Raw genomic sequence first — 115343 nt, 5'->3', positions numbered from 1 at the left:
ACTATAGAGATAGAAGAAATCAAGAGGTTGAGGAGATAGCGGCAAAAATTCCAACAAAAATGATATTTCCATTGCTTTTGTTTATTTGGCCATGCTTTTTCATAGTTGCAATTGGGCCGGCTCTTCTTTCTCTTTCCGCCACACTTGGCAATTAAGGATGATAAGTATATGAATAAAAAAATAATAGCACTATTGACGATACTTGTTTTGGTATCAGGATGTGCAGCTACTGAGGAAGCGCCAGCCTTAGATACGTCATTATATGATGGTAAGCCAGTGGACTCTCTGTCCAACGATACCCCACCTCAAAATGAAGTAGAAGCCATCAAACGGGGTGACGCGGCTTTAAGTTCGGGAAATTATGATTTGGCATTATATGAGTATATTCGCTCTCTAGCATTTGAAGATGCGGTAATGAAGGATAAGTCTCTTTACAATATAGGGAGAATACATCATGCGAGGGGAAATACACCGTTAGCTGAAAAAGCGTACTTAATGGCAGTGGAAGAAAACCCGAATAACGAACAAGTTCTAGAACAGTTAGGAGTCTTGTATACGAAATCTGGTGATGTAGCGCAAGGGGAGGCCTATTTTTATCGAGCAATTAATGCTGATCAGGTTCGACTTGGTAAGAATATATCCTTGAAACCGCAAGATGAAAATATCGATGTGCAGATACGCGGTTTAACAGTGGATTATAAATCGCCAATAATGGCCTATACAGGTTTGGGGGTCATTTATGATGTTGATAAAAAACATGAATTGGCTCAAGCTTTCTATCAAAAGGCTCTTCAAGTTAACCCTGCGTCCTTAAAAACGCTGATCAATACGGGCTACTCCTTTTATATGTCGGGTGACTATGCAACGGCAAGACGCTACACAATGTCTGCGTTAGAAAAAGACCCTAACAATGAAAAGGCCTTAAACAATCTTGCTTTAGTATATTTAGGCCGAGGAGAGGTTAAGCGAGCATTGAATGTTTTTCAGCAACAGATGGACGCTCCTGAAGCATTAAATAATGTGGGCTACTTTTTGATGCTACAGGGCAAGCCGGAGGAGGCTATTCCTTACTTGGAGCAAGCGATTGATAAAAAACCAACCTATTACTCTGTTGCAAATGAAAATCTACAAAGGGCCCTCGAAATGGTGAGAGAGTCGAAGATAGTTGTTGCACAAACCGGTGAATAAGGTTGTACTCCGAGCAAGGTTGCTCGGAGTACGAATTCAGATTGTTCAAACTGTGCTTATGGCCAATCCAAATGAAATGAAAAGAGCGACCATTGCGACTATTGGGGTTTTACGTAACTTAATAAGGTAGACGCCAATGATGACCGCGGCAAAATCAGTACTAGTCAACACGGCACTTGAAAATACAGGTTGGTACAATGCTGACAGTAGAAGCCCCACTACAGCGGCGTTAACGCCTTGTATAGCGCCTGCTACTTCTGGCATACCAGCGAGTGCAGACCAATGTTTAAGTACGCCTACCAAGAGTAAAAAGCCGGGTAAAAAGATAGCAAGCGTAGCTATCAACGCCCCAAGCAAAGGAGATTGTGGCAATAGTTCATAGCCAAGGTAGGTGGCGAATGTGAACATGGGGCCAGGTACTGCTTGTGCAGCCGCGTAACCAGTCAAGAATGTATCAGGGCTAAGCTGGTTACCTACAAGGTTCTGTAATAATGGTAGGACAACATGACCACCACCAAACACTAGACTACCTGCCTGGAAAAAATTATTGAAGATCTCAAGTTCTTGGCTCATGGGAGCTAATATCGGCACAAGAGCAAAGAGAGCAAAAAATATACCTAGTGAACTCCAGTTTGCCCGAAACTTACTTTGCGTGTCACGACTGCTTGCTGGCAAAAATCTCATACCGACGAAAGCTGCTACCAAAAGTAAGATGATTTGGGTAGTAATACTTGGAAAGAGTAAAAGAGTGACGGATGTAAAAACAAACAGGTTTAACCCAACCCTTTCTTTACAAAAATTGTTGAACATTCCCCAAGTGGCATCCACAACCACGACAACAGCAAGCAGCTTTAGGCCGTGAATAACAGAGCTAAACCAAGTTAGATTAGTCAACTCTGAACTAAGTGTCGCTAGGGTAAGCATGATCAGTATCGAAGGCATGGTAAAGCCAATGAATGCCAGTATGCCGCCGGCTAACCCGTTTTTTTTGTAGCCTATTGCGAAGCCAACTTGGCTAGAGCCTGGTCCAGGAATGAACTGACTTAATGCTACAAGTTGAGCGTACTCATCATCATTTAACCATTTGAGCTTTTCTACAAATGTTTTTCGAAAATAGCCTATATGAGCTGCTGGACCACCAAAACTAACCCAACCTAGAAAAAAAAAGGTTTTAAACAGGGAAAACATCTCTTAAATCTCTCCATAAAATTCTGCGCTTAGGTTAATGAATGAGGTAAAATTAATCAAATTGATATAAATAATATTAACTATGAATTCAACGGGATTTGGTTGTGAGTCAATTTAGTTGGAAAGGTGTAGACCTAAACTTGCTGGTATCGTTTCAAGCTATCTACAGGCATAAAAGTGTTAGCTTGGCCGCTGAGAACTGCTATGTAAGTCAGTCTGCAATGAGTCACTCGTTACAAAGAATGCGTAATTTATTTGATGATCCTCTGTTCGATAGGGTTGGAAGTAAGATGGAGCCAACCACAAGGGCTGTGGAGTTGGCACCAGTTGTAGAAAAGTTACTTACAATGGTACAAAGCGAGTTATTACCCCAAAGAGATTTCGAGTCGGGTTTATTTACTGGGGTTTGTCGCATCGGTTTGACAGATTATGCAGAGCAGTTGTTCGCACCATTACTTTTTGATGCCATAAAAGAGCAAGCTCCGAATTGCCAAATTAGCTTTTTTAATGTGAATCGAAGTAACTACATTGAAATGATAGAAACCAGCGATTTAGATATTGTAATCGGGAGTATCAATGTCAAAAGCAGTCGATATCTCTCGGAGCTCTTGTATACAGAAGAGCATTTATGCCTATTCGATCCTACATCCGTTAACTTAAATACCCCTATTTCTCTAGAAGCTTTTGCCAGTTATGAACATGCTCTTGTTAGTCCTGATGGTCAGTTACAGACACAAGTTGATAAAATATTGGAGCAAAATGGCCTTAGGCGAAGAGTAGGGGTGAGTTCTCGTCACTTTTTAACCATTCGACGTTTGTTATTGGGGCGCTCTTTGTTGTGTATTGTACCCAAAAGGTTTGCTGAGATGGAAATGGACAATCATGACTTCAAGGCACTTAATCCGCCTGTTCTAGTGCCTAAATTCGATATCTGTTTGCTTTATCCAAAATCACGAGAGAAGGATGATAAAGGAAAATGGCTTCGTGATATTGTTCATAAAGTAGTAAAGTAACTTAGGTTTTATCTGGATGGGCAATGCAGTTAAATCCTATCCAGAACTGGGTTTTTACCATTTCTTGATACTCAGGATAGTGGCTGAATCTATCATAAACTCGATAACCACTGGCAAAAATAAATACCATGGTAACAAGGCTAAAAATGACCACGAATCCCTTAGGAATCGATTTTTTAATATCTAGTTTGGTAGCAGTAGACCCCCAGTAAATAGCGCAGCTTAGAACAGCCAATAGCTGACTTAAAGGAGACGACAAAGTGCCGGAGACAAGGCTATAGGCAAGACCTGATAGCAGAGTAACGCCCGCAACCTTTGTGCGGGTGTGCTTTGATTTTAAAGTGTCAATAAAACACTTGGCACACAATATACAGAAGCCAATGGCAGGAATTACTCCCCAGTGAACCATTATGTTGAGGACTGAGTTATGAGGTCGGCCGAATTTTACGCTGTCACAAACGAAGGCCTCCCCGCCTAATCCCCAGAATTGGATCATTCCAATTGTTTCTAGCCAGAGGTCTATACGTCCAGCACTTCCAGTGTCTATCGGCTCTAGATCCCCTTTTAAGTCAAGTAGGATGCTAGGTAAGGGATGAAGAAATACCAAGCTTATGATGATGCCAAAGAAAACACTTTGCCAGAAAAGACGTAACCATAATTTTCTATGCGGCATATCAAACAAGATGAGAATGAGAAAAGCGCCTGTTATAGAGATGGTAATCCCACGAGCGTTCGTCGCCATAATTACAGCAAAGCTCATCGCCATAACCAGCCTCAGCAATTCTGCTCTTTGGTTGTGTTTTAGTTGAAGTACGCATAAGTAGGCGATTGGAATGATTAGCCACACATGAACTTGATTGAGAAATCTTGGATTGGCGAAACTGAGTATTGTAAATTGAGACGCATTTAGGCCATGACTAACTCTAATCCAAAAGCCGAACGCGACACTAAAAAAAAGTAGTACGCTTATCCAACAATAGTATTGCCAAATTCTTTTTCGTTCCAAAAATGCAATTGGCTTAAGGATGAACGTCATCATTATTAGGCCAAGAATATAGGCCCATTGTGTAGCCGCTCCTAGGGGGTATTTCGCTATCAAAGTCGAAATTATACTAGAAGCGATTATGGTGATTAAAACGTATTTTGATTCTCTTTCTAAAGTGAACCAAGAATTGTAAGTTGTTGATTTTAATTGGTTATTCGCTAGATTGCATGTTAGTGCAAAACCGATAACCACTATTACAAATAGTCGCTTAATGTCATAAAGAAGTAACGGTTCATCTCTTGATATAAAGGGATTGAATGAAAAGACGACAAGCCCGAACATTATTATCAAGATTAATACAGTTTGGATGTTATGAGCTTGTCTCATGAAGGTCCCTAAGCACGGTGCGTTATACACCTAAGCTTAGGAAAAGTATGAACTATTAGCTGAAAAATTAGTTATTATTTTTTATTGAAGAAACTCGCAGTCCTTGCTCATCAAATAGGTGTACATCTTCGGCAACGAAGCTGATATCGACTTTGCTAAATTTCTGTACCTCTTTATCACCAGAGAGGTGCACCTTAAACCCATCAACTCCAGCTGCTTGGCCAAACAAGTAGGTGCTATTGCCCAGGCGTTCGACCACTTCACTTTGGAACGGTAATGTTAAGGCTTGTGAGCCATCGAGCTGAATATGCTCTGGGCGAATACCGAGCTTCAATGTTTGTCCCTGTGCAAGGTGTGAGTAGTTGCCGGGTAGTGTGATCACGTGACCATTATCAGAAGTGAGTGATAGAGATTCCGTGGTGGCTGAATCAACTCTGGTAGGAATAAAGTTCATTTTAGGGGAGCCGATAAAGCCTGCAACAAACTCGTTTTGTGGTCTGTGATAGAGATCGAGCGGTGAGCCTACTTGCTCTACTTGACCCTCTTTCAGTACCACAATTTTATCCGCCAAAGTCATCGCTTCTACTTGGTCATGGGTAACGTAGATCATGGTATTTTGCAGGTCTTGGTGCAATTTGGCGATTTGTAGGCGCATATCGACGCGAAGTTCCGCATCAAGGTTAGACAGAGGCTCATCAAATAAAAATACTTTGGGGTTGCGTACGATCGCCCGACCAATCGCAACACGCTGACGTTGTCCACCAGAGAGCTCTTTCGGTTTGCGTTTCAGTAAAGGTTCCAACTGCAGAGTTTTTGCTGCGTTATCCACTTGTTTTTTAATGTAGTCTTTTGGATGGCCATTCATCTTCAGGCCAAACCCCATATTCTCCTCTACCGTCATATGAGGGTAGAGAGCATAGGTTTGAAACACCATGGCTACGCCGCGCTCTGCAGGGTCGGTATCATTGACGCACTCTGTGTCAATATGTATCTCACCCTCAGTGATCTCCTCCAAGCCCGCAACTAATCGAAGCAGCGTCGATTTTCCGCAACCGGATGGACCAACGAAAACCACAAACTCACCATTATCGATATCGAGATCGACCCCATGGATGGTTTGCACATCGCCAAAACGTTTGATGACATTCCTTAATCTAATATCTGCCATTGCCTACTCCTGTTGCATCTGCTGTGCGATGCGGCTTTGTCCAACTATTTGTCTGCAAGTGAGCATGATTTGAAGGTTCACTAAGCTCACTAAGATTGAGAGATATGATCAAAAGATACCCGTTTATGAAAGCAATGAGATCATCGGTTTCGTAATTATTGATCTTTGTCATGCAAAATTGGGTTTTTGAGCTAAAATTTGTGGAAACGTTTACAGTTTTGTTGCTGAGTTGTGAAAGTGGCGGCGGCTGACGTTAGTATTAGAATAAATAATAAGCAATCAATCCTATGGTCAGTAGGATATATAAAATATCGCTGTTTCTCTTAATCGCTGCTGTTTTTTGCTATGAACTTCAATAGTGATAAAGAGTTATGAACGCATGGAGTGAAGTTCATGTCAGACGCTCTAAAGACATACCCCAAAAACGCGTTGCCATCGGCACGCAAAAAATCACGCATCAGCACCAAGCTATCCCCTTGGCTTTTTATGATGCCTGCGCTAATTGTATTTACGGTATACGTCATCCTGCCCATATTCGAGAGTATTAGCCTTAGCTTCTACGACTGGGATGGGTTGGGTGAAAAAACGTGGATTGGACTCGAAAACTATCGTGAGCTGTTTGACTCTGAGGCGTTCTATACGTCTTTGAAGAATAACTTTTTGTGGTTGGTTTTCTTTATGTTGGCACCACCCATCGGGTTAGCAATTGCACTTTTCCTCAATCAGCAGGTGCGTGGAATACGAGTTGTTAAGTCGCTGTTCTTCTTCCCCTTTGTTATCTCACAAGTGGTGGTAGGCCTGGTATTCGCGTGGTTCTATGACCCTTCTTTTGGTTTGTTTAACATCATGCTCACCTCGTTTGGTTTTGAGCCTGTTTCCATTCTCGCCAATGAGACCTACGTGACCTACGGTATTATCGCTGCAGGCTTATGGCCGCAAATATCCTACTGCATGATTCTCTATCTAACAGGCTTGAATAACCTCGATCCAGAGCAATTGGAAGCGGCGCGCCTTGATGGGGCGAAGAAGCTGAGAATGTTGTGGTATATCGTTCTGCCACAGCTTAGACCTGCCACGTTTATTGCCATTGTGGTTACCGTGATCGGTGCTCTGCGTTCATTCGACTTGGTGGCGACAATGACGGCTGGTGGTCCTTGGGGGAGCTCAACGGTGTTGGCTTATCAGATGTATGAAGAGTCTATCTTTAACTACCGAATGGGTTATGGCGCAGCGGTCTCTGTGATGCTGTTCTTAATCATGGATGTGTATATCGCCTACTTCTTGTGGCGCATGCTAAGGAGTGAGAAATAATGTACCCACAACCGATTCAACGTGCTGGCGCTTTCACTAACATCAGTTATCGAATAGCGCTACCTATCTCTATTGTACTTTGGCTACTGCCTTTAATTGCTGTAATGATGACCTCTATTCGTTCAATTGAGGACATCAACGTGGGTAACTACTGGGGCTGGCCGAGTGAGATTCAGTTTCTAGAAAATTACACTCAAGTCTTTACGGCAACCGCAATGGGCCAGTACCTCATCAATAGTTTGCTGATCACCCTACCCGCAGTGGCAGGGGCGGTGGCACTGTCGACCTTGGCCGGGTTTGCTCTGGCAAAATACCGCTTTAGAGCCAATATCTGGATCTTTGCTATGTTCATTGCGGGTAACTTTGTTCCGTTCCAGATTCTCATGATTCCAGTGCGTGATTTGACCATTTCGCTCGGGCTTTACGATACGCACTGGGCGCTGATTTTCTTCCATGTCGCGTTCCAAGCCGGTTTTTGTACCCTGTTTATGCGCAACTTTATCGTTGGTATCCCTGACGCTTTGATTGAGGCGGCACGAGTCGAAGGTGTATCTGAATGGAAGATATTCTGGCATGTGGTGTTACCGCTTGTACGCCCAGCTTTAGCTGCCTTATCCGTGCTGGTATTTACCTTCATTTGGAATGACTTTTTCTGGGCATTAGTCTTGGTGCAAAGTGACGAAGTTCGCCCTGTCACTGCGGGTTTAAGCTCACTGCAAGGGCAGTGGCTGGCCTCTTGGCAACTGATGTCTGCAGGGGCGATTGTCGCTGCGATACCTCCGGTAGTGCTGTTCTTTACGATGCAGCGCCACTTTATTGCTGGCCTCACGCTAGGTGCCACCAAAGGATAAGAATTTCATTGACGAGGGAGGTCACAGTTTCCTCTCTTCAATGAGATAAAGTAGCCAGATGGTCTACTTTGAAAATAATAACAACAAGAACAGGAATAGAGCTTAATGCTCTCGATAAGGACCCTACTATGAAAAACGTGAAAACCTTTGCTGCCTCCCTCGCGCTTGGTGCAACACTATCAACCGGCGCATGGGCGAGTGAGCTAGTGATTAACTCAGATGCCTCTGACCCCGCACCCAAGCAGGCGTGGGAAGAGATCGTTAAACGCTTTGAAGCGGAATACCCAGACATCAATGTGAAATACAACTTGTACGATCATGAGGCGTACAAAACCACGATTCGCAACTGGTTGGTGACTTCCCCACCGGACGTGGTGTTCTGGTATGCAGGCAACCGTATGAAGACGTTTGTTGATCGTGGTCTGTTTGAAGATGTGAGTGACATCTGGAAAGACCAAGGTATGGATGAAACATTTAAATCCGCTCAGCCAGCCATGACGGTGAATGGTAAGCAATACGGTGTACCTTACACCTATTACCAGTGGGGCATCTACTACCGCAAAGACATCTTTGATAAGTTTGGTATTGCGGAGCCAAAAACATGGGATGAGCTGTTAAAAGCCTCTGAAACACTGAAAGCCAACGACGTTACGCCATTTACCATTGGTACCAAGTATCTTTGGACGGCCGCTGGTTGGTTTGACTACCTCAACATGCGTACTAATGGTCTAGATTTCCACATCGAGTTGATGGATGGCAAGGTACCTTACACTGATGAGCGTGTGAAGAAAACCTTTGCCAATTGGGCACAGCTGGTTGAAAAAGACTACTTCCTAGACAGCCACGCTTCATACTCTTGGCAAGAAGCACAGCCGTTCCTATACAACGGTCAAGCGGCTATGTATCTGATGGGTAACTTTATAACGCCGAACTTCCCAGAAGACATAAAAGATAATATGGGCTTCTTCCAGTTCCCGGTGATTGACCCGGCAGTACCATTGGCTGAAGACGCACCAATGGATACGTTGCATATTCCTAGCAAAGCAGAAAACAAAGAGGATGCACGTAAGTTCCTTGAGTTTGTTGCCCGAGCTGAGAACCAAGCATTGATTAATGAGATGATGCTGCAAATCCCGACCAACAATGAGGCCAGTGTGAAAGACGACCCGTTCTTGAACAAAGGTGTGGCAATGCTAAACAGCGCGGCAGGTACAGCGCAGTTCTATGACCGAGACACTGATCCGGCAATGGCGAAAGAGGGGATGAAGGGTTTCCAACAGTTTATGGTGCACCCTGACCGTATTGATAAAATTCTGGAAAAACTAGAAAAGACCAGACAGCGCACGTTTAAGTAAGTGTTGCTATAGATTGATAAGTAAAAGGCTCCGTAAGGAGCCTTTTTTATGTGTGATGTTTACGCTTGATGCTAATTGTTAATCACGTAACTGAGCAACAGAATCTCGACGCACTAGTGTTGGTGTATAGCGAATAGAATCTTCATGTTCACTGTCAGCTTGAGAAAGCGCTAAGGCAAGCTGCGCGGCTTTTTCTGCCATCATGCTGATCGGGTAGCGAATAGTAGTGAGGCGAGGGTAGACGTAACGCGCAATCAAACCATCATCGAAGCCGATAATGGAGAGCTGATCGGGAACTGAAATGCTGTTTTCCTGAGTGATAGACAGCGCTCCTGCAGCAATGTAATCGTTGTAAGCAACCACTGCCGTCATATCAAGAGACTTACTTAATAACGTGGTCATCGCTTGCTCACCGCCATCACTGTTGGGTTCGCAATACTCGATATAAGAGGCAGGCAATTCTATATTATTGTCTTTCAAAGCATCACGATAGCCTCTGATACGTTCGTCAGCATCCTCAATTTTATGGTTTGAGGCTATGCAAGCAATCTTGCGATGCCCTTGCTTGATGAGATACTCAGTGGCTAAATATGCGCCGCGGTAGTTATCTAGTGAGATACAACGCTCGGCAATTTCTGGAATTGTGCGATTGATCAACACTAGGCCTTTTACCTCTTTTGCGTAGGCGATGAGTTCTTCATCGCTTAGGCCTTTCGAGTGAAGAACTAGCGCGTCGCAGCGGCTATTGATTAGCAGCTCGATCACTCGTCGCTCTTCGTCTGGGTCATGGTAACCATTACCAACAAGAATATGTTTGCCGTCTTGATGGGCAACATCGTCGACGGATTTAACCATTGCACCGAAGAAAGGATCTGAAACGTCGCTGACGAGAACGCCAAGGGTATTTGAGCTTTTACTGACAAGCGCTCTTGCAGTGGCATTGGGGCGGTAGCCGAGCAACTTCATGGCAGCATGAACGGCTTCCATTGAACTTTTGCTTGCTTTAGGTGAGTTATTGAGGACGCGAGAAACTGTTGCGACTGATACGCCAGCTTCTTTAGCAACATCCTTGATAGTAGCCATTTGATTCTCCCTGCACCTCAATAAGCTAGGTCATTGAGCCCGGATTGTGAGGTGGTTTTACATATTGGCGCTTTGCATCATGGTGCATTTGCCCACATATTACACCTGATGTGTAACAGCAGAGCAACCTTAGAAATAAACTAATTTTGGGAAATTTTTATCTTTATGATTTTTATGAATTTAATCTGTTGGTAACGTTTGCCCATAAAACATGCATGCATTGTGCATGTTTAAAAATGAGCGTAGACTTGTTTTATCATTAAAAATACGAGAACCCACCATGCTGAATATTACCGATCGTCGAGTCGAAGAGGCGATCACTCCTGTGTTACGACTGGGTTTTAGACCCTTCTTCTTGTTGGGAAGCATTTATGCGGTTGTTGCGATTGCTTTGTGGGTATGGATGTTTCAAAAAGGCGCGCCAACCCTGCTGAATGTTCCACCTCTGTGGTGGCATGTGCACGAAATGATGTTTGGTTTTGGTATGGCGATTGTGATGGGGTTTGTACTCACCGCAGTACAAAACTGGACGGGGATGCCCGGCACTAAATCTTATCGGCTTGGCATTATCGTCGCTCTTTGGCTTTTGGTACGAGTGCTGTTTTGGACGCCAGCGCCGCTATGGCTAGTCTCCAGTATTGAGGCGTTATTCATGGCGTTGTGTGCCTATGAAGTTGGGGTACGTGTGGTTAAATCAAAAGGTTGGCGTAACCTGTTTTTTGTGCCGCTTTTTGTTTTGGCAATAGTCGCGAACTTTGCCAGCTATGCGACGATAAAAGGGTTGCCACCGTTTAGCTCAAGTGCCGTATGGCAAGCTATGTTGTGGTGGTTTGCTCTACTGCTTTCAGTGATGGGTGCGAGAGTGATTCCCTTTTTTACGGCGCGTCGCTTTAATTTCGATAAACCACAGCCACTATTATGGCTTGAATGGGCGAGTAATTTGCCTATCGTGATCCTTTTCGTTTTGAGCTTTTTCCCGCTGACGTTTTCCGAGCTCGCGGCACCGATTATGCTGTTTGCTGGTGTGGCTCAACTTGTTCGAGTGATGCGCTGGAAACCTTGGTTAACGCTTAGTGAGCCTTTGGTTTGGTCACTGCATCTAAGTTACCTATGTTTACCTGTAAGCCTAATTCTACGCGGGACATGGGATAACCCAATGGCTCAGCATGCGTTGATTCACCTATTCGCGATTGGTACCTTCGGTGGGGTGATTCTTGCGATGATCGCACGAGTGACAATGGGGCACACTGGGCGTGCTATCTATGAGGGGCCAAGTATGTGGTTAGCCTTTGCTTTGCTTGTTGTTGCTGCGGTTGTGCGAAGTATTGGCACTGCCCTTTATCCTGAGTGGATGATACAGTGGATTGAAGTCGCTGCAGCTATGTGGATTGTTGCGTTTGGTTTGTATGTGGTGAAGTTTGCCAAGATGCTCATCACTGCTCGTGTCGATGGGCACCCTGGCTAGCCGTCGGTTCTATTTAAAAAATGATAAAGAGCTACACTAGGTAGCTAAGCTTTTGGTGTTGCTGCGAAACATAGTCATCAATGGCTCGTATCTGCTCTTGGGATAGCTCTAGGCCAACTTTAGTACGGCGCCAGATGATATCATCGGTGTGGTGCGCCCACTCAGTGTTCATTAAGAAATCGATCTCATGCTGGAACAGTGAAGCCCCAAAGTGAGTGCCCAGCTGTTCTAGTGATTTAATACCCTCAAGCAACTGATGAACTTGCGAGCCATATTGGCGTGCATAGCGATGCAATTGATCTTTATCGATGAATGGGTACATGACTTCGAGTTGCAGCATGAAGTCGTGTAGGTTGGCCTCCATATCGCCACCAAACAGCGGTAAAGTGCTCTCTTTGGCTGCTTGAATGTTAGGCAGGTAGGGGGTGAGCTTTTCGATCGCGGCTTGAGAAAGCTTACGGTAGGTGGTGAGCTTACCACCAAAGATAGAGAGCAGTGGTGCCTCATCCAGCTCTTGCTCAAGCTCCAGTGTGTAATCACGAGTGATCGCCTGAGGTGAGTCAGATTCATCATCACACAGTGGTCTTACTCCACTGAATGTCCACACAACATCGCTTTTTTGTACATCATGAACGAAATGCTGATTGACCACATCAATCAGGTAATCAACTTCACCATCAGTGATTGTTACTTCGCGAGGCTCGCCGTGATACTCCTGGTCAGTTGTGCCAATCATAGAGTATTTGCCTAAGTAAGGAATAACAAACACGATGCGTCCATCTTTGTTCTGAAGAATGTAGGCTTCATCATTGTCGTGGATCTTGGGAACGACGATATGGCTGCCTTGAATCAGGCGAATATTACGAGGAGATGGGCTTTCGAGGCCGTGATCATAAAACTGCTTAACCCAAGGACCTGCCGCATTTACGAGGGATTTACAGTAGTAGGTCTCTTTGCGATTAGAGCGTTGGTTGTGCACGGTGACCTTCCATAGCCCTTGCTCTCGCACTGCTCTTTCAACCCGCGAGTAATTGTTGACGATCGCCTGATGAGATCTCGCGGTTTGTAAATTAGCCAACACGAGGCGCGCATCATCCACCCAGCAGTCAGAATATTCAAAACCAATTTTTATCTCTGGCTTGAATAGTCCCGTATCACTCAAATTGACTCGTTGGCTTGCCGCCAGCGCGGACTCTTCACGTCCGGTAATCGGTCGTTTACCGAGTGTGTCGTACAGAAACAACCCCGCGCGAATCATCCAAGCAGGGCGAAGAAACGGTCGATGTGGCAAGCGAAAACGCATTGGGAATGCTAAGTGTGGCGCTTTTTGTAGTAACACTTCACGTTCAGCCAGCGCTTCTGACACCAAGCGAAACTCGTAGTGTTCAAGGTAACGCAGCCCGCCATGGATCAATTTTGAGCTGGCAGAAGAGGTGGCGGAAGCAAAATCGGCGGCATCGAAAATGGCCACTTTTGAGCCGCGTGTTGCCGCTTCCGCAGCAATGCCAGCGCCATTGATGCCACCACCGATCACCACGATATCTAGTGGTTGTTTTGCGGTTGAATGAGGGTTGGTTCGTCCATTCATATCACTATTCCTAAGTCTATTGTCCCTACCAAGTCGCCGTTATCGTCTGACGATTTTTATACGGCGATCAAGGACACTAGTTTTACCAATACATTACTGTAATCGTTTACAGATGGAGGGTAGTCGTTAGTTTGTGCTGTTTTCTTCATCCTCGAAGGAGGCCCAAAGGCGTGCGCATTCAATCGCACGTTTCCAGCCTCTATAACGGCGCTGGCGTTTCTCTTCATCAGGGTGAGGCATGAAGCGGGTATCGATCTCTGCTTTGTCTTTGAGCTCATCAATGTTTTGCCAAAAGCCAACGGCGAGTCCGGCAAGGTAGGCAGCACCGAGGGCGGTGACCTCAGTCACTTTGGGTCTGATCACCTCGCTATCTAGGATATCTGCTTGATATTGCATTAAGAAGTCATTGGCGACCGCGCCGCCGTCAACGCGCAGTGATTTGATGTTAATGCACGCATCTGCTTGCATCGCATTAAGTACATCGTAGGTTTGATAAGCGATACTCTCTAGAGTTGCACGGATAATATGATTGCTACTGGTGCCGCGAGTCAGACCAACAATAGTCCCTCGTGCATACGCGTCCCAATGAGGCGCGCCTAACCCTGTGAACGCAGGAACGACGTAAACGCCATTTGAAGAGTCGACCTTGGTGGCAAAATACTCAGAGTCTTTCGCATCGGAAATCAGTTTTAGCTCATCACGTAACCACTGAATCGCTGCGCCCCCCATGAAAACAGAACCCTCAAGTGCATAGCTTGGTTGCCCTTTGGCATCACAGGCAATGGTGGTGAGCAAGCCATTACTCGAAGCGACCTTCTCTTTACCTGTGTTCATCAGGAGAAAACAGCCCGTACCATAGGTGTTCTTGGCTTGACCTGCGGAGACGCACATTTGCCCAAAGAGTGCGGCTTGTTGATCGCCAGCGATACCCGAAATTGGAATTCGTGTTCCCCCCTTACCACCGATATTGGTTTGGCCGTAGATATGAGACGAGGCGTTTACTTCTGGCATCATGGAGCGAGGAATATCGAGCATATCGAGTAGTGTTTGGTCCCACTCCAATGTATTGATGTTGAAAAGCATGGTACGAGAGGCGTTGGTGTAGTCGGTAGCATGCACTCGACCCGAAGTCATTTTCCAAACAAGCCAAGTGTCGATAGTGCCAAAAAGCAGTTCCCCCACCTCGGCTTGTGCTCTAGCCCCTTCAACATTATCGAGAATCCATTTAATCTTGGTGGCAGAAAAGTACGGGTCAAGAACCAGCCCTGTCCGTTCTCGAACATCGTCTTCGACACCTTGCTGCTTAAGTTTTTGACACAAATCAGAAGTGCGTCGACACTGCCAGACAATGGCATTGTAGACAGGTTTGCCGGTGTTTTTGTTCCATACCACGGTTGTTTCACGCTGGTTGGTGATACCGATAGCCGCAACTTCATCACTGCGAATACCTGATTTTGCCAGCGCTTCAATCATGGTGGAGCTTTGGGTTGCCCAGATCTCTAGGGGGTCATGCTCAACCCAGCCTGCTTTGGGGTAGATTTGGGTAAACTCTCGTTGGGATACAGTAACGATATTCGCGTGTCCGTCCAAGATCACCGCACGAGAGCTGGTGGTTCCTTGGTCAAGGGCGACAATATAGCGAGGGTCGGTTGGGGTAGCGTTATTGGAATTTAAGTCTGGCATAATCGATATCCATTCTTTTTATAAGTATGGGTTAAATTATGCACACAAGCGTGAATTAGGTGAGAAAAAAGGGGTGAAAGTGTTTCCTAAGTCATAAAAAACGGCCTCGAAGTGAGACCGTTTACACACCTTTTGAAATAAGGCTTTAGCTGTCTAATACCAAAGTGGCATTAGTTGTTTTTGTGTAGCTCGCTGTTCAGCTCAACCGCTGATTTGTTTGCTAGACATTCAATTTGACCCGTCACTGAGTTACGACGGAACAGTAGGTCAGAAACACCAGCGAGATCGCGTGCTTTAACCACTTCTACTTCGTTGCCTGAAGAGTCAAGCATGCGAACTTTAGAGCCCGCAGTCACGTACAAACCAGACTCGATAGTACAACGGTCGCCCATTGGGAAGCCAAGACCCGCGTTTGCGCCAAGCAGTGAGTTTTCACCAATTGAAACAACCACTTTACCGCCACCAGACAGTGTACCCATGATAGAAGCGCCACCGCCGATGTCAGAGCCGTTGCCAACAACAACACCAGCAGAGATACGACCTTCAACCATGCTCACGCCAGTTGTACCCGCATTGAAGTTGATAAAGCCTTCGTGCATAACCGTGGTGCCTTCGCCAACGTGTGCACCAAGACGTACGCGAGAAGTATCAGCGATACGAACGCCCGTTGGTACCACGTAGTCCACCATTTTAGGGAACTTATCTACACAGTCGACGCTTAGTGCACGACCTGCTAGGCGAGCTTCGATTTGACGCTCTGCAAGCTCAGGCAGATCGATCGGGCCTTCGTTTGTCCATGCGATGTTGTGCAGCAGGCCAAAGATACCGTCAAGTACTGTGCCGTGCGGTTGAACTAGGCGGTTAGAAATCAGTTGTAGTTTCAAGAAACCTTCAGCAACAGATTGCGGCTGCTCGTCAGTTGCAAGGATAACAAGCACAAGCGGCTGCTCAGATTGAGCGGCTTTCTCTGCAAATGCTGCGTTTGCTACGTCACCGTTTGCTGCGAATGCAATTGCAAGCTCAGCGCTTAGAGCTGGAGTGATTTCAATTGCTTGGTTGCCTTGTTCATAGCCAGAGATTGGCGCTAGTGCTTTAACTAACTCTTCAGAAGGGTTTAGAACTGGGCTTGGAAAAAACGCTTCGATGATTTTACCGTCACGGTTTTTAGTTGCTGTACCAAAGGCTAGAGAGAAGTAAGCCATTATTGAATCTCCATCTATCAATTCATTAAAAGAGCACTGCATGTGCTCATCAGATATTACTCATCTTAAATAGACGCTGTGCGAGTTTAAAGGGGCTTTTAGTGTAAAGTCCGTAAACAAATATCTATTGTCTTTTTAGCGACACTTCTGTCTATTCAGATGTATAAGAAAACAAAAAGCCCGAAGTCTCCTTCGGGCTTTGATTATTTGACTTTACTAAAACTGATTGGGCGTAGTGTGCTTTTCGCACTTGTTTTATATTGTCCAACCATTCACCAGGTTTGAGCGCTGGTGTTTTAGCTAATTACTTAGCTAGGTCGTCTGCGTGCTCAGATAGGAACGCTGCAACACCTTTAGGAGAAGCGTCCATACCAGACTTGCCTTCTTCCCATTGTGCTGGACAAACTTCACCGTGCTTCTGGTGGAAGTTTAGAGCGTCTACCATGCGTAGCATTTCGTCGATGTTACGGCCTAGTGGTAGGTCGTTAACAACTTGGTGACGTACAAGGCCATCTTCGTCGATTAGGAAAGAACCACGGAAAGCAACGCCTGCTTCTGGGTGCTCAACGTCGTATGCTTTACAAATTTCGTGCTTAACGTCAGCAACGAGTGGGTACTTAACTTGACCGATACCGCCATCTTCGATAGCAGTGTTACGCCATGCATTGTGAGAGAACTGAGAATCGATTGAAACGCCGATTACTTCAACGCCTTTAGCTTGGAAATCAGCTAGGCGGTTATCGAATGCGATTAGCTCAGATGGGCAAACGAAAGTGAAATCTAGTGGGTAGAAGAAAACAACTGCTTTCTTGCCTTTAGTGAATTCTGCGAAGTTGAAGTTTTCAACAATTTCACCGTTACCTAGAACAGCTGCAGCAGTGAAGTCTGGGGCTTGACGACCAACTAGTACCATTTTTATTGCTCCTAAATATTTTTAAAGTCTGACCCGCGTAGCATTCTGCAATAGATTAGCTGCGGTTCAGTCCGTGTTTGTACGGGACAAATACTAGTACAAAGCGTAGTATAGAAAAAAGCGAATTAATTAGATTGAGTTAATCGAAAAAAGCGATTGTCGAAAGATGTGAGCTCGATTAAGAACCGATGGGAACGTCCTGATAGTTTTATGAATAAATGGCCAAGTCTAAAGCAGCTGCACTACCTTATCACGCTGCATGAAACCCGTCACTTCAGTGAAGCCGCAGAGAAGTGCTTCGTCAGTCAGTCCACTCTTAGTAAAGGAATCCAGAATCTGGAGGAGTTGATTGGTTGCCCTCTATATGAAAAGAAAGACAAGAAAAGTCCTCTTGTGTTTACCCAAGCAGGAGAGCTGGTTGTCGAGCACGGACGTGAACTGTTAGCGAAAGGACAAGACCTGGTTGAGCTTGGCTATCTATGCCAAGGGGAAACAATGCAAGGGCAATTGCGAGTGGGGTGTATCCCGACGATTGCCCCATTTTTACTCTGCGATCTGGTGCAAGAGGTCAATGCCCGTTACCCACAGCTAGATCTTCTTTTAAGAGAAGATACCACCACCAACTTATTGGCTGCTCTTCGTCAAGGCTCACTCGATGTGCTGATTCTAGCGCTGCCGGTGGATATTGACGGTATGCACAGTTGTATCGTCGGCCAAGATCCGTTCAAGATGATCATCAGTCGTAATCAGGCTGACCAGATCACCGCCCCGATTCGTTATGATGATCTGCCTAATGAGTCTGTCTTCTTGCTTGAACGAGAGCACTGCCTAACTGAGCACGCCGTATCGGCTTGCTCATTAACCGAGAAAGAGAAGATCAATCCATTCAGTGCAACCAGTCTGCATACCCTCGTACAGATGGTTGCGAACGGTTTAGGGACCACCTTTATCCCGCAAATGGCAATTGAACACGGTTTGTTAGACAACCAGAACCTGGTCATTGTCGATCCGCCCGGTCAAGAAGCGTATCGTAAAATTGGTTTGGTTTGGCGACCAAGTACGTCCCGCGCGCAGACGTTTGAACAATTAGCAGAAGTCGTATCAGAGCTACTGTAGACAAGCAAAAATTGAAAAAGAGTGCAATTTTGCGCTCTTTTTTTTCGTTTTGTTCCTCTGACTTTCCTCCTCTCTTCTGAGTCTGGTGACGTATTAGTCCAAATTGGCAGTGGTTTGTTCTGCTTATCCGGCTAATTTTTAGATTAATGCTCTTTTAGTGTGTTTTTCTCTGTGAAATTTTACAGCTCTAGAATGTAGGACCTTTCATAAAATTGTGAAATTTCACAATGTTAATTTTACACCCCACTTTTGGCTGCTTGTTCGATTCTTATCCAGTTTTGTTTTTTAACTCTCTCATTTAAGTGGCTTTCACTCGATCTCATGTTTTCATACGGTCGTTTAAAACGCATATTTATGGTGAAAATGTCTGTAATTAAATTACGTAACTAGTAACAAATTGAATGGTGAGTTAAACGCTTGTTTGGAACAAGATAAAACTTTGAATTTAACCTTTCGTTAACTTTTAGTGTTTTCCTCAAGGGCTTGTTGATGTAAGGTTTTATTACGCTTTGACTGCAGAGCCTTGAAGATTGAATTCAAACGCACCATCGATTTTTACTCCCCAAGTCGGCAGGTTTGAATGGTTATATTGAGCTCAAAATGATAATTAAATGTAGTTTTAAAGTTACAAGTGAAATCTGACTAAGGAAGACGGATTATGTTAACGAACATCGCAGAGAAAAATAGCCCACAACACCTAGCCCAAGAAAACCTAGGCATGCTTGATGTGAAAGAGACCTTATCTCTAGAGCATCAAGCGATTTTCCCAACCGAAGCCCAAACCTTTTTGTCTCTGCTGTGTGCTCGCTATGGCGCGCAAGTAGACGAGCTTTTGAAAGCTCGCGATGCACGTCAAAGTCAGATCGATGCTGGACAGCTCCCTGACTTTAACAAGGATATGCAAGATATCCGCGAGGGTAGCTGGAAGATCCTTGGTATCCCGGAAGATCTGCAAGATCGCCGTGTGGAAATAACCGGACCGACGGATCGCAAAATGGTGATCAATGCTCTGAACGCAAATGTAAAAGTGTTTATGGCTGATTTTGAGGACTCTATGTCTCCGGCCTGGACAAAAGTACTCGATGGCCAAGTGAACTTGCGTGATGCGGTGCGCGGCACGATTGATTACCAGAATCCAAACAATGGTAAGCAGTATGAGCTTAGTGATGATCCTGCGGTGCTCATCTGTCGTGTTCGTGGTTTACATCTTAAAGAGAAGCATGTGCATTTTAATGATGCCGCTATTCCCGGGGCACTGTTTGATTTCGCGCTCTATTTCTATAACAACCATAAAGAGTTATTAGAGAAAGGCAGCGGCCCCTACTTTTATATCCCTAAACTGCAATCGCATCATGAAGCACAGTGGTGGAGTCAGGTTTTCCACTTTACCGAAGAGTACTTTGGTTTAGACACTGGAACGATAAAAGCGACGGTATTGATTGAAACCCTACCTGCTGTGTTTGAGATGGACGAGATTCTGTTCGCACTCAAAGAGCACATTGTGGGGTTAAACTGCGGTCGATGGGATTACATCTTCAGCTATATAAAAACACTTAAAAACTACCCTAATCGTATTCTTCCCGACAGACAAGTCGTTACGATGGAGAAGCCTTTCCTCAATGCCTATTCACGCTTATTAGTGCGTACCTGTCATCGTCGTGGCGCGTTTGCTATGGGTGGAATGGCGGCCTTTATCCCGGCGAAAGACCCTGAGCAAAATCAGCAGGTATTAGACAAGATCCATAATGATAAATCGCTCGAAGTAAATAACGGCCATGACGGTACTTGGGTTGCCCATCCAGGGCTTGCTGATACTGCACGTGAAGTGTTCGACCGGGTACTGGGAGATCGCACTAACCAACTTGATGTTAGCCGAGAAACCGATGAGCCAATTACTGCGCAGATGCTGCTTGAACCCTGCTCAGGTGAGCGAACAGAGCAGGGGATGCGCCATAACATTCGCGTCGCATTGCAGTATATCGAGGCGTGGATTTCCGGTAATGGCTGTGTGCCTATCTACGGTTTGATGGAGGATGCAGCAACCGCAGAGATCTCACGAGCCTCAATTTGGCAGTGGATTAAGCATGGCAAAGATCTTGATAACGGAGAGGTGGTGACCAAAGCGCTGTTTGAGCGATACCTCAAAGAAGAGATCGAGGTGGTGAAGCAAGAGATCGGCGACGAGAGATTCAACCAAGGTCGCTTTACCGAAGCCGCTGATTTGATGGCACGACTCACCACCAGTGATGAGCTAACCAATTTCCTTACTGTGCCGGGCTATGAATACTTAGATTAATCAGCACAGAGAAAAGACCAACAACACAATAACGTGAAGACTTGTTCGCCCGTGGCAACCCCTACACCGCCAGATGTCGAGCGAAACCAAGGATACCCATGTGGAACAACATGAACTGAGAGAGGGACTGACTATGACATTAACACGCCGCCAACAGATTGAAGCGCTTGAGAAAGACTGGGCAACGAATCCACGCTGGAAGAATGTAAAACGCACCTATACCGCAGAAGAAGTCGTAGAGCTTCGTGGCTCAATGGTACCAGCCAACACGATCGCACAACGTGGCGCTGACAAGTTGTGGTCACTGGTCAACGGAGAGTCGAAAAAAGGTTATGTAAACTGTCTAGGCGCACTCACTGGCGGCCAAGCAGTGCAGCAAGCCAAAGCGGGTATTGAGGCGATTTATCTATCAGGTTGGCAGGTGGCTGCGGACAACAATACCGCCTCTACCATGTACCCAGACCAATCTCTGTATCCAGTGGACTCTGTTCCCTCTGTCGTAAAACGCATTAACAATTCCTTCCGCCGAGCGGATCAAATTCAGTGGGCGGGAGGTAAGTCACCAGAGGATGAAGGTGGTATCGACTACTTCCTACCGATTGTGGCTGATGCAGAAGCTGGCTTTGGTGGTGTTCTAAATGCCTATGAGCTGATGAAGTCGATGATTGATGCTGGTGCCGCGGGCGTTCACTTTGAGGACCAATTAGCGTCTGTTAAAAAGTGTGGTCATATGGGGGGGAAGGTATTAGTACCGACTCAAGAGGCCGTGCAAAAACTCGTCGCTGCTCGCTTAGCTGCGGATGTGGCAGGCACCACGACCTTAGTTATCGCACGTACTGACGCTAACGCCGCCGATCTACTGACGTCGGATTGCGATCCTTATGATAAAGACTTTATTCAAGGCGAACGCACGGCGGAAGGCTTCTATCGAGTACGCGCTGGCATTGACCAAGCCATTGCTCGCGGCCTTGCTTATGCCCCTTACGCTGATTTGATTTGGTGTGAAACAGCGACACCATGTTTGGAAGAAGCGCGTAAGTTCGCAGAGGCGATTCATGCTGAATACCCAGACCAACTGTTGGCTTATAACTGTTCGCCATCATTTAACTGGGAGAAAAACTTGGATGCAGAGACCATCGCTAAGTTCCAGCAAGAGCTTGCTGACATGGGCTACAAGTACCAGTTCATTACACTCGCGGGCATTCATAACATGTGGTTTAACATGTTTGAGCTGGCACATGCTTATGCACAAGGTGAAGGCATGCGCCACTATGTTGAGAAAGTACAACGTCCAGAGTTTGAAGCAGCAGAGAAGGGATATACCTTCGTGGCACACCAACAAGAGGTGGGCACAGGCTACTTCGACCGCATGACCAATACGATTCAAGGTGGTAATTCCTCTGTCACCGCACTCACGGGTTCCACAGAAGAAGATCAGTTCTAACTGACGGTGAGCTAAACTCTCAAGCTCACATTGAAATTACGCACTGTCTTAGCGTAGCGAACGCCCCCGTGTTTGCTACGCTTTTTTCATTGCTTACTCTGCAATATATGCACTTGAATGCACTAAAGTGATGGCTGGCAAGAATCTTGTGCTTCAAATTAAGCACCATGATCAATCAAAGCAGCACAAAATGTCATCATTTTGGTTCAAGTTGATTCGAGTTGCACCATCCTGATTCACTGCAACTTATTTCTTTTGCACCAAACTTGGCAATATTTGTTTAAGTTGTTGTTTTTATTGGTATTTTAAATTGGTACTACTTTGGTGTTAATTTGGCACTCTTTTTGTAACTCCTCTAATTGAATAATAATTCACTTAGATGGAGTTCTAACTATGAACAAGAAGTTCAACTTAACGCTTGCTGCACTATGCACCTCTTTAACACTTTCTACTAGCGCGGCTTTCGCGGCAGAAGACACGATTAAGGTCGGCGTTCTGCACTCACTTTCAGGCACGATGGCTATCAGTGAAACCACACTGAAAGATACCGTATTAATGCTGGTGGATGAGCAGAATAAAAAAGGCGGCTTGTTGGGTAAAAAACTAGAGGCGGTTGTTGTAGACCCTGCTTCTAACTGGCCGCTATTTGCAGAGAAAGCCCGTGAATTGATCGAAAAAGAGAAGGTTGATGTCGTCTTTGGCGGTTGGACTTCAGTATCACGTAAATCGATGCTTCCTGTCTTTGAAGAGCTAAATAGTATCCTTTTCTACCCAGTTCAGTATGAGGGTGAAGAGTCATCGAAAAACGTATTTTACACTGGTGCTGCGCCAAACCAACAGGCGATTCCTGCTGTTGATTACTTAATGGAAGACCTTGAGGTTGAGCGTTGGGTTCTCGCGGGTACGGATTATGTTTATCCACGTACAACGAATAAAATCCTAGAGTCTTACCTTAAATCGAAAGGTGTCGCTGAATCAGACATCATGATCAGCTATACGCCATTTGGTCACTCAGATTGGCAGTCAATTGTGTCTGACATCAAGAAGTTTGGTTCAGAGGGCAAGCAAACGGCCGTAGTATCAACCATCAACGGTGATGCCAATGTTCCTTTTTATAAGGAGCTTGGTGCACAAGGTATCTCATCTGAAGACATTCCTGTTATTGCGTTCTCTGTTGGTGAAGAAGAGCTCTCTGGTATGGATACTGAGCCACTCGTCGGCCACCTAGCGGCATGGAACTACTTCATGAGTGTTGATACCGAAGCCAACGGTGAGTTTGTAGAGGCATGGCATAAGTTCATTAAGAGTGAAGAGCGTGTCACCAATGACCCAATGGAAGCGCACTACATCGGCTTTAACATGTGGGCACAAGCGGTCACAGTCGCTGGTACAACCGATGCTGAAGCAGTACAAGATGCTTTGATTGGTGTCTCTGTACCTAACCTTTCAGGTGGTTACTCAACCATGATGCCAAACCACCATATCACTAAGCCAGTTCTTATCGGTGAGATTCAAGATGACGGTCAGTTTGATGTCGTTTGGGAAACCACCGGTCTGGTAGCGGGTGATGCGTGGTCTAAATACTTACCAGAATCAGCCAAGCTTTACTCAAGCTGGTCTAAGCCATTCTCCTGTGGCGCGTTCAACATTGAAACCAAGAAATGTGCAGGCAGTAACTAATTAGCCTATGTGGTGCTCCCCTTGTGGAGCACCGTTTCACGTGGTATCCGAGTAAAAAGAACATGGTAGGCCAAATACTCTGCCAGCCAATAAAAACGCTCGGTTGATGAAGGACGTAAGTCATGAAGAATGTTTTTCAAGCAGCACTGTTATTGCTGCTTTCCGTCAATGTTAGCTGGGCTGCAGTAAGCAGCCAAGAGAGCTTTAGCGAAGCACTCATCGGCAAAAACAACAGCCAGAAATCTCAAGCCATCGAATGGTTAGTTGCAGAGCAAGACGCAACGACAGCAAAAGTTGTGCTCAATGCGTGGTTTGATGGCAACCTCTACTATTTCAGTGATAAAAGCAGCGCAGCCTACCAAGCGCTGTTTGTTATCGAAAATCTAAAAACGGCAAAAAGCGCTGACTCTGCTTGGGGCGGTGAGCCTTTGGTGATTGAAAACAGTCGTGAGTTTAAAAAGGTGCGAGTGAATAACCGTCTGCGCCGTGAAATTCGTTCTGAATTGGCATCGTTAGGTATCAATAGTCCCTATGAGCAGGTTCGCTATGATGCGGTAATGACGTTACTCGGCACGCAAGATGATGACCTTCTTGAAGCGCTCGCGACGCGTCTTTCAATTGAGGAAGACAGCAAGGTTTCAGAGCTCATTGAACTCGCTCTCGCAATTGACGTGGCGCAGGATAGTGCTCGTGGCGCTGCCGAGCGAGTTACGGCAATTGAAACCATTGGTGACTACAAATTTCCTATCGTAGCCCAAACCCTCAACCGCATTCTTGCCAGCGAGCCTGAAGAGGCGTTAACCAGCGCAGCTAATCTCGCGCTGACTCGTTATCAGCAATCGCAATCCTTATATTCAGGGGTGGAAACCGTGTTCTTTGGCTTGAGTCTTGGCTCAGTGCTGGTGTTGGCGGGTATTGGCCTTGCGATCACATTTGGTGTGATGGGTGTGATTAATATGGCACACGGTGAGCTGATCATGATTGGCGCTTACACCACCTACGTGATGCAGCAGTTGATGCCTAATCATATCGGCTATGCACTTATCCTATCGATTCCAATGGCGTTTATTGTGTCTGGTTTGGTCGGTATAGCGATTGAGCGTAGTGTGATTCGTCATCTTTACGGTCGACCTCTAGAAACGCTACTCGCGACCTTTGGTATCAGCTTGATCCTACAGCAAGCCGTTCGCTCAATATTCTCTCCTCTAAACCGTTCAGTCAGCACACCTGAATGGATGTCTGGTGCACTTGAAATCAACCCGATGCTGTCACTGACCTACAACCGTTTATACATCATTTTGTTCTGTGGCTTGGTGTTCTGGGGACTATTGATGGTGCTGAAAAAAACACCACTAGGTTTGCAAGTTCGCGCGGTTTCGCAAAACCGTGGTATGGCGCGTGCGATGGGTATTCGATCTGAGCGAGTGGATGCGCTGACCTTTGGTTTGGGCTCGGGTGTGGCTGGTGTTGCTGGTGTTGCGTTGTCTCAGTTGACTAACGTTGGGCCGAATATGGGTCAGGCCTACATCATCGACTCATTCATGGTGGTGGTCTTTGGTGGTGTCGGCAACTTGTGGGGCACATTGGTTGCTGGTTTAAGCTTGGGTCTATTCAACAAGGTCTTAGAGCCTTGGGCGGGTGCTGTTTTAGCGAAAATTCTAGTCCTGGTTTTCATCATTCTATTTATTCAAAAACGTCCTCGCGGTCTATTCCCGCAACGTGGTCGTGCGGCTGAGAGTTAAGGAGAACAGTATGCAGTCGAAATCTTTTGTTCTTTCAGCTATTCAGGGGGATAGGGGCGGTCAGCTAACACTGCTTGCGATCCTCGCGGCAGTGATATTTGTACCACTGGCGAACACACTACTGCCAAGTGGTCATCCTCTTCATGTTGAAACCTTTACGGTCTCTTTGATGGGTAAATACTTGAGCTACGCGATGTTAGCGCTAGCGCTGGATTTAGTTTGGGGCTATCTAGGTATTCTGAGTTTAGGTCATGGTGCGTTCTTTGCTATCGGCGGTTATGCCATGGGGATGTATTTGATGCGCCAGATTGGTGAGCGCGGTGTTTACGGTGACCCGATCTTGCCTGACTTTATGGTGTTCTTGAACTGGCAAGAGCTGCCGTGGTTCTGGCAAGGGTTTGATCAATTTTGGTTAGCTTGTTTGATGGTCGTACTCGTCCCTGGAGCTCTGGCTTATGTCTTTGGTTACCTCGCGTTTCGTTCCCGTGTCTCCGGTGTCTACCTGTCTATCATGACCCAAGCACTGACGTACGCTCTGATGCTTGCATTCTTCCGTAATGAGATGGGCTTTGGTGGCAACAATGGCCTAACCGACTTTAAAGATATTCTGGGTTTTAGCCTGCAAAGTGACAGCACCAAGCTCGCTCTGTTTGTCATTACTGGTGTCGCTTTGATGGTGAGTTATGTGGTGTGCCGCATGGTGATCACAAGTCGCCTAGGACGTGTGGCATTGGCCATCCGTGATACCGAGTCTCGTACTCGATTTATGGGGTATGACGTCGATGGCATTAAGCTGTGGGTGTTTGTTCTTTCAGCGGTGATCGCCGGTATTGCAGGTGCATTGTATGTGCCGCAAGTGGGCATCATCAATCCCGGTGAATTTGCGCCCCTCAACTCTATTGAGGTTGTGGTGTGGGTGGCACTTGGCGGTCGCGCTACCTTGTTCGGGGCGATTGTTGGTGCGCTGATCATCAACTATGCGAAGAGTTGGTTTACGGTTGAGTTTCCAGAAGTATGGCTATTTGCACTCGGTGGTCTTTTCGTGCTTTCCACCATGTACTTCCCGAAAGGGGTGATTGGATTTGTCAGTGACCGCGTTGAAGATATACGTAAACGCTCAAGCGACAAAACAAAACCAGAGGATGACCAGTTACCCACGAAGGAGGCAACAGCATGAGTGCGCTGCAATCAGTTCAACACATAAAAGATAACTACCAGACGTTTACGCGTCGTGATGAAGTCTTCTCATTCCTAAAGCCTGATGTTCACCCTGCGATTGATACGCGTCATAATGTCTTGCTCTATGTTGAAGGGGTGAATAAAAGCTTTGATGGTTTTCAGGCAATCAATGACCTTAACCTCTACATTCGCGAGGGAGAGTTGCGCTGTATTATCGGGCCGAATGGTGCAGGTAAAACCACGATGATGGACATCATCACGGGGAAGACCAAACCCGATACCGGTGAGGTTTGGCTCGGCTCGAATATCAACCTACTCAAAATGAATGAAGCGCAGATTGCGAATGCCGGCATCGGACGCAAGTTCCAAAAACCGACGGTGATTGAGTGTTTAACCGTGTGGCAGAACCTAGAGCTATCGATGTCGGGCGTACGTTCGGTTTGGGGCACATTTACCGCACAGATGAGTGGCGAACAGCGTGACAAGCTGGAATCTGTTCTTGAGCTCATTCACCTAAAAGATGAAGCGACGAATAGCGCGGGTAATCTTTCACATGGTCAAAAACAGTGGCTTGAGATCGGGATGTTGTTGATGCAAAACCCGAAGCTATTGCTAGTGGACGAGCCTGTTGCGGGTATGACGCACCAAGAGATGGATCGCACTTCGGAGCTGCTTAACTCTTTAGCGGGTAAGCATTCTGTTGTGGTGGTTGAGCATGATATGGATTTTGTTCGTTCGATTGCCAGCCATGTCACGGTACTGCACCAAGGACATGTCTTGGCAGAGGGCACGATGGACCAAGTGCAATCTCACCCTGAAGTTAAACAAGTTTATCTCGGAGAATAGGATGTTAGAGATTCAATCATTAAACCAGTTTTACGGTGAGAGCCACACTCTGTGGGACTTGGATATGACCATACCCGAAGGCAAGTGTACCGTTTTGATGGGGCGTAACGGGGTAGGAAAAACCACATTGTTGCAGTGCATCATGGGCTTGGTGAAGGTTAAAAGTGGTGATATTAAAATGGGGAGTCAATCACTGCTTAAACTCGATGCTGAAGAGCGACCAAGACAGGGCATTGGCTATGTACCGCAAGGACGCCAGATTTTTCCAATGTTAACGGTGCAAGAGAACCTAGAGGTTGGCTTACCGATTCGTGAAAAGGGCGACCGTAAAATTCCTGAGTTCATTTTTGATTTGTTTCCTGTGCTCAAGGAGATGCTCCATCGCCGAGGTGGTGACTTATCTGGCGGTCAACAGCAGCAGCTTGCGATAGGTCGGGCTTTGGTGGTGAATCCCCAGCTTTTGATCCTCGATGAGCCAACCGAAGGTATTCAGCCCAACATCGTTCAAGAGATTGGTGACATCATTCGCATGCTCAATGAAAAAATGGGGCTGACGGTGTTACTCGTTGAGCAAAAGCTTCCCTTCGCTCGCAAGGTCGGGGATAGATTTTGTATTCTTGATCGCGGCCGCCAAGTCGCGGAAGGGGAGATTGACGAGCTTAACGAACAGCTCATTAAGGAGTATCTCACCGTATGAGTACGCTTTTAGCAACGGATGGGTTGACCAACAATGCGGGTGAGCAAGGTTCTGTTCACCCCGTTTCTATGAGTGATGTCATTGAGCAAGACATACGTGACGGATGGAAAGCTGAGCTTGGCCTGACCTTTACCCAACGCGGGGATAAAACGGTTCTTAAACATAGAACTCAAAAGGGCCCACTAGCGATTCAGCGTCCGCTCTATCCAGATGGAACAACCTGCCATACCTACCTTCTGCACCCACCTGGTGGTGTTGTTGGTGGAGATACGCTCGATATTAACGTTACCGTCGATAAACAGGCTCATGCCCTGATCACCACACCCGGAGCAACCAAGTTCTATCGATCCAACAGTAAATACGCACGTCAAACGCAAACACTCGCGGTTAAATCTGGCGCACGGTTAGAGTGGTTTCCGCAAGAAAATATCTTTTTCCCTCATGCACATACCCGACTAGATACACAAATTCATCTTGATAAAGATGCACAATTTTGGGGATGGGAGATGCACTGTTTTGGTCGCCCTGCACTGCAAGAGGGATTTAGCCATGGCCATCTTATTGGGAAAACAGAGATTTTTGTTGATGGTCAACGAATATTAACCGAGGGATTGAATTTCAATGGCGGTAATAACCTTATGATAAATAAAGGAATGTTATCTTATCCACTTGCCGCGACACTCTATATTAAAACGGATGATATTCAATTACTTGAGTTGGTACAGAGCTTGCTCTGTTCTAGAACATCACAAGCCCAAAAGGTAGCAGGTAATCCGAGGTATGTACTCGGAGCAAGTCAGATTGAGAGTTTACTCGTGGTGCGAGCACTTGGTCACTGGAGTGAAGATTTGATCGATGTGTTTAGTGAAGTATGGCGCATGACACGTACCCATCTGACGGATTCTACGCCGGACAACCCAAGAATATGGGCAACCTAATTTAATCATTTACGCGAGCTGTAACATGGAATTATCACCAAGAGAAAAGGATAAGTTACTGATTTTTTGCGCAGGGATGTTGGCACAACAACGCAAAGAGAAAGGCTTAAAACTTAACTACCCAGAGTCAGTTGCTTACATCAGTAGCGCGATTCTTGAAGGCGCACGCGAGGGCAAGACGGTCTCACAATTGATGGACTTTGGACGAACGCTACTCACCGTTGAAGATGTGATGGAAGGGGTGCCTTCGATGATCCCAGACGTCCAAGTCGAGGCCACTTTTCCTGATGGTACAAAGCTTGTGACGGTTCACGAACCGATTGTCTAAGGAGTGTTTGATGTCATCTAGTAACCATTCATATAGTGGCTTTGTCCCCGGAGCCATTGAGACGCCTAGTGGGGAGATTGAACTCAATGAAGGACGTGAGACTGTGACCGTTCAAGTGCAGAACTTGGGGGACAGACCGATTCAGATTGGCTCTCACTACCACTTCTATGAAGCGAATAACGCATTAGATTTTGAGCGTGAAACCACCAAGGGTTTCCGCCTCAATATTCCAGCAGGCACTGCCACACGATTTGAGCCAGGGCAGTCAAGAACGGTCGAGTTGGTTCGTTATGCCGGTAAGCTCGAAGTATACGGATTTCAGGGCAAGGTGATGGGTAAGGTTTAGGCCTACCACCTTCTTCTCGCACTTCAGTTGCTTGAGGTGCAGCAAAAATTTAGCAAAGGATTGGAAATGGCGACGATATCCAGACAGGCATATGCCGAAATGTTTGGTCCAACGGTCGGGGACCGCGTGCGTCTCGCGGATACAGAGTTGTGGCTAGAAGTAGAAAAAGACTTCACGGTGTATGGCGATGAGGTCAAGTTTGGCGGCGGTAAAGTGATCCGCGATGGGATGGGGCAAAGCCAGCGCCCAAGTGCAGAAACACCAGATCTCGTGATCACCAATGCGGTGGTTCTCGATTATTGGGGCATTGTGAAAGCGGATGTCGCCATAAAAAATGGCCGCATTCAGGCGCTGGGTAAGGCAGGTAATCCAGACGTTCAACCTGGCGTTGATATTATCATTGGCCCTGGCACAGAAGTGCTTGCTGGTGAGGGTAATATTCTCACGGCTGGTGGTATCGACTCTCACATTCACTTTATCTGTCCGCAGCAAATTGAAGAAGCATTAGCTTCGGGTGTCACCACCATGATTGGGGGTGGGACGGGGCCAAACACGGGTACCAACGCAACCACTTGCACACCGGGTCCATGGAACATGCATCGTATGCTGGAATCACTCGATCAGTTCCCGATGAACTTTGGCTTGCTCGGCAAGGGTAATGCTAGCCAACCGGAAGCACTTCGTGAGCAAGTTGCGGCGGGTGCTGTTGGCTTAAAGCTGCATGAAGACTGGGGCACAACTCCAGCGTCGATCGATACTTGTTTATCGGTAGCCGACGAGATGGACGTGCAGGTCGCGATCCACACCGACACCTTGAATGAATCCGGTTTCGTTGAATCCACATTGGGTGCGATTGGTGATCGCGTTATTCATACCTACCATACAGAAGGGGCGGGTGGCGGTCATGCGCCTGATATCATTAAAGCGGCTGGTGAAGCCAATGTGCTGCCATCATCGACGAACCCGACGCGCCCATACACCATTAATACGGTTGATGAGCATCTCGATATGCTAATGGTGTGTCACCACTTGTCGCCGTCAATTGCAGAAGATGTGGCGTTTGCAGAGTCACGTATTCGTCGCGAAACCATCGCAGCGGAAGACATCCTGCATGACCTTGGCGCATTTTCAATGATCGCCTCTGACTCTCAGGCCATGGGACGTGTGGGTGAAGTGATCACTCGCACCTGGCAAACCGCGCACAAGATGAAAGTGCAGCGAGGCAGCCTCGCTGAAGATTCGAGCTACAGCGACAACTTCCGTCTCAAACGTTACGTGGCGAAGTACACCATCAACCCCGCGATCACTCACGGTATGGCGCATGAAATTGGTTCGATTGAGCAGGGTAAATTGGCAGACCTTGTCCTGTGGAAGCCTGCCTTCTTTGGCGTTAAGCCTAGTGTGATCCTAAAAGGTGGGATGATAGCGATGGCCCCGATGGGTGACCCAAATGCTTCGATCCCAAAACCGCAACCCGTCCACTACCGCTCAATGTTCGGCAGTTACGGTAAAGCCAGTCAAAACACATCGATGTTGTTTGTGTCTCAGCAAGCGAAGCAAGACAACATCGCAGAGCAGTTGGGGCTGCAGAGCCTTATCGGTGAAGTTAGCCATTGCCGAGATATCAGCAAAGCCGATATGAAGCTTAATGACTGGATGCCGAAAATTGAGGTGGACTCTCAGACTTATCAAGTGAGAGCGGACGGTGAGCTGTTGGTGTGTGAGCCAGCAGAAGTACTACCGATGGCTCAACGCTATTTCTTATTTTAAAAACATGTCCTGTTTCAGTGGTATAGGAGCATAACCCAATGATTGAACTGACAGAAATTAACGCTCACGGTGACAAGCCAGCGGATGGATATTTGAGCTTGCCGATTGATAGTCGAATTAAAAGTCGACTTAAAGTGACGCTGGATGATGGGCGAGATGCCGGTTTGTTTCTTCCGCGCGGTCATATTCTGCGAGGCGGTGAGCAACTTAAAAGCCAATGTGGCCTAGTTGTAGAAGTAAAAGCAGCGCCAGAACAAGTCTCCACTGTGTATTGTGATGACGCCCACCTATTAACCCGTGTGGCTTATCACCTAGGCAATCGCCATGTGCCACTGCAGGTAGAGGCTGGCTGGGTGCGTTATCAGCACGATCACGTTCTTGATGAAATGGTGGAAGGCTTAGGCGCTAAAGTGACATCGGAAGTGCAGCCTTTTGAGCCAGAGGGCGGCGCGTATGGCGGTCGCTCTGGTGGTCATCATCACCACCATTGATAGCGCATAAAAACGGACAAATTAACGATTAAGGAACGAGATATGAAAACCCAATTTGCGGCACTGATTGCACTTTTAGCAACCCCCTCACTCGCGTTGGCGCACCCAGGCCATGAGCATCACTCTTTTTCTTCAGGTTTAGTCCACCCAGTGACGGGTGTTGATCACCTGATTATGTTGATTGCTTTTGGTTTATTAATTGGTTGTGTTGCCGTGGTCAATAAGCAAAAAATCGCCTTGATGTCGGGCGGTATTGCTTCTCTTATGCTCGGCCTGTTTGCTGGTCAATGGTTTGGTTTTTCGACCATTGTTGAGCCAGCCATCATCGCATCGCTGTTCGTGGTTAGCCTTGGCCTATGGCAAGCCTTTTCACCATCGACGACTCGCGTAAACATGGCGCTAGCGGCTTCAATCGCAATGCTGTTCTTCCATGGTTATGCCCATGGTGTTGAAGCAACAGGTAGTGTTTCTCAGTTTGCGGTAGGCATGCTGATCAGCGCGACAGTATTGATGGTAGCAGGCAGTGCTGCGGGCCAATTAGTTCGCTCTAAGTGGCTTTCAGTCGGCGTGGCATCAGCGAGTGTATTGCTTCTGCTAGCGTCTTAACTTTTGAGGTTCGGATAGTGAAGGAACACACCGTGAAATCTGACAGCGAACTGGCATGTTATCGGTTGTTCCAACTGATCAGCCCATCGTTACCCATTGGTGGTTTTACCTACTCACAAGGCTTGGAGTACGCCGTTGAAGCGGGATGGGTTAAAGATCGAGTGAGTCTCGAAGAGTGGCTCATTTATATGGTGGAGTCGAGTGTGGCAACCCTTGAACTGCCGATTATCGATAAACTCTATCAGGCGCTTGATACCCAAAATATGGAAGTGATAGAGCATTGGTGTGATGTGCTCTACACCAGCCGTGAAACCAGTGAGTTGAGAGCAGAGGAGCGACAACGAGGCCATGCACTCAATACTCTGCTGCGTCAGTTGGATATAGACATCAGTGTTGTTGAACGCTTGTCGAGTCACCCGAATCAACTCCTTGGCCTGTGTATCGCCGCCAAAGCATGGTCCATCGACCTTGCTACGTTAAAACAGGGCTACTTATGGAGTTGGCTAGAAAACATCGTTACTGCGGGCGTTAAGCTGATTCCACTAGGGCAGACCGATGGTCAGCTCGCTCTCATCAATATTACCGGGTGTTTTCCAAAGGTGATCACTCAAGCATTACACATTGAAGAGTGGATGATAGGCAGTTTTACGCCTTCTATCGCAATAGCAAGCTCACTGCACCAGACGCAGTATACACGTCTATTCCGCTCTTAACGCCTTAGCAAAAGGCGAATAAATATAAAGGAACAAATCAATGGAAAGTTATAAGCAACCCTTACGTATCGGTATTGGCGGCCCAGTTGGCTCGGGCAAGACTGCACTTTTAGAGGTGCTGTGTAAGGCAATACGCGACAAGCTCAATATCGCTGTCGTAACCAATGATATTTACACCCAAGAAGACGCAAAGATTTTGACTCGCGCTGAAGCGCTAGAGCCTGATCGCATCATTGGCGTTGAGACGGGTGGTTGTCCGCACACAGCGATTCGTGAAGATGCGTCAATGAACTTGGCGGCAGTGGAAGAGTTGGCTAAGCGACATAAGAATCTGGATGTCGTGTTTGTCGAAAGTGGTGGTGATAACCTGAGTGCGACATTTAGCCCAGAGCTAGCAGATTTAACCATTTATGTTATCGATGTGGCTGAAGGTGAGAAGATTCCGCGCAAAGGTGGCCCAGGTATTACGCGATCCGATCTGCTGATTATCAATAAGATAGACCTAGCGCCGTACGTAGGTGCCTCTTTGGAAGTGATGGAGTCGGACACACAACGCATGCGCCCAACCAAACCGTTTGTGTTTACTAACCTAAAAGAGAGTAAGGGCTTAGATACGATTATTGATTTTATCATGACGGAAGGGATGCTGACGCTGAAAGAGCCGGTTGCCTAAGATCTATTTTTGATTCGAACAGGCGCGGTGAGTAGATCCTGAAATGCTTCAGGATGACGATCTATTTGATTTTATTTTCAGTGCCCTATACACAAAAGCCGATAGTAAAAACCCCGCAAATGCGGGGTTTCGTCGTATTAAATCAGCAATTAGATCTAAGCAAGCCTAAAGCTTCTGCTCCGTTAGTTGCTCAGCTTGCTCTTGTTGCTTTACCGACTGGCAAACCGCAGCCGTAAAGACAACGTCTGTAGAACTGTTCAGTGCCGTTTCAGCAGAATCTTGAATCACGCCGATGATAAAGCCTACCGCAACCACCTGCATTGCCACGTCATTCGAGATACCGAACAAGCCACAGGCCAGAGGGATCAGCAGTAGTGAACCACCAGCAACACCAGAAGCGCCACAAGCAGAAACCGCCGCTACCACGCTGAGTAACAGTGCAGTGAAGATATCCACTTGAATACCCATAGTATGCACTGCTGCTAGGGTTAGCGTCGTAATGGTGATAGCAGCACCCGCCATGTTAATAGTCGCACCGAGTGGAATCGATACTGAGTAAGTGTCTTCATCGAGCTTCAGCTTTTCACACAACGCCATGTTCACTGGGATGTTTGCCGCACTTGAGCGAGTGAAAAACGCCGTTACACCACTTTCACGCAAGCATTGGAAAATTAATGGGTAAGGGTTTTGTTTAGTTTTAAAGAACACAATCGCAGGGTTAACCACTAGCGCAATGATGATCATTGAGCCAAGAAGAACCGCGAGCAGGTGTGCATAACCAGCTAGAGCACTAAAGCCAGTTGTTGCAAAGGTTGCAGCGACAAGACCAAAGATACCGAACGGTGCTAAGCGGATAATAAAGCGAACAATGTGCGACACGCTGTGGCTCAGATCTTCAAAAACGGCTTTTGTTGTATCTGATGCATGGTGAAGTGCCAGACCTAGACCGACACCCCACGCCAAAATACCAATGTAGTTAGCCTCAACGAGCGCATTGACAGGGTTATCAACCAACTTGAACAGCAGTGTACGCAGAACCTCTGCGATACCTTGAGGTGGTGTTGCCCCTTCCGCGCCCGTGACGAGTGTCAACGTCGTCGGGAACAGGAAGCTCAGTACAACAGCCGTTAAGGCTGCGAAAAGGGTACCAATGAGGTAAAGGACAACGATAGGGCGCATGTGCGTGTGTTGGTTTTTTTTCTGGTTGGCAATCGATGCGGCCACCAGAATGAAAACCAAAATAGGTGCAATTGCCTTTAGTGCACCGACGAACAGACTACCTAACATGCCAGCGCTTTCTGCGTGGCTAGGTGAAGCTAAGGCGAGAAGAACACCGAGAAGAATACCGGTGAGGATTTGCAGCACAAGATTACCTTGGCTTAAGCGGGCTATTATGTTGTTTTGCATACATCTATCCTGAAGTATTGTTGTGGACCTACCCCAAACCTCTATCGCTTGAATTATGATTTCAATTTGCTCGGGCGTGGGTGCAGCATTCCTTTAATGAATCAGCACTATTCATGCTGGTTAAACAATATACTCCTTTTATGAGATAAATGTGACCCTTCATGGATGAAAATACCAACTATGTAGTATTTTTGTGGTGAAATATGTTGCACGCTATCGGTGTAAAAGAATAAAAAAGGAGACCTAGGTCTCCTATAAAAGCGAATGAAATCATTGCTGTACTAAGCATGAATTTGATACTGCAGCTGGTATTGCTTGGGCGTAACGCCAAACTCCTTTTTGAACAGTCGGATGTAGTGGGATATATTCTCATAACCCACCTCCATCGCGGCATCGGTTACGGAGAGCGTTTCTAATAGCTTCTGTGAACGTTGCAATCGCAGCTTTCTCACATAGTCTTTAGGTGTCGATTCAGTGACAGCTTTAAACTTTTGACTGAAATTGGATAGCGACAAGCCGACCTCTTCTGCGATCTCAGAAATACTCTGATGGTGACTGGATTTCATCAACCTTATTGCCTGGTTGATAGGGTGATTTTTTGCTTGGTACAAGATGCTGTGGCACGACTGTTTTCTCAGTAACTCATAAACCACTTCTTGGCTAGTCAGGTTGAGCAGAAAGCGCATATTGGTGTCGTTTTCACCGACAATTTGCTGCATGCGTTGATGGAGCTCACCTAAGCGGGTGTTGATCTTGCTATGACTAAAGGAGTTACAGTCGATGTCTTGAGCCGAATCAACCTCAAGGTTGTCGGCCACCTGCTGGACAACACCATCGATCAGTTGGTCGCTAAACTCATAGACTAACGCCTTAGTTGAGTTTGGCATACTCATGTGTACCGTTGCATTGGGCGGCAGAAGTACAAACTCGGTTCGGTCATACTTGAAGGAGTCAGATTGGTTGACTTTGACCTCCTTGGTACCAGTTAAAATGGTACACAGGCGCGGACTATCGTAGGAGTGATAGCTATCGTCAAAGTATTGCGGTAGGTCATAGTAGAGTAAGTTTAAGCTGTCGGTGGAGAGCGCATACTCTCGCTCAGTTACTCGTTTAAAGTCGTTGATCGTGTGCATCTGTTTTTGCGTCACCCCCGCGAAACAATCTCGATGCAATTTTAAGGTGAGTTAGCACTCGCTTCTTTGATTTTGACCAGCTTTTATGTGCTAGAAGCTCCCCAAATCGGAGAGCTTCTAAAAAATGAGAATTACATTGCTGCACTCAAGATTTCGACGATCTCTTGATGAGTCGCTTGCTTCGGATTAGTAAAACCACATGCATCTTTCAGTGCATTTTCCGCCAGAATATCAAAGTCATCTCTCTTCACACCCAGCTCTTCAAGACCTGCTGGAATGTTGACATCTTTTGATAGCTGACGAATAGCCTCTAGGCCTGCTTCTGCAGCTTCACTGTCATTCATCGCCGTTACCTCGACACCCATCGCTTTTGCAACATCACGCAGACGCGCAGAAGAGACTTGGGCGTTGTACTGCTGTACGTGAGGAAGCAGCACTGCGTTACATACGCCGTGTGGCAAGTCATAGTAACCGCCCAGCTGGTGAGCAATCGCGTGTACGTAACCCAATGATGCGTTGTTAAATGCCATGCCCGCCATAAATTGAGCGTACGCCATGTTATCGCGCGCAGTGATGTCATCACCGTTGCTCACTGCTTGACGTAGGTTAGCCTGAATCATCTCAATGGCTTTGATTGCCACCGCATCTGTAACTGGTGTCGCTGCAACCGAAACATAAGCCTCAATCGCGTGCGTCAGAGCGTCCATACCGGTTGCTGCAGTGAGTGAGGCTGGTTTTGCTAGCATCAACTCTGGGTCATTAACTGAGATAATTGGCGTTACGTGTTTATCAACAATCGCCATTTTTACGTGGCGAGCTTCATCAGTGATGATACAGAAGCGGGTCATCTCTGAAGCGGTACCCGCCGTGGTGTTGATCGCGATGAGTGGAGCTTGTGGTTTCGCTGACTGATCAACACCCTCGTAGTCTTTAATCTCACCACCATTGGTTACAAGCAGGGCAATACCTTTTGCACAATCGTGCGGAGAGCCACCACCAAGAGAGATGACACAGTCACACTGACCTTGTTTGAACATTGCCAAACCATCGTTCACATTGTCGATCGTTGGGTTTGGTTTTGTTTGGTCGAAAACCACTGACTCAACGCCTGCTTGCTCAAGTAGCGACGTCACTTTTGCCACGATACCAATTTGGTTTAGTACAGAGTCGGTAACGATAAGGGCTTTTTTATAACCCAGTGACTGGACACTATTGATTGCATCACTTAGGCAGCTCGTGCCCATCAGGTTTACTGAAGGAATGAAAAATGCGCTAGACATAATATTGCTCCGTTGAAGATTTAGTATTGAATTATGAGAAACTCGAATATGGTTTCTTGAATGAATTCAGACTACCAACGGGCCAGAATCGCAACTAGCTCAGCTTTTAGGAAAATAGTCGTTTTTTTAATTTGGGTGTCGCACTTGGCTATCAGGTTTGATAACTGTGACGCGCTTCGCAGTTAAATGGAGTAAAACGACCTTCACAGGGAAGGTCGTTGGTATCTTAAAGCAAGCTCAGCTGCTTTGAGGCTTAAGTCTTATCAAAGACTATTTCCCCTTACGTTTTCGGCTTTCACCTTGAACGCTGCGATACATCTTACCGAGCTGCTTATCATGGGCTCTTTGCTCTGCCAACGTCGCGCCATTATGACGCTGTTCACGCAGTAGCTTAAGGTAGTTATTGAAGCGACGTAGCTCGAGCTCGCCAGCATCCAAAGCCGTTTGAATAGCGCAGCCTGGCTCTGATTGATGACTGCAGTCTGAAAAGCGGCACTGGCTGGCCAGTGTTTCAATATCGGCAAAGGTCTCACTCACACCTTGCTCACAGTCTGCCAGTTGTAGCTCGCGCATTCCTGGAGTATCGATCAATACTCCACCTGTTGGCAGAATATGGATAGAGCGTGACGTTGTGGTGTGTCGGCCTTTACTGTCATCTTCGCGTATGCCACCGGTTACTTGCTCCTGAGAGCCAAGCAGCGTATTGACTAGGGTGGACTTTCCTACCCCAGATGAGCCCATAAAGGCCACCGTTCGACCAGCCTTACACCATGCGCTCAAGCTAGAGACGCTGTCGCTATCAAGGCTATTGACTGTCTCAACCATTAACAGTGGGTTAATGCGCATCACTTGCTGCTTTAAAGTCTCCGCGTCAGGATTGAGATCAGCTTTGGTGAGTACCACAACAGGCTCAACCTGAGCTTCATGAGCAAGGGCGAGGTAACGCTCAATACGGCTTAAGTTAAAGTCATCATTGAGTGACACGACGATGAATAGGGTATCGATGTTGGCAGCAATAAACTGCTCAGCCACCTTGCTTCCCGCCGCTTTTCGACTAAAAAGACTATGGCGATCCAAAAGCTTGATAAACCCAAATTCATGATCAACGACGAGCCAATCACCCACCGTCATTGAGGGTAGATTATGGTGGATATCAAGATGGTGCTCACCTTGCTCTGTCCATATCGTGTAGCCGCTACGATGGTGTGCAATCACGCGTGCAAACAGGGTATTTTCGTAATCTTCTAGCGTAAGCTGTTGCTGGTAAAAACCTTTCCAACCAAGTTGAGAGAGGGTTAGAGTTGGTGCGTTAGTGTGTTGTTTCATTGTTCGAATGTCCCAGACGCTGCTGAAATTAGGGTATAGCAAAGCGCCTAAAAAGTAATAGTACTTATAGGGTCGAGTTCGAGTTGATTTTGACCCCGGATTCAGTCCGGGCGATGGAGAGGGATTAAGAAGTGAAGCAGTTTGGGGTTAAACATCCCGCTTAAATAGCTCAGTGGCTACTTGCTTTCGTTACTTCTGCTCAAGTCTATTTCTGCATGGCCCAGTCGTTAAAAGTCATTACAATCATTCGTATCCTCCAGTTTTTATCTCGTCATAGTTAGTAGGGAGATTATAGGCCCCCCAACATCAATTTGTCTTTAGTTTTCTTTGCCTCTGACCGTGAGACGAAAGACACGGTAGCCTGTCGCCAGTAGAGCACAGATGGCGGCAGGAGCAATCAACGCTTGAAACTGAAACAGACCAAATAGATAAGCGCCGAGTGTGCCGCCAGAAATAAAACCGATGGCGATAATGGTAAACAGCACAGCACGACGTTTATTGAAAGACTCGCCACGCAGCATAGAGCCAAACATAATGCCGAGGTCAGTAATGATTCCAGTTAAGTGCGTCGTTCTCACAATCGCACCACTGTAGGTGGTGACCATTGCATTTTGTAATCCACAGGACATTGATGCCGCATAATGCCCATAGAGGGAGTTGTCAGCGAGCAATGACATCGCGGCGAGCAGCAGTACAGCCTCGATAGCCAGCGCAGTATCGTAATGGCGACCAAGCTTTAAAGCCGTGCTATGCAGTAACATGCCTGATAGCGCTGCTCCGGCAAAAAAGGCGGTGATAATGCCGCCAAGATGCAGTGTGATAGAGAAGGAATCTTTGAGCAGACTGGTGCCAAGTAGCGTCGCTGTGCCGGACAGATGCGATATTGATTGGTGCTCGACTCCGAGTAAACCGATTGCGTTGATGCACCCTGCCACAAAGGCGAGGAGAAACGCGCCATATTCAATCCATTTAGGGAGTTTGGTTATCAATTCACACCTTCTTATCTGCATCATTGGGCGAAAAAGCGCCGAATTATACACCCAAAAACGCAATAGGCGAGCGCTTTGTCAAAAATAGCACTCGCCTATCATTGTTGGGTGGCGGTTTCAGTTGATGATTAGATGTTGAAACTTCAGATTTTGCTTACACAGACTCCGCTAAGGTGAGTTTGTGTAGGCGGTTCGACATTGAAGCGAGTGCAAATCCGCACAACAAGATCGCAAAGCCAATACCAATAAAAATTCCAGCGTCACTCAAGTTATCGGTAGTCACTGCAAATAGCGCCACAATCACCCCCAGGGCTGTCATCGCCTTACCCATGAAAATGCCGTTGGAGTGATCGATGGGTGTCTGATCTTGTACGCTCATTGGGGTGTTAATTCGCTCGCTAACTTCGTTGTTGATCGGTTTTGCGTCACCTAACCACTGGGTTGCGATGAAGAAGCCACCCGTAATGAAGATGTGGGCTAAGAGAGTGGCAACGATGATCAGGTCAATCTGCTCACGGCTATTGAGTGCGCCAGTTAACGGCTCTAACCATACGACATCGAAGATGAAATGCATAAACGCCGAAACCACTAGCCCAACGCAGACGGTCGCCCAACCTGACCATGCCGGAGTACGCAGACTCATTAGGGCCAAGAAGGAAGGAACAGACAGAGGCATTTGTAGCAATGCAGTGAATATCATCATGATATCGAACAAGCTATAGCCTTCAATGCGTGCAAAGAGTAGGGCGACAATACCGGCTAAGATTCCTGTTGCTAGCGTGGATACTTTCCCCCATAGCATTTGCTGTTCGTCACTGGCTTTTGGATTAATTAACGACAAATAGATATTGTTGACCACAATGCCAGCATTGCGATTGAGGGCGGTGGTCATTGGAGAGACCGTTGCTGCCAGCATGGCGACCATCACCAAACCCAATAGACCTTGTGGCATATAGTGCTCAATGTAATAGAGGTATGCACCGTTGTTCGCGCCTGCTCCAAGCCCAGGGTACGCTTGTGCTAAGTCGATACCCATAGAGGCCACAAACCATGGCGGAGAGAACCACAGCAAAGGTGCGATAAGGAACAGTACGCCAGCGAGCATCGCTGAGCGAGTGGCCTCTTTTTCATTGCTGGTAATGAGGAATCGATAGCTACTTAGAGCATTATTGGTGTTGAGGGTTTGCTTAAGCATCATCACGCCCGCCCACAAAACGAAGATTTGCCAAACGGCAATATCATCGCCCATGATCACTTCAGGGACAGATTCAACCGGCAGCGTGACAATGTGTTGCGCCGCAGTGAAGCCAACCACAACGGTAATCGTCACGAGTAACACCAGTTGAATCACGTTGGTTGCCGAGACGGTCCATACACCGCCAGAAAGAGCAATAAAAGTAACGAGCGCGGTGATGGAGATGATGGTGATATCGATACTGATGCCAAAGGTGGCGGAAAGAAAAGCCCCTAAACCGTTCAGCCAAATAGCGGCACCGACGAGGGTGATAGGAAAGCTAGACCAGGTGAACACCTGCTCTGACATCTTATCAAAGCGTATACGAATAACATCCATTGCCGTCGCGACACGCAGGCGTCGATAACGTTTAGCAAAGTAGAGTGCAGAGACAAAGAAGCCCAGTGCGTTACCCCAAAACACGAACATGATACTCAAACCATCTTCAAATGCTTTTGCGGCAGCTCCGGTAAACGTCCAAGCGGAAAATTGCGTCATAAATGCGGTGGCACCAGCCATCCACCAAGTCATTGCACCATTACCTTTAATAAAGCCATCTGCGCTGGTGGCATGACGCTTAAAGGCAACAGTCACTATCAACAAGAATACAAAATAGAGTGCTAACACTGACCAATCAAGATTTGTCACAGTCGTAACCTAAGTTTTATAGAGAGCAGGAAAGGAAATAATAAAATGGCGTTTCACTTAATATTGTACGACAAGTAAGCGTGGGGCAGTTGAGAGGTAGATCAAACTTGTCATTGAAAACGCGTGATTCTGAAAAGTGCGCTTGCTGACCAGTACGGTTTACTCGGCTTGCTTTTGAGGTGGTGGTGTGAGGTGAACGGTTCCTTGCTTGGTCCTAAGAACATTAATCAGGTTGTCAACTAACCACTGGTTGATGTCACCGGTCGAGTTGATGTTGATGTTGATCTGACGCCCTAGAGAAAAGGGTGCAAGCGCGGGTGAGAAATCACCGAAGTTGAGTACAAACGGAATCACCTCGTAGCTCGCTTTGTATCTCTCAATTCGAGCGCGAGTGTCATCGACGTAATCGGTACCAGCACGGTCGGTGACGATCAGTAGCCAAGGCCGTTTAGCTTTGAGGCTGTGCTGTTTGTATTCTTCAATGCGAGTCAACAGCATAGAGAGAGCGGTGTCCAAGCTTTGTGCTAGCGTAAGCTTACTCCCCCTTGCCGCTAATAAAGGGATACTAGAGATACTCTCTAGGGAGGCCATTGGCTGGTGGACAGTAGGGTAGTCATGAGCAGAGATAACAGCAAGTTCCAGCCCATGCATCAGAACTGGCTGCTGCTGGAGTTGGCAAAATAACCGTTCTAGCCAGATATTGAGTTTTTGAACCTGATGACCTTGATGGTGTTGATTACAAGCAATTACAATCGAGATAGGTAGGACGCCCGTTGCCATATGAGTGGATGTTTCAGTCGCGGCATTTTTCTCGCGCACGGTTTGCAGCGCCGCTTCCATATACGTTGTCATTATCGCTCTCCCTAAACCGACAAAACCCTACTGAATATTAACGACATTTTCTCAGATGCCAAATATTTAACCTTTCAAAATGTGAGTGAAACTTGTACTTGTTATTTGTTTGCAACAGCAGAATCAGAGTATGAGAAGGTGTGAAGTGTGTTGAGGCGCTGCTTTAAACTCTGACCCTAGGGAGAAGTTAAGGTAGGATAGACCATTCGATTGATGATAATGAGATATGCGCGATGCAGCGACCAACCCCTCTTGAGGTTTTAAATTCTGTCTTTGGCTATGACCAGTTCCGACACCAGCAGCAGAGTATCATCGATACGCTGGTAGCCGGAGAAGACGTGTTAACCCTTATGCCAACCGGTGGTGGTAAGTCTCTCTGTTATCAAATCCCGGCTATCGTTCGTCCAGGTGTTGGGGTCGTGGTTTCCCCCTTGATTGCTTTGATGAAAGATCAGGTGGATGCGCTGCAGCAGGTGGGCGTATCTGCCGCTTATTTGAACTCAACGCTGAGCGCTTATGAGCAGCGAGAGGTCGAAGACTTAATTCGGCGTGAAGAGATACAACTTCTCTATATTGCACCTGAGCGCTTGATGATGGAGCAGACACTCAACCTCTTATCCGAGTGTCGAATTTCACTGTTCGCGATTGATGAGGCACACTGTGTGAGCCAATGGGGGCATGACTTCCGCCCTGAATATCAGCAGCTTTCTGTATTGCATCAACGCTTTCCCAACGTGCCGCGCATTGCTTTAACGGCGACGGCTGACCAGCGCACCAAACAAGAGATCATCAGTCAATTGGCATTAGAGTCAGCCCAAGTCTTTGTACACAGCTTTGACCGTGCCAATATCTGTTATCACGTGAGTGAGCCGAGCAACGCTAAAAATGATCTCTGGTCGTTTATCTCAACCCATCATGCCAGTGATGCGGGTGTGGTCTATTGCCTGTCACGCAAGAAAGTCGAAGAGACAGCGGAATGGCTAGCAAGCAAGGGGCGTGTCGCTCTGGCGTATCATGCGGGCATGCCCGTAGAGAAACGCAACGAACACCAGCAGCGTTTTTTACGTGATGAGGGCGTGATCATCGTGGCAACCATCGCCTTTGGGATGGGTATTGATAAACCTGATGTTCGTTTTGTTGCTCATCTGAGTTTGCCAAAAAGTATGGAGTCGTATTACCAAGAAACGGGTCGTGCGGGACGAGACGGCGAGCCAGCGAACGCATGGATGGCCTATGGCATGCAGGACATGGTTATGCAGCGTCAAATGGTGGAAAACTCGGAAGGCAACGATGCCTACAAGCAAGTTCAAATTCAAAAACTCAATGCACTATTGGGCTATTGTGAATTGGTGTCTTGCCGTCGCCAAACGATCCTCGCCTATTTTGATGAGCACCTAGCAGAGCCATGTGGCAACTGCGATAACTGTCTAACGCCACCCACAACATGGGATGGAACACAAGCGGCTCAAAAAGCCCTTTCAACGGTATATCGCTGTGATCAACGTTTTGGTGTGACGTATCTAATCAATGTCTTGCTTGGTAAAAGTGATGAACGCATTGAGCGTTTTGGTCATGATAAGGTCTCGACGTTTGGTATCGGTACTGAGCTCAATGCAACGCAGTGGAAAGGGGTATTTCGTCAACTCATCGCAATGAACTATTTACGTGTTGAAGGTGACTACAACAGCCTTAAACTGACGCCTCAATGTCGACCAATACTTAAAGGACAACAACAAGTCCAATTGCGAGAGTTGAGAAAAGCGAAAGCATCCAAGGCCTCCAAATCTGCAGCTGCAGTTGATTTAGCGCCTTCGGATTTAATTCAGTTTGAAGCTTTAAAAGAGGTTCGGTCAACGTTAGCGAAAGAGCAAAATGTGCCCGCTTATCTTATTTGTCACGATGCAAGCTTAAAGGCTGTCGCAGTAGCGCGCCCACAAACTCTTGAGCAACTGAGTCAAATCTCAGGGTTTGGTGATAGCAAGGTGAGCAAGTATGGTGAGCAGTTGCTGGCAGTGGTGGAGTCAAAACCTATCGAGTTACGTTCTCTAAGCGAGACAGAACTCAAATCGGTCGAGCTTTTCAAGTCACTAGGCTCAGTGTCAAACGTTGCGCAGCAGCGCCAGTTATCTGAAACCACAGTCTTTGCTCATTTGAGTGCCGGGATAGAAACAGGCGCTTGTCAGCTTGAGCAGTTGGTCAGCCTCGCATCTGCTGATCTTGAGGCCATTGAGCAAGCGGCGGCGAGACTCAATAGCATCAATGAGAACAAATTGAAGCCACTATTTGAAGCGCTCGATGAGCAGTATGACTATGGCACGTTACGTTGTGTATTAGCCCACATAAAGCACCTTCAAGTGAATGTTTAGGCTGCACTAATTGTTATGCTGTTTAAACTGCAATTCGACTAAACGTTGGTAGAGCTCACATCGATTGAGAAGCGTAGCGTGATCGCCAAGATCGATAAGGTTACCATGATCTAAAACCGCGATGTTATCGGCGTGCTTTATCGTCGCGAGGCGGTGAGCAATGATCAGCGTGGTGCGGCCACGCATTAGCTCATCAAGTGCTTGCTGCACGTGATGCTCACTTTCGCTATCCAGTGCGCTTGTTGCTTCATCTAACAGTAGTATCTCTGGGTTTCTCAATATGGCCCGCGCGATAGCGATGCGTTGTCTTTGACCACCAGAAAGCCTAACACCCCGATCACCCAAAAAGCTGTAATAGCCATCGGTTAACTGCTCGATAAACTCATGAGCATGGGCTTTCTTGGCTGCTTCAATCACCTCTTCATCAGTGGCATCAGGGCTGCCATAGCGAATATTGTAAAAGACATCATTACTAAACAGAGCGGGCTGCTGCGGAACGAGCGCCATATGGCTGCGCAACTCTTGAGGGGACATCTCACGAATGTCCTGTTCTCCAAGCTGAATGTGACCTTGTTGCGGATCATAAAATCGTTGCAGCAACTCGAACAAAGTGGTTTTGCCTGCACCCGACGGACCGACAAGCGCCAACACTTTTCCTTTCTCCACCTTGAGTGACAGCTGATTAATGGCTGAATACTCAAGGCGAGTAGGGTAGTGGAATGAGACACTATCGAAGACCAAATCGTTTGTTTGAGTGGGTGTTTTAGACGTGTCAGGGCCCTTTATTGGGTTCTCCACTTGAAGGATTTCTATCAGGCGTTCAGTGGCACCAGCAGCGCGCTGCAGCTCACCGTATATTTCGGATAGGGTCGCCAGTGAACTTGCCAGCATCACTGCAAAGAAAACAAACGCGCCAAGATCACCCTCAGACATTCTACCCGCAAGCACATCGCTGCCGCCCACCCATAGCATGCCAGTGATGGCGCTAAAGACGATCATAATGACGCCAGCAATCAAGATGGCACGCTGCTTGACTCGCTGCCTTCCAAGCTCATAGGCTTTTTCTACTTGTTTCGCAAATGCTTGTTTTTCATGCTCTTCATGGTTGAAGCTCTGAACGGTTTTTATGTGTTCAATCGCCTCTCCTGCGTAACTGCCCACGTCTGCCATCGAGTCTTGGCTCTTTCGTGACAGTGCCCTTACTTTGCGTCCATACAGCAGCAAAGGAAGCAATACAAAAGGCACGGCTGCCAACACGACAAAGCTTAGTTTTGCATTGGTGGCGAATAACATGATGGTGGCGCCAACACTCATGAGCGCACTGCGCATGGCCATTGAGAAAGAGGAACCAATGATGCTCTGTAGCAGGGTGGTATCTGTGGTGATGCGCGCCATAATGTCGCCACTACCGCGCGTTTCAAAGTAGCTAGGGTTAAGGCTAATCACGTGATTGAAAACGGCAGTGCGAATATCAGCACTCACTCTCTCACCAACCGAAGAGATGAGATAAAAGCGAAAGAAGGTACCAACCGCAATGGCAAACGTCACCCCTAGTAAAAATAAGATCGCGCTTTCTAGTTCCTGTTGAGATTGCTGGCTAAAGCCATAGTCGATCAATAATCTCACCCCTTGCCCGACAGAGAGTGTCATCACTGCTGTGAAAACCAGAGCGAACATTGCCGCAAGAACGCTACTTCGGTATGGACGTACAAACCGGACGAGCTCAAGCAGGATATGAAGGTTATTTAAATTCTTTGGTTTATTTGACAATGGGTTAGGCGCTCTTAAGTTGACATCATTATATTGGCAAAATCTGGAATAAATGTCATGGCTACATAGTGGGCTGTAGTAACTATTGGTCGAAGTAACGACATCCCCATTTACTTTGTATGAGGATATTTTCCTAATTGAGCTTGGAATCAGTATAATTCTAGACCCTATTAGTCGTTCTCAGCAGTATGTAATTTGTCTTAAAATTAAAATGGCTACTTGTCAAACTAGATGTAGTGAGAACACTTTGACTGTGAATATTCCCATAGTCAACGTGTTCTTTAACATTACATCTTACCTTTACCCTTCATTTGATTTTTATCTTTATTCAATCCCTTTATGAAATTAAGATATCGACTGTTAAAGGGGTTCTCGTTGTCCGGGGATAGTGTAGGGAAAATGTAATCTACCGCTGTATCCGATAATCCAAACCATTTACATAGAGTTGCAGCGTACTGTTCGGAAGCGACCGTCGGGATAAACTTGTTCCCAACAGCATCTTTACCGTCTCTAATGAACTCTGGGAAAGTGCCATGGGCTTTTCTTCCCTTAATTGGTCCTCCAATAATGAGTTGATTGCTCCCCCAACCATGATCAGTTCCACGATTGCTATTATTTTCAATAGTTCTTCCGAAGTCAGACATAGTAAATGTGATCACTTTATCTTCGAGTCCAACAGACTTTAAAGATGAATAAAATGCAGAAAGCGCTGAATCAACCTGTCCGAGTAGTGCTTCATGCTTGCCTCTTTGATCTCTGTGGTTGTCGAAACCACCAAAAGCAACAAAGTAAACTTGCCTAGCTTGCCCAAGCGCTGTACTCGCTTGAACCATTCTCTTGACCATCTTGAATTGTCCGCCAAGAAATCCAGATGGAATCGATTCGTCTGCAGGGTATTGTTCTAGCACGCTCGTCAAAGTATTTTGATAATCATAAACTTGTTGGAACCTGTCTAGATATGTTTTTCCATATATAGATGCGGAATTGCTTGAAAGTAGTCGGGTAAGATTTCGATTTATCGTAAAGTCAGTCAATGCATTCATAGCTCTAACGCCCTGACTTGATAGAGCTAAAGATTCTGTTGATTGTCCATTTAGCCAGTTGTTGGTTCCAAGTGAGAAGGCTGGAGATACACCTTCAGTACCTGTGGCAAGAAAGTCCATCATCATACCAGCCCATCCATAGGGGTGATATTCCGAGGTGTTCCAGCTGCGCTGCCAAGCGAGCTGTTGCTTGTTATGTGCCCCAAGATTAGGGGGCTTTTTTACACTGTTGTAGTTTTGCTTGGTTGTTGGTTCAATTAACGTTCCCACATTGAGTAATGTTGTTGCAGCTCCCGACAGGATTAGTTCACTGATATTGGGCATGGCACCATTTAAAGATAAAGTTTGTCCAACGTCGTCTTCAATGCTTCTATTGTTAACTAATTCATGTGGGTAAAGTTGGATGTCAGGTCGGGAATTTTGATAGTTTATTAGGTTATTTCCATCAGCAGGCAAGACCATATTAAATGAGTCATTCCCACCATAAAAGAACAAGCAAACTAAGGCCTTATAGTCGCTCTCACTGTTAGCCATGGCCGAAGTCGGCAAGGTTAGGCTCAAGGGGGTAAGAGAAGCTCCCGTAGAGTAGGCTGCAGTTTTTATAAAGTGTCGTCTTGAAATTTTCATTCTATGACTCCTGAACCATAAAGCTAGGGGATACAAATGCCAAGTACAGCATTGGTGCAAGGGCAACGCGTTTGTCAGCCCTAGCCGCCCAAATATCTTGAAATCGAGGAGCTAGGTCTGCTGGGAGATCACCATAGAAAAATCGTCTCTTAATAACTTCAATAACCTGTTCGTAATCCTCGGCAACAGACAACAATAGCTCTAGATTTGGGTAGAGATCTTGTGGAGTATTTGAACCAGTGTTAAAACCATTATTTCTGAGTAATCGCCAGACGACGTTACTCAATTTAATTACTTGATTCCAGTCGATAATACTTAGTTCAGGAGAAGCAAGATTTAAGTCTGATAGGCTACCTGATGGTAAGTAATCCGGTGAGAAAAAGTTAAATACGGAAGGTGCACCGAGAGGGTATTGATTAAATGTATCTTGATAAGAGAGAGCATCGTAGTTAATCAAACCACTCGCACCAGGTCGACAGTCAAGAGCCCTGCAAAAGTAAGTCATTGCGAGAATAGGCTCTCTGACTTTCGTTCGATGAATATTGTTGATTGTCTCGATTTCTGGGTCGAGTAGAACTGCTTTGATTACTTCGCTGAGCTGTCCTCCTGTATTCGCAAATACAGTAGCCACTCGCTCAATGTACGCAGGTTTTGGGTTAGAAGTTACGAAGCGTTGAATCAATAGTTTAGAGATAAACGGAGCGGTATTGGGGTGGTTAATTAGTATGTCTAGCACTAAATCTAAATCTTGCTCTGGAGTAAGCCCTGCCGGTATTGTGTTACCTAGAATCAGCTTTTCTTCTTGGTCATGATAGAGGCTGTCAGCAGTCATTGGATCTATCATACTACCATCGGTCATAAACCAACCAGTAAACACTCTAGCCATATTTTCGACATCAGAATCATCGTAAGTCGCGACTGGCAACCCATTAACATCCAGCTTTAAAGATCCATCCATATTCAGTTCTTCGAGCCCAATACTAAACAACTGCATGAGTTCCCTAGCGTAGTTTTCATCAGGGTTCACTCCCGTCTCGCTTTTAGGTAGATTACCAACCATCGTGAGATAGTGACCCATGACGGGGGAGCGAGTTACCTCATAAAGAAGAGTTTTGTAATTACTAAACGCGTGGGTTGTTAACAAGTCATAATAGTTTGCAACTGCTTTCGCGAAGGGTTTCAGCTGAGGATCCCTATCGCTTACAACAAGAATTTGACTTAAAGCAAACGCCATTCGTTGACGCAATTGGGCGCCAGACCAAAATGCAATATCGAACCAAGCACATACGCGCATTTCTTGTGAAAGCGTGGGCTCAGACCTTTGGTTTTGTTGTTCGTATAGCTGTTTGACATGAAAGGAATATGGTTCTTCTAATTGTTGGTCTATCCAGGCGTGTCTGTCATCAATTTCTAAGAGTTTATCTATATCACCAGCACGTATACCCATTGTGGCATAATCAAGAAAACGTGCGGCTTGCTTGTATGAAAGGTATTCCATTTCAGCACCTATCCATCGAGGGTTTATGGTTAGTATTTCGACCTAAAAACCCAAGGTTAGCCGATATATGGTGAATGGTTGCTTAACATCAAAACAGATTTTTCAATCTGTATTTAGTCTTATGTGTTGTGAAAATGCAAATTTGCCATTTAACAAGTTGAGAGTTAATCATCTTGTGGTTAATAACGCTAATGCTAATTGTTGGTTTGGGGTAATTGCAGTTTGATTTTAGATTCGAGATAGTTGGCTAAAAGCAAAATAAAGAACCTTGGTATCAGATTTGATACCAAGGTAGTCATGTGTGGAGCATGGGAGGCTAAATAATATTAAAGCGATAATCTGCCCATGTACATCATCCTACAGCACGTGAAATTAAAGTTACAACAGTGAGTCGACGAGAAGGTTGGTTTTTTCAATAAAAAGTGAGTTAACTGTTTTGCTGACTTTTGGCCAAAACTCTTTGTGCATTGTGGCTTTGATATTTAGGATTAGGTTGGCATAGACTGTTTAGTTTCACCGTATAGGTCATGATCTCATTGAGTTGTTGATCTAGCCTTTTGACTATTTCAAGGTTGCCCTTGACCTCTATGGAGCGCAGGATTTTAATAGCCTTTGGCGCTGTGATATCAGAAACTGGTACATGCTCAAGTATTGGAAATATGTGCATTTCGAGCGAACGCCGTATGTCGTGAGCATAGTCTTCTGACACGCTATGTTTTTTGACTTCGAACCACTCTTGAGCGACTTGTCTTAGAAGGCTGCTCTCTGCAATCTCTGCCGCTTCCTTCTGCTCTTCAATGTATGCTCTCGGGTCAATGCCTCTTGCGATCAGCTGACTTAGTTCGAACGCCTTTTTTCTAGCATCTAAAAGAGATATTACAGGGAAGGGGCCAATAGATAATTTAACTTTACGTTTAGTGAGTTTATGCGTGTAGTGAAAGTAAAACCTTTTTGACCCATTTGGGAGGGCTCTAACGATCAAACCACCACCGTCAGTGAGTGTTTGCTCCTTACCCTTGGTTTTGAAATTCTTAATCTGTGTATGTGTAAGATTCTTAGCTATTTTCGGCATTTTTAGACCCTCACTTTTTGGCGTTCGACCCAGAAGTTAACCCCATGGGTTCATAAAATCTAACGAGCCCAGTTGAGTGATAAGTCTATTTTTTGATGTAAGTTATTGATTTTACGTTTCACTAGATAAGAAAAAAGACGCCCTGGGACGTCTTTAAACTCTGAATTGGTGGGCTGGCGGGAGTTGGGTTTATCTATTAAATTATTGTTTTTTATAGATAATATTTTAGGTTTCTTTGGTTGGGATAGCTACTGGGATAGCCAACTCAATTCAATATCGACTAGACGAGGACGAACCAGATAATCAAGCGCATGGCAGTGAAGTAGTACTTTCCACCTCTTATACTATGCTCGCCAGGATGAACGCTAATGGGGTCTCTGCGTCACCAGACACCTTAACCTTCTGGCTTTTGCTCCATTTGTCTCGCTGACGACAGTTCAGCCAGTACTCGATCGCACGAGTCTCAGGTGGTAACTCTTCGGTGTATTCGACGATATCACCACTAGGCAGTAGTTTCTGTTTTTTAACCTGACAACCAGTGGCGCGGCGGTAAAGCTTATTCGCAACCTCGGCGTCTGCGGTTAGCTTTCCTGATCGGCGAGCATCTGCAAACTCAGGGTGTTTCTTCGCCCAGTTTTTGATGGTATCCCTGTCCACTTCGAAGAATTCAGCCAAGTCTTTGTCAATAGCGCCCAGTAAGCAGAGCTTGTAGCATTGCTTGGCGTAATCCTGTCTGTACTTATTGTTGAAGGTATTACCGATTGGAGCGGCCATAAAGAAGGTCCTTTATATTAGCGACTACTAAAGTGTATCATGTTAGAAACATAATTAGTAATTGCTAATGTTAATAATGAAGCCTTGATGTAACGCCCTTTGTAGGTTGTGTTTTACAGTTTTACCTATATATGCATATGCGTGAATTAATACTCATATAACATCATTAAAGTGACAATGGGTGTGAACTGATAGCGCCATCTTTGGTGTGGTAAGATAAAAGAGTGCCGGGAGCCGTAAAGCCCACCATTTAGCAATGATCAATAGCTGTGTTAGATGTTCTTTAATATAAGATCCAAGTGCAACCTCAAATCTTTTAGGGTGTCCTGATCGGCGTAGTGTACATCTGGAATTCCTGAATCCATCATTACAGAGCCATCTTCGAAGATACTGCAATTCAGGTTCTTAGCTGCGTATCTATTTAGTTGATTAATCAGTGTCTTTGTTTGCTTTGTCGCTTTTGCTTGTATCTTCTCTTCTTCTTTTGGTGTCAAAGGCATACAGGTCATATTTTTTCACTCTCGTCCTAGTGTTGTTTGATCTATTTCTAAATGATTGCTTGAGGTAGCATGTCAAAACGATAATTGATCATATCACCTGTGCTCAGCATTTGGATAGCTTGTTGAATACAAGGTATTAGAGTAATAAACCACTCTCTTGAAGTATAAGTAATCCCTTCATGATCAACCGCACCCATTAGACAAGTTTTTAGCACTGTTTAGCATATTCGTCTTGATTGTTGAAAGTATTTCCGATTGGAGCGCCCATAACCAAGTTTTCATATTAGCATTCTCTAAATAAAACCATGATTGATTCAATCTTAGTAGTTGCTAATGTTTGTGGCGAAGTCTTTTGTTCGCATGTTCAAAGAGGCGAAGCTTAAGGGGTAGGGTGCAGAAAATCTAGCTCATTTGTCTCCCATTATTGGTTTCACTGATGTTCAACCAGTGGAACAACTCACCTCCCACTATCTGCTTATACATGCGCTTGTCGAAATCCTCTACAACACTATAGTTTTGCAACGATATTTGATATTGTGGCAAAAATACATATTGAGTGAGTCAGAATGATTTCAGGGTTAAATGGTGGAAACTGCATTCTTAGCTCTATGGCGAAAGAAAGAGTGAAGAGCGGTATTTTAGATCAGGCGCAAGTTGTGGGCTGCAAAGGTGAGTACGTGGTAGTCTTTAATGGTATGCAGTGGAAGGGTGAGCCGCTTGTGCTGAGTAGTTCACGGCAGCCTTATGAGGCTCGTATTTTTAAGAGTTTAGACGGTGCTATCGCTGAGTTATTGCGTATTGGCCTTACAGAGGCATCAATTAGAATCACAGCTAAATCAGACAACGATTAATCACAAATCATTGAATTTGGAACAAAGATGAACATTAAAGAAGAAACAGTATATTCGAACGTTGAGACAGCCAGTAGCAAACAGCTTGCGATTCTCAAGAAACACTTCCCAAATTGCTTTGATCGTGATGGTAAGTTCATTCAAGAGCGAATGCTTGAAGTGGTCAATGAAAGTGAAATTGAGCTTTCAAAAGAAAGTTATGCTCTGAACTGGCTAGGCAAATCATACTCTCGTCTATTGGCGAATTTACCACCTAAAACCCTGATTCGCGCAGATGTAGAGCACAACTCGCAAGACAAGCATAAACATAGTAACAACTTGCTTATCAAAGGTGACAATCTCGAAGTACTTAAGCATTTGGTTAATGCCTACAGTGAGGAGGTCAAGATGATCTACATTGACCCGCCATATAACACAGGTTCAGATGGTTTCGTCTACAATGATGACCGTAAATTTACCAAAGAACAGCTTGCAGAGCTTGCTGGTCTTGATATCGATGAAGCGGAACGAATTTTGAGTTTTGCTGATAAAGGTTCGAATAGTCATAGTGCTTGGTTGACTTTTATTTATCCAAGGCTTTATGTGTCTAGGGAATTACTCTCCAGTGAAGGTGTGATCTTTGTTTCTATAGGTAATGATGAGGTGGGTCAGCTTAGGTTAATGCTTGACGAAATATATGGAGAACATAACTTCATAACAATGATTGCCCGACAAATGAAGTCAGGGGGAGCAAAAGGAAGCTTCTTTACACCTAACGTTGAATACATTCTTGTGTACGCAAAAGAAAAGCTGAAAACAAAAAATTTTAGAGCTTCTATATCAGATGAGCAAATAAAAACTTATTACAATAAGGTCGAAAGTTCTGGTGTTCGATCAGGAGAGAAGTTCGGTGAAGAAAGGCTATATAAAGCCAGCTTAGATGCGAGGCCTAACCAGAGGTATTGGATTGAGTGTCCTGATGGATCTTTTGTTATTCCACCGGGAAGTACATTACCTAATGCTCTGGGAGATGGCTGCAAAGTGACCCCTAATAAAGATGACGGGGTATGGAAGTGGACTTATGATCGCTACAAGCAAGAATATGATAAAGGGAATATTGTATTCAAAGTTACTAGAACATCAGCATTGGTAAACAACGCGAATGAGAAGTCTAAGTACAACATATACAACAAGTTATGGTTATCAGAGCAGCAAGAAAAAGGTAAAGTTCCAAGTGATATAATATTAAACTGGGAAAATAGGGAGAGTTCTGCTGAATTAAAGAAAATGGATATTCCATTTGATTATGCAAAACCATCTAACTTGATAAAATACTTAATAGAACTGGTGAGAACAGATAAAAGTGACATCATATTAGACTTTTTTGCTGGTTCAGGAACAACAGGGCATGCGGTACAAAAAGTGAACGCTAAAGATGGGGGGAATAGATCTTATATTCTCGTCCAAATACCAGAGGCTGTGGAAGCTGGGAGTGAAGCATTCAAAAAAGGGTACAAGGAAATTACCGAGTTGACGCAAGCAAGATTATTAAAGGTCGCAGAGCAAGTTCAGGATGAATTTGATACAAACAACTTGGATAAAGGTTTTAAAGTATACGAGGTCGCAAAGGACTTTCGTATTGAAGAAGATGACAAAGAACTAACCTTATCCAATCTTACTATGTTTGATGATGTTCTACTAACTGAGGATCAGTATCAAACCCTACTCACTACATGGGCTTTGTATGATGGTAGTGCGTTAACGACACCTATCTACGATATTGATCTCGATGGTTATACAGCGCATATGTGTGATAGACGTTTATATATGATTGCCTCAGATTTTACTAGCAATGCACTTAAAGCTTTGCTTCGTAAGCTTGATGATACGGATAACAAAGATTTTGATCCAAACAAAATTGTTTATTATGCCAACAACTTTGACAGCGTGAAGCAGATGGAATTGAACGAAGCACTGAAGAGTTATGCGAATAAGAAATCTATCGAAATTGATGTGGTGGCACGTAACTAATGAGTAAAGGATTCACTTTTGAAAAAAACCTGCCACACCAAAAAGCAGGTGTTGATGCAGTTCTTAATATGTTTATAGGCGCTGAGCCACAAGTCGATGACGATCAAAGTGTTCGACTTTTAGCGAATCCAGAACTCGTTATTACTAAGCTACAGCAACGTTCAAACATAAAGGCTATTCACGAGTTTAATGGTATCGAACACAGCAAAGAGCATTACAACGAAAATAGTAATGTGATTGATGTTTCGATGGAAACTGGTACAGGTAAGACTTACACTTATACAAAAACGATGTTCGAGTTGAACAAAGCTTTTGGTATCAATAAGTTTATCATCATTGTACCGACGCTTTCGATCAAAGCAGGTACGGTGAATTTTCTTAAAAGTGATGCACTTAAAGAACACTTTAGAGAGACAGAGCGTGAGCTTAAAACGTATGTTGTTGAAAGTAAAAAGTCGTCTAAGAAAAGCACAAAATCGTATATGCCTCAAGCGGTCCACGATTTTGTAGAAGCAAATAACTACAACAAAAAATACATTCATGTCATGGTGATTAACTCGGGAATGGTGAACTCACCATCGTTGATGGAAGCGTATGACCGTGGATTGCTAGACAACAAGTGTAACACGCCTATTGAAGCAATCAGTGCAGTAAAGCCGTTCGTTATAATTGATGAGCCTCATAAGTTTCCTAAAGCCAAGACAACGTGGAATAACATTGAAAAATTCAATGCTCAAAGCATCATTCGCTATGGCGCAACGTTTAATGATGATTATGAAAATCTTGTCTACCGTTTGACGGCTGTTGACGCATTTAATGCTGATCTCGTTAAAGGTATTAATACCTTTATTGAGGAGATGGTAGGAGACGATGTTGCTAGCTTGACACTTAAAAATACCTCAACAAAAGAGGCAACCTTCGAGCTAAATGAAAGCGGATCAAAGAGCATAATCAAAGTGGGCAAAGGTGAATCTTTGTCCAAAGCTCATACTGAAATTCATGATCTATTTATTGAGTCGATGAACACGAGAATGGTCGTTCTGAGTAATGGTGTAGAGCTTAAGGTTAATGGGTCAATCAACCCATATTCTTACTCTGATACGCTCGAAGGTAATATGATGCGTAGGGCGATTAAAGAGCACTTCAAAGTTGAGCGAGAAATGCTGACACAACGCCCACGAATCAAACCTCTGACCCTCTTTTTTATTGATGATATCGAGGGCTATCGCGATGGAAGCAATATTTCTGGCAGCTTGAAAGCAAATTTTGAAGAGTGGACTTTGGCTGAAGCTAAGGCATTACTAAAAACTGAAACAGATGAGTTCTACAAACGGTATTTGGAAAGAACTATTGCTGATATAAGTAGTGTCCACGGTGGTTATTTCTCGAAGGATAACAGTGATAAAGACGAAAAAATCGAGCAAGAGATTAATGAAATTTTGCACGATAAAGAGCTGCTTTTGTCTTTAGATAACCCTAGACGATTTATTTTCTCGAAGTGGACGCTTAGAGAGGGCTGGGACAACCCAAACATCTTTACCCTTTGTAAGCTACGTTCAAGTGGTAGTACAACCTCAAAGCTTCAAGAAGTGGGTCGAGGCTTACGCTTGCCAGTCAATGAATATATGGCTCGTGTAAATGGTGAATTTAGACTGAACTACTTTGTGGATTTTACTGAGAAAGATTTTGTAGCCTCTCTAGTTAAAGAAGTGAATGAAACATCATTCAAAGAGACTGTCCCATCTAAGTTGACTCAGGACATCAAGGAGAAAATTACAACCAAATACCCAGAACTTTCTGCTTTAAAAATGATGATGTACTTAGTCAATAAAGGGATCATCGATGAAGATGAGAATTTTCTGGGTGCAGAAGCCTATTTGAAACTCAAAGCTGAATACCCTGACGCCTTTAATAAGGGCGTTAAGAGCGGGAAAATCAAAGTTGCCACAGAGGGAAAAACTCGTTCGAAAATGCGAGCTGGTAAATTTGATGAGCTAAAGCAACTATGGGAAATGATTAATCAAAAGGCAGTATTAGAGTATAAGATTGCTAGCGAGAATGATTTTCTAAAGCTCTTCACTACCTATTTGCTTGAAGAGTCTGAGAAGTTCAAAAAGACTGGCGTTCAAACACGTATTGAAAAAGTGTATGTGAGCAATGATACGGCAATGTCAAAAACCGTATTTGGTGATGATGATGACTTCACTAAGTTCTGCACTATGACATACAAAGAGTTTGTAAATCGCCTATCGCAAATGGCATTTATCAAACCATCAACGCTGCACAAAGCATTTGTAGCCGTGCAAGGAACGATTAATATTACTGATTATTTGAACATTCAAACCATCAGAAAGATAAAGTCAGGCTTTAGTAAGTTCTTGCTGCATAATTCATTTAATAAGTTTGGGCTTGGATATAACATCATTTCCAACAGCCTGCATCCCACTAAATTTACAGATGAAGCAGGTCACGCTCTGAAGGATGTTACAGCAAGTGATCTCGGTGTGCATTCGGATTGTTCTTTACCACCACTGGACAGCTACCTCTTTGAAGATGTGTTTTATGATTCTGAGCTGGAAAAGCTCAATATTACTGATGGTGAAATTGAGTCTGTATCGGTCTTTACCAAGATCCCAAAAAACTCGATAAAAATCCCTGTAGCAGGTGGTTATACCTATTCTCCTGACTTTGCTTATGTAGTTAAGACCAGTGAAGGGGATTATCTGAACTTCATCATTGAAACTAAAAATGTAGAAGGAAAAGATACGCTTAGAAAAGAGGAAGAGCGTAAAATCAAGCATGCTAAAGAACTGTTCAATCAGATCAGTAAAGAAGTGAAGGTTGAGTTTAAAACACAGTTTTCTGACGATGTAATTTATGATCTAATCAAGCAATCTGTTAGTACTTAGGTTTTGCTGTTTAAAGGGGGGGGGGGAATCCTCCCTATTCATAATGAATAAATTTCTATGCAGATTATCATACATTCACATCAAGATGAGAGAAATAGAACTGACTGATTTTTGTCCGGAAGTGTGCCGACTCGAAGCAATTTCACGAATGCTAATGACCTGATCTTAGGTGAGTCACTAATGCTCAGAAATCTAACTTGCGAGTTTTATCCCACTGACCAACTGGTGGTAAAGCCACAAACTTGCCTCCTGCAGTTCGATAGCATTTGATATTGGATACTCCATACCATCAGCCTCTCGTCTTCGTAGGTGTCGAACTGTGTGCAATGCAGGTCAAACCTCATCTCAACCAAACTATGATTTGCTCTCACAATAGTTAGCCAATTTTCTTGTCGAGATATAGACAGTCCATTTTTGCAAAATGTATAAGTGGAAAGAATAGAATCACCTCGGTGTTCTTTCATAATGTTGTCTTCTTAGTGATCGTGATAGAGCTGTTATCGGTCTAATTGGTCTCTAGAGGGAGAGGCATCGATGTGCTTTACGAGGCAAATCGTAGTTTTGCTGAGAACGATTGTCGGGTGAGTTAATAATCAATTATATTGCTTCGAAAAATTTGCCGATGTGTCATTTAGTCTTGGTGGTGTGAATACACATCCATCCGACCTTGTGAGTGGGCATAGCGTTGCCGGGGATAGTGAATCCATCAACCGATCCCTCGTAATGATTGATAATGTTGGGCGCGAGTTGGTCGGCAGCTGGACTAATCGACCTCCTGTTCAAGCGGTTCCGACGGAGGCGCAACTGCCGGATGCAATACAGCAAGCAGCACAACGCTATGGTGCTGAGGGTACAGTACAAGGCGTATATCACGATGGCACTGTCTATGTAGTTGCTGAACATGTTCACACTCCTGATGATGTCCGTAAGGTGCTTTTGCATGAGATTGCAGGCCAACACGGATTGCACTCGCACTAATCGGCAAAGATGGCGATATCGGCAAGGAACTTAACAAATTTAGGTGTACCTTGTGCCATTAAGTTCCCATATTCAAAAATAGGTCACACTTGGCATGAGGATATATGAGGTAGGGGGGAGGGGAGGTTGTGCTTGGTCCGCCCCCCCTCCCCAATAAAAAGTATGGTTAGCTTTACTAGGTTGAGGTAGTTGGTACATCTTGGGGTAAAGTTCTACCCCTCCTGAGAGATTTAGTCTTTGTGGGTTTTTGGCTGATTGAGGTAACTCAGAGTTTACCTTGTGTCGCTTTGGAACAAGATCTTTCTGAAAATAAGGATAGTTATTACCCTATCTACCCTTATTTATAGAAAATACCCTAAAACTGAGTGTTTATCTGCTTTAAAGGTGAGGAGTGCCAATTACCCCACCTATACCTCAAAAAGTAAGCTATTGGGCCATGGAAAGTTGTATCGTACTTTTATCGTCGATAGTTTGGGTTAATAGTCCACCCTGGAGCATTTCTTTGATAGCCATGCGAATCGCATCATTCTTTTTGGTCATGCTGACGAATGGTTTCACTTTTTTACGAGATTCAATTAGCTGCCTTTCGGTTCGGAATCGATTTTTGTCAAAACAAGCCAAGATAGCGGTATATTCTGCCTTTAGACCAATAATACCTTTAGCCTCCATGATGTTATAAAGATTGTTGAGTAGTTCATTTACGACACCAATAGCTTGCTCAACTTCTACGTCCGATATGACGGCTTTGTCTTTTCTAGGACCTGATAGGTGTAGTAATGCTGAAATCTTCATTATCTGTATGTCGGCTTTGGAAAATGCACCGCGTAAAATCGAATGACTATATTTCTCTCCGTCAGCAAGTCGCGGCTCTATTCTTGCGCGGTACTTGTCGATAAGCTCCCAGCCTAACACGTTAATACAGAGGGTATTCAAATCATCAATGCTCTCCGGTTTAAGTTTATGGTGAGCCATGACTAAATTACTTGCAAGGTTATCAAAGTCGGTAGATAACTCTGGGTCAACCATCGTGTATTCGGTGTACTGGCGATGTCCAAGCATATTCGGTTCAGAGATCATCAAAAATCGTTCTGCGATACCTTGCCCATTAGACTTGGCGAGAATACTTTCGATAGTGCCCTCTTGTGCAATTACATTAACAGAACCGTAAGGCGAACCGCTATAGCCATTTCTTCCAACTCGACACGAAACGTGTTGCTCATTCCCGGTATATGCTTTTAGGATGACGTCATTGTTATTTTTTCGGTCCAAGTTTGTACCTAGTAATGTGTCAATAGAAGCTTGCTCTGCACTAGCAATACCGAAGTACCCCCCTTGGTGCGCTAACTTTTGTTCCAAGGCTTCTGGCGTTGTGTCCGTAAGGTATGGGATAGTGACTCTGGGCTTTTGCTTTGATTCATCGTCGTTTGATAGATCTGCATCGCAGCTCACCGAGTCAATAGCTAGCTTTCGTAGTTCAGCAAATTTAGAGCGAATAGCTCTAGTAGTTGTGTTCAACACTCGACTTTTTGAGCTGCCCGGAGGCTGCTCGCTTACGGCATAAAGGCCCAAAGAGAGTGAGGAGCCATCACGGTATTGGACTGCATATGAGCCATTAGCTGCAGAACTGAAAGATGCCAAAGCTATTAGAGCAGCTGTTTGCTGTGGAAACTGTGCTGATTTAGCCAGGGAAGCCGAAAACTTGAAGATTAAATTGTCAGGTGCATATTGAGTGATGTTTACACATCCACGGATATGGTCGCTATCCAATATTTCTTGAATTTTCTCAGACACTGATTTTTTATTCGAATTTGTTGCATCAACTAGTGTGCTAACCGACGCGATAGGCACAGGCTGGTTGGCTTGGTTGAATAGTTTCTTATTGTGTTGATTAATGGTAGCGCCTCCAGACACCAGCATCTTATCTCCTAGTGCTTTTAATGCGATGTTGGTGTCACCGTTATGTTCGAAGTGACAGTAGACATCAAATTTGCTGTGAGAGTAACCATCGTTTAATGGATCACTTTCATGTGCTGATAGATATCTTCCGTTTCGATCATCTCGATAGGAAATCGTGACACCTGGCGAACCAGATTGACTGTCAGGGTGAAGCCAGCGCTTCCCAACCTTTTTAAATCCGAAATACAGTAAGAAATTGTCCCATGAAGTAGAAGCTTCTAATTGGTCAATCGGACTGATTTGTCCAGTAGACAAGCTCTTAGTGAAATTATGCTCTTGGGCTTGTTTTTTGGGTGCTAAAGTATTCTCAATCGTTTCAAAGCTATCAACTAGCTTTGATTTCTGACCGTCAATTAAAGCACCCGTTTCGATATGGTACTGGTACGAACAGCTGTTAAGCTCACTCAATGCTGGAAGGTATGCGATTTGATTGCAGTTAATTGCGCACAAGTCTCCTCCTAGACTTTTAGCAAGTGACTCCTGCAGCGCGGTCCAAAGCGGCAAATCAACAGCGTATAGTAGAGGAACAATCACTCTCCAACGCGGTGTATTTTGCACTGAACTGATAGTTGAGTAGATAGCAAATGACGAAATATCATGGTCATATTTCAAAGCATTGACTAGGTCACCGACCACCCAGTCACCAGTGTCTAAGTCAACAATTAGTAGCTTGAATTCATTATGTTCTGCGACAGATTGTTTTGCTCTAGAAGGGCAGTCAGTTGCCATGAACCAAGGGCAGTTGGCTTTAGCAGAAATGAGTTTCCCGATCTCATTTTTCTTGAAGTGCGTTAGATTCAAAGGCTTCTTGATTTGGTCGCAAATACCATCATAGGTAATTGTGCTAAAGCCATGAGCTTGCTTGTGGTGTGAGCCTATGGTGACAGCCAAATCGTTTCCAGCAGGCGATTTTTGTACTTTATTGAGCTGCTCTAATGGTTGGTAATGATGTTGAGCTTCTTTCTCGCGGTTCATCGCACAACTCCGTTTTTACGATCTGTAACTAGCTGTGAAACGAGGTTTTTAATTTCGTTACTGGAGCAACCTGAGATAAGTGCGGAAATTAGGGAGTTCAACTCATACTCCGGCCAGCCAACACGGCGACCTCCAAGGTCAATTGGTGGAGTCATTAACCCTTGTCTGATTCGTAAGTGCAATGTTGAGTTTGAAATCGTAAGGCGAGACAACAAGTCTTTTTTATTGATAAGTCTAAGTGGCATGTCATGAGACATAGTCATTCCTTCTAGGATGTGTTTTTGCTGAGAAGGAATATATTCACTATGGGAAGGTAGTTCACCGCAGTAGCGGTGAACTACATAGCACTTGCGGTGCTATTGAGTTAAAGCAATATCAAGTTCTTCTGAAGCGAACGCAATGTTTTTTTCAAGGGTACGCTGCCCTAGTCCTTGGACTTTTACATCACAATAGTCAGACTGGATAGCTTCAATGACCTTATTCTGACTTTGAAAGGGTGGAGTTTCATGAGCTGAGGATGGTTTTGTCAAAAGACGAACCAAAACCGCGAGCTGATGATTGAGCGATTTCAGTTTACGCTGATCAGGTGTCATGTGTTTTTTGGCTAGTGCTAGCTCATTGGTAGCGTGTTCAAGGCTATCTTTTAGGTTTTGCATTTCTTTTTGACTCTTGTACCACCATTTTTCTGCCTCACTTAGGCAATGGTTTTTTTCCTCAATGATCGATTCAAGTTCTTTGATCTTGAGATCTTTCGACTCTTGAGTGGCAAAGATCTCCGGAAAGTATTTCTTAGGCTTGATGTGCGGGTATTGAGCTTGTAGCCAGGTACGAATTGCAGAGCGAGAGAAGGTTAGATGATTTGTGTTGATGGTCTCGTTCTGCTTTGGAGCTTCCCCATAAACTGTATACTCGAGTTCATTATTGGCAGCAGCCTGATAAACAAGCTGCTTAATTTGGTTGAAAGCATAACGATAGGCAGGATTACCACAATAATCCCCATGGTTTTCCCAGCAAACCAAGTCATAGTCATGTTCTTGAATGTCGTATTCAACAAACAACCAAGCACAAGCAATTTCATTGATTGAAATGAATGCATCAATTGGCCATTTAGGTGAGTAAGTCTTTTTGTTCAATTTAATCCTCACAAGATATTATTGTTTGAAGCTTCCAAGATATATTCGCTCCACCATTCCATAAGGTTACGGCGTTCTCGAATATACTTGGCTCTGTTGTAGGCTCTACGAACCTCGTTCCTATCAACGTGAGCGAGTGCTGCTTCAATAATGTCTGGTGAGAATCCTTGTTCATTTAATGTAGTGCTTGCGATTGAGCGTAAGCCGTGTGCTACTAGCACCCCGGCAAAGCCCATGCGTTTTATAGCTGCATTTGCAGTCTGAGAGTTAATGTGGGCATCGTTCGAACGATCTGCTGGGAAAATAAACTCAAGATGTCCGCTGATTGGCTTCATGATTTGAAGCAGTTCTAACGTAGAGTTTGTCAATGGAACTACATGCGCTTTTCCTTTCTTCATTCGTTCGGCAGGAAGCGTCCATAGGTTATTGTCATAGTCGATTTCCTCCCAGCGAGCCCCAGCTGCTTCGTTGGGACGTACCATTGTATGGAGCTGCCAATGGATTAAACAGCGCGTAGTAGTCTTGATACTTGCGGTAGAGAGAGCTTTCATTAACTTAGGCAGTTCATTAGGCGCAAGGGTAGGCATGTGTGTTTTTTTAGGTGACGCAAAGGCTGCTTTAATGCCCTGAAGAGGATTGGAGTGAATAACACCAGTATTAACAGCAAATACCATAATTTCGTTTAAGCGTTGGCAAACGCGCTTTACTGTTTCAAGGCTGCCCTTTGCGGCCAATGGTTCAAGTTTTTCGATAACACGGGGGGCTTCGATCTCATTGATCGGAATAGCTCCCAGTGTTGGGAACACGTGTAACTCGAGGGAACGCCAAATGTCGTCGGCATAACTGTCTGTAACTTTTGTCTTCTTTACCAAAAACCACTTATCTGCAATCGATGCCAAACTATTGTTGTTTGAATGAATGGCCTGACTTAACGCTTGGTCACGGTGAGATTTTGGATCAATCCCTTTAGCAAGGAGTGACTTAGCATCGTCACGCTTGACTCGAGCTTCTTGAAGGGTTACCGCAGGGTACATACCAAAACCAATCACAAGTCTTTTTTTGGTTAGTGGATGGTAGTAACTAAGAAGCCAGTTTTTAGAATTATTTGGACGAACACGCAGAAACAAGCCGCCACCATCACTTAGGGTGTATTGCTTTTCTTGGGCTTTAGCTTGCTTTATTTCTGTATTTGTAAGAGGTTTGGTAATCCGTGCCATGCTCTATCCTTGGTTATAACTTATCCCTTAGGTATCCCACTTCTTAATTCAGAGTCAGGATATCTATAAGGATAGCCAATAATGTAGGATGGTAAAGGATAAGATAGGATGACATAGGTCAATAAGTTGTTGATTTTAATGAGTTGCGGGTATAAAAAAAGACGCCATAGGACGTCTTAATTTATTGAATTGGTGGAGCTGGCGGGAGTTGAACCCGCGTCCAAAAACCATTCATCATTGGTACTACATGCTTAGTCGATCTTTAATTTCACCACCGACCTGCGAACCGACACGCTAGTTGATGGCTATCCTGAATTAAACTTCGCCGTTCATCTCTCAGGCGGGAGAATCCGGGCTAGCTCTTTTGGGTTTGATCTCTTGTTGGTCCCCGTCTTAAAAGCGGAAGCTAGGGCAAGAGAGCTCTCAGCAGGTTATTAAGCTGCTAGTGCGTAGTTTTCGTCGTTTGCGACTATTTTTTTGCGGCTTTTTACGTGGCCAACCGCCCCACGGCATGCACCTCAGACTGCAAAATTCCTGTCGAATCCTAAATCAGCCCCAAAGTGTTCTTCGCATACTACCAGAAAAGTAAACCCTGTCTAGCGTTGTGCGTTTAACTGCTCAATATTAGCGCAGCGAGCTCTTCATGACGCGCGCTTTTTCACGTGCCCAATCTTTCTCTTTAAGATCAGTACGTTTATCGTGCAGTTTTTTACCCTTAGCAACACCGATTTTCATCTTCACCCAAGAACGAGACCAGTAAAGAGAAAGTGCTGCTAAAGTCATACCTTCGCGGTTGATACGACCCAGTAGGTTATCAAGTTCGCGACGGCTTAAAAGAAGTTTACGTACGCGCGTAGGGTTTGCGACGACGTGTGTTGATGCTTGATTAAGAGGAGTAATCGTCATACCGCTGACAAACGCTTCTCCGTCACGCATGAAAACGTAACTTTCAGCGATGTTCGCTTTACCCTGACGAAGTGATTTTACTTCCCAGCCCTGTAGCTCCAAGCCGGCTTCAATTTCATCATCGATGAAGTATTCGTGGCGAGCTTTCTTATTGAGAGCGATGGTATTGCTACCCGCTTTTTGTTTTGATTTTTTCTTTGCCATAGTCCCTGCATTATACGGTCAGTGGAGCGGTTAGCAACTCCCTTTATTTGCGCTCAGAGCAAATAAAAGTGAAAATAGAGAGCGAATCGATGTTCAACGCATCCATGAGGAGAGTTTATGAAGCAAGTCAGTCGTTCCGCATTAGTCAGTTTTAGTGCTGAACAGATGTATGACCTAGTCAATGATGTGTCAAACTATCCGGAGTTTTTGCCAGGCTGTGCGGGCTCTAAAGTCTTGGAGTCGGGGGATGCCTCAATGGTGGCATCGGTCGATGTAGCAAAAGCGGGCATCAGCAAAACCTTCACCACGAACAATACGCTATTGCCAGGGCGCTCTATCGTGATGGATTTAGTAGATGGTCCATTTAAGTCTTTAACAGGCGGTTGGTATTTTACACCGCTTGATGAGCAAGCATGTAAAGTTGAGCTCAAACTCGAGTTCGAATTTAGCAGCAAGATGATCGAACTTGCCTTTGGTAAAGTGTTTCATGAACTCACTAACAACATGGTGAATGCGTTTACTAAACGCGCAAAGCAGGTATATCAGTGTTATGAGTATTGAGTCTGAGATGATTCATGTTGAGGTGGTGTATGCATTACCTCAAGAGCAACGAGTGTTTACCTTGGTCGTGAATGAAAAAACGACGGTCGAGGAGATTATTGAGCAATCTGGTGTGTTAAAACTCTACCCAGAGATTGATCTTGCAAAGAACAAAGTCGGCGTGTTCAGCCGTAACGTTAAGCTGGATGCCACCGTGCGTGACCGCGACCGTATTGAGATTTATCGTCCACTTTTGGCTGACCCAAAAGAGATTCGACGCAAGCGAGCTGAGCAGGCGAAAGCCAGTGGCGCCGCAGATCCTGTCACAGGCGGAAAGCCTAGTCCGCTAAGAAAGACAGGCTAAATAGACCCTGACAAAACAAAAGCTCGCCTAGGCGAGCTTTTTTGATGTTCACTGTTTGTCGGTGATTAACGTAAGCTTTCGTAGAAGCTCTCACCCACAATGTAATCACCCGTAATATCCGTTAGTGTGCCTGCTTCATCGAAATTAACGACAAGGTCACGCTGGATTGAGTCTTGATGACCCTTCGTATGGTGATAGATGTAGTACCAGGTATCAGGACGACCATTTTCAATCAACATTGGTGAGCCAAGTACAAAACGCACTTGCTCTTTGGTCATACCAAATCTTAATTTGTCTACCGCTTCCTGCTCGACATAGTTGCCTTGGTTAATATCGATTCGATAAACCAGTTTTTCCGCCAAGGAACAACCCGTTAACATCGTCAGAGCAAGTGGGACAGCGATCAGCCACTTCTTAAACTGCATAGGTGATTTCATTGTGTCTAGTTGAATTAAACTTGGCTGATAATAAACAAGCTAGCGCCAGATGTATAGCCAACCAAGGGAAAGATGCGGGTTTTGTGTTTTGAGTTGAGTGCTTTGTCTCACGCTTTTAACTTGACCGCGAGATTTAAGACCATAGAAGCGTCAAATAGTTGCACTCAAACCAAACACTTGCTCAGCTTGGTTTGAGTGCCGAAGGAATTATGCTGCGATAAGTAGCTCTTTTGCGTTTGCCAGTGTGCTCTCAGTGATTTCACTGCCCCCCAATAGACGGGCTAGCTCGCCCACGCGCTGTTCACAATCGAGCAGGCGCATTTGGGTTTCAGTTTTACCACCTTTGGTTTGTTTGGCGACAAACAGCTGTTGATGACCACTGCCCGCCACTTGAGGTAAGTGAGTGACACACAGTACCTGAGTCGATTCGCCAAGTTTACGCAGCATTTTTCCAACAACCGCTGCGGTAGGGCCGCTGATGCCCACATCGACTTCATCGAAAATCAGGCTTGGTGTATCGACTTTTTGTGCGGTAATGACTTGGATAGCTAATGAGATTCGCGATAACTCACCACCAGAGGCGACCTTTGCGATGGGTTGCATTGGTTGGCCTGGGTTCGTTGAGACAAGGAAAGTCACGTTGTCCATACCAAGCGGTGAAGGGTGGGGCATGTCATTACACACATCAATGCAGAATTTCGCTTTTTCCATACTGAGTTCGTGCATGCTTTGCGTAATGAGCTTGTTGAGCTCTTTGGCGTAGCGCGAACGTGATTTGTGCAGTTTCTCTGAGTGGTTCAAAAACAGCTGGAACTTCTCCTGTACCTCTTGAGCGAGACCATCGAGCTTTTCATCCGAGCAATCAAGTGCTTCAATTTGCTGAAGAAGATCTTGGTGGTGTTGATACAGCTCTTCTGGCATAACGTGGTGCTTGCGAGAAATCGACATGATTTTCGAGAATCGCTCTTCAACGTAAGCCATACGCGCAGGGTCTACATCGATGCTGTCGAGATAGTTGCGCAGTTCACTGTTTGCTTCTTCAATCTGGATCATCGCTTCTGAAAGCATGTTTGGCAGCTCAGCAAGTTTCTCATCCAGTTCAGCGAGCTGAATTAGGGAGTGACTGGCTGATTGGAGAATACCAAGCGCATTAACTTCTTCACCTTCATAGATAAGCTCAATGGCTTGCTGACAGGTAGAGGCGAGCTCACCGCTGTTGGATAGGCGTTTGTGTTCTTGTTCAAGCTCTTGGAATTCATCTTCATTGATCGCTAACTCGTTAAGTTCTTTGATCTGATATTCAAGCAGCTGCTTTTGGGCTAGGTTAGCTTGGCTGTTCTCTTTGAGTTGCTTGAGGTTGTTATCCGCTTGTCGCCATGCTTGATAAGCATGGCGTGTCGCTTTTAAAAGATTCGTATGACCCGCATATTGGTCAAGCATCGCCATTTGGTACTCGGACTTCATCAATTGATGGTGGGCATGTTGACCATGTATATTGATCAAAAGCTGGCCGAGTGATTTTAGCTGTGAGAGTGGCACTGGACTGCCATTAACAAAAGCACGTGAACGGCCTTCTTTAGTGATGGTTCGGCGCAGAATACACTCACTACCGTCGAGTAGGTCATTGTCTTCGAGCCAGCGTGTTGCGTGAATATTATTGTCCAGATTAAACGCAGCACTGACCTCCGTTTTCTCTTCACCTTGGCGCACCATTCCAGCTTCTGCTCGCCCTCCTAGGCAAAGGCCCAGTGCATCGATAGCGATAGATTTACCCGCACCGGTTTCGCCAGTGATGGTGGTCATGCCCTGGGCAAGTTCGAGTTGTAGAGTTTTAACGATAGCAAAGTTGTTTACGCTTAAATGAGCCAGCATTTTTAGATACCTGTATAACTGAACAATACTGTATAAGAAAACAGTATATACTGTTTCTTTATACAGTAAAGTTACACAGTGAGAATTTTTTGTGAGTTTGATTAAAGTTATGGCGTAAACAAAAACGCCCCATAAAAATGGGGCGTGTGAAGAGAAAGCTCATGTTTAGAATAACTTACTTGACCAACCAAGCTTGTTTCGTAAAACGTGGTAATAGCTATAGTCTTTCGGATGTATCAGTTTGAGACAGTTTGGGCTGCGGTAGATGTGAATTTCATCACCGGGTGAGACAGGCAGTGAAATTTGACCGTCGCAACTTACTTCCTGGGTTCCACGATTGTCTGGAGACACCACTAATTTGATGCGGCGATCACCATCGACAACCAGTGGGCGACTGGAGAGTGTATGTGGGAACATTGGCACCAGGCTTATTGCATTCATGCTGGTTGATAGGATTGGGCCACCACCAGAGAGTGAGTAGGCGGTTGAGCCTGTTGGCGTCGCGACAATTAAGCCATCAGAGCGTTGTGAAAAAGCAAAACTATCATCGATATAAACCTCAAACTCGATCATGTGTGCAACTTGACCAGGGTGGAGCACCGCCTCATTGAGTGCCGCATTATGGCTCTTAATTTGACCGTGACGATGAATCTCAGCTTCGAGAAGAAAACGTTCCTCAACGATGTAATCACCGTTCATAACTTCTGTGAGTGTTCCCTCGAAGTCATCAGGGTTAACATCGGTTAGGAAGCCTAAATTGCCTTTATTAACGCCGATAACGCAGATATCAAAGCGTGATAATACCCTGGCGGCTCCGAGCATATTGCCATCACCACCAACCACAATTGCAAGATCAGCGGTGTTACCAAGAGCGATCAGATTAGAGAAGTCCGACTCTGGAATATCTGACAAGATATCTTGCAGCCTATCATCGATGAAAACCTGTTTTCCTTGGCTTTTAAGCCAATGATAGAGCTCTCGGTGGGTTTGTATGGCGTGTTGGTCTCGAGGTTTGCCAATTATCGCGATGATGTCAAAAGACTTTTTCATTCGTATCGACCTGACTTGCATAGGGTATTTTTATCGTAATGACTTAACTTTACAGCGAAAAGTCGCGCTACGCACCTTTCTATCGTAACAATCGGTATGTTAGGGCTTGAAACGGGCTTTATCATCCCCATAATAAGGTCAAGTTAACCCTATAAATGAATTTTATACGCAGGCTAGATATGAGGGTGTATCCTCACTTTCATCACTGTTATTCGCGTGTGAATCGTTGAATTCTGGAGACATCATGAGCAACGAAGAAAACAAAGTAAACGAAGAAGAACTAAAGCAAGACGTTGAGCAAGTTGAGCAAGACGCGGAAGTCGTAGGCGCAGAAGGCGATATCGAGTGGAACGCTGAGGAAGTTGAACAAGACGAAACTGAATCAAAGATCGCTCAACTGGAAGCGGCACTACTTTCAAGCGAAGCTAAAGTTCAAGAGCAGCAAGACTCTGTTCTTCGTGCGAAAGCAGAAGTTGAAAACATGCGTCGTCGTACAGAGCAAGAGATCGACAAGGCACGTAAGTTTGCCTTGAACAAGTTTGCGGAAGAGCTACTACCTGTGATCGACAACCTAGAGCGTGCGATTCAAGCTGCTGATGCTGAGAATGAAGTTGTGAAGCCGATTCTTGAAGGTGTAGAGCTGACGCACAAGACGTTCCAAGACACGTTAGCGAAGAACGGCTTGAAAGAGATTAACCCAGAGGGTGAGACGTTCAATCCTGAAATGCATCAAGCGATGTCGATTCAAGAAAGCCCAGATCACGAATCAAATACAGTGATGTTCGTAATGCAAAAAGGTTACGAGCTAAACGGTCGAGTGATCCGTCCAGCAATGGTTATGGTCGCGAAGTAGATAATTAGTTAAACTATTTATCTATACATTTATCAATTAAGAGAGGTTTATGCCTCTCTTTTTTTGTTTGTTAGTTATATGAACTTAACAAACGACTAAATTGCCTCATGATATTGTTATTTTATTTTGCGCACTGCGATTGCTTGACATTTTATGCTGACTCTGAGTTTGTGAATGAAATGTAAAAAGTTCTTTTCTTTTGCTTCTCCACTTGTAGTATGTGTCGTAATTCTCGCCATGGAAGCGAGAAAATTCTTATAAGAAACACAATGCAAACACAAACGTCCGGAGAGTAGTTATGGACAAATCTCTTTCAAGTAAAATCTTCGTAGGATTATTTACTGGTTTAATCATCGGTACCGCAATCCAATACCTTCTTAACGACATCGCCCTATTTGATACCTACTTGCTTGGTTTAGCAGAGGGTGCAGGTGGTATGTTCGTGTCATTGATTAAGCTTCTCGTTGTTCCTCTAGTCTACGTTTCTATCGTATGCGGCATCGTTGAGCTAAAAGACATTCGCTCGTTTGGTCGCCTAGGTGGCAAGACATTCTCGCTTTACATTTTGAATACTATTTTTGCGATTATTGCTGCACTTGCGATTGCGATGATTGTACAGCCGGGGGCGGGTGCAAACCTAGCAGGTACAGTTGAAGGCACAGTAGAAATTGCCTCTACAACCACGCCTGATATCTTCTCCATGGTAGTGAACATCGTTCCAAGCAATCCTTTCCAAGCGTTTGCTGAAGGCGACATGCTACAGATCATCTTTATGGCTATCTTGACGGGTCTAGCGATTCAAGCGCTGGATACGCAAGCGAAACCAGCGGTAAAAGCATTTAAGATTGCTAACAGCGTGATGATGAAACTGATCGGCTTGGTGATGAGTCTAGCGCCATATGGTGTGTTTGCTTTGATGATTCAGTTGGGTGCAACCCTTGATGCCAACACGCTAGGTTCTGTAGCGGGTTATGTAGCGCTTGTCGTTGCGGTACTTTGTTTCTGGATCTTTGTGGTTTATCCGATTTTGGTTCAGCTGTTCACTGGAATTTCAGCGCGCGAGTTTTCTCGCAAGACTCGTGAGCAGGTGCTGTTTTCTCTATCAACAGCAAGCTCCAACGCGACGATTCCAGTGACGATGCGAACCCTTACAGATAAGCTGGGTGTGTCTAAGTCTGTGGCTGGCTTTGGTGTGCCGCTAGGCGCAACGATGAACATGGCTGGTGCGTCTATCTATATCGCTATTGCCGCTGTGTTCTGTGCTAATGCTTTTGGTCAGCCAATCGCGATGGCCGATATGCTGACACTTGGCTTTACTGTTCTTCTCCTATCGATTGGCGCTGGTGGTGTACCAGGCGGTGGCGTCGTGATGATCGGTGTTATTTTGCACCAACTGGGTCTACCACCAGAAGGCCTTGCAATTGTTGCCGCGGTTGACCGCATTAATGATATGTTCTGTACGTCGTCAAACGTAGTAGGTGATACTGCCGTGAACACGATTGTCGCGAAGTCAGAAGGCGAAATTGGTGTTGAGGAGACGCGTGAAGCGCAACCTGCTCAGTCTAATGCTTAATTGAATATGTGACGCTAGATATCGGAGCGAGGCACAGTCCTCGCTCTTGTTTTATGGCTGCATCTTTTTGCGACAATTTCTAATATTCCATCCTTTACTGCCTCCGCCATCCGATCTTGCTACCTTCATCCTATCCAGCCGCCGTCATCCTGAAGAATTTCAGGATCTACTCACAACGCGCTGTATGCTTATCGTGCCCACTCAGGTAGATGTTGAAACCAGTTCAACATGACGCGTGGTAAGTACAATGGCTTCGCCTGAGAAATACATCATCGCTTTCGTCACTCTTTTATTGCTCTCGTCATTCTCTACTACTTTCGTGATCCACTGCCACGTCCGTCATCCGTTCCTTCCCCCGTCATCCTGAAGAATTTCAGGATCTACTCATAACGCGCTATATGCTTACCGTGCCCACTCAGTTAGATGTTAAAACCAGTTCAACATGACGCGTGCTGTGAGCTCTAGGCCAATTCGAAACATGACTATTTATTTATAACTTCAATTTTTTTTACTTTGTCCCCTTGAAAACCCATTTCTAGCCCTTATCTATGGTGCATACGAGAAACAAACATGAAAATTTTTGTTTGTTATTAGGGGTTGAATCCCGATTCTCCATCCCCACATAGGGGATATAACCAAACGAAAATAGAATTTATTCGGAGATAGCCTGATGGGTAAAATCATTGGTATTGACTTAGGTACTACTAACTCTTGTGTTGCTGTTCTTGACGGTGACAAGCCACGCGTAATCGAAAACGCGGAAGGCGAGCGTACAACAGCATCGGTAATCGCATACACAGATGGTGAAACGCTGGTTGGTCAACCTGCAAAACGTCAAGCAGTAACTAACCCAGAAAACACGCTATTTGCTATTAAGCGTCTTATCGGTCGTCGTTTTGAAGACGAAGAAGTACAGCGTGATATCGAAATTATGCCTTACAAAATTGTTAAGGCAGACAACGGTGATGCATGGGTAGAAGCGAAAGGCCAACAAATGGCTGCTCCTCAAGTATCTGCTGAAGTACTTAAGAAAATGAAGAAAACTGCTGAAGACTTCCTTGGTGAGGAAGTCACTGGCGCGGTTATCACAGTTCCTGCTTACTTTAACGATGCTCAGCGTCAAGCAACGAAAGATGCTGGCCGTATCGCTGGTCTAGAAGTTAAACGTATCATCAACGAACCGACAGCAGCGGCTCTAGCTTACGGTCTAGACAAGAAAGGCGGTGACCGCACTATCGCTGTATACGACCTTGGTGGTGGTACATTTGATATCTCAATCATCGAAATCGATGAAGTTGAAGGCGAGAAAACATTTGAAGTTCTAGCGACTAACGGTGACACGCACCTTGGTGGTGAAGACTTCGATAACCGCATGATCAACTACCTAGTTGAAGAGTTTAAGAAAGAGCAAGGCATCGATCTTAAAACTGATCCACTAGCGATGCAGCGTGTTAAAGAAGCAGCAGAAAAAGCGAAAATCGAGCTTTCTTCTACTTCACAAACAGACGTTAACCTACCGTACGTAACGGCTGACGCGACGGGTCCTAAGCACATGAACGTTAAAGTAACTCGTGCGAAACTAGAATCTCTAGTTGAAGACCTAGTTCAACGTTCTCTTGAGCCACTAAAAGTTGCTCTTGCAGATGCTGACCTATCAGTAAGCGACATCAACGACGTTATCCTAGTTGGTGGTCAGACTCGTATGCCTATGGTTCAAGCTAAAGTGGCGGAGTTCTTCGGTAAAGAAGCTCGTCGTGACGTGAACCCTGACGAAGCAGTAGCAATGGGTGCTGCAGTTCAAGGTGGTGTACTTGCGGGTGAGGTTAAAGATGTACTTCTACTAGACGTTACTCCACTGTCTCTAGGTATCGAGACGATGGGCGGCGTAATGACTAAGCTAGTTGAGAAGAACACAACGATCCCAACAAAAGCGAACCAAGTTTTCTCTACTGCAGAAGACAACCAGAACGCAGTAACTATCCACGTTCTACAAGGTGAGCGTAAGCAAGCGTCTTACAACAAGTCTCTTGGTCAATTTAACCTAGAAGGTATTCAAGCAGCACCTCGTGGCATGCCACAAATCGAAGTAACATTCGACCTAGATGCTGACGGTATCCTACACGTGTCTGCAAAAGACAAGCAGACAGGTAAAGAGCAGAAGATCACTATCCAAGCGTCTGGTGGTCTAAGCGACGAAGATATCGAGAAAATGGTTCAAGAAGCAGAAGCGAACAAAGAAGCGGACAAGAAGTTCGAAGAGCTAGCGGCTGCACGTAACCAAGCTGACCAAATGATTCACGGTACTCGCAAGCAAGTAGAAGAAGCTGGTGAAGCTCTACCTGCAGAAGAGAAAGAGAAGATTGAAGCAGCAATCACTGAACTTGAAGAAGCTCGTAAAGGCGAAGATAAAGAAGCTATCGACGCTAAAGTTCAAGCTCTAATGACAGCAGCTCAGAAGCTGATGGAAATTGCTCAACAACAAGCTCAAGCGGCTCAAGGCGCTGAAGCAGGTGCAGAGCAACCTCAGCAAGACGACGTTGTAGATGCAGAGTTTGAAGAAGTTAAAGAAGACGACAAGAAGTAATTCTTCGGTCTTTTAACTTAACTGACTAAATCTTGCGGGCGTTTGAGGTAACTCATACGCCCGTATGTTTGTAAATACGACTTGTCGTTCCAGCTAAATACTTTGCTCTTGTGCTTTAAAAAGCTTTTAGCTAGAACGATACAAACACCCAGCGGTGCTTTCTAATAAGCCCGTTAGCAGTACTAAATTGGTGACGAAGAACATGTCAAAACGTGATTTTTACGAAGTATTAGGCGTTAGCCGTGATGCATCAGAGCGCGATATTAAGAAGGCGTACAAGCGCCTAGCGATGAAATTCCACCCTGACCGCAATCAGGGTGATGAATCTGCGGCAGAAAAGTTTAAAGAAGTAAAAGAAGCGTACGAAATCCTGCTTGATCCACAGAAGAAGGCAGCCTACGACCAATACGGTCACGCGGCGTTTGAACAAGGTGGCATGGGCGGCGGTGGCTTTGGCGGCGGCCAAGGTGATTTCGGCGATATCTTTGGCGATGTATTTGGTGACATCTTCGGCGGTGGCCGTGGTCGCGGTGGTCAACAACGTGCGCAGCGCGGTGCAGACTTGCGTTACAACATGGAGCTATCGCTAGAAGAAGCGGTACGTGGTGTATCGAAAGAGATTGAAGTACCAACACTGGTTCACTGTGATACATGTGACGGTAGCGGCGCGAAGAAAGGCTCATCACCAGAGACATGTGGTACCTGTCATGGTCATGGCCAAGTACAAATGCGTCAAGGCTTCTTTGCTGTTCAGCAAACCTGTCCAACCTGTCACGGTAAAGGCAAGATCATTAAAGACCCATGTAATGTGTGTCATGGTCAAGGTCGCAAGCAGAAAACTAAGACGCTTAGCGTTAAGATCCCTGCGGGTGTCGACACTGGCGATCGCATTCGTCTATCTGGCGAGGGTGAAGCGGGCGAAATGGGTGCTCCAGCCGGTGACTTGTATGTACAAGTGCACGTGAAAGAGCACAACATTTTTGAGCGCGATGGCAACAACCTATACTGTGAAGTCCCAGTTAGCTTTGCAATGGCAGCCCTTGGTGGCGAAGTTGAAGTCCCAACGCTTGATGGTCGTGTGAATCTGAAAGTGCCTACTGAGACACAAACAGGTCGCATGTTCCGTATGCGTGGTAAAGGCGTGAAAGGTGTTCGCGGCGGTGGTGTAGGCGATCTTATCGTTAAGCTAGTGGTAGAAACGCCAGTCAACCTAAGCTCACGTCAGAAAGAGCTGCTTAAAGAGTTTGAAGAGTCATGTGGCGGCGATGCAGCAACCAAGCATAAGCCAAAGTCAGAAGGTTTTTTCAACGGCGTGAAGAAATTCTTTGATGACCTGACGAGCTAATCGATTTAACGATTACTATCAAATAACAAAAACCTGTACCCTTCGGTGCAGGTTTTTGCGTTATAGAGCAGAGCAGTAGGAGGCTATTGAAGGGCTTGCTATACAATGTTCACATCTTGTTAAGGTACGTCCTTTCGTCCTGCCTCATTAAAGATTATAGCGATGAACCAATGCAACAAAGTGTTGGCTGAGTTCGGTCGTGTGTGCCCTATCTCTCAATTGAATACAAAAAGCACATGAATTATACTGGTTAAATATACAGTTTTTAGGGTTCGGTAGTGAAGAAAATCATCCATATCGACATGGATTGCTTCTATGCAGCGGTGGAGATGCGTGACAATCCAGAGCTAAGAGATGTGCCTATTGCAGTGGGGGGGCGAGATAAACGCCGAGGTGTGGTATCGACATGTAATTACCAGGCGCGTCAATTTGGTGTGCGCAGTGCGATGCCAACCATAAAAGCTTTTGAGTTATGCCCGAATCTAGTGTTAGTACCTGGCCGAATGGATGTTTACAAACAGGTGTCACGCCAGATCCACGAAATATTTCACCGTTACACAAATACCATAGAGCCGCTATCACTGGATGAAGCCTATCTTGATGTGACTGACAGCACCCAATGTCGGGGTTCAGCAACACTCATTGCTAATGCCATCCGCCGAGATATTGAAAATGAGCTCAATCTCACGGCTTCTGCCGGCGTTGCACCTATCAAGTTTGTTGCCAAGGTGGCCTCAGACGTCAACAAGCCAAATGGAATTTGTGTCGTGACCCCGGATAAGCTGCAAGATTTTATTGATGAACTGCCATTAGAGAAGATTCCTGGAGTTGGCAAGGTATCGATAGAAAAACTCAACAGCGCGGGTTACTTCTCATGTTTAGACATCCGCAATAGCAATCAGGGGGATGTCATTCGTCAATTTGGTCGCTTGGGTGCCTCGCTGTGGAATCGAAGCCACGGTATTGATTCAAGAGAAGTTGAGACAACTCGCGAGCGTAAATCGGTTGGGGTGGAGCGTACGCTTGCCAATAATATTAAGAGTTACGAAGAGTGCTGGCAGTTGATTGAGGAAAAGCTGTTTCCAGAGTTGCAGAGGCGGCTCTCTCGCTATACTGATATCGGAGAAATTGCCAAGCAGGGCATAAAGCTAAAGTTTGAAGATTTTCAACTTACCACCATTGAACACCAGCACACCTTGCTCGATCTGAATGACTTCAAGCCGTTATTAAAAGAGGTATTGCAGCGACAAAAAGGTCGAGGAATACGTTTGATTGGACTTAATGTCACGCTAAAGCCGCAGGGTGATAGCCATCAGCTATCGCTTATCTAGTTGTTTATAAGCGTATTTGTCATAGAGTTAAATAGTTGTCCCAGTGTGCTAATTGATCTCATAATACGTCAGTCAGACGTTCGGTTTAGAGGTAGTAATGAAAGCGATTATGTTTGCAGTAGGGAGCATTGTTCTCGCGCCTGCAGTTTGGGCTACAGAGTGTCGTGTTGATATTGATAACGATGTCTACTTTAGTGCCAACTCTCTAAAGGTAGGTGATACGAGTGGCGCTTATCTAGAGATTGATCATGAAGATCAGGTGACTGTTGAAGGCGAAGTGTTGGCATTGACTCCCGAGCAACAACTTGCGATTGAGTCGTATAAGCAGCGCCTTGCTGAATATGGGCCGAGAGTAAAGCAATTGACTGATGATGGTTTATCCATTGCGTTGGACATTATCGACGAAGTCTCTATAGCTATGGATGCACCACACGCATTTGATGATTTAAAGTCAGCCTTGGCAGACTATTTTGGTCAGCTTCAAGAAAGGTATTACAGTCAAGATGGCTTCTCCGTTCCTGCTGCGTCATTTGACGAGCTTATCGAGCAATGGCAGCAAGAGTTAGAGGAAGCAAAGGCATTGTTTACTCGCGAATTTTTTGAAGACGCATTTAATGCACTGTCTGCGAAGATGAATCAAGAAGGTGGTCTAAATTTAACGCAGATGGCTGAAGAGATGGGTGAGCTTAAGGGGCAACTGGAGCAGAAGTTTCGTGAGCACGCCAACCAACTTAAGAAGGATAAAGATAGCCTTTGTGATGAGCTTGAGGGAATGAAACAGCAAGAGCAAGAGTTGCATCAAAAAATCCCACAGCTTAAAAACTATCGTGTATTCACGATTTAAAGCGAGCGTATCCTAAATCATGAGCCCTGTTCTGGGTTATGTCGGACAATCCAGAATAGTCATGTTTACTGACAGGCTGATCCACAATTCTATCTAGCCAAAGATATGGTCATAAATAGTACCTTTCCCCAGTGTACTTGGGTGTAAATCTAGGTATACATTCCTTAGTAGTTTAATTACCTATTATTCGTTGAAATAGCAGTCGTTCGACTTGCTACTGTAGTGCTTTGTCGTTATCGTACTCGCAAACTAGTATGGTGGTATTTATGGGCAGTGTAACCAACTCTTTTCAGCGTGAAGGCTTTAGCTCTCGAATGGGCTTTGTGTTAGCAGCGGCGGGCGCAGCCGTTGGTTTGGGTAATATATGGGGCTTTCCAACGCAAGCGGCCAGTAATGGCGGTGGCGCTTTCCTTTTTGTCTACACTGTGATGATCATTGTCGTCGCATTTCCAATGCTATTGCTTGAAATGGCGATCGGCCGCCATGGACAAGCCAATCCAATCGATAGCTTAGTCTCAGTGGGTGAGCATCGTTCAAGCGGTATATTCGGGCGAGCTGCAGGCTGGCTGAGTCTTCTCGTACCGTGTGCGGTGATGGGCTTTTACAGCGTCGTTGGCGGCTGGTTGATCTGCTTCTTTTTCGGTGCCATTTTCGAAGCCCTCGGTGCTGTGGGGTTAGCAGATTGGTTCAAAGGGTTTTCCTTTGAGCGTAATGTTGTTGGTACATTGGTCTTCTACTGGTTGACGATGCTGATTGTACGTAGCGGTGTAAAGCAAGGGATTGAAAAGTGGTCTACCCGTTTGATGCCTGCTCTTTTCGTGCTGTTTTTTGTTTTGTTTGCCTACATTATGATGCAGCAAGGTGCGGTAGAAGGCCTAAAACACTACCTTATTCCAGACTTTGCTAAGATTTGGGATCGCCAGTTGTTGCTCGCCGCAATGGGACAGGGCTTTTTCTCTCTGACGATTGGTGGCTGCTCGATGCTGATCTACGGCTCTTACCTAAGTAAGAAAGAGAGCTTACCAAAAGCGGCGATGAGCGTAGCGATTGTTGACTCAGGTGTCGCTATTATCGCTGGTCTCGTGGTGATCCCTGCTATGTATGTGGCGATGAACCAAGGCGTCGCTATTTACGCAGAAGATGGCAGCTTGCTGAACTCCGATACCTTGGTATTCACAGTGCTGCCTTTGATGTTTGAAAGCTTGGGATTACTGGGGCAGCTGTTTGCAATTATTTTCTTCTTATTACTCACTATTGCTGCGCTTACCTCTTCAATTTCAATGTTGGAGTGCCCAGTGGCGCTTGTCTGTGAGCGTTTTAATACCAAACGTTCAACCACGACTTATGTTTTAGGCAGCGTTATTGCTCTGTTTAGTTTGGTTATTGTTGCAAACTTCGGCCAGCTATTTGGTTTGGTTGCTATGGTGGCTACCCAGTACTTGCAGCCTTTTGCCGCACTGATGATTTGTCTATTTGGTGGTTGGGCTTGGAGCCGAGCAGGAAAGATGAGAGAGATTGAACAGGGAGAGCCCGCGTTTGCTACTAGTGCCTTAGGAAGAATATGGCCTATTTATATCAAAATCGTTTGTCCGATTTTGGTGGGGACCATTATTTGGGCGTCTTTCCTTTAAGAGACGCTTTTAAGTAAAGTGGTTTATTCTGATAAAAGTAAAGCCGAGTTGGTTAACACTGACTCGGCTTTGTTTATTACGGGTTCTTGATTTCAATTGCCCCGGTGGTGAGCGACTCTTCTTCGCTTGCCACCTCAACAATAAATTCATCGACCACTTGTTCTACTTCTTCTTCATCTTGGGTGAAGTAGGCAAGGTGGAATATCGCGTCACCTTCGTTGACCAAAGGTAGTGTCTGCTGACCAATCACGATACCGCTGCGATGCGCTTTTATTGCAACCTCGCTATGACCTAGAGGGGATGCGATGTAAGCGATGATCTGACCTTTCTCAACTTTATCCCCCAGTGATACTTGAGTTCGTAGAATGCCATCGTCTTCTGCGCGAATCCAACTAGTGGACTTAGCGATAACAGGCGTTGGCAACTTCTTGCGACTTGCTCTTAGCATTCCGATTGCTTTCATGACGCGCTGAACGCCAATAAATCCCGCTGATATACAGATAGGTTCAAAACGCAATGCTTCACCTGCCTCATAGGTTAGGACCGGGATACCCAAACGCTCGGCTTCGCTACGCAGTGAGCCGTCACGTAAAGGAGCATCGACAATCACTGGCGTCGCAAATGCCTTTGCGATTCGTAGGGTTTCAGGGTTGCTCAAATCTGCACGAATTTGTGGCAGGTTTGTGCGGTGAATCGCACCGGTATGAAGATCAAGGATGTAATCACATTTACCGACTAATGCATCAAAGAATGTATGAGCAACTCGTGAGGCAAGTGAGCCTTTTTCTGAGCCAGGGAAGCAACGGTTCAGGTCACGACGGTCTGGCAAGTAGCGCGATTTATGAATAAAACCAAAAGTATTGACGATCGGCACCGCGATCACCGTTCCTTTGAGCTTGGTTTCATCCAATGTGTCGATCAGTTGGCGCACGACTTCTACGCCGTTTAACTCATCACCATGGATAGCCGCATTGACCATCAGTACTGGACCTGGGTATTTGCCGTTGATCACCTCGACTGGAATAGAGAGAGGTGAATGGGTGTAGAGTTTTGGGCCTTCTATCTCAATGACTGAGCGAGACCCTGCTGGGGTTAATTGCCCCAGCAGTTCAAATGGTTGGTTGAATTTAACCTTTGCCACGAGTTTGCGTCCTTTTGCTAGCGGCGTTTTTCTCGATAAATTCGATGATCATGCCCGCTACATCTTTACCAGTTGCTGCTTCGATGCCTTCTAGGCCTGGTGAAGAGTTAACCTCCATCACCAACGGGCCTCGTTCAGAGCGAAGCAAGTCAACACCAGCTACGTTCAGCCCCATGATTTTCGCCGCTGCGACTGCAGTGCGACGTTCTTCAGGGGTGATCTTAACCAAAGAAGCAGTGCCACCTCGGTGTAGGTTAGAGCGAAACTCTCCCTCCGCACCTTGGCGTTTCATCGCAGCGATAACTTTGTCACCGATAACAAAGCAACGAATGTCAGCGCCACCTGCCTCTTTGATGTACTCTTGCACCATGATGTTGGCTTTTAGACCCATAAACGCTTCAACAACACTCTCTGCTGCTTTGCGAGTTTCAGCCAATACCACACCAATGCCTTGTGTTCCCTCAAGCAGCTTGATGACGACTGGCGCCCCACCCACCATATCGAGGAGGTCTTTTACATCATCTGGCTTACTTGCAAAACCTGTAATCGGCATACCAATACCCTTGCGTGACAGCAGTTGCATTGAGCGCAACTTGTCACGCGAGCGAGTGATGGCGACTGATTCATTAACCGGATAGACGCCCATCATCTCAAACTGACGCAATACGGCGGTACCGAAGAAGGTCACCGAAGCGCCGATGCGAGGAATGACAGCGTCAAAATCAATGAGCTCTTCGCCTTTGTAATGAATTTGAGGTTTTTCAGAGTTGATGTTCATGTAGGTACGCAGTGCGTCAATCACCTTCACCTCGTGGCCGCGAGCTTCGGCAGCTTCAATTAAGCGGCGAGTAGAGTAAAGTTTTGCATTGCGAGATAGGATGCCAATTTTCATCAATATTACTCCTCAAATTTCACTAAAAAAGATGCGGCCGGATCGACCAAAATACGGTTTTCCATTGCTGTTCTGCCAAGGAGCATACGGAAAGCCATGTTGTCTCTGTTGGTTAAAGTGACCTCGATTGACCAGCTTTGATTGTCAATGTGAAGCTCTGTCTCAATGACGTAGCGCATTGTTTCATGGCCACCAGAGTCCCTAACCAAACGCTCATCAATCACTTTTGCTTCACAGACGATTTCTGTTTGTTCATCGTGCTGATTTGGGTGTACCCAAAATCTCACCCACTGTTGGGTCTGTTCGTCTACGCGCTTTTCAAAAGCTTCGACTTTAAAAGCATGAATACATGAGGTTCTAGCTCCGGTATCCACCTTTGCTTTGATTTTTTCTATTCCTAGTTGAGGCAGGCTCAAGTATTCGCGCCAGCCAGTGATGATTTTTTTATTCATTTTGGAGTCAACCAATATGCAATTAACGGTGTCTATTCATAGTAGATAGACGCGTTTTGGTTCAGTGCGAGTGTATTAAGTAAAGTACCTCTTCCGGATGGCGTGAAATTTAGCAGCGATAAGTGAGGGTGACTAACGAATAAAAATTTCCCATAAGACAAATAGTTTTTATCTATTAAGGGGAGGGAAAAGAGGGATTTTTGTTAAGTGATTGAATATACGGTAAAGAAAAGCCGAGCAGTTGCTCGGCTTAGAGATTGAGGGGATTATGCTTTTTCTGGGATTGCTGCAAGAAGAGCAACCATTTGTTGCCAGAAAAGGTCGACGGTGTCGATTTTTACTTTCTCATCTGGTGAATGTGGGAACTTGATGGTTGGGCCAAACGACACCATGTCCATGTTTGGGTATGGCTTTTTGAATAAGCCACATTCAAGACCTGCATGAATAACCATGATGTTTGGCTTGTGGCCGTAGATCTCTTGGTACATATCACGGAAGATTGCCATGATCTCCGAATCAGCATCCGGCTTCCAGCCAGGGTAAGCGCCGTTAAAGCTCATATCCGCGCCAGCAAGTTCTGCGACTGAGTGAAGCATGCCCTCAACTTGACTGCGACCGGAATCAATCAATGAACGAATGAGGCACAAAACGGTGATCTTATCTGCTTCAGTCGTGATGACGCCAACGTTTAATGAAGTTTCAACCACACCTTCAATTTCATCACTCATACGAATCACGCCATTTGGACAGGCATTCAATGCCGCGACAAAACGCGACTGCGAGGCAAGATCGATCACTTGCTCTTGGGTCTCTTGGGCTTGATTGAATGAAACGATGTCGGTTTCGACTTTACCAAGTTCTTGTTTAAGCAGTTCTGTGTAGAACTTGAATCGCTCATTGAGCTTCGCAGCGTTTGCAGCGGGTAGGGCAACCGTAACGAATGCTTCACGGGGAATCGCATTGCGTAGGCTACCGCCACGAAATTCAATAAGACGCAAGTCTAACTCTTTTGCATGACCCGCTAGAAAGCGACCCAATAGTTTGTTTGCATTACCACGGCCGGTGTGAATATCACAACCCGAGTGCCCACCTTTTAAACCTTTCAACGTTAGCTGCTGAGTAACGTAGCCTTCAGGAATCGCTTCACGCTGAATATCGAAGGTCATTGCGCCATCAATACCGCCAGCACAGCCCATGTAGACTTCACCCTCTTGCTCAGAGTCAGTGTTCAGAAGGATGTCGCCTTCTAGCCAACCCTCTTCTAGGCCAAAGGCGCCCGTCATTCCCGCTTCTTCATCAATGGTCAGAAGCACTTCGATAGGGCCATGTGCAATGTCGTCTGCATCCAGTACTGCAAGGCAAGAGGCCATTCCGATGCCGTTATCAGCACCAAGAGTGGTGCCTTCGGCTGTTAACCATTCGCCATCAACGTATGGACGGATTGGATCGGTGGTAAAGTCATGAACCGTGTCTTCATTTTTTTGCGGCACCATATCGATGTGCGCTTGCAGAACGACACCTTTGCGGCTTTCCATACCTGCTGTCGCAGGTTTTTTGATGAACACGTTACCGGTTTGGTCGCGCTTAACGTCTAGGCCCTTGCTTTCCGCCCATTGAACGATGTGCTGTGCTAAAGCTTCTTCATGCTTTGACGGGTGAGGAATCGAACAGATCGTTGCGAAAAATGGCCAAATAGGGTTTGAAGATGGGATCTGTTTTAGAAAATCGGTCACGGGAGTGCTCCTTTAAAAGGTATTGATACGTGCTCTCTATATGCAGTTATTGTAGGTGGCTTGTGCCTTGCGCATGGTCGATTACACTGAGCTTTACTTGACGGTTAGCATATCACTCTGCTTGATAGATGCAAAATAGTCGTCTTGGGTAGCGCTTAGAGAACAAGGAAGGAAAATTAGGCTTGTTATGTAACTTACTTACAGAAATATCAATTTTCATACTTCATAACACCTTTTTGTGAGTTTGATCATTATTTTGTTGTAATAAATTTTCAGGGTGGTATATTTATCACCGTTGCTTAGGCAGCTGTAAATGCTCAAAGGATGAGCCCGATTTATCGCCTCCAGGGAACCGAGAAATCATTTTTTATTTAATTTTTGATTGATAGGTGATAGCGATGAAAGGTTTACCTTCTGCAATGTTCTGGAACGACAAGGGTGTCTTCACGAGTAACTTTGCATACCCAACAAGCTTTGGATACTAAGTTTGTTACCTGAACATTTTGTTCAACCCCCGATTTATTTGGAATTTTATTACAACCTAATTTAGGTTGACCGATTCTACCGCCACTCATTATGAGTGGCGTTTTTTTATCTGCGTAAAAAACCATCTCCAATAGTTATATTTTTTATATGTGCGCCAATTTTCATTTCAATCTGCCAAATTCACTAATGTAATCCATTTCATACTCAAAAATGAGAATGAAAGATTACAACATGGTGCATTTTTTATTCGTTAATTTTTTAGCTATGCATTTGTTTAAGGTACTGAATTTAATGAGTTAAATTCAATTATTATTGTCTGAGTTATTCTATTTGTATTTGTAAATTTAATTTTTCTTAATTCTTATGACTTATGTCAGTGGAATTTGCAATTTGATAACTTTATAATCTCGACCAATCGTTTACGCAACCGTTTACTTTTTCCGCAAAAGGATTAATAAAATGCTCGAAAGGCTATTTAAACTCAGTGAAAATGGGACCAACGTACGCACTGAGATCATTGCAGGTATCACTACATTCCTGACAATGGCGTACATCATCTTCGTTAACCCAGCTATCTTGGCAGATGCGGGTATGGATCGCGGCGCGGTCTTTGTCGCAACCTGTTTGGCGGCCGCTATCGGCTGTTTCATCATGGGTTTTGTTGCAAACTACCCAATCGCACAGGCGCCGGGTATGGGTTTGAACGCCTTCTTTACTTATGCTGTCGTGCTAGGTATGGGTTACACATGGCAAGTGGCTTTGGCTGCCGTATTTGTCTCGGGTATCTTATTTATTCTTTTGAGCGTGTTCAAAGTTCGTGAATGGATCATTAACTCGATCCCACTTGCTTTGCGTACCGGTATTTCTGCCGGTATTGGTCTTTTCCTAGCGTTTATCGCTCTAAAGAATGCCGGTATCGTTGTAGATAACCCAGCCACATTGGTTCAGTTGGGTGACATTACTTCTCTGCAAGCGGTATTGGCAGCGTTTGGTTTCTTCCTCACTATCGCTCTTGTTCACCATGGCTACAAAGGCGCGGTGATGATGGCGATTCTAGCGGTAACCGCACTAGGTCTTATCTTTGGTGATGTGCAGTGGGGCGGTATTATGTCGACGCCACCAAGCCTAGCGCCAACCTTCATGCAGCTTGATTTCTCAGCTGTGTTTGAAGTGGGTATGATTTCAGTGGTTTTCGCTTTCTTGTTTGTCGACCTATTTGACACAGCAGGTACGCTTGTTGGCGTTTCTCAAAAGGCGAACCTAATGGACAAAGATGGCAAGATTCCTCGCCTGAACCGTGCGCTATTGGCTGACTCTACTGCCACATCTGTAGGTGCGATGCTTGGTACGTCAAACACCACTTCTTATATCGAAAGTGCCGCTGGTGTTGCCGCGGGTGGACGTACTGGTTTGACAGCGGTTGTTGTCGGTGTTTTGTTCCTTCTAGCACTGTTCTTTTCGCCTTTAGCTGGTATGATTCCGGCATACGCGACAGCTGGCGCACTGTTCTATGTTGCTATTCTTATGATGTCTGGTTTGGTGAGCATTGACTGGCGCGACCTGACTGAAGCAGCACCTGTTGTTGTTACTTGCTTGCTGATGCCTCTAACATTCTCAATTGCAGAAGGTATCACGCTAGGCTTTATTTCATACGCTGCGATCAAAACGATGAGTGGCAAGGGCCGTGACGTTTCTATTAGCGTTTGGGTTATGTCTGCTATCTTCGTTGTGAAATACATCGTAGGTTAATACCACAGTAAAAATTAGGTTTGAATAATGAGCAATAAATTCATCATCACTTGGGATAACATGCAGAACTACTGCCGTCAGCTAGCTGAAAAACAGATGCCAGCAGAGCAGTGGAAAGGCATTATCGGCGTTAGCCGTGGCGGTCTTGTTCCAGCGGCTATCCTAGCTCGTGAACTGGGTATTCGTTACGTAGATACAGTATGTATCTCAAGCTATGACCATGACCACCAACGTGACATGAGCGTACTAAAAGCACCTGAGCATGATGGTGAAGGTTTCCTAATTGTTGATGATCTCGTAGATAGCGGTGACACTGCACGTAAAATTCGTGAAATGTACCCTAAAGCGAAACTGATCACGGTGTGTGCAAAGCCAGCGGGTGTTGATCTAGTGGATGAGTACATCGTTGATATTCCACAAGATACTTGGATTGAGCAACCATGGGATATGACAATCCAATACATCGAGCCAATCAACCGTAAGCACAAGTAATTACTTGCAACACGTTTGATTCTGTCTCGTTGACAGTGAACAACGTCCTGTGTTGATACAGATCGAAACGAAGCTCCTGCCAAACGCAGGAGCTTTTTTTTTATGGAGGTTGTACTATTGAGGGAGTTAATTAATGGGTACTCCTTGATTATGACCAAAGATACACAACCTTCACCTGCACCGCAGGACAAGCCAAAAGAAGAGGAATCAAAGAACCTCTCTGAAAAACTATTTACCACTAACAAGCAAGCGAAGGAGACCTCTGCACTCACTCATTATTTGCCTTCAGACCAAGAGTGGTTGGATGAGCGTCATGTATCAGAAAATAGCGGATGGTATCGTGGCCTGCGTCGGATGCAGTGGATCTGGCAAGGCGTCGATCCGGTAGATCAAGAGGAAGTCTTAGCAAAAATTGCGGGCTCTGAACACGCACGTAAGCATGATTATTGGTTGGATACCGTGATGGGTTATCGTCCCGGGAACTGGGCCTATGAGTGGACGAAACTTGGCGCACGTTATCAAAAAGAGGCTACGGAGCTTGAGGGAGAGCAACAAGCTGACAAGTTCTTCTCCGCTTCTTTGTGCTACTCCGTTGCGGGTTATCCTCATTTGAAAAATGACAACTTGGCGATTCAAGCACAAGTGCTCGCGAACACAGCCTACGATGAGGGAGCAAAAGCGACCAGTAGCCATGTTAGGACGATTCAAATTCCGTTCAAAAATCGCCATTTCACCGCGCGCTTGCACGTACCTCACACCCAGCATCCATTCCCCGTTGTGATAGTGAGTGCCGGACTTGATTCACTGCAAACGGACATGTGGCGTCTCTATCGCGACTATTTGAAACCTCGCGGAATAGGGATGATTTCAGTGGATATGCCCTCTATCGGAGCATGCAGCCATTGGACACTGAATGAAGACAGTTCAGAACTTCACCAAGCCGTGCTCAATGAGCTACCTAACCTTCCTTGGGTGTCACACAACCGTGTGGGTGTACTGGGGTTCCGTTTTGGTGGTAATGCCATGGTTCGTCTGTCGTTCTTAGAGCAAGACAAGATTTCTGCATGTGTTGCGATTGGTGCACCCATCCACAAAGTACTCTCTTCTGCCGATAGCATTAAGAGTATGCCAAAGATGTATCTCGATATGCTTGCTTCACGCTTAGGCAAAACCATGGTAGATGTTTCATCGCTGAGTTACTTCATGATGAAGTGGTCGCTAAAAGTGCAAGGTATTATCAATACCCGCCGCACAAAAGTGCCTATTTTGGCGATGAGTTTAGAGAATGACCCAATATGTCCAGAGTCAGATAATCAGCTGGTTGCCATGTATAGTCTGGGTGGTAAAGCGAAAAAGATAAAATCTGACAATATTTCACAAGGATATGAGCAATCCCTCGAATTGGCGATAAAATGGATGGAAAGTGAACTGCTAAGGTGACTTTGTGATTAAAATGTTGAATGATAGTTAAGTGACAATGCGTTACAAACTACATATAACAAAAAGAGACAAAGGAGTGTCGTTATGTCAGAAATGACAAAAAGCCCGACTCACTACCGTTTACTCGCAACGTTCAAAGCTATTGGCCCCTACTTGAGAGAGCAGGAGTGCACCAAAGAGCGCTTTATGTTTGATTGTCTAGCATCTTGTGTTGATGACTCTAAGTCACCAGAGGAGCGCGAGTTTTGGGGGTGGTGGTTGACGTTGGCTACAGTAGACGGTGGTTTTGTTGCAAAGTATCACAAAGGTCGCTACACGCTAGCCGGAACCTGGAGCGAAGAACCGATTACTGCAAAAGCTCAGGAAGAGGTGGTTAAAACGCAAGTGAAGTTCCATGAGAAGCTACTTGCCGCGCTGCAACCTTTTGAGTTGGAAGTCACGATAGACCAAGAATCCCAAGAATTTGTATAGAATTCGCGGTTGAAGTAAATGAAAAAGGTGCCATTGGCACCTTTTTCTTGTTTATTGGTGGATTGATTGTTAAAACAGTGAATCTTTCGTTTTTCAATCATGATTCACTTGAATTAAACAGTATGATATCTACTCAGCAGCAAGACACTGCGTCGCAAAAGCAGACAATCGTCGTTAAATTGGGTACCAGTGTCCTCACCGGGGGCACACAGGCGCTAGATCGCGCCCATATGGTAGAGTTGGTTCGTCAATGTGCACAGTTAAAACAACAGGGTCATCAGGTTGTTTTAGTCTCTTCTGGTGCTATTGCCGCAGGTCGTGAACACCTCAATTACCCCACACTCCCCAATGCAATGGCCAGCAAGCAGTTGCTTGCCGCTGTAGGTCAAAGCCAGTTGATTCAAACTTGGGAGGCGTTGTTCTCCATCTATGGCATCAAAATCGGCCAGATGCTTCTTACCCGTGCTGACCTTGAAGATCGTGAGCGCTTTTTGAATGCGCGTGACACTATTCATGCTTTGGTTGAGAACGGTATTGTACCGGTTGTTAATGAGAACGACGCGGTGGCGACCACAGAAATTAAAGTCGGTGACAACGATAACCTCTCTGCGCTGGTGGGTATCTTGTGCAGTGCAGACAAATTGCTACTGTTGACGGATCAAAAGGGGCTATTTACTGCGGATCCTCGCAAAGACCCAAATGCCGAGCTCATTAAAGAAGTTAAAACCATTGATGATACCCTGCGCAAAATCGCGGGTGGCAGCGGAACGAACCTAGGTACGGGGGGCATGGCAACCAAGCTCCAAGCCGCCGATGTTGCTCGCAGAGCAGGCATTGAGGTGATTATTGCCGCAGGTAGCGCACCAAATGTGGTTTTTGATTCACTCAGTGATAACCCGCAAGGGACTCGCTTCTTGCCGTGCGAAGAGGCGCTAGAGAATCGCAAGCGCTGGATACTAGCAGGCCCTTCAATTACTGGTGATATCGTCGTTGACCGAGGCGCAGTTAACGCCCTCAACAAGAGTGGCAGCAGTTTGTTAGCAAAAGGCGTGACAAGCGTAAAAGGCACATTTTCTCGTGGTGATGTTGCTCGTGTGATCAGTACACATGGTGAGTTGATTGCCAAAGGTATCGTGAGTTATTCGAGCCAAGATCTGGGCAAGATCATTGGTCAACACAGTAAAGATTTCATTTCTATTCTTGGTTACGACTACGGTGCGGAAGTGATTCACCGTGATGACTTAGTGCTCATTCAAGAATAATGACAAAGGATTTAAGTATGGATTTAACACTAATGGGACAAGCGGCCAAAGACGCGGCTTTCCACTTGGCTACAGCATCAACCGCACAAAAAAATCGCGCCCTAGCTTTGATTGCGGATGAGCTAGAAGCCAATGAAGTAACCATTCTTGCGGCAAACGCAAAAGACATCGAACTGGGGCGTGAAGCGGGTTTGACTGAAGCTTTGCTTGACCGTTTATTACTGACATCAGAGCGTTTATCGGGTATTGCCAATGATGTACGCAACGTAATCGGTTTGAATGATCCTGTCGGCAGCGAAATTGATAGTAAAGTTCTAGAAAATGGCATGTCTCTATCGCGCCGGCGCGTGCCTCTGGGCGTTGTCGGTGTGATCTATGAAGCTCGCCCAAATGTGACGATTGATATTGCAGCCCTGTGTCTAAAAACGGGTAACGCCAGCATTTTGCGTGGGGGTAAAGAGACCTTCTTCTCTAACATGGAGTTGGTCAAAATCATTCAATCGGCACTAGCAAAGGCAGAGCTGCCAGCAGCGTCAGTGCAGTATATTGAAAAGCCAGATCGAGAATTGGTGTCTCAACTGCTTAAACTCGACGAGTATGTGGATATGATTATCCCGCGTGGTGGTGCGGGCTTGCACAAGATGTGTAAAGAGAACAGCACCATCCCTGTCATTATCGGCGGGTTTGGTATTAGCCATATTTTTGTCGACGACAGCGCTGATATTGAAAAGTCACTGGTGGTGATTGAAAACTCTAAGGTACAACGACCATCGGCATGTAACTCGTTAGATACGCTGTTGGTTCATAAAGATGTAGCAACGCAACTGTTACCTAAATTGGCGCAGCAACTTTCTGAACGCGTCGCCTTTGTTGCCGATGGTTCGGTTGGTGAACTACTGGATGACGCAAAAGAGGTTCGCGCGGCAAAAGAGGGTGATTTTGATACAGAATGGCTCAGCTACACCTTGGGTGTTCGCGTGGTGAAAGACGTACGTGAAGCCATTGATCATATGCGTGAGCACAATGCGAGTCACTCAGATGCGATCATGACGAATAGCTTGCAAAACGCAGAACTCTTTATTAACTCTGTTGGCTCGGCGGCCGTTTATGTTAACGCCTCTACGCGTTTTACTGATGGCGCACAGTTTGGTCTTGGTGCTGAGGTGGCTGTTTCTACACAGAAGTTACACGCTCGCGGGCCAATGGGCTTAGAAGAGTTAACCAGCTACAAATGGGTTGGTAAAGCGGATTACTTAGCACGCAGCTAATATCACAATCTCTTACTAATCAGCATGAAAAAAGGGACGTTCATCGTCCCTTTTCCTTTTATTCAAAGCCCTTAATCCGCTACACTAGTCCGATTGATTTGGAGGTGATATGCATTGTCCTTTTTGTTCTGAAAACGATACCAAGGTAATTGATTCTCGACTTGTTGCAGATGGCCATCAAGTTCGTCGTCGTCGTCAATGCTTGGCGTGTAGTGAGCGTTTTACGACATTTGAAACGGCAGAGCTGGTGATGCCAAAAGTCATAAAGTCGAATGGAAATCGTGAGCCATTTAACGAGGATAAGATGGTTGGTGGCTTACAGCGTGCGCTGGAAAAACGCCCGGTAAGTGCCGACTCAGTTGAGCTTGCGATCAGTTTGATTAAGTCAAAATTGCGAGCAACCGGTGAGCGTGAAGTGCCCAGTGACATGATTGGTAACTTGGTGATGGAGCAACTAAAAGAGCTCGATAAGGTGGCTTATATTCGCTTTGCCTCCGTGTATAGAAGTTTTGAAGATATTAGAGAATTTGGCGAAGAGATCGCGAAATTAGAAAACTAGGGAGCGAGCGGGATGAATCCGTTTACGTCACTGGACTACGACATGATGAATCGCGCCATCAAGCTGGCTTGGCGCGGTCGATACACGACGGCCCCAAACCCTAATGTGGGCTGTGTGATTACTCGTGAGGGTCATATTGTTGGTGAAGGCTATCATCAACGCGCGGGTGAACCGCACGCTGAAGTTCACGCACTGCGCATGGCAGGGGAAAAAGCGCGAGGTGCCACGGCCTATGTCACATTAGAGCCTTGCTCTCACTATGGGCGCACACCTCCTTGTGCCAAGGGGCTCATCGAAGCTGGCGTTGCAAAAGTGATCTGCGCTATGCAAGACCCGAATCCACAAGTGGCTGGACGTGGTATTAATATGCTTCGCGAAGCCGGTATTGAGGTCGAGGTGGGGCTACTAGAGCAAGACGCACAGGCATTGAACCCTGCTTTCCTTAAACGGATGCGTACCGGTATGCCTTTCGTTCAGCTCAAAATGGCGGCAAGTTTAGATGGTCAAACCGCTTTGGCTAATGGCGAAAGCCAATGGATTACCTCTCCAGCCGCGCGTCGCGACGTTCAGAATTTTCGTGCGCTTTCAGGGGCGGTGCTCTCGACAAGCCAAACGGTCATTGCAGATAACGCCTCGCTGAATGTACGTCCAGACGAGTTATGCGCTGACGCGTTAAGCACAATCAAACCTCAACCCCTTCGTCAGCCACTGCGAGTGATACTCGACCGTCAAAAATCACTGACCTCAGACCTCAAGCTATTCGATACTCAAGGCGAGGTTTTGGTTCTCACGGATGAAGAGCAGTCGCTGATCAGCGAGCAACGCTTTGACATTCACTCCCTTTGCCAGTATCTAGCCGAAAATCACAATATCAACCATATTTGGGTTGAAGCGGGTTCAACCTTAGCAAGTGCTTTTATTCAGGCTCACGTTGTCGATGAGCTAATTGTCTATTTAGCACCTAAGATTATGGGGAGCGATGGGCAAGGTTTGTTTGGTGCCTTAGGGTTGCAGCACATGAGCGAAGCCTACGAGCTCGATTTTAAAGATGTGCGCCTAGTGGGGCCGGATATTCGTATCATCGCACAGCCAAAATTAAAGAATTAAGAAGTCAATTTCATGTTTACAGGAATTATCGAAGCTGTTGGTACGCTGACAGCGATTGAACAAAAAGGCCAAGACATCAGCATTACTGTCGGTGTTGGCAAGCTTGACATGTCTGATGTAAAGCTCGGTGATAGCATTGCGACAAACGGTGTTTGCTTGACCGTGACCCATTACACTCAGAGCTCTTACAGCGCAGACCTGTCAGTTGAGACACTGAATAAAACCGGATTTGTAGACTACCAGGTCGGTGGCAAGGTGAACCTAGAGAAGGCGATGTTACCAACGACACGTTTTGGCGGACACATTGTCTCTGGTCACGTTGATGGTGTTGGTGAGATCATTGAACGCTCTCCATCTGGCCGAGCGATTGACCTATGGGTGGCCATGCCAACTGAAATCGAAAAGTATGTCGCTGAAAAAGGCTCAATCACGGTGGATGGTATCAGCCTAACAGTGAATGATGTGCGTGATAATGCCTTTAAACTCACGATTATCCCACATACGTCAGACGAAACCACGATTGAAGAGTTTCAAGTCGGCCGCAAAGTGAACCTTGAAGTGGATGTACTGGCAAGGTACATGGAACGTCTAATGAATAAACAAGCCGCAGAAGAGCCAAAATCACGTCTGACGATGGAATTTTTGCAGCAAAATGGCTTCGCTTAATCAAGCCAATAATAACCGAAGAACAAAAAGGTAAAGAAGATGCCAATTAGTACGCCTCAAGAAATTATCGAAGATATTCGCCTGGGTAAGATGGTTATCCTGATGGATGACGAAGACCGAGAGAATGAAGGTGACTTGATTATGGCGGCGGAGCATATCACGCCAGAGTCCATCAACTTCATGGCGACACATGGTCGTGGTTTGATTTGTCTGACGATGACAAAAGAGCGCTGTGAGAGCCTTGGTCTTCCGCCAATGGTGCAAGACAATAATGCGCAGTACACCACGAACTTTACTGTGTCGATAGAAGCGGCAGAGGGAGTGACCACGGGTATCTCAGCCGCCGACCGTGCTCGTACAGTGCAAGCTGCGGTCGCTCCTAATGCAAAGGCTGCAGACTTGGTACAACCAGGTCATATCTTCCCTTTGGCTGCACAAGAAGGCGGTGTACTGACTCGCGCGGGTCACACCGAAGCAGGCTGTGATCTAGCCCGACTCGCTGGTTGTGAGCCGGCGTCGGTTATCGTTGAGATCCTCAACGACGACGGCACCATGGCACGTCGCCCTGACCTTGAAGTGTTTGCTGAAAAGCACGGTATCAAGTTAGGTACGATTGCTGATCTGATTGAATACCGTAACAACACAGAAACCACGATTGAACGTGTTGCAAGTTGTCATTTGCCAACCGAGTTCGGTGATTTTGAACTGGTGACTTACCGCGACACTATCGATAACGAAGTGCACTATGCAATGTGTAAAGGTGACTTAACGGCAGAGCCGCCGTTAGTACGTGTTCACTTGCAAGACATCTTCACCGACCTATTGCACAGTGACCGCAATGCTGAGCGTAGCTGGACACTAGACAAAGCCATGGAACGCATCGGTAAAGAGGGCGGTGTATTGATTGTGTTAGGTCATGAAGAATCAACGGATCTTTTGATTCATCGAGTGAAGATGTTTGAAGCACAAGACAAAGGTGAAGCCCCAATGCTGGCGAAGAAGCAAGGCACGTCACGCCGTGTTGGTGTGGGTTCACAAATTCTGGCGGACTTAGGTGTGCATGATATGCGTCTTCTTTCGTCGACCAATAAGAAGTATCACGCGCTTGGCGGTTTTGGTTTGAACGTCGTTGAGTACGTTTGCGAATAATATAAAATCGTTGGCTGGTTAAGCGCTGTACAACTAATGTTAGTAGTATCGGGCGTTTATCCGTCAACACTGAATTAGTACTGGTCGGATTCGATTTTCCATTAGATATGTGTCACAAAATTGTGATAGAATCCGGCGATTCTCACTTGATGAATGTAGTTAAAGGAAGGCTTATGAAAGTGATCGAGGGTGGTTTCCCAGCTCCAAATGCAAAAATTGCGATCGTTATTTCTCGTTTTAACAGCTTTATTAACGAAAGCTTACTGTCTGGTGCTATCGACACTTTAAAGCGTCATGGACAAGTTAGTGAAGAGAACATTACCGTTGTTCGTTGTCCTGGTGCAGTTGAACTACCATTGGTAGCTCAGCGCGTTGCGAAAACAGGCAAGTTCGATGCGATTGTTTCTCTTGGTACTGTGATCCGTGGTGGTACACCACACTTTGACTACGTTTGCAGTGAATGTAACAAAGGTCTAGCTCAAGTATCTCTAGAGTACAGCCTGCCAGTGGCATTTGGCGTACTGACTGTAGATACTATCGACCAAGCCATTGAGCGCGCGGGAACCAAGGCGGGTAATAAAGGTGCAGAGGCTGCACTAAGCGCACTTGAAATGATTAACGTTCTTTCAGAAATCGATTCCTAATGGGGGCCAGTGTGAAACCAGCCGCACGTCGTAATGCACGTCAATTTGCTCTACAAGCAATTTATTCTTGGCAAATTACAAAAGAAAATGTTGCTAACATTGAAGAGCAATTCTTATCAGGTGGTAAATACGAAGAAGAGGAGCACCACGCCTCTGAACCAGCACTGTCTGCACCTGAAACTGACGTGGCGTACTTCCGTGATCTTTTGACTGGTGTCGTACTGAGTCACAACGAGTTGGACAGTAAGATTCGTCCTTACACATCACGTCCAATGCAAGATCTAGACAAAATGGAACTTGCGCTGCTTCGTCTAGCAATGTACGAAATGACACGTCGTGAAGATGTGCCATTCAAAGTTGTTATCAACGAAGCGATCGAACTTGCAAAAGCGTTTGGCTCGGAAGACAGCCATAAGTTTGTAAACGGTGTTCTTGATAAAGCAGCACCGCACGTTCGTAAGAAAAAGTAATTACGAATTGTCTCAGAATCTCTGAGTCATTAGTTTGAAAAGGTCAGTGTGTTCACTGGCCTTTTTTGTTATCTAGCGAACATCTATTCACGATAACAGGTTTCGAGATTTGCTTGAGCTCGCTACAATGGCGGCTTATTCAAGCATGGCTAGGGAAGTAATCTCCATGACGGGTGAATTTAACCTAATCAATAAATACTTCGTCGATCGTCAGTCACAGCGCAAAGATGTGTTGCTCGCCGCTGGGGACGATTGTGCGCTGGTGGAAATGCCAGAGAATGTCTCGATTGCAATCAGTACTGATACGCTTGTCGCGGGAACTCACTTTCTTGCCGATGCTCCGGCAGCATGGGTTGCACATAAGGCTCTCGCTTCTAACCTGAGCGACCTTGCGGCGATGGGGGCAACACCTGCGTGGGTATCATTGGCTTTAACCATGCCAGAGCCTGACGAATCGTGGCTAAAACCCTTTTGTGATGCTTTCTTTGAACTGGCTGATTACTTTGGCGTTCAGCTCATCGGTGGTGATACAACCAAAGGCCCTTTGAGCATTACCTTGACCGTTCAAGGGTTCGTACCAAAAGAGAGAGCGTTGCGCCGCAATGGCGCCAAAATAGGCGATTGGGTGTACGTCACAGGAGAGCTGGGTGACAGTAAAGCTGGGCTGGACGTTGTGTTAGATTCCCAGTGTCAAAGTAAACCTTATGCGGATGAACTTCTCCACCGTCACTTTCATGCAACACCTAGGGTGTTGGTTGGGCAGGCAATGCTGCCGTATGCGAGCTCGGCGATTGATATATCGGACGGTTTGATTTCTGATGTGCAACACATATTAAAAGCGTCGCAAGTGGGTGTTTCTCTAGATGTCGATGCGCTTCCTCTATCGAAAGAGCTGATTCAGTTTGTCGACGATAAGCGTATGGCACAACAGTATGCATTAACTAGTGGCGAAGAGTATGAGCTCTGCTTTACCGTACCGGAAGAGCACAAAGGCGTGGTGGATACAGCCACCGCACACTGCGGTGTGCAAGTGACCTGTATTGGTCAGATCCGCCCACAAGAGCAGTTTGAGTTACACGCCAGTGGTGAGCTATTAGATTGGCCTATCTCTGGTTACGATCATTTCAAGGAAACCTAATGACAAACCCAAAACAACTTCTTTCTATGCGTAATCCTTGGCACCTACTCGCGACAGGTTTTGGTAGCGGTCTATCACCGATCGTGCCAGGAACAATGGGTACAGTGGCCGCCATTCCTTTCTATCTCGTTCTGGTACAGCTACCTATCTGGTTATATGTATTCGCAGTGATTGCCTCGTGTATTGTTGGTATCACCATCTGCCAAAAAACGTCTGACGACATGGGGGTGCATGACCATGGCTCTATCGTTTGGGATGAGTTTGCCGGCTTTTGGATTACGATGTTCGTGGTTCCACTATTGGCGATTTCACCGTTTGACTGGAAATGGCTCGGTGCAGGCTTCGTGCTGTTTCGCTTTTTCGATATGGTGAAGCCGTGGCCAATTGGCTGGTTAGATAAGCGCGTCCATGGCGGTTTAGGGATTATGATTGATGATATTGTGGCAGGGATCATGTCAGCGGTGGCTTTGGTCGCTGTGGGGCATTTCGCTGGTTGGATGTAGTCTGGTAACAGAGTTCGAAAGACAGAATACAGAATACTGAGTTTAGTATTCTGTATTCTCATTTAAATGATATCGCTGCTATTTTAGCTTTTCTAGATCGGCTTCAATTTCTGCAATTTTGCTTGAAACCACTTTCTCTAAATGACGTAAGTCACTCAAAATCTTCTTCTTCACATCCACTTCACCCGCTGGTGCAGGTTTCGTGATTTTGTTCAGCTCATCGATGACTAGGGTAAGATTACGATTAATCTCGGTCACTTCTTTGTATTGATGACTGCTGCTATCCACCAACACATGCTTTACTTGGCGTGGATATTTGAACTTGACGCTTTTTGCGAACAGCTCGCCTTTTTGCTTACGGAAATAGATTTTTAGTACGTCTTTGTGCGCCTCTTGGCGTAAAGAGTAGCGTTCAATTTGTTTTGGATCTTGGATACCTAAACCGGTGAGGTTTGGAAACATAACGGACCTCTCTGTGACTGATCGATTCTTCCACACGCTACAGCAATGTAAACGAGCGTGAAATAATTGTTATAGCTTTCACTGTAACAGTAGAAGTGGGTACGCGATAGGGTGTACCCACATCAAATGGAGAATATCCAACAAGTTGTGCACGAGATCGCTTATTCTGGAATCAGCTCTTTCACTCGTGCTTTCAGGCTATCGGACAGTTGTTGTTCCTGCTCTTCATCGAGTTTGCCGCCATTTGGGCCAGTGACAATAAAGAAGTCTTCAGCACGCTCACCAATGGTGGTGATTTTGGCAGCGTGAATATTGACGTTATGCTCAGCAAAAGTCGCACCCACCTTGGCCAGTAGCCCTGGGGTATCGAGCGCCACAAACTCAATAAAGGTGTGTTTCTTACTCTTGGTGGGCAAGAAATCAACTCGGGTTTTAACTTTAAAGTGTTTAAGGTTCCTTGGCGCGCGCCTTGTCTTGATTTTGGTCGGGCGGCCATCGGTAAGCACATGGGTAATATGCTTAATGACTGCTTTGTGACGGCTCTCATCAATCGGCTCCCCATGTTGGTCGAGCACCATAAAGGTATCGAGGACAAAGCCATCTTTACTCACCATCACCTGTGCATCATGGACGTTAAAGTTACGTCTATCGAGTTCAGCAACCACAGTCGCAAATAGCGCGGTTTGGTCTTTGCTGTATACGAAGACCTCAGTGCCGCCACGGGTTGGTTTCTTGCTGATTAAGACCAGTGGGTGTTCAGGGTTCTCGTGTTTGAGCAAGTGGCTACCATGCCATGCAATCTGCTTATGCGTATGGCGAAGGAAGTAATCTGCTTTAAATCGTTGCCACAACACTTCGATCTCACGCGCAGTAAAGCCCTCTTTACGCAAGATAGCAGACGCTAGGTGTTGGTTATGGCGAATACGATCCCGCACGTCCACAGGATTTTCTAAACCTCGGCGCAGCGCTCTTTGAGTTGAATAAAACAGCTCTGCCAGCAGAGTGCGCTTCCAACTGTTCCATAGTTCTGGGTTGGTGGCACAGATATCCGCTACGGTTAAACAAACTAGGTACTCGAGGTACTCTTCGTCACGGACTTTTTTGGCAAACTCGGTGATCACTTCGGGATCATAGATATCACGGCGTTGGGCAGTCACCGACATCAGTAGGTGATTCTGTACCAGCCAAGAGACCAGCTTTGACTCTGGTTTAGATAACCCATGCTCAATACAGAAGTCATAGGCTTCAATGGCGCCAATCTCAGAGTGGTCGCCGCCACGCCCTTTGCCGATATCATGAAAAACAGCAGCGATGATCAGTAGCTCTTTTTTCTGGATTCTTGGGAATACTTCACAACATATCGGGTGCTTATCGCGGTTTTTCGCATAGCTAAAGCCGTTAATGTGCTTCAGCAAGCGAATACTGTGCTCATCTACCGTATAAACGTGGAACAGGTCGAACTGCATTTGGCCGACAATTTGACTCCATTGTGGCAAGTAGGCCGATAGCACGCCAAGCTTGTGCATCAAGCTGAAGGCCTTATGCAATGAGTTCGGATGACGACACAGTGACATGAACTTTTCACGAGCTTCAGGCATTTGATGCAAAAACTTGTTGAGTCGTCGTCTTGCTGTGCGAAGCTGACGCATTGTCGCTGGCGCGACACCCTCAATGGTTGAATCATTGGCGATATGAATGAACATATCGAGGATAGTGTCTGGCCTTGCTTGGAATAGGGCAGGTTTACGCGCCTCGATCAATTTCCCGCGGCGCTGAAAGTCATCACTTAATACGATAGCGTCTTGGACCACCCCGTTGTTGAGAATCGCTTGGTCGAAGATCTTTAATAGCATTTTGTTGAGTTCAGCCACTCGACGCAAGGTGCGATAGAACTCTTTCATCATCATTTCAACGCCACGGTTACCTTCACCCACGTAGCCAAGGTGCTCGGCAACATTGGCTTGATGCGCAAAGGTCAAACGATTGTCATAGCGGCGAAGGTCAATATGCAGGGCAAATCGTACTCGCCATAAAAAGTCCTGACATTCAACCAGCTCGCGGTATTCCGCATCCGTTAGAAAGCCGTGACGGCTCATCTCGAGGAGTGAGGTGGCGCCAAAGTGGCGTCGAGCGACCCAACTTAGTGTGTGAATATCACGCAGACCGCCAGGGGTGGATTTGATATCAGGCTCAAGGTTGTAAGTCGTGTCATGGTAGCGAGCATGGCGCTCTTTCTGCTCCTCGACTTTGGCTTGGTAGAAGACATCACTTGGCCAAAAGTCCTCTGAGTCAATTTCATTTTGAAGAAGTGAAAACGTTTCTTGGCAGCCACAAAGCAGACGAGCTTCTTGAAGGTTGGTCGCAACCGTCAGGTCATCTTTCGCAATATCGGCACACTGCTTGACCGTGCGCACCGCATGTCCGACTTCCAAACGCAGGTCCCAAAGCAGAGTAATAAATTCACTGACTTTTGCTTCCAAGTGTTCAGGCAGTGTGAGCTTTGACACGATCAGAATATCAATGTCAGACAATGGGTGTAGCTCACCACGCCCGTAACCGCCAACGGCGACAAGTGCGATGTGAGGAAGGGTGTGGAAGTCGTAGTGTTGCCACAGGCGCTCGAGCAACTTATCCATGTAGTGTGAGCGGCCGAGTACAAGGTCGGTAACAGGCTGATGTTCAAGAAACTGCTCTTTTTGGCAATCAGCAAACTGTTCGAGTTGGTCTTTCAAGACTGAAATTGAGATCTGTTGATCTTCTAATGTAATAGGTGATTGAAAAGACATAAGCGCATTCCGTGCAAGCTAAGATAACTTACTCTATCAAAAGCTTGAGGTTGATGTAGATAAAAAAATATCCCCATGAAGGGGATATTTTATAGAAGGAGAAGGTTTTACGCGTTCTTCATTAAGCGAGGAATGGTGTCGTCTGAACGCAGAGTCAGGACTTCACAACCGTCTTTTGTAACCACAATGGTGTGTTCCCATTGAGCAGAGTTCTTGCCATCGCCTGTGTAAACCGTCCAGTCATCTTCAGCATCAACACTACAGCCAAATTTACCGGCATTGATCATCGGCTCAATCGTGAAACACATACCTTCTTTCAGTACGCGGCGGTCGGCATTTTTGTAATGCACAACTTGCGGCTCTTCATGGAACTCGTTACCGATACCGTGACCACAGAAGTCTTTAACAATAGAGAACTTGTTACGTGGGTTCTTCTTATTGTTCTCTTTAATGTACTTCTCAATTGCAGTGCCAATATCGCCTACAGTTGCACCAGGTTTTACTTTGCGCATACCGATGTAGAGTGCTTCTTGAGCGACCATGCATAGGCGCTTATCGGCTGGAGACACGTCACCAACCAGGAACATTTTAGAGGTGTCACCGTGGTAACCTGCTGGGCGAGTGCTTAGGTCGGCATTTTCGTCGTCAGGAATAATCACGGTGATATCAACGTTAATGATGTCACCGCTTTTAAGTACAGCGGGCTTGATTTGGCCATTGCTGCCTTTCTCATCTTGTGATGCTGGAATGCCGTGGCATACGATGTGGTTGATCGATGTACAGATAGATTTCGGGAAACCGTGATAATCCAGCGGCGCAGAATAAGCGCCACGCTCTAGAGCGTAATCGTGACAAATCTGGTTCAGTTCTTCTGTCGTCACACCTTCTTTGATGTGCGGCTCGATCATTTCAAGAATATCAGCGGCTAGCTTACCCGCTATGCGCATACGTTCGATTTCTTGTTCAGTTTTGATTTTGATTGACATAGATCTTTCTCAATAGACTGCGTTAGCAGGATGGTTTCTGCTGCGTATACTAACAGGATAACCCAAATGGTGTAAGTGAGAAGAGAACTCATTTCCTTACACACCTCAGTTAGAGGGCGAAAATCATTTTTTACTAGCTTTTATACGCAAAAATATGGTATAAAGCGCGCCGGAATCATCACTGATGTCTTCACTAAGTGGCGATGCTTTGAGAGATTCTACACACATTTATTATTTCACACACATTCCGACACATGTTCCGGGGTGCCCACCATTAAGGTAGGGTCGGATACATGGGGGATGTGGAGGCCTAACCCCATAGAGGATTTTAAAATGGCAACTGTATCAATGCGCGATATGCTAAAAGCTGGTGTTCACTTCGGTCACCAGACTCGTTACTGGAACCCAAAAATGAAGCCATTCATCTTTGGCGCTCGTAACAAAGTTCATATCATCAACCTAGAAAAAACTGTACCAATGTTCAACGACGCTCTAGCTGAACTAGCTAAAGTTGGCGAGAAGAAAGGTAAAGTACTATTCGTAGGTACAAAACGCGCTGCATCTGAAGCTGTTAAAGAAGCTGCTATCGCTAGCAACCAGTTCTACGTTAACAACCGCTGGTTAGGCGGTATGCTAACGAACTACAAAACTGTTCGTCAGTCTATCAAGCGTCTAAAAGACCTAGAAGCTCAAGCTCAAGACGGTACTTTCGAGAAACTAACTAAGAAAGAAGCTCTAATGCGCACTCGCGAAATGGAGAAGCTTGAGAAGTCTCTTGGTGGTATCAAAGACATGGGCGGCCTACCAGACGCTCTATTCGTAATCGATGCTGACCACGAGCACATTGCTGTTAAAGAAGCAAACAACCTAGGTATCCCAGTATACGCAGTTGTAGATACTAACTCTAACCCAGACGGCGTTGACTTCGTTATCCCAGGTAACGACGATGCAATCCGTGCAGTACAGCTTTACCTAAACGCTGCTGCATCTGCGGTTACTGAAGGTCGCAACAAAGACGTAGCTGTTGCTGCTGAAAAAGACGGTTTTGTAGAAGCTGAATAATAGCGGCTCTCTGTCACACTTAGTTTGAGTGCAATTATCTGTTCACATAAACTGAGTTATAGTTAGTATCAGGGGCCTCCAGTTGGCCCCTGATTTTTACCTTATATAGAATCAACCGAGGAATACAGAATGGCTGTAACTGCTGCTCTAGTTAAAGAACTGCGCGACCGCACTGGCGCAGGCATGATGGATTGTAAAAAAGCGCTGAACGAAACGAACGGCGACATCGAACTAGCAATCGAAAACATGCGTAAATCTGGTGCTGCTAAAGCTGCTAAGAAAGCAGGTAACGTAGCTGCTGAAGGCGCAATCATCATCAAAGAAGAAAACGGCGTAGCTGTTCTTCTTGAAGTTAACTGCCAAACTGACTTCGTTGCTAAAGACGCAAGCTTCACTGCATTCGCAGAAGAAGTTGCTGCTGACGCTCTAGCTTCTAAAGCATCTGTTGAAGAACTACAAGCTAAGTTTGAAGAAACTCGCGTAGCTCTAGTTGCTAAAATCGGTGAAAACATCAACATCCGTCGCGTAGAATACGTTGAAGGTGAAGTTGTTTCTACTTACCGTCACGGTGAGAAAATCGGTGTTGTTGTTGCTGGTGCTGGCGACGCTGAAACTCTTAAGCACGTTGCAATGCACGTTGCTGCTTCTCGTCCAGAGTTCGTTAACCCAGAAGACGTACCTGCAGACGTAGTAGAAAAAGAGAAAGCGGTTCAAGTTGAAATCGCAATGAACGAAGGCAAGCCTGCAGAAATCGCTGAGAAGATGGTTGTTGGCCGCATGAAGAAGTTCACTGGCGAAATCTCTCTAACAGGTCAAGCGTTCGTTATGGAACCTAAGAAATCTGTTGGCGAAATCCTAAAAGAGCGCGGTGCTTCTGTTGTTAACTTCGTACGTCTAGAAGTTGGTGAAGGCATCGAGAAAGCTGAAGAAATGAGCTTCGCTGACGAAGTTGCAGCGGTTCAAAAAGGTTAATCTTTTTTGATTGCTTGAATTCTAGACCGTAGCCTTGGCTGCGGTCTTTTTTTGAGATGGCTACGCTTCGTGCTTAGCGGTCATAAATTGAGATTGTCACAGTCTCAATCTATGACTGTTAAACAATCACTCTCTACTGGAAGGTAAACTCCATGGCTACAAACCCTAAACCAGCATATCAACGTATCCTATTAAAACTGAGCGGTGAAGCTCTTCAAGGTGAAGAAGGTTTCGGTATTGACCCTACGGTTCTTGACCGTATGGCTCAAGAAGTAAAAGAACTGGTTGAACTAGGTGTTCAAGTAGGTGTGGTTATCGGTGGTGGTAACCTTTTCCGTGGTGCAGGCCTTGCTGAAGCAGGCATGAACCGCGTTGTTGGTGACCACATGGGTATGCTAGCAACAGTAATGAATGGCCTAGCAATGCGTGATGCACTGCACCGTGCATACGTCAACGCTCGCGTAATGTCTGCAATCCCACTTAACGGTGTGTGTGATGACTACAACTGGGCAGATGCTATCAGCCAACTGCGTACTGGCCGTGTAGTGATTTTCTCTGCAGGTACAGGTAACCCGTTCTTCACTACAGATTCAGCAGCGTGTCTACGTGGTATTGAAATCGAAGCTGACGTTGTTCTTAAAGCAACAAAAGTTGACGGTGTTTTCACGTCTGACCCGGTAGCAAACCCAGATGCTGAACTACTTTCACACCTATCTTATGCTGAAGTTCTAGATAAAGAGCTAAAAGTAATGGATCTTGCTGCGTTCACTCTTGCTCGTGACCACAAAATGCCAATTCGTGTATTCAACATGAACAAGCCTGGTGCACTTCGTCGTGTTGTGATGGGTGAAGCTGAAGGCACGCTAATTAGTGACGCAGAGTAAACTCTGATAAAGAAAGGCTTGTGGAGATTCCCCCAAGCCTTTGAGTTCTGATAGAATGTCAAAATTCAGTTCTATTAGACCCTCATTCTTCCTATGCTGCTTATAAATTGCGCATAGGCATAGAAATAAGATGATTAAGGTGAGATTGTGATTAACGAGATCAAACAAGACGCTCAAGAGCGCATGGACAAGAGCGTTGAAGCTCTACGTAACACTCTATCTAAAGTACGTACTGGTCGTGCACACCCAAGCCTACTGGCTGGTATCTCTGTAGAGTACTACGGTGCACCAACGCCTCTAAACCAAGTAGCTAACGTTGTTGCTGAAGATGCACGTACTCTAGCAATCACTGTTTTCGACAAAGAGCTAACGCCTAAAGTTGAAAAAGCGATCATGACTTCAGACCTTGGCCTAAACCCAATGTCTGCTGGCACAATCATCCGCGTTCCACTTCCACCGCTAACGGAAGAGCGTCGTAAAGACCTAGTTAAAATCGTTCGTGGTGAAGCTGAAGGTGGCCGTGTTGCTATCCGTAACATCCGTCGTGACGCAAACAACGATCTTAAAGCGCTTCTGAAAGACAAAGAAATCTCTGAAGATGAAGATCGTAAAGCACAAGACGAGATTCAAAAGTTGACTGACGTTGCTGTTAAGAAAGTAGACGAAGTGCTAGCAGCAAAAGAAAAAGAGTTGATGGAAGTTTAATCTTCAATACACTCTCCCTATAACGCTGTGTGGTTTCACACAGCGTTTCTTATAGTAACATCCTATCTATCACTTCCAGTTATGACTCTTATGCAAACTAATCAACTCTCAACAGACAGTCTTCCTCAACATATTGCTGTAATTATGGATGGCAATGGCCGCTGGGCGAAGGAGCAGGGCAAGCCGAGAGTATTCGGGCATAAGAATGGCGTGAAAGCCGTAAGAAAAACCATCTCATCAGCCAGTCGCTTAGGTATTAAAGCGGTGACTCTGTTTGCCTTTAGTAGCGAGAACTGGGCACGCCCTCAAGAAGAGGTGGGTGTGTTGATGGAGCTTTTCATCTCCGTGCTTTCAACCGAAGTAAAAAAGCTGCACAAGAATAACCTACGCTTACGCGTGATTGGTGATAAGCGTCGCTTTAGCGAGCGTCTACAAGAAAAAATCGCCAAAGCGGAAGCTTTAACCGAGCACAACACCGGAATGGTGATTAACATTGCTGCTAACTATGGCGGTAAATGGGATATTACTGAAGCGGCTCGTAATGTAGCAAAACTTGTTGCTAGCGGTGAGTTAGCACCGGAAGAGATAGATGAAGCCGTGATCACTCAACACCTTACCATGTCAGATCTGCCAGAGGTTGATTTGCTCATTCGTACCAGTGGTGAGTGCCGCATTAGCAACTTTATGCTGTGGCAGTTAGCGTATGCAGAGATGTACTTTACGCCTGTTTACTGGCCTGACTTTGGCGAAGATAATCTCGTCGAAGCGGTAACATGGTTTGTGAACCGTGAGCGCCGATTTGGTTGCACTGGAGAGCAAGTGAAAGCTCTCATGACTTCATCATAGCTAAGGACCTCTAGTTTGAAGCAAAGAATTATTACCGCGTTGATACTGGCACCGCTGGTTATTTTGGGCATTTTCTTTTTGCCCCTACCATATTTTGTATCCGCTATTACCATCGTTTCTCTATTAGGCTTCTGGGAATGGACTCAGTTCGTGGAAGCTAAATCTCGCAAGCTGGCGATGATTCCGCCGGTTATCGCAACAGCATTAACCTTTGCTGTCCTTCCTTTTGATGCCGTGAGCCTAAATGAGCTTGATGTTGGCCACACAGCTTTGTTGACCCTGGGCTCAGTTTGGTGGTTGGTGGCTTCAGGTCTTGCATTGACTTACCCTAAATCCAGCGCTACCTGGTCTGGTTCACCTGTGCTCCGTCACCTTTTCGGTATTTTGACCTTAATTCCATTCTTGTGGAGTATCGTGATACTGCGCGCTGACAGCATTGTTGATGCCCCTTACTACGGAGCCAAGCTGGTTCTCTTTGTTTGCTTTATTGTATGGGCAGCAGACAGTGGTGCTTACTTTGCGGGGCGTGCATTCGGCCGCCGTAAGATGGCGCCACATGTGAGCCCGAACAAAACCATTGAAGGTCTCATTGGCGGTATCGTGACGGCTTTTGTTGTTGCGATTGCGACCGCTAAAGGTTTTGAACTTGAATTTGCCAGCATGACGACCATGCTTATCATTACCTTCTTTACTGTCATTATTTCAGTATTGGGTGATTTGGTCGAAAGTATGTTTAAGCGCGTTTCTGGTATTAAAGACAGCAGCAACCTTATTCCGGGCCATGGTGGCATTCTTGACCGCGTAGACAGCTTAACAGCCGCATTTCCGGTCTTTGCTTTCCTATATTACGTTTTCTAAGTCAGGCCCTTGGGCCTGCTCTTACTTTTATCGGTTGTTACGATGAGAAAGCTTACTATCCTTGGCGCCACAGGCTCTATTGGCGCAAGCACCTTCAAAGTTATTGAAGCTAACCCCTCCGCTTATTCTATTGTTGCTCTCGCTGCTGGCTCAAACCATCAAAAAATGCTGGAGTTGTGCCTGAAATGGCAACCTAAGTATGCCGTGATGGCTGACGAGGCAGCGGCGCTGAAACTTGAGCAGTCCGTTAAGCAACATAACCTATCAATTAAAGTGTTCGCTGGGGTTGAGGGTTTAGTTGAAGTTTCTACGTTACCAGAAATCGATACTGTGATGGCGGCAATCGTTGGGGCTGCAGGGCTTGTTCCTACGTTGGCGGCGGTCAAAGCGGGTAAGCGCATCTTGTTAGCAAATAAAGAGGCCTTGGTGATGTCGGGTCAGGTGTTTATTGATGCGGTTCGTCAGTCTGGCGCTGAGTTGTTACCTGTCGATAGCGAGCACAATGCGATCTTTCAATGTTTAACGGCAGATATGCAAACTCGAATGGGGCACTGTGATCTCACTAAAAGTGGCGTAAGTCAGATCTTGCTAACGGGTTCGGGTGGCCCTTTCCGCTATTCAGATATTGAGTCTTTGCAACATGTCACGCCTGAACAAGCGATTGCTCACCCAAACTGGTCAATGGGGCCGAAGATCTCAGTCGATTCGGCTACCATGATGAACAAGGGCCTAGAGTATATCGAGGCGAAGTGGCTGTTTAATGCATCACGCGAGCAGCTAAAGGTGATTATCCATCCTCAGTCGGTGATTCACTCTATGGTGCAATACAACGACGGCTCCGTGCTGGCACAAATGGGAGAGCCAGATATGGCGACGCCTATTGCGTGTGCAATGGCTTACCCTGAACGTGTGCCAGCGGGAGTTGCACCATTAGATTTTACTAAAGTGGGCGAACTGACGTTTCTTGAGCCGGATTATAATCGCTACCCTTGCCTAAAGCTGGCTATTGATGCTTGCTATGAGGGGCAACATGCAACGACGGCGCTCAATGCCGCCAATGAAGTCGCCGTAGATGCTTTTCTTAAACAGCAACTTAAGTTTACGGATATTGCTCGTTTAAACGAGCGAGTGTTGAACAAAGCCTGTTCAATGGATCGACTCTCTAGCAGCTATGACTTGGAAAGCTTGATAGAGCTAGATAGAATGGCTCGAACAATCGCGATTGAATCACTACGAGAACTGTAGTTATGACTGGTATTTTGTGGAACTTTGCTTCATTTATTGTCGCCTTAGGTATTTTGGTGGCAGTGCACGAGTTTGGTCACTTTTGGGTGGCACGACGTTGTGGAGTGAAGGTAGAGACATTTTCGATTGGCTTTGGTAAGTCAATTTGGTCTCGAATCGGGAAAGATGGAACGAACTACAATATTTCGATTATCCCTCTTGGTGGTTATGTAAAAATGCTCGACGGTCGTGTTGACGACGTACCACCAGAGCAACAAGCCTTTGCCTTTGATAAAAAGCCGTTGTGGAAACGTGCCTCAATTGTCGCCGCGGGGCCTGCTTTTAATTTTGCTTTTGCTGTTTTTGCTTACTGGCTGGTTTTTCTAATTGGTGTACCTGCCGTAAAGCCTGTGGTTGGTGAAGTTACCCCACAATCTATTGCTGCCGAAGCAGGTTTACAACCAGGCATGGAACTTATTGAAGTTTCTGGCGTCAAAACGCGGGACTGGGAATCAGTCAACATGGGTTTAATCGCACATATTGGCGATGACATGATGACGTTGACGGTGACGACACCAGATCAAGTGGGCTCATCTCAGGTCAAAACACTGGATCTGAGCACTTGGGAGTTTAACCCAGAGAGAGAGTCGGCACTCACTTCTCTTGGCTTTAGACCTTATTCACCAGAGATTGAACCTATTCTGACCAGCGTGTCGGAAGACGGTGCTGCGGGTGTCGCTGGTTTGCTTGTGGGTGATGAGATTATCCAAATCGGCAATATGAGTTCGCCAACGTGGGCTCAAGTGGTTGAGGTCATTCAAGAGAGCGCGAATACACCGATTGATGTGATTGTGGTTCGAGATGGCGTCGAGGTGACTCATACTCTAACGCCAAATTCCCGTGAGGCACGTGATGGCACACAGATTGGTTTTGCCGGAATCGCCCCTAAGGTCTCAGAATGGCCAGAAAGCTATCGCTTCGATCTGCAATATGGTGTATTTGATTCTATTGGCAAAGCGGTAGAAAAGACCGGTCAAGTGATCAGCCTAACCGTCACCATGCTCAAGAAGCTGATTGTCGGTGATGTGGGTTTGAATAATCTAAGTGGACCAATTTCAATTGCACAAGGTGCTGGAGCCACCGCCGATTACGGTTTGGTGTATTTCCTAGGCTTCTTAGCGCTCATTAGTGTCAACTTAGGGATTATTAATTTAGTGCCACTGCCAATGCTTGATGGTGGTCACTTGTTGTTCTTCGCGGTAGAAGCTGTGACCAGACGTCCGGTACCAGAGAAGATCCAAGAAATGGGCTATCGAATTGGCGGAATGATTATTTTCGCTTTGATGGCAGTGGCAATATTTAACGATTTTGCTCGCCTATAAATAAGGCAATAGTAAGTAGTAAGGAATAACTAACAACTTATGGCGATGAACAAGACGCTTCTTGCAACTTTGCTTGCAACGAGCTTGTCCGCAAATGGAGCTGAAAGTTTTGTAGTACAAGACATTCAGATCGAAGGACTACAGCGTGTAGCACTGGGTGCTGCCCTACTTAATATGCCAGTACGTGTTGGCGATGAACTTGGTGAACAAGATGTCGCTGACATTATTCGCTCTTTATACGCCTCAGGTAACTTTGAGAACATCGAAGTGCTGCGCGATAACGATGTGATGATCGTTCGTGTTACTGAACGTCCAACCATTGCTAGCATTTCATTCTCTGGTAATAGCGCCATCAAAGATGAGCAACTGCAGCAGAACCTTGACGCCTCTGGCGTTCGTATGGGTGAAGCACTTGACCGCACCACGCTTTCTACCATTGAGAAAGGTCTTGAAGACTTCTACTACAGTGTCGGTAAGTACAACGCGCAAGTGCAAGCGGTTGTTACGCCACTGCCTCGTAATCGTGCTGACCTAAAGTTTGTTTTTAGTGAGGGCGTTTCAGCTAAGATCCAACAGATTAACTTTATTGGTAATGAAGAGTTTTCAGATAGAGAGCTTCTTAGCCGTTTTAATCTGAATGTCAATGTGGCTTGGTGGAACTTCCTTGCGGATGACAAATACCAGAAACAAGTGCTCGCGGGTGATATCGAAGCCTTGCGTTCATACTACCTTGACCGTGGTTTTTTGAAGTTTCAAGTCGATTCCACACAAGTTGCGATCTCTCCCGATAAGAAAGGTGTCTACATCACGCTCGGCCTTATTGAGGGTGAACCCTACTCAGTGAAAGAGGTTCAATTCCGCGGTGACCTGATCGGCAAAGAGGGCGAGTTCAAAGCGCTTGTGCCGTTTAAGCCGGGCGATACCTATAACGGCTCTGAAGTGACCGGCTTAGAAGAGAACGTAAAGCGTATTCTTGGTGAGGCAGGCTATGCCTACCCGCAGGTAACGACCATTCCCGAATTTGACGATGAGAACCAAGAGGTTTCACTGTTAGTTAACGTTGAAGCGGGTAACCGTATTTACGTGCGTGACATTCGCTTTACAGGTAACAACTCAACCAAAGATGAAGTGTTGCGCCGTGAGATGCGTCAGATGGAAGGCAGTTGGTTGAACTCTCAATCCATTGAAACCAGTAAAAACCGTCTGAACCGTTTGGGCTTCTTTGAAACGGTCGATGTGCAAACTGTGCGTGTGCCGGGTAGTGACGATCAGGTTGACCTGGTTTACAACGTCAAAGAGGCAAACTCAGGCAGCGTCAACTTTGGTGTTGGCTACGGTACTGAATCGGGTGTGAGTTTCCAAGTTGGTTTGCAACAGGATAACTTCCTAGGTTCCGGTAATCGTGTCGGCATCAGCGCAATGATGAACGACTACCAGAAGAACGTCAGCCTTGACTATCGTGACCCTTACTGGAACATCGATGGTGTCAGTTTGGCAGGCTCGATATTCTACAACGAGTTTGAAGCATCAGAAGCCGGTATCATCGACTATACCAACGAAAGTTATGGTACATCGGTCACTTGGGGTTTCCCGTTTGATGAATTGAACCGTTTTGAGTTTGGTTTGGGGTATACGCATAATAACATTGGTAATGTTCCGACTTACGACCAAGCCCAGCGCTTTGCGCGTAGTATCGGTCAGGGTGGTGAAAATGAAATACGTACCAATGACTTTGATGTGAATATTTCATGGACACGCAACAACTTGAACCGTGGTTTCTTCCCTACAGCAGGTAACCACCAACGTGCTTTCGCCAAGGTGACAACGCCAGGGTCGGATGCAAAGTACTTTAAAGTGCAGTATGACGTGCGCCAATATTTCCCTCTGACTGAAAAACATGACTTCTCGCTATTGATGCGTGGTCGATTGGGTTACGGAAACGGCTACGGAACGACCGGTGATAGCGATAACATCTTGCCGTTCTATGAAAACTACTATGCGGGTGGCTTTACGACGCTTCGTGGTTTCCGTTCAAACACGGCAGGCCCTAAAGCGGTATATACCAACTACAGTAGTTCCAACAACGGTACGATATCAGCAACAGAAGATTCAGTGGGTGGTAATGCGATTGCCCTTGCGAGTTTAGAGCTGATTTTCCCAACGCCGTTTGCTTCAGATGAGGCGAGAAGCCAAATTCGTACCAGTGCATTTATCGATGCAGCAAGTGTTTGGGATACTGAGTTCTTCTACAACAAAGACAGCACGATCAGTGGTGGTGGTCAATATTACTACGACTACTCAGACTGGGGGAACTACCGAGCGTCTTACGGTGTCGCACTACAGTGGATGTCGCCGATGGGCCCTCTGGTCTTCTCATTGGCGAAACCAATCAAGATTTACGAAGGTGATGATGACGAATTCTTCACATTCACCATTGGACGTACTTTCTAAAACTGGGTAGTCTGCCTTTAGAAAGCAATATAACGAATTATGCAGCTTGCTTCACTTCTTTTACGCAAGCTGCAATGACAAAACATCGAGGATGATATTTTGAAATCAATGATTAAAGCGGCTGGTCTTAGCCTAGTAGTTCTTACTTCTTCTGTATTTGCAAACGCAGCGGAAGCGGCACAAAAAGTCGGCTACATCAATACAGCGCAAGTATTCCAAGCGTTGCCTCAGCGCGATGCGACTTTGCAAAAGCTGCAGGAAGAGTTCAAAGATAAAGCGGATGAGCTCAAAGCCATTGAAGCAAATGCTCGTACTAAGATGGAAAAGCTGCAGCGTGATGGCGAGCTAATGAGCCAAGAAGACCTTGAAAAAGCGCGCATGGAAATCGCTCAGCTAGAGAACGAGTTCCGCCTTAAGGGCCAGTCTCTTGAGCAAGCAACAGCACGTCGTGAAGCTGAAGAGAAACAAAAACTGTTCATGCTGATTCAAGATGCCGTTGAGAAAGTATCAGAGAAAGAAGGTTACGATATGATCATCGACATTCAAGCGGTATCTTACGCTAAGCCAGAATTCAACATCTCAGAGCAAGTTATCAAAGCGATCAAATAATTACTTATGACCTCACTGACTCTTGAACAATTAGCCCAGATTACGGGTGGTACTCTCCACGGAGACAACAAGGTGGTTGTCTCTCATGTTGCGCCGATGGATAAGGCTCAGGAAGGCTCGGTGACTTTCCTATCAAACCCTAAGTATGCCAAACACTTGAATGAGTGTGTCGCGTCGGTTGTGATGGTTAAAGAGGCGCAACTGGAGTTGTGTCCCAGTAACGCATTAGTGGTGGATGACCCTTACGTGGCCTTTGCAAAGGTGACACAAGCCCTAGATACCACGCCAGCGCCTGCTGTCTCTATTGCCCCTTCAGCGGTGATTGCAGAAGATGCCGTGCTGGGTGCAAACGTATCGGTGGGTGCGAATGCTGTCATTGAGTCGGGTGCCGTTCTTGGTGACAATGTCGTCATTGGTGCTGGGTGCTTTATTGGTAAAGAGGCGAAGCTTGGTGCGAATACTAAGCTTTGGTCAAACGTAAGCATTTATCATCGAGTAGAATTAGGCACGGACTGTTTGGTTCAAGCGAACGCCGTGATTGGCTCTGACGGTTTTGGTTATGCAAACGAAAAAGGGGAGTGGATAAAGATCCCTCAACTAGGCACAGTTCGCATCGGTAACCGTGTTGAGATCGGTTCATGTACGACCATTGATCGTGGTGCTTTGGACGACACAATTATCGAAGATAACGTGATTCTGGACAATCAGCTGCAAATCGCCCATAACGTGCACATCGGATATGGTACAGCGATGGCGGGTGGTACTATTGTTGCAGGTAGTACAAGTATCGGTAAGTACTGCATTATCGGCGGCGCTACGGTCATTAATGGCCACATCTCTATTGCTGATGGTGTGACCATCACCGGAATGGGCATGGTTATGCGTAGCATCGACGAGAAAGGGGTTTATTCATCGGGTATTCCTTTGCAAACCAATAAAGAGTGGCGTAAAACCGCAGCTCGAGTGCATCGCATCGATGACATGAATAAACGCTTAAAGTCGGTTGAAAAGAAACTCGAGTCAAAATAAGACCGAGTACTTCCACAAAAGAGTGCGCTCTTTTTTGTGTTCAGCCAACAAGATAAAGGCTCGCGACTGCGAGTCTTTTTGTTCGTTTAAGAATTAAGGTGGTCTCTCATACTGAGATCGCGTACCCAAACAAGCTGGAACTGATTGGCTATGTTTCGGCAAGCGCAGCTTTGTTGGGTATACTAGTAAGAATATAAATGAAAAGGATTAGTACTGTGACTACAGAAAACAAGACGATGAATATTACTGAAATTCAGGAGCTACTACCTCATCGTTACCCATTCTTAATGATTGACCGTGTTGTTGATTTTGAAGAAGCGAAATTTCTCAAGGCAATCAAAAACGTTTCTGTCAACGAGCCTCAGTTTACTGGTCACTTCCCACAGCTACCTGTGTTCCCTGGCGTACTTATCCTTGAAGCAATGGCTCAAGCGACAGGCTTGTTGGCATTTAAATCATTCGGTGCCCCTCAAGGCAATGAGCTTTACTACTTTGCCAGTGTGGATGGTGCAAAATTCCGTAAGCCAGTAACACCGGGTGACCAACTGGTGATTGAAGTTGAGTTTCTTAAAGAACGTCGTGGTATTGCTGCATTTAATGGTGTGGCAAAAGTTGACGGTGAAGTTGTTTGTTCAGCAGAACTAAAATGTGCGCGTAGAGAGTTTTAATATGATTCACGAGAGTGCTCAAATACACCCGGCTGCCGTGGTAGAAGAGGGTGCAAAAATTGGTGCTAACACCACCGTTGGCCCATTTACCTACATTACAAAAGACGTCGTGATTGGCGAAAACAACGAAATCATGTCTCATGTGGTGATTAAAGGTCACACAACGATTGGTAATGAAAACCGCATTTTCCCGCAAGCAGTCATTGGTGAAGAGAACCAAGACAAGAAATACGGCGGCGAAGAGACAACGGTTGTTATCGGTGATCGCAACGTGATTCGAGAAAGTGTTCAGATTCACCGTGGTACGACACAAGATAAAAGTACAACTGTTGTGGGTAACGACAACTTGTTGTGTGTCAACGCACACGTGGCTCACGATGTGATTGTCGGCAACCACACGCACATTGGTAATAATGCGATCTTGGGTGGTCATGTCACCGTTGGTGACTATGCAGGCGTGATGGCGCTGT

At 45.7% G+C, this 115343-nt stretch carries 99 protein-coding genes and 1 other RNA gene (2 of these 100 running past the window's edge); 64 read left to right on the top strand and 36 right to left on the bottom strand.

Translation table 11 applies throughout. From position 1 onward, the window contains the following. Both GT360_RS11335 and GT360_RS11330 read left to right on the top strand, forming a co-directional pair. Window positions 1–155: the end of a type II secretion system F family protein gene (locus GT360_RS11335; RefSeq protein WP_164648977.1), read on the top strand. It extends 796 nt beyond the left edge of the window; 155 of the gene's 951 nt are visible here — the last part of the coding sequence; its start codon lies off the left edge, out of view; its stop codon occupies window positions 153–155. 13 nt (window positions 156–168) lie between these two features. After that, window positions 169–1188 carry a tetratricopeptide repeat protein gene (locus GT360_RS11330; protein ID WP_164648976.1) on the top strand — a complete coding sequence of 340 codons (1020 nt, stop codon included), beginning with the start codon at window positions 169–171 and terminating at the stop codon, window positions 1186–1188. A 45-nt stretch (window positions 1189–1233) separates the two neighbouring features. Here the strand turns inward: GT360_RS11330 and chrA are convergent, their stop codons facing one another. Then, window positions 1234–2376 (bottom strand): chromate efflux transporter, encoded by a 1143-nt coding sequence (chrA, locus tag GT360_RS11325; RefSeq protein ID WP_164648975.1) that lies wholly within the window; start codon window positions 2374–2376, stop codon window positions 1234–1236. A gap of 104 nt (window positions 2377–2480) precedes the next feature. Between chrA and GT360_RS11320 the strand changes: the two genes are divergently transcribed. Further along, window positions 2481–3389, top strand: a complete 909-nt coding sequence (locus tag GT360_RS11320; protein ID WP_164648974.1) for a LysR family transcriptional regulator — start codon at window positions 2481–2483, stop codon at window positions 3387–3389. A gap of 1 nt (window position 3390) precedes the next feature. Here the strand turns inward: GT360_RS11320 and GT360_RS11315 are convergent, their stop codons facing one another. Continuing rightward, a complete protein-coding gene (locus GT360_RS11315) occupies window positions 3391–4761 on the bottom strand; it encodes an O-antigen ligase family protein (RefSeq protein ID WP_164648973.1) in 1371 nt (456 codons plus the stop codon). 67 nt (window positions 4762–4828) lie between these two features. Continuing rightward, entirely contained in the window at window positions 4829–5929 is a 1101-nt protein-coding gene (locus tag GT360_RS11310; protein ID WP_164648972.1) for an ABC transporter ATP-binding protein, read from the bottom strand. A 393-nt stretch (window positions 5930–6322) separates the two neighbouring features. On the opposite strand from GT360_RS11310, the gene GT360_RS11305 reads away from it, so the two are divergent. The 3 genes from GT360_RS11305 (at window position 6323) to GT360_RS11295 (ending at window position 9446) form a co-directional block, all read left to right on the top strand. Next, on the top strand, window positions 6323–7240 hold the full coding sequence (locus GT360_RS11305) for a carbohydrate ABC transporter permease (protein ID WP_164648971.1): 918 nt from the start codon (window positions 6323–6325) through the stop codon (window positions 7238–7240). Continuing rightward, window positions 7240–8091, top strand: a complete 852-nt coding sequence (locus tag GT360_RS11300) for a carbohydrate ABC transporter permease (RefSeq protein ID WP_164648970.1) — start codon at window positions 7240–7242, stop codon at window positions 8089–8091. The genes GT360_RS11305 and GT360_RS11300 overlap by 1 nt, the downstream gene beginning before the upstream one ends. 128 nt (window positions 8092–8219) lie before the next feature. Then, entirely contained in the window at window positions 8220–9446 is a 1227-nt protein-coding gene (locus tag GT360_RS11295) for an ABC transporter substrate-binding protein (protein ID WP_164648969.1), read from the top strand. A gap of 78 nt (window positions 9447–9524) precedes the next feature. On the opposite strand, the gene GT360_RS11290 is transcribed toward GT360_RS11295, so the two are convergent. Beyond that, on the bottom strand, window positions 9525–10529 hold the full coding sequence (locus tag GT360_RS11290) for a substrate-binding domain-containing protein (RefSeq protein ID WP_164648968.1): 1005 nt from the start codon (window positions 10527–10529) through the stop codon (window positions 9525–9527). 280 nt (window positions 10530–10809) lie between these two features. Here GT360_RS11290 and GT360_RS11285 point away from each other — a divergent pair, with 280 nt between their 5' ends. Further along, entirely contained in the window at window positions 10810–11994 is a 1185-nt protein-coding gene (locus GT360_RS11285; RefSeq protein WP_164648967.1) for an NnrS family protein, read from the top strand. 31 nt (window positions 11995–12025) lie between these two features. On the opposite strand, the gene glpD is transcribed toward GT360_RS11285, so the two are convergent. From glpD to GT360_RS11265, 4 genes are all read right to left on the bottom strand, one after another. Beyond that, entirely contained in the window at window positions 12026–13582 is a 1557-nt protein-coding gene (glpD, locus tag GT360_RS11280; RefSeq protein ID WP_164648966.1) for a glycerol-3-phosphate dehydrogenase, read from the bottom strand. 126 nt (window positions 13583–13708) lie between these two features. After that, window positions 13709–15265, bottom strand: coding sequence for a glycerol kinase GlpK (glpK, locus tag GT360_RS11275; protein WP_164648965.1), 1557 nt, complete (start codon window positions 15263–15265; stop codon window positions 13709–13711). Between the two features lie 170 nt (window positions 15266–15435). Further along, a complete protein-coding gene (dapD, locus tag GT360_RS11270) occupies window positions 15436–16467 on the bottom strand; it encodes a 2,3,4,5-tetrahydropyridine-2,6-dicarboxylate N-succinyltransferase (RefSeq protein WP_164648964.1) in 1032 nt (343 codons plus the stop codon). 304 nt (window positions 16468–16771) lie between these two features. Further along, entirely contained in the window at window positions 16772–17380 is a 609-nt protein-coding gene (locus GT360_RS11265) for a peroxiredoxin C (RefSeq protein WP_164648963.1), read from the bottom strand. Between the two features lie 210 nt (window positions 17381–17590). On the opposite strand from GT360_RS11265, the gene GT360_RS11260 reads away from it, so the two are divergent. The 16 genes from GT360_RS11260 (at window position 17591) to ureG (ending at window position 34245) form a co-directional block, all read left to right on the top strand. Next, window positions 17591–18496, top strand: a complete 906-nt coding sequence (locus GT360_RS11260; protein WP_164648962.1) for a hydrogen peroxide-inducible genes activator — start codon at window positions 17591–17593, stop codon at window positions 18494–18496. Between the two features lie 658 nt (window positions 18497–19154). After that, a complete protein-coding gene (gene aceB, locus GT360_RS11255) occupies window positions 19155–20792 on the top strand; it encodes a malate synthase A (RefSeq protein WP_164648961.1) in 1638 nt (545 codons plus the stop codon). Between the two features lie 133 nt (window positions 20793–20925). Then, entirely contained in the window at window positions 20926–22236 is a 1311-nt protein-coding gene (gene aceA / locus GT360_RS11250) for an isocitrate lyase (RefSeq protein ID WP_164648960.1), read from the top strand. A gap of 393 nt (window positions 22237–22629) precedes the next feature. Then, on the top strand, window positions 22630–23916 hold the full coding sequence (gene urtA, locus GT360_RS11245; protein ID WP_164648959.1) for an urea ABC transporter substrate-binding protein: 1287 nt from the start codon (window positions 22630–22632) through the stop codon (window positions 23914–23916). A 122-nt stretch (window positions 23917–24038) separates the two neighbouring features. Beyond that, a complete protein-coding gene (gene urtB, locus GT360_RS11240; RefSeq protein WP_164648958.1) occupies window positions 24039–25658 on the top strand; it encodes an urea ABC transporter permease subunit UrtB in 1620 nt (539 codons plus the stop codon). Between the two features lie 10 nt (window positions 25659–25668). Then, window positions 25669–26835, top strand: coding sequence for an urea ABC transporter permease subunit UrtC (urtC, locus tag GT360_RS11235; protein WP_164648957.1), 1167 nt, complete (start codon window positions 25669–25671; stop codon window positions 26833–26835). Then, window positions 26832–27683: an urea ABC transporter ATP-binding protein UrtD gene (gene urtD, locus GT360_RS11230; RefSeq protein WP_164648956.1), complete on the top strand. Its 852-nt coding sequence runs from the start codon at window positions 26832–26834 to the stop codon at window positions 27681–27683. The genes urtC and urtD overlap by 4 nt, the downstream gene beginning before the upstream one ends. Window position 27684: 1 nt before the next feature. Then, window positions 27685–28380, top strand: a complete 696-nt coding sequence (urtE, locus tag GT360_RS11225) for an urea ABC transporter ATP-binding subunit UrtE (RefSeq protein ID WP_164648955.1) — start codon at window positions 27685–27687, stop codon at window positions 28378–28380. 68 nt (window positions 28381–28448) lie between these two features. Then, complete coding sequence (locus tag GT360_RS11220; protein WP_239502632.1) at window positions 28449–29318, top strand: urease accessory protein UreD; 870 nt, start codon at window positions 28449–28451, stop codon at window positions 29316–29318. 25 nt (window positions 29319–29343) lie between these two features. After that, on the top strand, window positions 29344–29646 hold the full coding sequence (gene ureA / locus GT360_RS11215; protein WP_164648953.1) for an urease subunit gamma: 303 nt from the start codon (window positions 29344–29346) through the stop codon (window positions 29644–29646). A 10-nt stretch (window positions 29647–29656) separates the two neighbouring features. Next, window positions 29657–29992, top strand: coding sequence for an urease subunit beta (locus GT360_RS11210; protein WP_164648952.1), 336 nt, complete (start codon window positions 29657–29659; stop codon window positions 29990–29992). A gap of 66 nt (window positions 29993–30058) precedes the next feature. Further along, a complete protein-coding gene (gene ureC, locus GT360_RS11205; RefSeq protein WP_164648951.1) occupies window positions 30059–31762 on the top strand; it encodes an urease subunit alpha in 1704 nt (567 codons plus the stop codon). A 38-nt stretch (window positions 31763–31800) separates the two neighbouring features. Further along, on the top strand, window positions 31801–32253 hold the full coding sequence (gene ureE / locus GT360_RS11200) for an urease accessory protein UreE (RefSeq protein ID WP_164648950.1): 453 nt from the start codon (window positions 31801–31803) through the stop codon (window positions 32251–32253). Between the two features lie 42 nt (window positions 32254–32295). Beyond that, on the top strand, window positions 32296–32859 hold the full coding sequence (locus GT360_RS11195) for a HupE/UreJ family protein (RefSeq protein ID WP_164648949.1): 564 nt from the start codon (window positions 32296–32298) through the stop codon (window positions 32857–32859). Between the two features lie 32 nt (window positions 32860–32891). Next, window positions 32892–33572: an urease accessory protein UreF gene (locus tag GT360_RS11190; RefSeq protein WP_164648948.1), complete on the top strand. Its 681-nt coding sequence runs from the start codon at window positions 32892–32894 to the stop codon at window positions 33570–33572. A gap of 40 nt (window positions 33573–33612) precedes the next feature. Next, entirely contained in the window at window positions 33613–34245 is a 633-nt protein-coding gene (gene ureG, locus GT360_RS11185; protein ID WP_164648947.1) for an urease accessory protein UreG, read from the top strand. 165 nt (window positions 34246–34410) lie between these two features. Here ureG and sstT read toward each other — a convergent pair whose 3' ends face one another. The 7 genes from sstT to GT360_RS11150 form a co-directional block, all read right to left on the bottom strand. Then, the gene (sstT, locus tag GT360_RS11180; RefSeq protein WP_164648946.1) at window positions 34411–35652 is read right to left on the bottom strand and encodes a serine/threonine transporter SstT; all 1242 of its coding nucleotides are present in this window, start codon (window positions 35650–35652) and stop codon (window positions 34411–34413) included. 281 nt (window positions 35653–35933) lie between these two features. Beyond that, on the bottom strand, window positions 35934–36785 hold the full coding sequence (locus tag GT360_RS11175; RefSeq protein WP_164648945.1) for a helix-turn-helix domain-containing protein: 852 nt from the start codon (window positions 36783–36785) through the stop codon (window positions 35934–35936). A 131-nt stretch (window positions 36786–36916) separates the two neighbouring features. Beyond that, a complete protein-coding gene (gene yiaY / locus GT360_RS11170; RefSeq protein WP_164648944.1) occupies window positions 36917–38065 on the bottom strand; it encodes an L-threonine dehydrogenase in 1149 nt (382 codons plus the stop codon). Between the two features lie 270 nt (window positions 38066–38335). Further along, the gene (rsgA, locus tag GT360_RS11165; protein WP_164648943.1) at window positions 38336–39391 is read right to left on the bottom strand and encodes a ribosome small subunit-dependent GTPase A; all 1056 of its coding nucleotides are present in this window, start codon (window positions 39389–39391) and stop codon (window positions 38336–38338) included. Between the two features lie 317 nt (window positions 39392–39708). Next, window positions 39709–40380 carry a YoaK family protein gene (locus tag GT360_RS11160; protein WP_164648942.1) on the bottom strand — a complete coding sequence of 224 codons (672 nt, stop codon included), beginning with the start codon at window positions 40378–40380 and terminating at the stop codon, window positions 39709–39711. Window positions 40381–40534: 154 nt separating this feature from the next. Next, window positions 40535–42262, bottom strand: coding sequence for a sodium:solute symporter family transporter (locus GT360_RS11155; RefSeq protein WP_164648941.1), 1728 nt, complete (start codon window positions 42260–42262; stop codon window positions 40535–40537). 159 nt (window positions 42263–42421) lie between these two features. Then, complete coding sequence (locus tag GT360_RS11150) at window positions 42422–43114, bottom strand: vWA domain-containing protein (protein ID WP_164648940.1); 693 nt, start codon at window positions 43112–43114, stop codon at window positions 42422–42424. 233 nt (window positions 43115–43347) lie between these two features. On the opposite strand from GT360_RS11150, the gene recQ reads away from it, so the two are divergent. Further along, the gene (gene recQ, locus GT360_RS11145) at window positions 43348–45480 is read left to right on the top strand and encodes a DNA helicase RecQ (protein WP_164648939.1); all 2133 of its coding nucleotides are present in this window, start codon (window positions 43348–43350) and stop codon (window positions 45478–45480) included. A gap of 6 nt (window positions 45481–45486) precedes the next feature. Here recQ and GT360_RS11140 read toward each other — a convergent pair whose 3' ends face one another. The 6 genes from GT360_RS11140 to GT360_RS11115 form a co-directional block, all read right to left on the bottom strand. Further along, entirely contained in the window at window positions 45487–47250 is a 1764-nt protein-coding gene (locus GT360_RS11140; RefSeq protein ID WP_239502549.1) for an ABC transporter transmembrane domain-containing protein, read from the bottom strand. 287 nt (window positions 47251–47537) lie between these two features. After that, entirely contained in the window at window positions 47538–48920 is a 1383-nt protein-coding gene (locus GT360_RS11135) for a DUF1501 domain-containing protein (protein ID WP_164648938.1), read from the bottom strand. 1 nt (window position 48921) lies between these two features. Next, window positions 48922–50418 carry a DUF1800 domain-containing protein gene (locus GT360_RS11130; RefSeq protein ID WP_164648937.1) on the bottom strand — a complete coding sequence of 499 codons (1497 nt, stop codon included), beginning with the start codon at window positions 50416–50418 and terminating at the stop codon, window positions 48922–48924. A 427-nt stretch (window positions 50419–50845) separates the two neighbouring features. Further along, the gene (locus tag GT360_RS11125; RefSeq protein WP_164648936.1) at window positions 50846–51490 is read right to left on the bottom strand and encodes an integrase arm-type DNA-binding domain-containing protein; all 645 of its coding nucleotides are present in this window, start codon (window positions 51488–51490) and stop codon (window positions 50846–50848) included. Window positions 51491–51829: 339 nt separating this feature from the next. Continuing rightward, a complete protein-coding gene (locus GT360_RS11120; RefSeq protein ID WP_164648935.1) occupies window positions 51830–52264 on the bottom strand; it encodes a hypothetical protein in 435 nt (144 codons plus the stop codon). 272 nt (window positions 52265–52536) lie between these two features. Beyond that, on the bottom strand, window positions 52537–52764 hold the full coding sequence (locus tag GT360_RS11115; RefSeq protein ID WP_164648934.1) for a hypothetical protein: 228 nt from the start codon (window positions 52762–52764) through the stop codon (window positions 52537–52539). Window positions 52765–53330: 566 nt separating this feature from the next. Here GT360_RS11115 and GT360_RS11110 point away from each other — a divergent pair. The 4 genes from GT360_RS11110 (at window position 53331) to GT360_RS11095 (ending at window position 59512) form a co-directional block, all read left to right on the top strand. Continuing rightward, window positions 53331–53615: a hypothetical protein gene (locus GT360_RS11110; RefSeq protein WP_239502548.1), complete on the top strand. Its 285-nt coding sequence runs from the start codon at window positions 53331–53333 to the stop codon at window positions 53613–53615. A gap of 27 nt (window positions 53616–53642) precedes the next feature. Continuing rightward, window positions 53643–55625, top strand: a complete 1983-nt coding sequence (locus GT360_RS11105) for a site-specific DNA-methyltransferase (protein WP_164648933.1) — start codon at window positions 53643–53645, stop codon at window positions 55623–55625. Beyond that, entirely contained in the window at window positions 55625–58534 is a 2910-nt protein-coding gene (locus GT360_RS11100; RefSeq protein WP_164648932.1) for a type III restriction-modification system endonuclease, read from the top strand. The genes GT360_RS11105 and GT360_RS11100 overlap by 1 nt, the downstream gene beginning before the upstream one ends. Before the next feature lie 624 nt (window positions 58535–59158). Further along, complete coding sequence (locus GT360_RS11095; protein ID WP_164648931.1) at window positions 59159–59512, top strand: hypothetical protein; 354 nt, start codon at window positions 59159–59161, stop codon at window positions 59510–59512. A 426-nt stretch (window positions 59513–59938) separates the two neighbouring features. On the opposite strand, the gene GT360_RS11090 is transcribed toward GT360_RS11095, so the two are convergent. The 5 genes from GT360_RS11090 to smpB all read right to left on the bottom strand — a co-directional run bounded on the left by GT360_RS11090 (window position 59939) and on the right by smpB (window position 65903). Beyond that, window positions 59939–62443: a DUF3987 domain-containing protein gene (locus GT360_RS11090; protein ID WP_164648930.1), complete on the bottom strand. Its 2505-nt coding sequence runs from the start codon at window positions 62441–62443 to the stop codon at window positions 59939–59941. Between the two features lie 356 nt (window positions 62444–62799). Beyond that, on the bottom strand, window positions 62800–63576 hold the full coding sequence (locus GT360_RS11085; RefSeq protein ID WP_164648929.1) for a hypothetical protein: 777 nt from the start codon (window positions 63574–63576) through the stop codon (window positions 62800–62802). Window positions 63577–63584: 8 nt separating this feature from the next. Then, entirely contained in the window at window positions 63585–64793 is a 1209-nt protein-coding gene (locus tag GT360_RS11080; RefSeq protein ID WP_164648928.1) for an integrase domain-containing protein, read from the bottom strand. A gap of 190 nt (window positions 64794–64983) precedes the next feature. Then, window positions 64984–65350: a transfer-messenger RNA gene (gene ssrA, locus GT360_RS11075) on the bottom strand. A gap of 67 nt (window positions 65351–65417) precedes the next feature. After that, window positions 65418–65903 carry an SsrA-binding protein SmpB gene (gene smpB, locus GT360_RS11070; RefSeq protein ID WP_164648927.1) on the bottom strand — a complete coding sequence of 162 codons (486 nt, stop codon included), beginning with the start codon at window positions 65901–65903 and terminating at the stop codon, window positions 65418–65420. Window positions 65904–66020: 117 nt separating this feature from the next. Here smpB and GT360_RS11065 point away from each other — a divergent pair, with 117 nt between their 5' ends. After that, window positions 66021–66464 carry an SRPBCC family protein gene (locus GT360_RS11065; protein ID WP_164648926.1) on the top strand — a complete coding sequence of 148 codons (444 nt, stop codon included), beginning with the start codon at window positions 66021–66023 and terminating at the stop codon, window positions 66462–66464. Next, window positions 66454–66807, top strand: coding sequence for an RnfH family protein (locus GT360_RS11060; protein WP_164648925.1), 354 nt, complete (start codon window positions 66454–66456; stop codon window positions 66805–66807). The genes GT360_RS11065 and GT360_RS11060 overlap by 11 nt, the downstream gene beginning before the upstream one ends. A gap of 65 nt (window positions 66808–66872) precedes the next feature. Here GT360_RS11060 and bamE read toward each other — a convergent pair whose 3' ends face one another. From bamE to nadK, 3 genes are all read right to left on the bottom strand, one after another. After that, window positions 66873–67232, bottom strand: a complete 360-nt coding sequence (gene bamE / locus GT360_RS11055; RefSeq protein ID WP_164648924.1) for an outer membrane protein assembly factor BamE — start codon at window positions 67230–67232, stop codon at window positions 66873–66875. A gap of 219 nt (window positions 67233–67451) precedes the next feature. Further along, window positions 67452–69116 (bottom strand): DNA repair protein RecN, encoded by a 1665-nt coding sequence (gene recN / locus GT360_RS11050; RefSeq protein ID WP_164648923.1) that lies wholly within the window; start codon window positions 69114–69116, stop codon window positions 67452–67454. 165 nt (window positions 69117–69281) lie between these two features. Then, window positions 69282–70166, bottom strand: coding sequence for an NAD(+) kinase (nadK, locus tag GT360_RS11045; RefSeq protein WP_164648922.1), 885 nt, complete (start codon window positions 70164–70166; stop codon window positions 69282–69284). A gap of 244 nt (window positions 70167–70410) precedes the next feature. Here nadK and grpE point away from each other — a divergent pair, with 244 nt between their 5' ends. The 7 genes from grpE (at window position 70411) to GT360_RS11010 (ending at window position 80327) form a co-directional block, all read left to right on the top strand. After that, window positions 70411–71019 carry a nucleotide exchange factor GrpE gene (grpE, locus tag GT360_RS11040; RefSeq protein ID WP_164648921.1) on the top strand — a complete coding sequence of 203 codons (609 nt, stop codon included), beginning with the start codon at window positions 70411–70413 and terminating at the stop codon, window positions 71017–71019. A gap of 298 nt (window positions 71020–71317) precedes the next feature. Beyond that, window positions 71318–72592 (top strand): dicarboxylate/amino acid:cation symporter, encoded by a 1275-nt coding sequence (locus GT360_RS11035; RefSeq protein WP_164648920.1) that lies wholly within the window; start codon window positions 71318–71320, stop codon window positions 72590–72592. A gap of 670 nt (window positions 72593–73262) precedes the next feature. Further along, window positions 73263–75176, top strand: a complete 1914-nt coding sequence (dnaK, locus tag GT360_RS11030; protein WP_164648919.1) for a molecular chaperone DnaK — start codon at window positions 73263–73265, stop codon at window positions 75174–75176. Window positions 75177–75378: 202 nt separating this feature from the next. Further along, window positions 75379–76521 (top strand): molecular chaperone DnaJ, encoded by a 1143-nt coding sequence (gene dnaJ, locus GT360_RS11025; RefSeq protein ID WP_164648918.1) that lies wholly within the window; start codon window positions 75379–75381, stop codon window positions 76519–76521. A gap of 302 nt (window positions 76522–76823) precedes the next feature. After that, the gene (dinB, locus tag GT360_RS11020; protein WP_239502631.1) at window positions 76824–77852 is read left to right on the top strand and encodes a DNA polymerase IV; all 1029 of its coding nucleotides are present in this window, start codon (window positions 76824–76826) and stop codon (window positions 77850–77852) included. Between the two features lie 97 nt (window positions 77853–77949). Then, entirely contained in the window at window positions 77950–78696 is a 747-nt protein-coding gene (locus tag GT360_RS11015; RefSeq protein ID WP_164648916.1) for a DUF2884 family protein, read from the top strand. A 266-nt stretch (window positions 78697–78962) separates the two neighbouring features. After that, the gene (locus tag GT360_RS11010) at window positions 78963–80327 is read left to right on the top strand and encodes a sodium-dependent transporter (protein WP_239502547.1); all 1365 of its coding nucleotides are present in this window, start codon (window positions 78963–78965) and stop codon (window positions 80325–80327) included. A gap of 76 nt (window positions 80328–80403) precedes the next feature. Here the strand turns inward: GT360_RS11010 and GT360_RS11005 are convergent, their stop codons facing one another. From GT360_RS11005 to GT360_RS10990, 4 genes are all read right to left on the bottom strand, one after another. Further along, window positions 80404–81468, bottom strand: coding sequence for a succinylglutamate desuccinylase/aspartoacylase family protein (locus tag GT360_RS11005; protein ID WP_164648914.1), 1065 nt, complete (start codon window positions 81466–81468; stop codon window positions 80404–80406). Beyond that, a complete protein-coding gene (rimK, locus tag GT360_RS11000; RefSeq protein WP_164648913.1) occupies window positions 81455–82360 on the bottom strand; it encodes a 30S ribosomal protein S6--L-glutamate ligase in 906 nt (301 codons plus the stop codon). The genes GT360_RS11005 and rimK overlap by 14 nt, the downstream gene beginning before the upstream one ends. A gap of 5 nt (window positions 82361–82365) precedes the next feature. Next, window positions 82366–82812, bottom strand: coding sequence for an ATP-dependent zinc protease family protein (locus tag GT360_RS10995; protein ID WP_164648912.1), 447 nt, complete (start codon window positions 82810–82812; stop codon window positions 82366–82368). A gap of 266 nt (window positions 82813–83078) precedes the next feature. Then, the gene (locus tag GT360_RS10990) at window positions 83079–84545 is read right to left on the bottom strand and encodes an aminoacyl-histidine dipeptidase (RefSeq protein WP_164648911.1); all 1467 of its coding nucleotides are present in this window, start codon (window positions 84543–84545) and stop codon (window positions 83079–83081) included. A gap of 945 nt (window positions 84546–85490) precedes the next feature. Here GT360_RS10990 and GT360_RS10985 point away from each other — a divergent pair. From GT360_RS10985 to pgpA, 14 genes are all read left to right on the top strand, one after another. Beyond that, a complete protein-coding gene (locus GT360_RS10985; protein ID WP_164648910.1) occupies window positions 85491–86780 on the top strand; it encodes an NCS2 family permease in 1290 nt (429 codons plus the stop codon). 27 nt (window positions 86781–86807) lie between these two features. After that, entirely contained in the window at window positions 86808–87272 is a 465-nt protein-coding gene (gpt, locus tag GT360_RS10980; protein WP_164648909.1) for a xanthine phosphoribosyltransferase, read from the top strand. Between the two features lie 150 nt (window positions 87273–87422). Further along, on the top strand, window positions 87423–88712 hold the full coding sequence (gene frsA, locus GT360_RS10975; protein ID WP_164648908.1) for an esterase FrsA: 1290 nt from the start codon (window positions 87423–87425) through the stop codon (window positions 88710–88712). 84 nt (window positions 88713–88796) lie between these two features. Beyond that, entirely contained in the window at window positions 88797–89183 is a 387-nt protein-coding gene (gene crl / locus GT360_RS10970) for a sigma factor-binding protein Crl (protein WP_164648907.1), read from the top strand. A gap of 122 nt (window positions 89184–89305) precedes the next feature. Then, window positions 89306–90445 carry a glutamate 5-kinase gene (proB, locus tag GT360_RS10965; protein WP_164648906.1) on the top strand — a complete coding sequence of 380 codons (1140 nt, stop codon included), beginning with the start codon at window positions 89306–89308 and terminating at the stop codon, window positions 90443–90445. Window positions 90446–90462: 17 nt separating this feature from the next. Further along, the gene (locus tag GT360_RS10960; protein WP_164648905.1) at window positions 90463–91713 is read left to right on the top strand and encodes a glutamate-5-semialdehyde dehydrogenase; all 1251 of its coding nucleotides are present in this window, start codon (window positions 90463–90465) and stop codon (window positions 91711–91713) included. Window positions 91714–91822: 109 nt separating this feature from the next. After that, complete coding sequence (nrdR, locus tag GT360_RS10955) at window positions 91823–92272, top strand: transcriptional regulator NrdR (protein WP_164648904.1); 450 nt, start codon at window positions 91823–91825, stop codon at window positions 92270–92272. A gap of 12 nt (window positions 92273–92284) precedes the next feature. After that, on the top strand, window positions 92285–93379 hold the full coding sequence (gene ribD / locus GT360_RS10950) for a bifunctional diaminohydroxyphosphoribosylaminopyrimidine deaminase/5-amino-6-(5-phosphoribosylamino)uracil reductase RibD (RefSeq protein ID WP_164648903.1): 1095 nt from the start codon (window positions 92285–92287) through the stop codon (window positions 93377–93379). A gap of 12 nt (window positions 93380–93391) precedes the next feature. After that, window positions 93392–94045 carry a riboflavin synthase gene (locus tag GT360_RS10945; protein WP_164648902.1) on the top strand — a complete coding sequence of 218 codons (654 nt, stop codon included), beginning with the start codon at window positions 93392–93394 and terminating at the stop codon, window positions 94043–94045. Window positions 94046–94084: 39 nt separating this feature from the next. After that, a complete protein-coding gene (gene ribBA / locus GT360_RS10940) occupies window positions 94085–95194 on the top strand; it encodes a bifunctional 3,4-dihydroxy-2-butanone-4-phosphate synthase/GTP cyclohydrolase II (RefSeq protein WP_164648901.1) in 1110 nt (369 codons plus the stop codon). Window positions 95195–95367: 173 nt separating this feature from the next. Next, window positions 95368–95838 (top strand): 6,7-dimethyl-8-ribityllumazine synthase, encoded by a 471-nt coding sequence (gene ribH, locus GT360_RS10935; RefSeq protein ID WP_053408902.1) that lies wholly within the window; start codon window positions 95368–95370, stop codon window positions 95836–95838. Then, the gene (gene nusB / locus GT360_RS10930) at window positions 95838–96308 is read left to right on the top strand and encodes a transcription antitermination factor NusB (protein ID WP_164648900.1); all 471 of its coding nucleotides are present in this window, start codon (window positions 95838–95840) and stop codon (window positions 96306–96308) included. Before ribH ends, nusB begins: the two co-directional genes overlap by 1 nt. Before the next feature lie 166 nt (window positions 96309–96474). After that, entirely contained in the window at window positions 96475–97446 is a 972-nt protein-coding gene (gene thiL, locus GT360_RS10925; RefSeq protein WP_164648899.1) for a thiamine-phosphate kinase, read from the top strand. Further along, a complete protein-coding gene (gene pgpA / locus GT360_RS10920) occupies window positions 97446–97949 on the top strand; it encodes a phosphatidylglycerophosphatase A (RefSeq protein WP_164648898.1) in 504 nt (167 codons plus the stop codon). Before thiL ends, pgpA begins: the two co-directional genes overlap by 1 nt. Window positions 97950–98027: 78 nt before the next feature. Here the strand turns inward: pgpA and GT360_RS10915 are convergent, their stop codons facing one another. The 3 genes from GT360_RS10915 to map all read right to left on the bottom strand — a co-directional run bounded on the left by GT360_RS10915 (window position 98028) and on the right by map (window position 102183). Beyond that, complete coding sequence (locus GT360_RS10915; protein WP_164648897.1) at window positions 98028–98411, bottom strand: DUF3461 family protein; 384 nt, start codon at window positions 98409–98411, stop codon at window positions 98028–98030. Between the two features lie 161 nt (window positions 98412–98572). Further along, complete coding sequence (glnD, locus tag GT360_RS10910) at window positions 98573–101197, bottom strand: bifunctional uridylyltransferase/uridylyl-removing protein GlnD (protein ID WP_164648896.1); 2625 nt, start codon at window positions 101195–101197, stop codon at window positions 98573–98575. A gap of 107 nt (window positions 101198–101304) precedes the next feature. Beyond that, window positions 101305–102183: a type I methionyl aminopeptidase gene (map, locus tag GT360_RS10905; RefSeq protein ID WP_164648895.1), complete on the bottom strand. Its 879-nt coding sequence runs from the start codon at window positions 102181–102183 to the stop codon at window positions 101305–101307. Between the two features lie 333 nt (window positions 102184–102516). Between map and rpsB the strand changes: the two genes are divergently transcribed. The 13 genes from rpsB to lpxA form a co-directional block, all read left to right on the top strand. Beyond that, window positions 102517–103245, top strand: coding sequence for a 30S ribosomal protein S2 (rpsB, locus tag GT360_RS10900; protein WP_164648894.1), 729 nt, complete (start codon window positions 102517–102519; stop codon window positions 103243–103245). Window positions 103246–103374: 129 nt separating this feature from the next. After that, window positions 103375–104217, top strand: a complete 843-nt coding sequence (gene tsf, locus GT360_RS10895; protein ID WP_164648893.1) for a translation elongation factor Ts — start codon at window positions 103375–103377, stop codon at window positions 104215–104217. A gap of 152 nt (window positions 104218–104369) precedes the next feature. Then, entirely contained in the window at window positions 104370–105101 is a 732-nt protein-coding gene (gene pyrH, locus GT360_RS10890) for a UMP kinase (protein ID WP_164648892.1), read from the top strand. Window positions 105102–105248: 147 nt separating this feature from the next. Then, window positions 105249–105806, top strand: a complete 558-nt coding sequence (gene frr / locus GT360_RS10885; RefSeq protein WP_164648891.1) for a ribosome recycling factor — start codon at window positions 105249–105251, stop codon at window positions 105804–105806. A 90-nt stretch (window positions 105807–105896) separates the two neighbouring features. Continuing rightward, window positions 105897–106652: an isoprenyl transferase gene (locus GT360_RS10880; RefSeq protein ID WP_164648890.1), complete on the top strand. Its 756-nt coding sequence runs from the start codon at window positions 105897–105899 to the stop codon at window positions 106650–106652. A gap of 15 nt (window positions 106653–106667) precedes the next feature. Then, a complete protein-coding gene (locus GT360_RS10875) occupies window positions 106668–107510 on the top strand; it encodes a phosphatidate cytidylyltransferase (protein ID WP_164648889.1) in 843 nt (280 codons plus the stop codon). Window positions 107511–107552: 42 nt separating this feature from the next. Next, window positions 107553–108755 (top strand): 1-deoxy-D-xylulose-5-phosphate reductoisomerase, encoded by a 1203-nt coding sequence (gene ispC, locus GT360_RS10870; protein WP_164648888.1) that lies wholly within the window; start codon window positions 107553–107555, stop codon window positions 108753–108755. A 2-nt stretch (window positions 108756–108757) separates the two neighbouring features. Continuing rightward, the gene (rseP, locus tag GT360_RS10865; protein WP_164648887.1) at window positions 108758–110116 is read left to right on the top strand and encodes a sigma E protease regulator RseP; all 1359 of its coding nucleotides are present in this window, start codon (window positions 108758–108760) and stop codon (window positions 110114–110116) included. 39 nt (window positions 110117–110155) lie between these two features. Continuing rightward, on the top strand, window positions 110156–112567 hold the full coding sequence (gene bamA / locus GT360_RS10860) for an outer membrane protein assembly factor BamA (RefSeq protein WP_164648886.1): 2412 nt from the start codon (window positions 110156–110158) through the stop codon (window positions 112565–112567). A 99-nt stretch (window positions 112568–112666) separates the two neighbouring features. Beyond that, a complete protein-coding gene (locus GT360_RS10855) occupies window positions 112667–113176 on the top strand; it encodes an OmpH family outer membrane protein (RefSeq protein ID WP_164648885.1) in 510 nt (169 codons plus the stop codon). Between the two features lie 6 nt (window positions 113177–113182). Beyond that, a complete protein-coding gene (gene lpxD / locus GT360_RS10850) occupies window positions 113183–114205 on the top strand; it encodes a UDP-3-O-(3-hydroxymyristoyl)glucosamine N-acyltransferase (protein ID WP_164648884.1) in 1023 nt (340 codons plus the stop codon). Window positions 114206–114420: 215 nt separating this feature from the next. Further along, entirely contained in the window at window positions 114421–114873 is a 453-nt protein-coding gene (gene fabZ, locus GT360_RS10845; RefSeq protein ID WP_164648883.1) for a 3-hydroxyacyl-ACP dehydratase FabZ, read from the top strand. A gap of 1 nt (window position 114874) precedes the next feature. After that, window positions 114875–115343, top strand: partial view of an acyl-ACP--UDP-N-acetylglucosamine O-acyltransferase gene (gene lpxA / locus GT360_RS10840; protein ID WP_164648882.1) — the 5' portion only. It continues 320 nt past the right edge of the window; the window shows 469 of its 789 coding nt (coding positions 1–469); it begins with the start codon at window positions 114875–114877; its stop codon lies off the right edge, out of view.

This window comes from Vibrio astriarenae (assembly GCF_010587385.1).
Taxonomy (GTDB): Bacteria; Pseudomonadota; Gammaproteobacteria; order Enterobacterales; family Vibrionaceae; genus Vibrio; species Vibrio astriarenae.
This window is presented reverse-complemented; position numbering and strand designations above follow the sequence as displayed.

What these genes read in the sequence shown, in the direction of transcription:
- GT360_RS11330 (WP_164648976.1), top strand. Translation starts at nt 169, where the DNA reads ATGAATAAAAAAATAATAGCACTATTGACGATACTTGTTTTGGTATCA.
- chrA (WP_164648975.1), bottom strand. Translation starts at nt 2,376, where the DNA reads ATGTTTTCCCTGTTTAAAACCTTTTTTTTTCTAGGTTGGGTTAGTTTT.
- GT360_RS11315 (WP_164648973.1), bottom strand. Translation starts at nt 4,761, where the DNA reads ATGAGACAAGCTCATAACATCCAAACTGTATTAATCTTGATAATAATG.
- GT360_RS11310 (WP_164648972.1), bottom strand. Translation starts at nt 5,929, where the DNA reads ATGGCAGATATTAGATTAAGGAATGTCATCAAACGTTTTGGCGATGTG.
- GT360_RS11305 (WP_164648971.1), top strand. Translation starts at nt 6,323, where the DNA reads ATGTCAGACGCTCTAAAGACATACCCCAAAAACGCGTTGCCATCGGCA.
- GT360_RS11300 (WP_164648970.1), top strand. Translation starts at nt 7,240, where the DNA reads ATGTACCCACAACCGATTCAACGTGCTGGCGCTTTCACTAACATCAGT.
- GT360_RS11295 (WP_164648969.1), top strand. Translation starts at nt 8,220, where the DNA reads ATGAAAAACGTGAAAACCTTTGCTGCCTCCCTCGCGCTTGGTGCAACA.
- GT360_RS11290 (WP_164648968.1), bottom strand. Translation starts at nt 10,529, where the DNA reads ATGGCTACTATCAAGGATGTTGCTAAAGAAGCTGGCGTATCAGTCGCA.
- GT360_RS11285 (WP_164648967.1), top strand. Translation starts at nt 10,810, where the DNA reads ATGCTGAATATTACCGATCGTCGAGTCGAAGAGGCGATCACTCCTGTG.
- glpD (WP_164648966.1), bottom strand. Translation starts at nt 13,582, where the DNA reads ATGAATGGACGAACCAACCCTCATTCAACCGCAAAACAACCACTAGAT.
- glpK (WP_164648965.1), bottom strand. Translation starts at nt 15,265, where the DNA reads ATGCCAGACTTAAATTCCAATAACGCTACCCCAACCGACCCTCGCTAT.
- dapD (WP_164648964.1), bottom strand. Translation starts at nt 16,467, where the DNA reads ATGGCTTACTTCTCTCTAGCCTTTGGTACAGCAACTAAAAACCGTGAC.
- GT360_RS11265 (WP_164648963.1), bottom strand. Translation starts at nt 17,380, where the DNA reads ATGGTACTAGTTGGTCGTCAAGCCCCAGACTTCACTGCTGCAGCTGTT.
- GT360_RS11260 (WP_164648962.1), top strand. Translation starts at nt 17,591, where the DNA reads ATGAATAAATGGCCAAGTCTAAAGCAGCTGCACTACCTTATCACGCTG.
- aceB (WP_164648961.1), top strand. Translation starts at nt 19,155, where the DNA reads ATGTTAACGAACATCGCAGAGAAAAATAGCCCACAACACCTAGCCCAA.
- aceA (WP_164648960.1), top strand. Translation starts at nt 20,926, where the DNA reads ATGACATTAACACGCCGCCAACAGATTGAAGCGCTTGAGAAAGACTGG.
- urtA (WP_164648959.1), top strand. Translation starts at nt 22,630, where the DNA reads ATGAACAAGAAGTTCAACTTAACGCTTGCTGCACTATGCACCTCTTTA.
- urtB (WP_164648958.1), top strand. Translation starts at nt 24,039, where the DNA reads ATGAAGAATGTTTTTCAAGCAGCACTGTTATTGCTGCTTTCCGTCAAT.
- urtC (WP_164648957.1), top strand. Translation starts at nt 25,669, where the DNA reads ATGCAGTCGAAATCTTTTGTTCTTTCAGCTATTCAGGGGGATAGGGGC.
- urtD (WP_164648956.1), top strand. Translation starts at nt 26,832, where the DNA reads ATGAGTGCGCTGCAATCAGTTCAACACATAAAAGATAACTACCAGACG.
- urtE (WP_164648955.1), top strand. Translation starts at nt 27,685, where the DNA reads ATGTTAGAGATTCAATCATTAAACCAGTTTTACGGTGAGAGCCACACT.
- GT360_RS11220 (WP_239502632.1), top strand. Translation starts at nt 28,449, where the DNA reads ATGAGTGATGTCATTGAGCAAGACATACGTGACGGATGGAAAGCTGAG.
- ureA (WP_164648953.1), top strand. Translation starts at nt 29,344, where the DNA reads ATGGAATTATCACCAAGAGAAAAGGATAAGTTACTGATTTTTTGCGCA.
- GT360_RS11210 (WP_164648952.1), top strand. Translation starts at nt 29,657, where the DNA reads ATGTCATCTAGTAACCATTCATATAGTGGCTTTGTCCCCGGAGCCATT.
- ureC (WP_164648951.1), top strand. Translation starts at nt 30,059, where the DNA reads ATGGCGACGATATCCAGACAGGCATATGCCGAAATGTTTGGTCCAACG.
- ureE (WP_164648950.1), top strand. Translation starts at nt 31,801, where the DNA reads ATGATTGAACTGACAGAAATTAACGCTCACGGTGACAAGCCAGCGGAT.
- GT360_RS11195 (WP_164648949.1), top strand. Translation starts at nt 32,296, where the DNA reads ATGAAAACCCAATTTGCGGCACTGATTGCACTTTTAGCAACCCCCTCA.
- ureG (WP_164648947.1), top strand. Translation starts at nt 33,613, where the DNA reads ATGGAAAGTTATAAGCAACCCTTACGTATCGGTATTGGCGGCCCAGTT.
- sstT (WP_164648946.1), bottom strand. Translation starts at nt 35,652, where the DNA reads ATGCAAAACAACATAATAGCCCGCTTAAGCCAAGGTAATCTTGTGCTG.
- GT360_RS11175 (WP_164648945.1), bottom strand. Translation starts at nt 36,785, where the DNA reads ATGCACACGATCAACGACTTTAAACGAGTAACTGAGCGAGAGTATGCG.
- yiaY (WP_164648944.1), bottom strand. Translation starts at nt 38,065, where the DNA reads ATGTCTAGCGCATTTTTCATTCCTTCAGTAAACCTGATGGGCACGAGC.
- rsgA (WP_164648943.1), bottom strand. Translation starts at nt 39,391, where the DNA reads ATGAAACAACACACTAACGCACCAACTCTAACCCTCTCTCAACTTGGT.
- GT360_RS11150 (WP_164648940.1), bottom strand. Translation starts at nt 43,114, where the DNA reads ATGACAACGTATATGGAAGCGGCGCTGCAAACCGTGCGCGAGAAAAAT.
- recQ (WP_164648939.1), top strand. Translation starts at nt 43,348, where the DNA reads ATGCAGCGACCAACCCCTCTTGAGGTTTTAAATTCTGTCTTTGGCTAT.
- GT360_RS11135 (WP_164648938.1), bottom strand. Translation starts at nt 48,920, where the DNA reads ATGAAAATTTCAAGACGACACTTTATAAAAACTGCAGCCTACTCTACG.
- GT360_RS11130 (WP_164648937.1), bottom strand. Translation starts at nt 50,418, where the DNA reads ATGGAATACCTTTCATACAAGCAAGCCGCACGTTTTCTTGATTATGCC.
- GT360_RS11125 (WP_164648936.1), bottom strand. Translation starts at nt 51,490, where the DNA reads ATGCCGAAAATAGCTAAGAATCTTACACATACACAGATTAAGAATTTC.
- GT360_RS11120 (WP_164648935.1), bottom strand. Translation starts at nt 52,264, where the DNA reads ATGGCCGCTCCAATCGGTAATACCTTCAACAATAAGTACAGACAGGAT.
- GT360_RS11115 (WP_164648934.1), bottom strand. Translation starts at nt 52,764, where the DNA reads ATGCCTTTGACACCAAAAGAAGAAGAGAAGATACAAGCAAAAGCGACA.
- GT360_RS11110 (WP_239502548.1), top strand. Translation starts at nt 53,331, where the DNA reads ATGATTTCAGGGTTAAATGGTGGAAACTGCATTCTTAGCTCTATGGCG.
- GT360_RS11105 (WP_164648933.1), top strand. Translation starts at nt 53,643, where the DNA reads ATGAACATTAAAGAAGAAACAGTATATTCGAACGTTGAGACAGCCAGT.
- GT360_RS11100 (WP_164648932.1), top strand. Translation starts at nt 55,625, where the DNA reads ATGAGTAAAGGATTCACTTTTGAAAAAAACCTGCCACACCAAAAAGCA.
- GT360_RS11090 (WP_164648930.1), bottom strand. Translation starts at nt 62,443, where the DNA reads ATGAACCGCGAGAAAGAAGCTCAACATCATTACCAACCATTAGAGCAG.
- GT360_RS11080 (WP_164648928.1), bottom strand. Translation starts at nt 64,793, where the DNA reads ATGGCACGGATTACCAAACCTCTTACAAATACAGAAATAAAGCAAGCT.
- smpB (WP_164648927.1), bottom strand. Translation starts at nt 65,903, where the DNA reads ATGGCAAAGAAAAAATCAAAACAAAAAGCGGGTAGCAATACCATCGCT.
- GT360_RS11065 (WP_164648926.1), top strand. Translation starts at nt 66,021, where the DNA reads ATGAAGCAAGTCAGTCGTTCCGCATTAGTCAGTTTTAGTGCTGAACAG.
- GT360_RS11060 (WP_164648925.1), top strand. Translation starts at nt 66,454, where the DNA reads ATGAGTATTGAGTCTGAGATGATTCATGTTGAGGTGGTGTATGCATTA.
- bamE (WP_164648924.1), bottom strand. Translation starts at nt 67,232, where the DNA reads ATGCAGTTTAAGAAGTGGCTGATCGCTGTCCCACTTGCTCTGACGATG.
- recN (WP_164648923.1), bottom strand. Translation starts at nt 69,116, where the DNA reads ATGCTGGCTCATTTAAGCGTAAACAACTTTGCTATCGTTAAAACTCTA.
- nadK (WP_164648922.1), bottom strand. Translation starts at nt 70,166, where the DNA reads ATGAAAAAGTCTTTTGACATCATCGCGATAATTGGCAAACCTCGAGAC.
- grpE (WP_164648921.1), top strand. Translation starts at nt 70,411, where the DNA reads ATGAGCAACGAAGAAAACAAAGTAAACGAAGAAGAACTAAAGCAAGAC.
- GT360_RS11035 (WP_164648920.1), top strand. Translation starts at nt 71,318, where the DNA reads ATGGACAAATCTCTTTCAAGTAAAATCTTCGTAGGATTATTTACTGGT.
- dnaK (WP_164648919.1), top strand. Translation starts at nt 73,263, where the DNA reads ATGGGTAAAATCATTGGTATTGACTTAGGTACTACTAACTCTTGTGTT.
- dnaJ (WP_164648918.1), top strand. Translation starts at nt 75,379, where the DNA reads ATGTCAAAACGTGATTTTTACGAAGTATTAGGCGTTAGCCGTGATGCA.
- dinB (WP_239502631.1), top strand. Translation starts at nt 76,824, where the DNA reads ATGGATTGCTTCTATGCAGCGGTGGAGATGCGTGACAATCCAGAGCTA.
- GT360_RS11015 (WP_164648916.1), top strand. Translation starts at nt 77,950, where the DNA reads ATGAAAGCGATTATGTTTGCAGTAGGGAGCATTGTTCTCGCGCCTGCA.
- GT360_RS11010 (WP_239502547.1), top strand. Translation starts at nt 78,963, where the DNA reads ATGGGCAGTGTAACCAACTCTTTTCAGCGTGAAGGCTTTAGCTCTCGA.
- rimK (WP_164648913.1), bottom strand. Translation starts at nt 82,360, where the DNA reads ATGAAAATTGGCATCCTATCTCGCAATGCAAAACTTTACTCTACTCGC.
- GT360_RS10995 (WP_164648912.1), bottom strand. Translation starts at nt 82,812, where the DNA reads ATGAATAAAAAAATCATCACTGGCTGGCGCGAATACTTGAGCCTGCCT.
- GT360_RS10985 (WP_164648910.1), top strand. Translation starts at nt 85,491, where the DNA reads ATGCTCGAAAGGCTATTTAAACTCAGTGAAAATGGGACCAACGTACGC.
- gpt (WP_164648909.1), top strand. Translation starts at nt 86,808, where the DNA reads ATGAGCAATAAATTCATCATCACTTGGGATAACATGCAGAACTACTGC.
- frsA (WP_164648908.1), top strand. Translation starts at nt 87,423, where the DNA reads ATGACCAAAGATACACAACCTTCACCTGCACCGCAGGACAAGCCAAAA.
- crl (WP_164648907.1), top strand. Translation starts at nt 88,797, where the DNA reads ATGTCAGAAATGACAAAAAGCCCGACTCACTACCGTTTACTCGCAACG.
- proB (WP_164648906.1), top strand. Translation starts at nt 89,306, where the DNA reads ATGATATCTACTCAGCAGCAAGACACTGCGTCGCAAAAGCAGACAATC.
- GT360_RS10960 (WP_164648905.1), top strand. Translation starts at nt 90,463, where the DNA reads ATGGATTTAACACTAATGGGACAAGCGGCCAAAGACGCGGCTTTCCAC.
- nrdR (WP_164648904.1), top strand. Translation starts at nt 91,823, where the DNA reads ATGCATTGTCCTTTTTGTTCTGAAAACGATACCAAGGTAATTGATTCT.
- ribD (WP_164648903.1), top strand. Translation starts at nt 92,285, where the DNA reads ATGAATCCGTTTACGTCACTGGACTACGACATGATGAATCGCGCCATC.
- GT360_RS10945 (WP_164648902.1), top strand. Translation starts at nt 93,392, where the DNA reads ATGTTTACAGGAATTATCGAAGCTGTTGGTACGCTGACAGCGATTGAA.
- ribBA (WP_164648901.1), top strand. Translation starts at nt 94,085, where the DNA reads ATGCCAATTAGTACGCCTCAAGAAATTATCGAAGATATTCGCCTGGGT.
- ribH (WP_053408902.1), top strand. Translation starts at nt 95,368, where the DNA reads ATGAAAGTGATCGAGGGTGGTTTCCCAGCTCCAAATGCAAAAATTGCG.
- nusB (WP_164648900.1), top strand. Translation starts at nt 95,838, where the DNA reads ATGGGGGCCAGTGTGAAACCAGCCGCACGTCGTAATGCACGTCAATTT.
- thiL (WP_164648899.1), top strand. Translation starts at nt 96,475, where the DNA reads ATGACGGGTGAATTTAACCTAATCAATAAATACTTCGTCGATCGTCAG.
- pgpA (WP_164648898.1), top strand. Translation starts at nt 97,446, where the DNA reads ATGACAAACCCAAAACAACTTCTTTCTATGCGTAATCCTTGGCACCTA.
- GT360_RS10915 (WP_164648897.1), bottom strand. Translation starts at nt 98,411, where the DNA reads ATGTTTCCAAACCTCACCGGTTTAGGTATCCAAGATCCAAAACAAATT.
- glnD (WP_164648896.1), bottom strand. Translation starts at nt 101,197, where the DNA reads ATGTCTTTTCAATCACCTATTACATTAGAAGATCAACAGATCTCAATT.
- map (WP_164648895.1), bottom strand. Translation starts at nt 102,183, where the DNA reads ATGTCAATCAAAATCAAAACTGAACAAGAAATCGAACGTATGCGCATA.
- rpsB (WP_164648894.1), top strand. Translation starts at nt 102,517, where the DNA reads ATGGCAACTGTATCAATGCGCGATATGCTAAAAGCTGGTGTTCACTTC.
- tsf (WP_164648893.1), top strand. Translation starts at nt 103,375, where the DNA reads ATGGCTGTAACTGCTGCTCTAGTTAAAGAACTGCGCGACCGCACTGGC.
- pyrH (WP_164648892.1), top strand. Translation starts at nt 104,370, where the DNA reads ATGGCTACAAACCCTAAACCAGCATATCAACGTATCCTATTAAAACTG.
- GT360_RS10880 (WP_164648890.1), top strand. Translation starts at nt 105,897, where the DNA reads ATGCAAACTAATCAACTCTCAACAGACAGTCTTCCTCAACATATTGCT.
- ispC (WP_164648888.1), top strand. Translation starts at nt 107,553, where the DNA reads ATGAGAAAGCTTACTATCCTTGGCGCCACAGGCTCTATTGGCGCAAGC.
- rseP (WP_164648887.1), top strand. Translation starts at nt 108,758, where the DNA reads ATGACTGGTATTTTGTGGAACTTTGCTTCATTTATTGTCGCCTTAGGT.
- bamA (WP_164648886.1), top strand. Translation starts at nt 110,156, where the DNA reads ATGGCGATGAACAAGACGCTTCTTGCAACTTTGCTTGCAACGAGCTTG.
- lpxD (WP_164648884.1), top strand. Translation starts at nt 113,183, where the DNA reads ATGACCTCACTGACTCTTGAACAATTAGCCCAGATTACGGGTGGTACT.